This is a genomic window from Flavobacterium procerum (assembly GCF_042431625.1).
Taxonomy (GTDB): domain Bacteria; phylum Bacteroidota; class Bacteroidia; order Flavobacteriales; family Flavobacteriaceae; genus Flavobacterium; species Flavobacterium procerum.
On record NZ_JBHLYW010000019.1, the window covers coordinates 1 to 110873 of the forward strand.

A 110873-nucleotide genomic window follows, 5' to 3' on the forward strand; every position below is an offset into this window, starting at 1 on the left:
GGTCCAAGTATTGGTATAGGTTCCAGAGTTGGTGCATCCCTCTGAAGCCATGAACTGTCCGCTTGTTTTTGTGATGTTGGAAACATCTGCATCGCATAAGTCGGAAGCAGTCGGAATCATAGCTTGCGCTGAAGCCAAACCGGAAGTGTCGCTGCATTCTAAAGTAACGTTTAGAGAATCAGACTGAGTTGTCCAAGTAGGTGCAGCGGTATCCTGAATTGTGATTACCTGTGTGAAAACCGTTGAGGTATTGTTACATACATCTTTAGCAGTCCAAGTGTTGGTATAAGTTCCTGAATTTGCGCAGGCTCCCACCACAAAAGCTCCGCTTGTTTTTGTGTAAGTCACTGTTCCCCCGCAGTTGTCCGTTGCAACTGGAGCCTGATTTTGAGATGCAGTTAATCCAGCCGTATCACTGCACTGAAGAGTGGCATTTAGCGCATTGGCAGAAGTCGTCCAAGTCGGTGCAGTAGTGTCTTGAATTGTAATTACCTGAGTGAAAATGTTCGAAGTGTTGTTGCAGACATCTTTAGCAGTCCAAGTGTTGGTATAAGTTCCAGAATTTGCACAGGCTCCCACCACAAAAGCTCCGCTTGTTTTTGTATAAGTCACTGTTCCCCCGCAGTTGTCCGTTGCAACTGGAGCCTGATTTTGAGCTGCAGTTAATCCAGCCGTATCACTGCACTGAAGAGTGGCATTTAGCGCATTAGCAGAAGTCGTCCAAGTCGGTGCAGCAGTATCCTGAATCGTAATCACCTGTGTGAAAACCGTTGAGGCATTATTGCATACATCTTTAGCAGTCCAAGTGTTGGTATAAGTTCCAGAATTTGCACAGGCTCCCACCGCAAAAGCTCCGCTTGTTTTTGTGTAAGTGATTGTTCCTCCGCAGTTGTCCGTTGCAACGGGAGCCTGATTTTGAGCTGCGGTTAATCCAGCCGTATCACTGCACTGAAGAGTGGCATTTAGCGCATTGGCAGAAGTCGTCCATGCAGGTGCAGTTGTGTCCTGAATCGTAATCACCTGTGTGAAAAACGTTGAGGTATTATTACATAAATCTTTAGCAGTCCAAGTGTTGGTATAAGTTCCTGAATTTGCGCAGGCTCCCACCGCAAAGGCACCGCTTGTTTTTGTATAAGTGATTGTTCCTCCGCAGTTGTCCGTTGCAGCCGGAGCCTGATTTTGAGCTGCAGTTAATCCAGCCGTATCACTGCACTGAAGAGTGGCATTTAGCGCATTGGCAGGAGTCGTCCAAGTCGGTGCAGTAGTGTCTTGAATTGTAATTACCTGAGTGAAAATGTTCGAAGTGTTGTTGCAGACATCTTTAGCAGTCCAAGTGTTGGTATAAGTTCCAGAATTTGCACAGGCTCCCACCGCAAAAGCTCCGCTTGTTTTTGTATAAGTCACTGTTCCGCCGCAGTTGTCCATTCCAACCGGAGCCTGATTTTGAGCTGCGGTTAATCCAGCCGTATCACTGCACTGAAGAGTGGCATTTAGCGCATTGGCAGAAGTCGTCCATGCAGGTGCAGTTGTGTCCTGAATCGTGATTACTTGAGTGAAAACCGTTGCGGTATTATTACATAAATCTTTAGCAGTCCAAGTGTTGGTATAAGTTCCTGAATTTGCGCAGGCTCCCACCGTAAAAGCTCCGCTTGTTTTTGTGTAAGTGATTGTTCCTCCGCAGTTGTCCGTTGCAGCCGGAGCCTGATTTTGAGCTGCAGTTAATCCAGCCGTATCACTGCACTGAAGAGTGGCATTTAGCGCATTGGCAGAAGTCGTCCATGCAGGAGCAGTAGTGTCCTGAATCGTAATCACCTGTGTGAAAACCGTTGAGGTATTATTACATACATCTTTAGCAGTCCAAGTGTTGGTATAAGTTCCTGAATTTGCGCAGGCTCCCACCGCAAAAGCTCCGCTTGTTTTTGTGTAAGTGATTGTTCCTCCGCAGTTGTCCGTTGCAGCCGGAGCCTGATTTTGAGCTGCAGTTAATCCAGCCGTATCACTGCACTGAAGAGTGGCATTTAGCGCATTGGCAGAAGTCGTCCAAGCAGGAGCAGTAGTGTCCTGAATCGTAATCACCTGTGTGAAAACCGTTGAGGTATTATTACATACATCTTTAGCAGTCCAAGTGTTGGTATAAGTTCCTGAATTGGCGCAGGCTCCCACCACAAAAGCGCCGCTTGTTTTTGTGTAAGTGATTGTTCCGCCACAGTTGTCCGTTGCAGCCGGAGCCTGATTTTGAGCTGCGGTTAATCCAGCCGTATCACTGCACTGAAGAGTGGCATTTAGCGCATTGGCAGAAGTTGTCCAAGTAGGAGCACTTGTGTCTTGGATTGTAATAGTTTGAATAGCGGTAACACTTCCACAACCTGTCGTAACTTTAAAAGTACGAGTAACTACGGTTGGACAAGTTCCTGTTGGCGCATCAGAATAAGATATTGTGTAACTTCCAATCGAACCACTGTTTGATAACGAACCTCCTGCAGCATTTAATTGTGCAAGAGTTATATTGCTACCGGCGGTACTATATGGAAGTCCAGTGATTGCCGCTGTACTACATCCTGAAATACTGGCATTTGTCGGTGAGGTAAGCGCTGCGGCTGGGCTGATTGAAACAGTAGAGTCTGCTGAAGTTAATTCGCAGTTTGTAACGCCATTTTTTACTTTTACTTTATAAACGCCACTAGCTGTTGCCACAAGTGTAGAAGAAGTTTGTCCGGATAATACGTTATTGTCTTTATACCAAACATAAGTTGGTGAAGTTGCATTTGTAGAAGCTGTCAAAGTAGTAGAACCACATGCTGTGAGAGTTCCTGTTATAACAGGGGCGCATGGAACGAAATAACTCGGGCTGCTGATGGCTTTTGAATCATTGGTACAAGAAGAATTTTGATAATTCAAAGTCGATGAGCTCACAGTCTGATTTCCGCAGGCAGTTCCTGTAGGAGTGAGCTGATAACTTAAAGTAATTGTTTCAGAATTTAAAAAATCTGTATTCCATGTAATTACTTGTCCAGATAGAGAAGCAGTTCCTTTATTTGTTGTAATTGCCCCTACAGTGAAGCCAGAAATAACGGTCTCTTTTGTAATAAGGTTTTGGGCGACCCATGAAATCTGGGTAGCAATCTGATTGTAAATTGATGTCAGATTAGCACCGCTTTGTGTAATGTAAGCAGCGCTTCCCTGAATATTGTCTAAAGTATATTTGGCAATATTCTGATTACTGTTGTTAGTGTTTATATTGCCGCTGATACCTCCAAAAAGGCCAACAGAAAAAACCTGATTATTATATACAATACTAGATTTTGTAGTGGTTTTGGCATTTGTTGCTGCATTTATAGCATCAGTAACGCATTGTGATGTTTTGCTAACATTACAACTTGTATTTCCATTAGTGCCCGTAACGTTGGCGACTCCATCAGTCAGTAAAATTATAGCTCTTGCAGTGCTGCAGTCAAATCTACCGTTAGTTTCCAATTCTGTTTCGGATCTTACAATCCCCGCATAAATATTTGTAGAATTAGTAGCCTGCAAAGCATTAATCTGATTGGTTATTTGTGTTACACCAGCAGCATCCAAATAAGTTAAGCCTATTTTTAGACTGGCAGTAGTACTATAGGCAACAATTGCAATTCTGTTTTGCGGATTGGCCTTTGCCTGATTAAGAAATGCTAATGCCGCATCTTTGGCATAATCCATAGAGGTTTTAAAATCGCCTGATATGGTGTTTCCCATACTTCCAGATATATCAATAGCTAGAACTACGTCAGAATTTCGTGTAATTGGGTTAGCACCTGTAATGTCAACTTTTACATCTACAACACCACAATTGCTCGCATTTGCTGTAACAGTTTTGTTTGTAGTTATCGTTTGTGCTAAACTTATGGACGAGATTAGAAGAAATAATATAACAAATCGTATCTTTTTAATATCTCTTAAAATACTGTTTAAAAAAAGTAATTGTTTTTCCATTTTAAATCATTTTAGTGAATGATTGATTTGATGTAGCCCTTTAATCATTAACAGGATTAATGACGTAAGTATGTAAAACAGTATCAACAGCATAGCTGCTACAGTTTTTTGAAGTGGCAGTAATCTTGTTGCAAGACCATTTTTGTGTAGAAGTACCAGCGGGAACTGTGATGTGGATATAAAAATTTACAGATTCACCAGCGCTTAAGTTTATTTCGCTTAGAGAATTTCTTTCGGAGTTAACAAAATCAGTATTAATGGTGACATTTGTAGCGCTAGAACTACCGTCTGTATTTACACAGGAAGAGTTAATGTTTTTTGAACTTAACACAAAAGTGTCCGCAGAAGAGCTCTTGTTTGTTAAGATAAGAGAATAATATGTTCCATCCAGAGGCGTACTCCTTATATTTCCATTGTTTTCAACATTCAAAGAAGCACTGCACGAACCCGATTGTGCTACTGAAATTGCAGTAATTAAAAGAAAGAGGAAAGTCAATAATTTTTTCTTAAAAAGATTCTTTGAAGAAAAAATGAACTTACAATTATTAACAAATTTCACTGCTTTTTTAAGATTAGTTGTAGTTCTCATAATTTAGGATTTTTGTTAGTGGTATTTCTTAAATTTTAACATAATCAAAGTTATATTAGAGTTTTTTTAATATTTTTCTTTTATCTGTAACTAACCAAAAAACTCGTTGAAATGTTATTTTTTTATAAAAAATTGACTCAAAAAAGCTTTTTTATAACTCAAAAAAATATACTTTTTCAACCAAATTTTCTTCTTATTAATAAAATTTAATTTGCTTAATTTTTATTTAATATATTGAAAATCAGTATATTGTGATTTGTTTTTATAAAAGTTAGATTATCGATTAAATGCTAATTTTTATAGACGTAATACGTAAAAATGGATTTTTATTTTGTAGAATTCTTCAAATGTTAATATTTTGAGAATTCTTTATTCTTGTTAAAATTTGCAGTAATTGTTAACAGAAATAAAAAAAGAGTAGGTATTAAAATAACTTTTGTAAATTAGAAACTTAATAAAATGTGAGCCTCATTTTTGAGGTTTTAAACCTTCTGCTTATGAAAAATTTAATTTTGATACGTCACGCGAAATCGAGCTGGGAAGCGCCTTTAAAAGATTTTGATAGACCATTAATGAAAAGAGGGATTCTGGACGCACACGAAGTGTCTTTGCATATTTCGAAATTTCTCCCTAAAACTTACATAATCTGGAGCAGCACTGCGGCAAGAGCATCTGAAACTGCTTTGATATTTGCTCAAAACATTTCTTATCCTATAGAAAGTATTGTTTACAGGGACGATCTTTATACTTTTGATGAAAGACAACTCGAAAAGGTTATTAAATCATGTGATAATAGTTTAGAAAGCGTTATTCTTTTCGGACATAACGAGGCTATTACAAATTTTGTTAATAAATTTGGAGATGTTTTTATCGATAGTGTACCAACTTCTGGCTTTGTATCGTTGCAATTTGATTCAGACAGTTGGGAATCAATCAATAAAGGCAAAACCAATAAAACTATATTCCCCAAAGACTTAAAATAAATACAGTGTACGAACAGAAATATATCGATAGAGAAAAAAGCTGGTTAGCGTTTAATGCAAGAGTACTTCAGGAAGCGGCAGATAATACCGTTCCTCTTTTAGACCGATTGCGTTTTGTTGGAATTTTTTCAAACAATTTAGATGAGTTTTTTAGAGTTCGATATGCGGCTATTCGCAGATTAAGCCTTTCTGGAATTTCTGGAGAAAAGTATTTAGGAGGTATTTCAGCTCATCAATTAATTAAAGATATTACCGAAATCGTGATTCAACAACAGTCTGAAAGTTTGCGTATTTTGGGAAATATAGAATCTGAACTAGAATCTGAAAATATCTTCATTATAAATGAAACTCAGATTACGCCAAAACAAGAATGTTTCCTAAAGGATTTTTACATGCAAAAGTTAAGTCCTGAATTGGTAACTATTATCTTGAACGATTTGGCTGTTTTCCCTATTTTAAAGGATACTTTGGGGTATTTAGCCGTTCGTTTGGAGCTTGCTAATGATGAAGTACGTTATGCCTTAATCGAAATTCCAAAAAACATCAACCGATTCGTAGTTCTTCCGTCTGATGATGAGAAACAATATGTTATTCTTATTGATGATGTGATACGCTATAAGCTGAAAAGCATCTTCAACATATTTGATTTTAAAACGGTTTCGGCGCACATGATTAAAATTACCCGTGACGCACAATTGGATATAGACAGCGATTTGAGTAAAAGTATGCTCGAAAAAATTGCTTCGTCTGTAAAAGATCGTCGAATCGGAGAGCCTGTTCGGTTTATTTATGATAGCCAAATTGAAGAAGACACACTGCATTTTTTCTTGGATAAAATGAAAATTGTTGAAACCGATAGTATCATTCCGGGCGGAAGATATCATAACCGACGCGATTACATGAGTTTCCCAAATCTCGGACGTTACGATTTATTGTACAAGCCAAATGAACCGCTGCCGGTTCCGGGATTAAGTCTAGATGGAAGTATTTTGGAGAAAATCTCTAAAAAAGATTATCTCGTACACGCTCCGTACCAGTCATTTTCATATTTGACAAAATTTTTGCGTGAAGCAGCTTTGGATCCAAAAGTAACGAGCATCAAAATTACGTTGTATCGTCTGGCAAAGAATTCACAGGTCATCAGTTCGTTAATCAATGCAGCTAAAAATGGCAAAAGAGTAGTGGTGCAGATTGAGCTTCAGGCGCGTTTTGATGAAGCTTCGAATATTTCATACGCTGAACAAATGCAGACAGAGGGCATCGAATTGATTTTTGGAATAAAAGGCCTTAAAGTGCACAGTAAAATATGTATTATTGAAAGGCTTGAAGACGGAAAAAATCGTCGTTACGGATTTATCTCAACCGGAAATTTCAACGAATCGACCGCCAAGATTTATACAGATGTAACGCTTCTTACTTGCCATCAAGGAATTTTAAAAGATACATCCAAAATATTTGAGTTTTTTGATATCAATTATAGAGTTCACAGATACAAACATTTAATCGTATCGCCTCATTATACAAGAACAAAATTTATCAAATTAATTGATCGTGAAATTCTGCATGCGTTAGCTGGAAGAAAAACACATATCAAATTAAAAATGAACAGTTTGTCAGATTTTAAAATGATTGATAAACTATATGAAGCAAGTAATGCGGGAGTAAAAATCCAGCTTCAGGTTAGAGGAATCTGTTCGTTGATTCCCGGAATTCCAGGTATGAGTGAAAATATCGAAGCAATAAGCATTGTAGATAATTATCTGGAACATTCCCGTGTTTATATTTTTGGAAATGCAGGATTAACAGAAGTTTATATTTCTTCTGCTGATTTTATGACCAGAAATCTAGACGGAAGAGTAGAAGTAACATGTCCGATTTATGATTTGGAGATAAAAAAAGAACTGATTGATAATTTTAACATTGCTTGGAAAGGAAATGTTAAAGTAAGATATCATTCTTATAAATTAGATAATAAATACAAGCCTAGAAATCACCACGCACCTTTTAGAGCACAGCTTGAAACTTACAAATATTACGAAAGAAAAATTCAGCTGCTCGAAGAAGTTGCAGAGCGTGCAAATTTAAAAACAGTAAAATAAATCATAAGTGAGCATGATTACGATTAAAAAATATGCAGCAATAGATATTGGTTCAAATGCCATGAGGCTTCTGATATCGAATGTTGTAGAACAGCCGGGCAAGGAACCACAGTTTAATAAAAGTTCCCTTGTTCGTGTTCCGATTCGTTTGGGACAGGATGCTTTTACGGTAGGAGAAATTTCAGCAGAAAATATAGAAAGAATGGTTGATGCCATGAAAGCATTCAACCTTTTAATGAAAGTTCATAAAGTAGAACGCTATATGGCATTTGCTACTTCGGCGATGCGTGAGGCATATAATGCCAAAGAAGTTGTGGCTTTAATTAAGAAAAAAGCCGATATAAAAATCGAAATAATCGATGGCAAAAAAGAAGCAGCTATTATTGCTTCCACAGATTTGCATCACTTGCTGAAAACTGACGAAACCTATCTTTTTGTAGATGTTGGAGGGGGAAGTACAGAATTTACACTATTCTCTGACGGAAAAATGATTACCTCAAGATCGTTTAAAGCAGGAACTGTTCGTTTGCTTAACAATATGGTGCATGATGTGGTTTGGGATGAAATTGAAAAATGGATAAAAACCAATACCAAAGATTTTGACGAAGTTACGTTGATTGGTTCTGGAGGAAATATTAACAAATTGTTTAAAATGTCGGGTAAACAGCAAGAAAAACCGCTTTCGTACATTTACATCAATTCCCAATATGCATTCTTGAACTCATTGACTTACGAGCAAAGAATAGCCGAATTGGGACTGAATTCTGACCGTGCCGACGTTATCATTCACGCGACACGCATTTATTTGAACGCAATGAAATGGAGTGGTGCACGTCAAATCTATGTTCCAAAAATCGGACTCTCTGATGGTATCGTAAAAGCTATGTATTACGGTAAGATTTGATTTTACAGTCACGAATTACACGAATATGAACGAAATATTTGTTTTAATTACGAGAAAAAATTAGTGCAAATTCATGTAATTCGTGGCGAAAAAAAATACAATAATAATGAAATCTGTTTTCCAGTCCATTCAGAATTTTTCTGCAAATGAATTAAGTCTTTTAGATGATTTGATTACGTTTCGCACTTTGAAAAAAGGAGAATTGCTGCTGACTGAAAATCAGGTTTGCAACGAAATTGTTTTTATTGAAAAAGGAATTCTGCGTTCCTTTTTCGTTAATCATAAAGGTGATGAAATTACTAATTGTTTTGCCTTTGAAAATGAATTTATGGCATCTTTCGCCAGTTTTATTACAGAAGAAAAAGCCGAAGAGAATATTCAGGCTCTAGCCGAAACTCAATTGCAAATTCTCGACAGAAAAGGACTGGAAAAACTCTATCAATCTGGTTTTAATTGGCAGGAAACAGGAAGAAAATTAACCGAATTAGAATTTGTTAACCTGCATAAAAGAATGGTTTCGTTTCAGAAATTATCTGGTGCGCAGCGTTATGAAGAACTGTACAAAAATCATCAAAAATACCTTCAGCTAATTCCGTTGCAGTATTTAGCCTCTTACTTAGGAATCACACCAAGACATTTAAGCCGAATCAGAAAAGCAGTTTTGTAATTTTTGTTTCTCGCAGATTCAGCAGATTGAGCTGATTTATAAAAATTAAAGAATTTCGAGAGATGGGTTAAAAAATAATCTGCCGAATCTGCAAGATCTGCGGGAGAATAAATCAATGTTTTTTTTGACATTTGTCCAGTAAAATAAAAGCTGTAAAAAGTATTTTTGAAAAAACATGAATATGAAAAAAATACTGATTATAAACGGACATTCCAACGCAGAAAGCTTCAATTTCGGACTTGCAGAATCTTATAAAAACGGTGCCATAGCTTCTGGCGCGCAAGTTGAAACAATCACAATTGCAGATTTAAACTTTAATCCCAACTTAAAATTCGGCTATCAAAAACGAACAGAATTAGAACCAGACTTATTAGAATCTTGGGAAAAAATAAAAAGAGCCAATCATTTAGTTTGGATTCATCCTGTGTGGTGGGGAGGATTGCCGGCAATTACAAAAGGATTTATCGATAGATTGTTTTTGCCAGGAATGGCTTTTCAATACCGAGAAAATTCAGTTTGGTGGGATAAACTGCTGAAAGGGAAATCAGCTCATATTATCACTACTTTAGATCAGCCAGGTTGGTATTACAGATTGTTTTTTGGAAGACCAAGCGTCAATCAGCTGAAAAAATCTACTTTAGAATTCTGTGGAGTAAAACCTGTAAAAGTAACTTATATCGGAATTGTTAAAAATTCGACGGAAAATCAAAGAAAAAAATGGCTCGAAAAAGTCTATAATTTCGGAATGCAGAATAAATAATCTCGTTTTTTGTTATCGCTCAATTCGAGGTCAATTCAAAAAAATTAATCCTTTAATTCTAATCCAAATGTTGAGCGCAAAAGTTCGATGTTTGGATTTATTTCTAAGAAACGGTTGTAACGATCCTGATTATTGTAACTTCTTTTGGTTTCTGCTTTTTCGTTTACAATTACTTCAATCGTAATGTCGTGGTTATGCAAATGTCCTTTTAAATGCCCTAACAAACCATTCATCTGACTTTCGAACTCAAGTTTAGAGCCTTCATTTGGCAATTCATAAGTTATTGTTGTTCCGTCCAGAACAGGGTCGTTTATGAGTAAGATAGATTCCATAATCTTAAACCCTTTTTGGCCAAGACGTTCGGCATATTTATTCCAATGAAGACGCATATCGGTTTCGTTAAACTCCTCTGTAGGTAAAACAGAAGAAGGCTTAACATACGTTTTACTGCTTTCAAGCATTTCTTTTTTCTTGCGTATGCTTGCAAGAGAAAAAGCTGAAACTCTTGGCGTATTGTCTGAGTTTTGAACCGCAGGCTCTACGTTCTGAGTTGTATTTGGTTTGATTTCGGTTTTCGCGTTCTCAGTATTGCTTTGTTCTGCAGTAACCTTGTTTTCTGCAGCTGGAATTTGCGTTTCTGAATTAGGATTTTGGGTTTCCGAACTCTGATTTTGAGGTTTTAAATTTGGAACTTCGGTAATAGAAAAACTTCCATTTTTATAATAAGTCGGCGGAATTATGAATTGCTCAGCTTTTTTTTTTCTCCATCAAAGCTGATAGAGGCCAATTGCATCAAGCATAATTCAACCAAAAGGCGTTGATTCTGACTCAGTTTGTACTTTAAGTCGCAGTCGTTTGCAATATCAATTCCTTTTAATAAAAATTCCTGAGAGCATTTTTGCGATTGAACAGCGTACATTTGCTGTGCCTGTTCTCCAACTTCCAACAATGCAATTGTAGAAGGAGTTTTGCTCACTAATAAATCTCTAAAATGAGAAGCAAGACCAGCAATAAAATGGTGTCCGTCAAAACCTTTTGCAAGAATATCATTGTAAGCAATTAAAAGTTCCGGAATTTTATTTTCTAGAATTAAATCTGTTACAGAAATATAAGTTTCGTAATCTAATACGTTAAGGTTTTCAGTTACAGCCTGACGAGTCAGATTAGTTCCGCAATATGAAACTACACGGTCAAAAATAGACAAAGCATCACGCATGGCGCCGTCTGCTTTCTGAGCAATAATGTGCAACGCATCATCTTCAAAATTGATTCCTTGACTTTCTGCAACATCAGCCAAATGTTCTTTGGCATCTTTTACAGTAATTCTTTTGAAATCAAAAATCTGACAGCGTGATAAAATCGTTGGAAGAATTTTGTGTTTTTCTGTTGTCGCTAAAATAAAAATAGCGTGTTTTGGCGGTTCTTCTAATGTTTTCAGGAAAGCATTAAAAGCGGCCGAAGACAACATATGGACCTCGTCAATGATATATACTTTGTATTGTCCCGTTTGTGGCGGAATTCGAACCTGATCAATAAGGCTACGAATATCATCAACCGAGTTGTTGGAAGCAGCATCTAGCTCAAAAACGTTAAATGCGAAATCTTCGGTAGGATCATCATATCCGGGCTGATTTATTTTTCGAGCCAAAATACGCGCGCAAGTAGTTTTACCAACTCCACGTGGTCCTGTGAATAAAAGAGCAGAAGCCAAGTGATTGGTTTCAATGGCATTCAATAAAGTATTGGTAATGGCTTTCTGTCCCACAACATCTTTAAATGTCTGTGGACGATACTTACGAGCCGATACTACAAATTGTTCCATATTCTTTTTATTCGATAGCAAATATATGACTTTTGTTTCGTTGTTTAAAACCGATTTTAGTTATTTGGAGAAATTCTTTTTCTTTAAAACAATAAAGATTAAACTTAGAAATAATACGATGTTGACAATCAAAGAAATGATGATATATCTGCTGTATGTTACAAGTTTTGTCTCGGTTTTTTCTTTATCAGAAATTTCTTTTTGAGATTTTTTATATATTCTTAATTTCTCTATTTGATAAATCCAATCTTGTAAATTTCGATTTTCAAATTTGAGATCCCAAGCATAAAAAGACAATGTTCTTATTTGATCATCTATCTTTTGAGATATTTTGATTTCTGGCGGAGAAGGCATGGAATCTGTTCCATAAGGCTTAAATCCAGTACTTGGAGAACAGCCACTCACTTCGATAGTTTTATCGTTATTAAAATCGGCATAAACAATCCAAAGTTGTTTTATAGATGGAGTTACAGAACAGTTACCCGAATATTTTTGCGTAATGAAGCGAGAATTGTAATTTCCTTTAAAGAGTTCTATGATTCTAAAAGTATAGATTCTCTTTATTGAATCTACTTTTATAACTTCTCCGTAAAATGCAATTTCATACTTTAATCCTATTTCTACCATGTTTTCTCGGTCAATTGGCTTGCATTCACAAGAAAAACAATTGTTGCAAATGAAAATAAATGAGATAATAAAGATATATTTCAAATTCATAAAGTTGGTTTTAAGGACAATAGTAATCTAAATATATTTATTTTTTTTCATTTGTGAATTTAATTTTTTGTAGTATAAAATGTATTATTTTTAGTCCGAAAAAAAAATGATTTAGTAAGCTAAAATAGTAATTTGATAATTTTATGAACGCAAAACAAATAGTAAGATTTAGTAATATTATAGGAATTATATCTATTCTTTTATTAGTTTATTGGGTTTTCACTTTTATTTTAATTCAGGTTTTCGGATTAAAAGTATTTAGAGAAAACATTACAGAATCGTTTTATTTGAGTGTTTTCGGGATTCTGGCTTTAATGGCTGGTTCATTGATTGTAAACATCATGTTTAATTTAACCCGTATCGCAGAAAAGCATAATCTCGACGCAGATAATCTTAAAACGAGCAAATGGAAATTTTTAACTTTAGGTTTGATTTTTCCGTTGATTGCTATTATCCTATTTGGTGGAGATTATTTAACAACAAGCAGAAAGGAAAAATTATTAATAAAATCAGCCGAATCTATCATAGCTGCAAACAAAGCTAATAGTGATAAATTGGCGAATTATAGTTTCTCTGAAAAGTATATTGTTCAAACGGCAGATATTTTAGAAATCTTATCAGGTACAGATAAAAATTTTCCAAATGTAACAGTTATCGTAAAAGATTCAATTAAAAATGCTCCTGTTTATTTGGGGTTTAATGATTATTACGAAGGAAGTTTAACAGATACCATACAACCTCAAAAAAGAAGATTTCTTTATAAAACCACTAAAGAAGAAAGAGATTATTTAGAAAATGTTTTTGAGAAAGGAAATGATGAATTAAGATACACTTCTTATAATGGTGATTACGAATTGTTTTATCCGTATAAGAATAATGGCAAAAAAATTATCTTTTATTTTTCCGAACAGGAACGTTATGGGAAACTTGGAAGGTAATATTTTTTAAATTGAATATCAATTACTTATATGGAATTTTATGCAACAATACGACTACCAAAACAACATCTTGATTCTAAAAGTTAGAAAATCTCCAATTTTAGTTAGAACAATAATGTTTTTATTCACTTTCTTGCTTTTTGCATTACCTATTGGCGGTGCAATTACTGGAATTTTAAGCGGGCGCGGTTTTCATATTAGTTACTTTATTGCAATTAGTGTTTTTTCGCTTTTAGGATTTTTTTTTCTCCGAATTTCTTTATGGAATACTTATGGACAAGAAACCATTCAGATTTTTGAGAATAAAGTTATTTATGAAGCCAATTATGGCTGGTTTAAAGATGGAAGAAAAGAAACTCCAATTACAGATGCGAAATACTATTACAACCGAGCTGGTTACGAAGAAGATAATGAAGGTGTTCTGGTTATAGCTTCTGGAGATGCTCAAATCGAATCTGTGGTAAAAATGCCAATTTCTCAATTAGAAGAATTATTAAAGTTTTTGTAATAAGTTAAATCCATTTTGTATGAAAAATTATTTACTGCCGTTTTTCTTAATTTTCTCTTTTAATTTTTATGCTCAGACGGCTCAAGATACATTAGACATTAAAAAAGCGGCACTGGCATATATAGAAGCACAGCACAATCCAAATCCAAAATTAATGGAAAGCGCATTGCATCCTAGAATGGTAAAAAGATCCGTTTTTAGAAATAAGATTGCTCAGAAAGATTTTGTCTCAGAATTTTTTGCTGAAAATATGATCATTCTGGCTGAAACCTATAACATTAAAGGGGATAAATTTCCTAAAAATCCCAGAAAAGAACTCAAACTATTGGATGTTTCTGAAAAAACGGCTTCAGTAAAACTAATTGCAGATGCATGGATCGATTATATGCATATTGTTAAAATAAACGGCGAATGGAAAATTATAAATGTTCTGTGGCAGTATAATGATGTGTTGCAGCATGAATAAATCATTAAAATAAAAAAAAAGTAAGAATAATATGTAATATTTTGTTTTTTTGTGCGTTTTAGTACTATTAAAAAAAACAATTTATGAAATTCAAATCTATTTTATTGGGAATGGCACTTGCAGTTGCGCTGACTGCTTGTAAGCCTAAAGATGCTGACATCGAAAAAGAGATTATTACAAAAATTTCTAGTATGCCGGATGTTGGAGTATCTGTAAAAGATGGTGTGGCAACTATTTCGGGTATTTGTAAAGATGAAGCCTTAAGACAAAATGCAGAAAACACCGTAAAAGGTGTTAAAGGAGTGAAATCGGTGATAAATAACTGCGTAATTCCCGTTCAGGAACCAGTAGCAACTCCGATTGAAATTAACCCAGATACTGCTTTAAACACTTCTATAAATGAAGTTGTTAAATCTTACAAGGGAGTAAATGCTTCTGTTAAAGATGGTGTTGTTACACTTACGGGAGAAATTAAAAGAAACCAGTTGGGATCTTTAATTAAAAGCGTTCAGGAGTTAAAACCTAAAAAAGTCGAAAATAAGTTAACGATTAAATAAGTGTTATGAGTTTAAAAGATAAATACAAAGAGTTAACCGATTTAGCCACAAATTTAGGAATATCCAATTTGGAAGTAAGAGAACAGGATAATGTCTTGTATATCGACGGACTTGCTAAATCTGCAAATGATAAAGAACAACTTTGGGATTCGTACGGAAAAATTGATACCGATTTTAAAGCTGCTGATGTCGTAATGAATATTGAAGTGGTTGAAAAAGAAACAACAGAATATACGGTTGTTAGCGGTGATTCACTTTCAAAAATTGGTAAAGTTTATAATGTTTCTTGGCAAGCAATTTTTGAGGCCAATAAAGACATCATAAAAAATCCTGATTTAATTCAACCAGGTTGGAAATTAAAAATTCCAAAAGGGTAAAATAATAGGTTTTTGAAAAAGTCTGTCATAAAAATGGCAGGCTTTTTTGTTTCTTAGCAGCTAGACAGATAACAACTTTTCTCAATTCATTTTACAAACTATGAATTTAATTCGACCTAACTTTTTAAAAATCACCAATCAGTTTTCAGCTCAAGATTTTGAGAAACTGAAAATTTTTATTTTGAAAAAAGGCAATCGAAAAACGTTCCGAAACTTCGACAATAACAATCCGTATTATGATTTTGGAACATTTGAAGCATATTTGGGCGCAGATGTTGGGCAACAGAATATTTATAATGATGAAAAGCTCTCAGACTTTAATGAAATGACTTTGAGAGATGAAAATCTGTATTATAAAATTGTAATCGTGAGAAAAGGTGATATTCAGTCTTCAAAAAAAGGAATTTTAGATGGAATGACCGAAAACGAGGTTTTCTACACCGGCGTTTATCAAGAGGATTTAAGTCATATTCCAGCCTTGTTGTTAGAATATTTGGAGCGACTTAAAACCGAAATCCAATAGAAATGATACTTTTTATTTCATAATTCCGAGAAATGTACTTCCAAATTTCTACTGGAAACCTTATAAAACCATATTGGCATCATGTAATCTTTTGATGGTTAATTGATTTAATTTTAGATTGTTAATTATTAAAAAATAGTATTATGAAAATGAGATCAATTTTATTGAGCATGAGTCTTGCGATTTCGCTTGTTGCCTGCAGTCCCAAAGACGCAGATATTCAGAAAGAAATTAACGAAAAATTAGCCGATATACCAGAAGTTCAGGTTACTGTACACGAAGGCGTTGCCACTATAACCGGAACTTGCGAAGACGAAGCTTTTAAAAAGAATATAGAGCGTAGCGTTAGAAGAACAAAAGGTGTAAAATCGGTTGTAAATACCTGTGAACTTGCCAAAGCCAATCAAGAACCTGCAGCAGCGGCTGTTGTTATCAATCCTGATACTGAATTAGACAAATCGGTACATAAAGTTGTAGATGCTTATGATGGAGTCAGCGCAACGGTTGTGGGTGGCGTGGTAACACTTTCGGGTGAAATTAAAAGAGACAAGCTACAATCGTTAATGCAGAGTCTGCAAGAATTGCATCCTCAAAAAGTTGATAACAAATTAATTGTAAAATAGGATGTTATGAGTTTACAGGATAAATATAAAAAGGTGACAGATCTGGCTTCTCAATTAGGGGCAACAAATTTAGAAGTTCGGGAACAAGATAATGTATTGTATATCGATGGAATAGTAAAATCGGCAGAAGACAAAGAAAAACTTTGGAATGCTTATGGAGCCATTGATCCCGATTACAGATCTGCAGATGTTGTAATGAATATTAAAGTTGCAGAAAGTCATTCAAAAGAATATATAGTAAAAAGTGGTGATTCGCTTTCGAAAATAGGAAAAGAATTCGGTGTTTCCTGGCAGACCATTTTTGAAGCCAACAAAGATGTTATTTCAAACCCCGACTTAATTCAGCCAGGCTGGAAATTGAAGATACCAACAACAGTATTGTAGTTTTACTGTTTTAAAAGCCCTCTTTATGATGGGCTTTTTTTGTAGAATAAAAATTATAAATAGTTTAAGAGTATAAGTTACCAATTTTTGGTAATATTGTAATGCTAAAAATAAATGTAATGGGAAGAAATACTTCAATATCACTTGGATCTCATTTTGAAAATTTCATTGAAAATAGTCTTTCAGATGGCAGGTATAAAAACGCTAGTGAAGTTGTGAGAGCGGGATTACGTCTTTTGGAAGAAGAAGAAAGTAAATTGCAAATTTTGAGACAAGAAATTCAGTCAGGATTGCAAAGCGGACGTGCAGAAAATTTTGATTCTAAAAAACATCTTGAAAGTATAAAAGCAAAGAGAAAAAATGGCTAAATATCATTTGACAAAAAAAGCAGTCGAAGATTTAACCGATATTTGGAATTATACTTTTGATGAATGGTCAGAAAAACAAGCAGATAAATATTACTTTTTGCTTTTAGATTCCTGTCAGGAAATAGCCAAAAATCCTAATATTGGAAAGAAATATGAAAATGTTTCCGAAAAACTATTGGGTTATAAATCTAATGAGCATATTCTTTTTTATCAAATTATTTCAGAAGATGAAATTGAAATAATTAGAATTCTTCACGGAAGAATGGATTTAAAAAGCAAGTTTTGATTTTATCATTTCGACGAAAATGCAATTGATATTTTCGTCGAAATGATAGAAATAGTATGAACTATCTTCCCTTAATGCTTAATTGAAATAAAAATTGTGCTGTTTCCTGATCTGAATCGGCAGAAAAACCAGCGACATAAACCCCTTTTTTGCCATTGACTGACTTAATTCCGTAAACAACTGCCTCATCCGCTGGGTCAGATTCCCCTTCGTATCGATACACATGAACAATTTCAAATTTCTCAGGATTTTTTTTAATCAGGTCAGCATTTCGATTAAAATCACATGTAAATCCTTTTTCATTCAATTGATCTAAAGCCTTTGAAACAGTTGCGTAGTGATACATTCTTTTCATGATAACTGAATTTAAAAATTATAGAATTTTAAAGATAACCAATTTAAAATTAAAAAGTTAGAATATAAGAGGCAAAAACTGAAATTTAAAACCAATATAGTTAAGTTATAAAATTGTATTTTTGCCGCGCAGACCGCCTTATCGTCGTTCCGATTTATCGGAAGGGAGGAAAGTCCGGACACCACAGAGAAGCATAGCGGGTAACGCCCGTCGGCTCCGATTTTATCGGAGTTAGGACAAGTGCAGCAGAAAGTATGTACAGGTAATGCTGTAGTGAAACCAGGTAAACTCTATGCGGTGAAATACCAAGTATATCGGCATTCAAGGGCTTCTCGTCCGTTGCCGAAGGGTAGGTAGATTGAGTCCCGAAGCAATTCGGGATCTAGATAAATGATAAGGCTCCGATTTATCGGGGACAGAATCCGGCTTATAGGTCTGCATTTTTTATATATTTGTGAAAGTATCTAACTCATTTTCATGAATTCAACCACCCCAAATGCTTCTTCCCATTCTAAGAAAAGCATTTTTCACCACATCGTTACCAATCTTACTTTTTGGGTTTTGATTGCAATTGTGGCAGGAGTTTTACTCGGTCATTTTTCTCCTGAAAAAGGAATGAAAATGAAGATTGTAGGCGAAACTTTTGTTGATATTATCAAACTTTTTATTGGTCCGATTATTTTCTTGACTATTGTTTTGGGTATTTCCGGAATGGGAAATCTTAAAAAAGTAGGCAGAATAGGTGTAAAAGCATTGACCTATTTTGAAATCGTTTCGACTGTAGCGCTAGCAATTGGTGTTGCGATTGCGTATGTTTTTCAACCCGGAAAAATAGATAAATCAAGATTGACCTTGCAGGATGCGAGTCAGTACACAAGCCGTTCAACAGAAAACTTTTCGTGGCTGGAGTTTTTCTTATCCAATTTTACGCTTCAGGTGTTATTGGCAGCGATTGTCTGCGGTATTGGTTTGAATTTTTATCAGAAAAGAGAACAAACCATTTTGGTTTTAGAGCGTTTTTCTAATGTAGTTTTTGCAGGGCTAAAATATGTAATGTATCTCGCACCCATTGGCGCTTTTGGCGGAATGGCATATACAATTGGCAAATTTGGACTGGCGACTTTGATTCCGCTCGGAAAATTGATGCTTTGTGTGTATGCAACAATGGCGCTATTTGTGTTTTTGATTTTGGGAAGTATTCTAAAATATTACAAAATAAGCATTCTTTCTATTTTAAAATATATCAAAGAAGAACTTTTGCTCGTTCTCGGAACTTCATCTTCTGAAGCCGCTTTGCCAAGTATTATGGTAAAGTTGGAAAGAATGGGGTGCAGTAAATCGGTTGTGGGTTTGGTGATTCCGACCGGATATTCTTTTAATCTTGACGGAACTTCAATTTATCTTTCGATGTCTGTTATATTTTTAGCCCAATTGTATGATGTACATTTGAGTTTCTTCGAAATTCTTACCGTTATCGGCATTCTAATGATTACTTCAAAAGGTGCTGCAGGCGTTACTGGAAGCGGATTTATCGTCTTAGCTTCTACTTTGACAGCGCTTCATAAAATACCTGTAGAAGGTCTGGCTTTTTTATTGGGCGTAGATAAATTTATGAGTGAAGCCAGAGCAATTACCAATCTAATAGGAAATACAGTCGCAACCATCATAATCTCAAAAACAGAAAGAGATTTTACAACGTTAGATTTGAGTAATTCTGAGTCAGAATGATTTTGCCACAAAGTCACTAAGGCACAAAGTTTTTTAAGTGTTTTTTTTGACACAAATAAGTTTAAAAACTTTGTGCCTTAGCGCCTTCGCAGCAATAAAAACTAAGATTCATCTTTTGTAGTTCGAACCAAACTGATTCCTGACATAAAAAAGACAATTCCTAATATTCCGTAAATAATAAGTGATTTGATGTCTCTGGTTTCTCCAGATGTGCCGGCAAAAATAACGGCAGTATAGATAAGGCCGACGATTCCGAGAATCGTCAATAAGCCTCCAAAAAAGCGTTTTAGATTCATGACCTTTGGTTTTAAATTTATTCAAATATATAATCGATTTGTTTTTAATGTATTATAGAATTGATTTATAAAATTATATCATTTGCATTTGAGATTTTTTGAAAGAATTTTTACAGAAATACGGTAAATATTGTTAAAATGCTATTTTTGCTGCGAACAAATCAATCTTAGGAATGCGAAAAATTGTTGTACTTTTTGTTGTTTTATTTACTTCGTTTAATGCTAACGCTCAAGAATTGCGTCCGTTTGTCGGATTGGGAGGTTTTGTACATTTATATTCTTTTGAAAAAGATTTGCAATCGTCTCCGGCAGCAAGTCTTTCCGCTGGTGCAGAATACAAACTTTTTGGTTTTCTGCTTCCAGAAGTTGAAGCCAATTATATGTTTGGGAAATTTAAAAACAGACTCGAGTCTAATACACCGGTAAATTCAGATAAAACTTTTTCTACTGTAAGCTTTAGTTTTGCGCCCAAATTTGCAATTAATGGTTATGGCGAAAGCGCTTATATACAGATCTTTCCGAAATACATTTATTCGATAATTAATGCTAATGAATCCATTTCTACTACGGGGCAATTTGGGTCGAAGATAACAGAAAGAAGCGCATCAGTTTCACAACATAATTTAGGGCTAGGTGTAGGAGTTGTAATTAATTTTGATACCTGGTATTCAAATGCATTGGCAATCAATTTGTCATACAATTCGATAAGAGTTTCTAATGCTTTTGATCAATTAAATCCAGGGTCTGAACCCACTAATAATGCTGGCGTTTACGGAATAGAGCTTAAATATTACTTTGGAGTTAAAAGACTTAAATAAAAATTATTTTTTTTCGATTCTAAATTCTAAACCAATATTTCGGGTGGTTTCGATACTGATTTTTGGATCTGAATTAAAATATTTTCTAAGCCTGCTGATAAAAACATCCATGCTTCTTCCTGAGAAATAATCGTCTTTTTTCCATACAGACATGAGAATCTGATCTTTTTTTAATAATTGATTATGATTGAGATACAAATACTCAATAAGAGCAGCTTCTTTCTCTGTAAGTTGTTGCGTATGGTTTCTATGATGGAGAGTCAAACGTTCATTATCAAAAATATACGAACCTATTTCGATGATATTGTTTCCGTTTAAGCTTCTTTTTTGCTCAATTCTCTTCAAGATATTCTGAAGCCTTAAAATCAATTCGTCGGCTTCAAAGGGTTTTATGATATAATCGTCGGCGCCTAATTTCAGTCCAATGATTTTGTCTTCTTTTAGTTTTCTAGCCGTAAGAAAAACAAACGGAATTTCAGGATTGATTTTGATGACTTTTTCGGCCAGTGAAAATCCGTCCAGTTTTGGCATCATTACATCAAAAACACAAATATCAAAAGTTTGGTCTTTAAAAAAATCTAGTGCTTTTTCTCCGTTTTCTGCCCAGATTACTTCATACTGATGCAGTTCTAAATATTGTTTTAGAATGGCAGCAAAATCAGAATCGTCTTCGGCTAGTAGTAATCTTTTCAAAATTTTCTAATTAAACTTTTAATACGATGGTAAATGCGGCACCTTTTCCTAAATCGCTGATTACAGCAATAGAACCTTGATGTGCTTTAATGATTTGATTGACATAATACAATCCTAAACCAAGTCCTTTGGTGTTGTGAAGGTTGCCTTGTTCTACTCGATAAAATTTTCCAAAAAGCAAAGCCTGTTTGTTTTTTGCAATCCCGATTCCATTATCTTCAATGCTTACAGAAAACTGATTCTGCAGTAATCTGGTTTTAATTGTAATGGTGTCAGAACCATATTTTACAGCGTTTTCCAATACATTTAAAAACGCTGTAGTGAGATGAAACTGATCTAATACCAAAGAGGTATCTTGAGAATCAAAATCGGTCTTAATCGAAATATTGGGATAAGCCACTTTAAAATCTTCAACAATCTGCGATAAAAAAGTTGCAGCATTGACTTTTTCCTTATTCAGTTCAATCTGGTTTTCGGCAAGAGAATTTGCCATAACCTGATCGATTAAGTTCTGTAAGCGACTGTTTTGACGCGAAATAGTCTTGACAACCGAGTTGAAACTTTCTTCGTTTTCACGAATGTCTTTTCGCTCTAAAATTTTCGTAGAAATACCTAAAGTTGTCAAAGGCGTTTTAAGTTCGTGCGTAATATTGTTGATGAAATCAGTCTTGACTTCGTTTACTTTTTTTTGTTTGATTAACGCTTTAATAGCAATTACAAAAAGACTTATTAATGTTAGAATAGAGAATAAAGAAAGAATGAGGATAAAAGTCATTCGCCTTAAAATAATCATTTCCCAATCGACAACAGAAACATACATCGAATCTTCTGTCAATAATTGATATTCTTCATTTTCAAAGGTTCCATTAGTGGTTCCAACATAATTCCGAACCAGAAAAGCGTGATTTAAAGAAGCTAGATTTCCGTATAATTTATTTTGAATAAAAGGTTCCTCAGAGAAAATGGTATCGGCTTTTTTTTCGTTTTTATACAATATAAATTTGTTTAAAACGATAGCAAAATCGATTTTGAAATTGGGTAAATCTCTTTCGAATTTTCGTTGAATTTGCTTCGTTAAAGCGCTCTGATAGTCATTTCTTAAAACACCGATTTTAATATCCAGTTTAGAGTTTTTTCCTTTGATGTAATTCTCAGAAAGGCTCTTGTAAAGCGCTTCTTTTTTCGCTACTAATGTTGAATCAATATCGCTGTAATTATTTGTGATTTTGCCAATTTCATTCTTAATCTGCGTATGAAACTGTGCTACTTTATATTCATAAGCAGTTTTTACCAAATAACATTGTACTGTCATCAACACAATTAGTGCGATTACAGAAAATGAGATTAATAAATTGATTCTTTGTTTCATTTTTGTTTCAAATTGCAACTGATAGTTAACTCTGATTGAGTTTATAAAAAATATATCCAAATTTTTCTCCCCCAGATTTAGCAGATATTTTATCTCCTAAATCAGCTAAATCTGCGAGAGATTAAAAAAAAGCTTTGTCAAAAATAATGTTTTTAGAGCATAAATAGCCCGTTAACTCCGCATTAACCTCCCATTAACCTTCGCACTTGGTTTTTCAAAGCATTTTTGCAACGTCATAAACCAAAATGCTATAAAATGAAGATTCATCTGCTGTTAAAAATTTTAATTATTATTTACGCGTTTTTATTTTCCTTGATCGGAAATGCACAGAACGAAACACCGAAAGACAGTATTTCAAATAAGCTGCAGGAAGTTGTCGTTACTCAGAATAAAAAAACGTTTACCAATAGCAACGGAAATATAAAAATCGATGTTGCCAATTCTGTTTACAGCGCAATTCCGAATCCGTTAGATTTGCTGGCAAAACTTCCTTTGGTGCAGATAAGTGCGGATCGTGAAAAGATCTCATTAGTCGGAAAAGGAACTCCGTTGCTTTATATCGACAATCAAAAAGCAGAAATGAACGATTTGAACGCTTTATCTGTTGCCGACATCAAAACGATAGAAATCATTCAGAATCCGTCTTCAAAATATGAAGCATCTGGACGAGCTGTTATTTTGATTACGAGAAAGTTGAGCAAAAAAGACAGTTTTAAAACCGAAATATCCGAAACAGCTTCTTTCAAAAAAAATTACAATAATTTTTTGGGTTTTAATTCGAATTTTAAAAAAGGTAAAATAGAATGGAAAGCCAATTTCAATTATAATCAAAGAAATCCTTGGGAAAATCACGGTATTTCTTATCAGATTCCACAAGCTGAAATTGTTTCTGATTACGATGTAACGGCAGTTTCTAATGTCAAAGATTACATTTTTGGCGGAGGATTATTTTATAAAATCAATGAAGAAGATTATTTCTCTGTCAATGTAAATGGTAAGATGCGTAACGATACTTTCGATATCAATACTTTTACTTTTAATAAAAATCAAAACGAAGAGAATAATGTTTATACATTCAGTGACAATTCAAATTCAAAGAATTTTATTAATTCATTTGTCAATTATTCAAAGAAAATAAAAGCTATCGATACAAAGTTGTTTGCGGGTTTTCAGTATTCCAATTTCAATCAGCATTTGTGGAGTTTGGTTCAAAATGATTTCAATGAAACAGAATTAAAACTATCGCAAAATCGTGACCAAAAGTTTAATGTTGATGTTTTTTCAGGCAGGATAGATTTGGAGAAAAAGCTTAATAGCGAAATAAACTGGGAATACGGAGGATTGTTTTCGCAGGCGATTTCTAAATCGGATGCGACTATTTTTAATTATGATGAAAATGAAAATGAATTGATGCAGTATCATTTTAAAGAAAAAAATACGGCTGCTTATACACAGCTTTCAGGAAAGATAAAAAAGTTTGGTTTCTCTGCCGGATTACGAGTAGAAAACACAGATGTAATGGGCATATTTAAGTCTGATGCGGTGCCGGTTCTCAATCGAAATTATACAAATTTTTTTCCGAAAGCTCAGTTTACATTTCCAATTGACAGCATCAAAAATGTGAGTTTGAATTATGCCAAATATATTTCACGGCCAAATTATTCTTCGCTGAGCAAAATTTCAACTTATATAAATCCCTATTTTTTGTACGGAAACAGCATAAATTTAGGACCAGCTTTTGTAAACGAAGTCTCTGGTACTTTTCAGTATCATGATAAAACAGTAAAACTGAGTTATTATCAAGTTAAAAATCCGATGTATTCTAGTTTTATCTTTAACGAAGAGACAAATGTTTTAACCATTTCTGAAGTTAATTTTAATCGCGAAACCGGAATTAGTCTTGATTTTGAATTGCCTTTCAAATATAAATTCTGGACAACAACAAACTCGTTGGTGTTTTTTATGGAAAAAGTAGAAGACAAGGCAGCTGTTTTTGTGACTTCAAAACCGTATGTATATTACTATTCCAACAACGAATTTGATTTGAAAAAAGGATATCGATTTGTACTGGGCTGGTGGGGAGCCACCAAGCAATACAAAGGAATTTACGAGCACGGAGCAAACTTTATCATGGATATGTCTTTGGCCAAGACATTCAAAAACTGGAATTGTACTTTGAGTTTTAATGATGTTTTTAGAAGTACAATTTATAAAGAACAATTGATGATAAACGACGTCGGTTCTAAATCAAAGTATTTGGTCGACGCGCGAGAAATTTCAATTGCTGTCCGTTATTCTTTTGGAAAAATAAAGGATAGCGAATTTAAAGAAAAGAGCGTCAATGAAAATGAAAACAGAATCAGATAAGATTTAAATTCCAAAATAAAAATCCCAAATTCCAATTTTGGAATTTGAGATTTTAAAAATTTGAAAGTTTAAAAATTGATGTAGACTAACCTTCGTCTTCGTCAATATCTTTTTTCGAAATATCGTGTGGTAATTCTTCGTCGTCATCGGTTGAATTTAGTTCGAAGAAACTAAAAAAAGAACCTCCGTAACTTTTCTGAAAAGAAAAATTACTCATATGTTCGAGTTTCGTGTATTTTGAATGTTCGATAATCATCATGCCGTCGTCTTCCAATAATTCTCTTTCAAAAACAGTCAGAACGATTTTCTCAAAAGTGGCTTGATCCAGTCCGTACGGAGGATCGGCAAAAATAATATCGTAAGTAGTTTTGCAGTTTTCTAGAAATTTAAAAACATCGCTTTTGGTTGCAGCAATATCAAAATCAAATTCAGACGATACCTGTTTGATAAATTTTACACATCCAAAATCACCGTCAACGCAGGTAATTGGAGCGCTTCCGCGAGATGCAAATTCATAGCTTATATTTCCGGTTCCCGAAAACAAATCCAAGACCTTTAGGCTGTCAAAACTAAAATGGTTGTTCAAAACATTAAACAATGCTTCTTTGCTCATATCAGTCGTTGGTCTAACAGGCAGGTTTTTTGGCGGAAAAATGCGTCGCCCTTTGTATTTTCCTGAAATAATTCTCATGATTGAAATAAGATATAATGTTTTTGATTTTGCGCAGTTGTAAAACTGTTTCTTTCCTGCAATGCACTGACATCCATAAAAGAAATATGACGGACATATTTGTAAGCGATTGCATAAAATGGGTCTTTTTCGGTAATGGTTCCCAATAATTCAAGCTGAAAACTCTCTGGATTCAGGCTCAATTGTTCTGCTGTAAACAAAATATAATAAATGAAATCTTCGGGATTATTGTATTCAAAAGAATTAAATAACAACAACTTTTGATTCTGGACTACTATAATTTCAAAATTTCCAGGATTGAAATTGATAACCATTTTTTTGTCGTCGTTATTTCGGGAATTGTCTAGTATTTTTTCGACCAAAATACTATTGGCATGTTTATAATCAAAAGAACCTACGTTGTCAATCAGAAAATTATTTATGTTGACATACGGAATATAAACCGAATTCATCTGGTAATTTGGAATGTAATCAAAAGTAAAAAAGTCTGTTTCGAATACTTTGGTAGTATATTGCAGATAACTTCCAAGATAATTTTCGTCAAATAAGGCAGTAGGCACAAAAGACGAAAGGTTATTGCTGTGTACAACCATTACTTCGTCGTAAGTTTCTTTTAATTCGGGATGACTTTTAAATGCTTGAGCATACAAATCTTCTATTTTCACTGCTTTATTTGAAGTGTCAAACTGAATTTCTCTAAAAGTCGTAATGATATTATTTAAAGTATCAAAACAGCAGAATGAAAATCCTGTCAGTGAAACCTGAATAGAAAGCTTTTTGTAATTTTTTGAAGTAATGTTAGTATTGTGTAATGACATAGTTGATTTACAATTCGTTACCTGTTTTAAGTCAAGAAAGAATTTTAGGCGTCACAAACTTACAAATTAAAAAGGAACAATTATAATTGCAATTTCAAAAAACAATTTTACTATAAAGTTAGGAAGGCGTTACATTAGCATTATTTTTTTTGAAACCTATAAGTTGTTTAAGCACATAAGTAAAAATAATAATCTTGAATTTGCTTGCATCACTTATATGGTTTAAAATTGTCATTGCCATTTAAAAAAGCGAACTTTGCGTTTCAAATTTCCTTTATGAATTCAGCACACTTTTACGGTATTTTACAGAAAAGATTTCCTTTTGCCCCAACGCTTAAACAGGATATCTTTTTTCAAAAAATCGCCATTTTTTTGACCGAACCACAAAACGACACCATTTTCGTTTTAAAAGGATATGCCGGAACAGGAAAGACTACGGTTATTTCGACGATTGTAAATAATTTGGGCGAAATCAATAAAAAATATGTATTACTGGCGCCAACGGGACGCGCAGCTAAAGTAATTTCTAATTATTCTAATAATCCAGCTTTTACGATTCATAAAAAAATATATTTCCCTAAAAAATCATCGGGTGGAGGAGTCGCTTTTACAAAACAGGTCAACAAACATAAAAACACCATTTTTATCGTCGATGAAGCTTCGATGATTTCAGACAGTACATTAGACAGCGGTTCGCTTTTAGACGATTTGATTAATTATGTCTATTCGGGGCAGAATTGCAAAATGATTCTTTTGGGAGATACAGCTCAGCTTCCGCCAGTTAATTTAGATGTTAGTCCAGCTTTGGATATTGACACTTTGGGTTTTCATTACAGTAAAGAAATTGAGCATATCGAACTCGACGAAGTAATGCGTCAGGAAGAAAGTTCCGGAATTTTATACAATGCAACAGAACTGCGTGAATTGCTGAAAGAAAGCTTTTTGACGGAATTTAGATTTAACGTCAAAAAATTTAAGGATATAGTTCGCTTAACAGACGGTTATGATATTCAGGATGCAATCAATATGGCGTATAGCAATTATAGTATTGAAGATACGGCTTTTATTGTGCGTTCCAACAAAAGAGCCAATCAGTATAACGAACAGATTCGAAGCCGAATTTTATTTAAAGAAAGCGAACTCTCCGTTGGTGATTTTTTGATGGTGGTAAAGAATAATTATTTCTGGCTCAAAGAAACCGATGAAGCTGGATTTATTGCCAACGGTGATATTATTGAAGTTCTAGAGCTTTTCGGAATCAGAGAATTATATGGCTACACATTTGCGAAAGTAAAAATCAGAATGGTCGATTATCCAGAGCAGAAGCCTTTTGAAACGGTTCTGATTTTGGACACACTAAAGAGCGAATCACCTTCTTTAACGTATGAAGAATCAAATCGTTTGTATGAAGAAGTTATGAAGGATTATGAAGACGAACCAACTAAATACAAGAGATTCCAAAAAGTAAAAGAGAACGAATATTTTAACGGATTACAGGTTAAATTTTCATATGCCATTACGTGTCATAAGTCACAGGGAGGACAATGGAATACGGTTTTTATAGAACAACCGTATTTGCCAGACGGAATTGACCGTGACTACATTAGATGGCTTTATACGGCAATGACACGAGCCAAAAATAAGCTATATTTGATAGGCTTTAAAGACGAGAGTTTTGAGGAATGATTTTTTAGCCACAGATTAAAATGATTTCCACAGACTTTAAATTTTAAAAAAAAGCTTTTTTAGAAAATCTTTTTAATCCTTTTAATCTGTGGCAGGAAAAACACTTTTGCAATGACAACATTAAACGACTTACATTCGATTTCATCAACGTTTTCGAATACCGATAAAATGCCAGTTCTGTTTTTAGGACATGGCAGCCCAATGAATGCCATAGAAGAAAATCAGTTTGTGAATGGTTTTCGAAACTTGGCAAAAACACTGCCGCAACCGAACGCTATTTTATGTGTTTCGGCGCATTGGTTTACAAACGGAACAAAAGTAACGGCAATGGAAATGCCCAGAACAATTCATGATTTTGGTGGTTTTCCGCAAGCACTTTTTGATGTGCAGTATCCGGCAAAAGGCAGTCCGGAATTAGCCGTTGAAACGCAAAAAATACTAGAGCCGGCTATGGTCGAATTAGACGAACATTGGGGACTGGACCACGGAGCTTGGAGCGTGATAAAACATTTGTATCCAAACGCTGATGTTCCGGTAATTCAGTTGAGTATTGATTATACAAAATCAGGTCAGTATCATTTTGAATTGGCTCAAAAACTGCAAGCACTTCGTTACAAAGGAGTTTTGATTATCGGAAGCGGAAACATTGTACACAATCTGCGAATGGTCGATTTTAGAAATTTTGATAAAGACAATTACGGTTATGATTGGGCAATAGAAGCAAGAGAAACTGTAAATAATCATTTACTGAATGATGATTTTCATCCTTTGATTAATTTTGAAAAATTGAACAAAGCGGTTCAATTGGCAGTTCCTACACCCGAACATTATCTACCATTGTTATATACTTTGGGTTTAAAAGATAAGACGGATGAAATTGAACTTTTTAATGATAAATTATTAGCAGGTTCTTTGAGTATGACTTCAGTAAAAATAATGTAATTAAAAATAAGATATTTTAAATGAAAATAATAGCGGTAATTCCGGCGAGATACGCTTCAACACGATTTCCTGCAAAATTGATGCAGGATTTGGGGGGCAAAACAATAATTTTAAGAACTTATGAAGCGGCAGTTTCGACAAAACTCTTCGATGATGTTTTTGTAGTAACCGATTCTGATTTGATTTTTGATGAAATAGTTTCTAATGGCGGAAAAGCAATTATGAGCATCAAAGAACACGAATCCGGCAGTGATCGAATTGCCGAAGCTGTTGCCGACCTTGATGTTGATATTGTGGTAAATGTACAAGGAGACGAACCTTTTACAGAAGCTGGACCATTAGAGCAGGTTTTGTCAGTTTTTAAGAATGATCCCGAAAAGAAAATTGATTTGGCTTCACTTATGCGAGAGATTACAAGCGAGGAAGAAATCAATAATCCGAATAATGTAAAAGTTGTGGTGAATCAATCGCAGTTTGCATTGTATTTTTCACGTTCTGTAATTCCGTATCCAAGAGAGAAAAATGTTGGAGTAAGGTATTTTCAGCACATCGGAATTTATGCTTTTAGAAAACAAGCTTTGTTGGATTTTTACAGTCTTCCGATGAAATCTCTAGAAGCTTCTGAAAAGTTAGAGCAATTACGTTATTTAGAGTTCGGAAAAAGCATCAAAATGGTCGAAACAAAGCATGTCGGAATCGGAATTGATACGGCACAAGATTTGGAAAAGGCTAGGGCTATGTTGAAGGATCTTTGATTCGTAATATAGGACTCGGCTGAAGTGGATTCGCTTTCGCGAAAGCGCGGATTAAAACGGATTTTTTATTTTAGTATTACGATTAAACTCATTATTTGTCATTTCGACCGAAGGGAGAAATCGCACTAGTAACTCCATACAGGATGTCGACAATCTTTGTAGAATTTCGAGTGTGATTTCTCGTTCCTCGAAATGACAAACTTTATGTGTAAAAATAAAAAAAGCTCCAATTTGGAGCTTTTTTTATATCTAAAAACATTCTAAATCTTAATATAAACTTGGATATTTAGAAGGATTAACCTCATTCATCATATTGTGAACTTTTTCAAAAATATCTTCTGCAGAAGGTTTTGAGAAATAATCGCCATCAGTTCCGTATGCTGGTCTGTGTGCTTTTGCAGCAAGCGTCTGCGGTTTGCTGTCAAGATATTTGTAAGCATCTTGCTCTTCCAGAATTTGCTGTAAAATAAATGCAGAAGCACCACCTGGAACATCTTCGTCAATTACCAACAGGCGATTTGTTTTAGCGATACTTTTGACGATATCTTTATTTACATCAAATGGAAGTAAAGATTGAATATCGATAATTTCGCAGTCAATTCCTAATTCAGAGAGTTCATTTGCAGCTTGTTGCACCAGTCTCAATGTTGATCCGTAAGAAACCAATGTAATATCAGTACCTTCTCTCATAGTTTCAACAACTCCAATTGGAGTTTTAAATTCACCAAAATTCAAAGGCGTTTTTTCTTTTAAACGATAGCCATTTAAACATTCGATAACCAAAGCAGGTTCGTCGCATTCTAAAAGTGTATTATAGAATCCTGCTGCCTGAGTCATGTCTCTCGGAACCAAAACATGGATTCCTCGAATCGCATTGATAATCATTCCCATTGGAGAACCCGAATGCCAGATTCCTTCCAAACGGTGACCACGCGTTCTGATGATTAACGGTGCTTTCTGTTTCCCGACAGTTCTATATTGTAATGTAGCCAAATCATCGCTCATGATTTGAATCGCATACAATAAATAATCTAAGTATTGAATTTCTGCAATAGGACGTAAACCTCTCAATGCCATTCCGATTCCTTGGCCGATAATGGTCGCTTCGCGTATTCCGACATCGGCAACACGAAGTTCTCCGTATTTTTCCTGCATTCCTTCCAGACCTTGATTAACGTCTCCAATGTTTCCAACATCTTCACCGAAAATTAAAGTTTCTGGATATTTTGCAAATAAAGCATCAAAGTTATCGCGAAGAATCATTCTTCCGTCTAAATCCGGTTTTGCATTTTCTGCATATTTCGGAAGTACTTTTTGTACTGAAAACACATTTTGAGCCGACTCAGAATGCTGGTTACTGCTGAATTTCTCCTGAGTTTCATTCAAAAATCGGGTAATCCAGTTTGATAAAAGCGTTCTGCTGTTCGGAACTTCTATAAAACGAAGTATTTTTCGAGCGTAAACTAAAAGTTCCTTTTTTAAAGGTGCTTTAATAGCATTTAGTTCCGCAATTAATTTTTTAATTCTTTCTTTATGGTTGATGCTCGCTTCGGCAATCTGCTCCAATAGCGTCAGAAGATTTTTTTGATCTTCGATAATTGGATTAATAAAATCGTTCCAAGCCTCTTTTTTAGCTTCAAGAACTTCTTTTTTCAATTGGAAATCAAGTTCCGACAATTCTTCCGGAGAAGCAATATTAATGGCAATCATCCACAATCTCATTTGTCTGATACAGTCAAATTCTCGTTCCCAAGCAAGTCTTTCGCTGCTTTTGTAACGTTCGTGAGATCCAGATGTAGAGTGTCCTTGAGGTTGCGTCAATTCGTTTACGTGAATTAAAACCGGAACGTGTTCTTCGCGCGCAATAGCTCCAGCTCTTTCATAAGTAGAAACTAGTTCGGCATAATCCCAGCCTTTTACTCGTAAGATATCGTAACCTTTAGAATCTTCATCGCGCTGATATCCTTTTAGGATTTCAGAAATATTTTCTTTAGTGGTCTGATGTTTAGCATGAACAGAAATTCCGTACTCATCATCCCAAACACTCATAACCATCGGAACTTGTAAAACTCCGGCAGCATTTATGGTTTCAAAAAACAAACCTTCCGATGTACTTGCATTTCCTATAGTTCCCCAAGCTACTTCGTCTCCATTAACAGAAAATTTATCTTTAATGGTGATTCCGTCAACATTTCTATAAATTTTGGAAGCCTGCGCCAATCCCAATAATCTTGGCATCTGACCAGCAGTAGGTGATATATCTGAACTTGAGTTTTTCTGTTTTGTTAGATCTTTCCAAGAACCGTCTTCGTTTAAGCTGTGCGTTACAAAATGTCCGCCCATCTGTCTTCCTGCAGACATTGGATCAAATTCTAAATCAGTATGACCATAAAGACCTGCAAAAAATTGTTTGGCATTCAGTTCTCCAATCGCCATCATAAATGTTTGGTCACGATAGTATCCAGAACGGAAATCCCCATTTTTAAAAGCTTTGGCCATTGCCAGCTGCGGTACTTCTTTTCCGTCGCCAAAAATTCCGAATTTAGCCTTTCCTGTCAATACTTCTTTACGACCTAAAAGACTACATTCACGGCTTATTACAGCTATTCGATAGTCATTCAGAACCTCAGTTCTGAAATCTTCAAAGGTTAATGTAGTATTGCTTTTTTCTGTTATCATAATAATGTAGGGGTCATGTTGAGACTGCGAAATTACTTAAAAACAATCAATAATCATAATTCTTTAAACTAAATATAATTTAATTATTTCTATTTAAAATGAAAAAACTACCTGTTTTATTTATGTTATATCTAACTTTTTTCTTGTTTTTATGATAATTGTTTAATGTTTTGATTAAAATTTATTCAATTAAAACCATTTTCGGGTAAAAAGAGTAAGTAATGTTTTTGGGGCAAAAGTTATCACAAATCTTACTTTTTCGGTGTATTTATTTTGTGAGATTTCCCATCCATTATTAGAATAAACCGGAAAATAGAGTTCAAAATAATCAGGAACCAGGTTTAGGCGAATTCCGCTATCATAAGCAAAATCAGCTTTTAAGTGCTTGTTTTTCAGGAAACCGACGTCTCCGTAAACTTCTACCCAATTCCACAAAGCATAACTTGCATTCAAGGTTGTCATCCATTGATTGGCATATCTCGGAGCAATTTCAGATTTAAAACCTCCTTCGGCAATTACATACTGCTGACTGAATAAGCCACTGCTTTCTGATCTTCCGAGCAGATTATAATCAAATAAATAATCTGTAGGGCGATCTAAGCCAAAACTAAAATAATCTGAATTGGTTTTGTTGGATAAAAAAGTCCCAACATAAAAGCGAAGGTTTAATTTTCTATTATTTTCAAACAATCTTCGATATTCTATTTCTCCAGATACTTTGCTAAATTGACTCGAAAACTGTACATCTGTCATCAGATTAAAATGATCGACCAATTCTGTTTTGGTATTCATATAACGGACATTAAAAACGGAATAATTTGGTTTTGAATTGTCTGTTATGTAAGCACTTTCTTCGCGATTTACAATTACTTGGCGAATCAAAAAGAGCTGTTTTCTATTGTCTCTGAAATTTTCCTCGCGAATACGAAACTGAACCATCGGATTCAGTCGCAGATAAGTTGCATCGGGTGCATAATGATAGTAATTCTGGCTGAACGAATAGCGTACATTATACAAGGTGCTGTTTCTGTAATATTGGCTCCACGAAAAAGCAGATGAACCTGATAAAGTTGCCGCTTTTAGCGAATAAGCCGGATTAATATCAAAATTAAAAGGCTTGTCTAATATCGTTTTATTGTGCAGTCTTATTCCTGGCGTAAATCCATCGTAATAATTGTAAGTAAGCGTCGGGATGTATAAAATCTGATTGTAAAAAGGGTCTTCTAAATCTTTAGCAAAATTAAATTTTATCGGACGATTTGTAACGACGAGACTTTTCAATGATTTCCAGTTATTTCTTTGGTTGAACTCTGGAACTTCGTTGTCGTAATTCAGTACGATTTTGTCAGCATTTTTTCGGTCAAAATGATAAACGGTATCTGCTTTTTCAGGTTCAATCCATTCCTTAAAAACGACTTTGTTCTTTTTAAGTCCGTAAACAGGAATAGGAGCATAGATTCCGGTTTTGTTTTTAATCGAAAATGAAACACTGTCTTTAGTTCTCGAAACATCTGAAAATTTGTAATCAATAATATCGCGTGAGTCAATAATAGTCTTAAAAAACCAATCAATATTTTTTGTGCTGTTTTTGGTTAGAATTGTTTCAAAATCGGATCGGTTTGTCTGCTCATACTTGTTAAGAAGAAAAAACTGCTGCACACTTTTAGGTACAATATCGTGATTTAGATAATCATCCAGATAACTAAGACTTAGACCAGCTCGGTATTTGCTCGCGATTTGTTCGTTAAATTTTATTAGCGTGTTTTTTGGATCTCCCAACGGCTGATCTAGATTTTTTCGAGCCATCAGCATGTAATAATAACTGTATTGTTCGTTAAATGTCAGACTGGTAATGTGATAGCTTTTAAAAAGTTTCATGTTCGAAAGCCTTCCGAGCATTTTTTGATTTGGATGATGTTCCTGAATATATTCCATCATTGCATAAATCTGGATTCCGTCATAAATCCAATTGTCTTTTCGCGGATCCAGTTTTAGGCTGTTTTTAAGATAGGTGCTTAGATACGTTTTTAAGAATGTGATTTCGAAAACAAAATCATCTGAGAACGGACTTATAAACGAAGGCAACTGATTTAGGCCATAAAATGGATTTCGATCATAATCTGTTTGCGAAACCATAATTTTTTCATGTGGATATTTCCCAATAAGATTTTCAGCAAAAGAAACCACACGACTAATGATTATTGCCTTTTGGAATTCATCAGTTTTTTTGTTTTTTAAGTCTGTCAGGATTTCGATAGATCCAGTGTCGTAACTTCTAAAATTATTCTGTTTTTCAATAAAAAGACTAAAATCCGTTCTGCTTTTTCCTGAAAAAGAATAAATGCTATAATCTGGATTGGTCAGATTTTTTGAAATCGAATTCAGATCGGTTGTGATAGAATATTGATTCGGAATTTTAATCTCAATATCGTAGTCGCTACTAGCATTTGCAATATCATCGAGATTAAAATTGTTGTTTTTTACAAAAGCGTGGTTTTCATAACGTGCCGGACTCAGAAACCAGTTTTTTAATTTCATTCCATTTGGGTCAAAGCCGAAATGCGTAAACTTATCATTTGGAATTTTTGCAATATAAGTCAGATGTAAATTAACTTTTTCGTTAGGAAGCAGTTTCTGATTTAAACGCACAATGATAAAATCAGGATTTTTCTCGGTTCTTTCCCATTCAAAAGCCATCAGGTTTGAATCGGTTAGGTTTAAAATAGTGGTGTTCCCCCTGTCTGATGCTTTTGCCAAATGAAAACCTCTGTAAAATTCATCAGAAAAACGTTTCGCAAGCGGCGTATTTTTATCAGAAAAAGCATTGTTCCAATCGTTTAGAACGATATTGTCTAAGGTATCATTTGAGTTGTTGTAAAAAGTTATATCTTGTCTTATGTTGAGTGTTTTAAGTTCAAGATTAACCGACACTTCCATCTTTGACTGATGTTGTGCGCAAAGTTTTATTGAAAAAAATAAAACTAAAATAATGAGTTCGACTTTAGAATATGCTTTCAAGAATAGCTTCAACTTTCAGATTTTTGTAAAAATAGCATAAAAAAAGCTGTTTAGAAAAACAGCTTTCAATTTTTACGATATTTAATGAAATTTGTAGCCATATAAGTGATGTAAGTGAATTTAAGTTCTGCTTTTAAGCTGTGCAATAAAATGAACTTATATGACCTATTTGGTTCAAAAAAAATTAGAAATTCGGACTTAAATCGTATTTCTTATAGAATTTATCTAAAACATCTACAACTTCATCTTCGGTATCCACAATCTTAAATAAGTTCAAATCTTCTGGGCTTACGGTATGCATTTTTTCTACCAAGACCGTTTTTACCCATTCAATTAACCCTGACCAGAATTCAACCCCAACTAGAATAATCGGGAATTTTCCAATTTTCTTGGTCTGAATCAAAGTTATGGCTTCAAACATTTCGTCCAACGTTCCAAAACCACCTGGCATAACCACAAAACCTTGAGAATATTTTACGAACATTACTTTTCTCACAAAGAAATAGTCGAAATTCAAGTTTTTATCGTGATCAATATAGGGGTTAAAGTGCTGCTCAAAAGGAAGTTCGATATTCAAACCAACCGAAGTTCCGCCTCCTAAATGTGCACCTTTGTTTCCAGCTTCCATAATTCCAGGACCACCTCCCGTAATTACGCCATAACCTGCCTTACTGATTTTATAAGCAATTTTTTCGGCTAATAAATAATATTTATCGTCTGGTTTTGTTCTCGCAGATCCAAAAATAGAAACACAAGGACCAATTCTTCCCATTGCTTCGTAACCGTTTACAAACTCAGACATAATCTTAAAAATCGCCCAGCTGTCATTGGTTCTAATTTCATTCCACGTTTTTTGTTTCAAACGGTCCTGAATTACTTTATCTTCATCATTATCAAAATCTTCTAATCTCATTTTAGGTATTTTAATTTATTATTTTATTCTGTTTTTAGCATAATTGAAATAAGGAGCTTATTCCTGCTGTTCCTTCCAATCTTTTGTGCCGAACCCCGGCACAAAAGGATTTTCCCTCCCATCAGGGCTAGGGCAGTTGGTTTCAAATGAACAATTGGTTTAATCGAAACAATTTTTCCTTAAAAGCCTGAATTTTTCCAAAAAAGCGGACACTAAATTAACACTTTTTTCTAGAATTGTTATAGAAAACAGGAATTATAATCTGAAAGTAATGTTGCGATAATGATAGATTTGGAGTTTTTTCTTCATTATCAATGAATTAAATCGGATTGTAAGTTAATTATAATTTGAAATGTAACGTTCCTACGGAACTCAATCGAGGTGTCATCATAATTTTCAACGGATTAAAATCCGTTGCTACACGATTTTTCGTTTCCACGAAACTTTATATTTTAGATATTGTTATTAAAATCATGGATTTATAAAAGAGCCATGTGCTTGATCATTTTTGCAGGGACAGATTTCAATCCATCTATTTCAATTTTTCTATCGTAATAGTTCGGAAAGTCTCGCAATACGTATTTTTAGGAATATTGTTTCTTTTTCCGGGTTTGATCGTTTCATTAAAAGACAATATAATCCTATCGATTTCGTCTTTGATGATTTTGTTGGGAGCGATAGAATTTGCATTAGTAATTTTTCCTTCGCTGTTAACTGTAAAACGCGGTTTGAATATAATTTCGCCTCTTAAGTCTTGATTATTAAGTGTTTTTAATGAAATGTTTTTTAAGATGTATTCGTATAATTTGTCGTAGATACATTTGTCAATTTGCCAGTAGAATTGAGAATCTTGACAATCTTTTAGTACAGGAGGTTCATCGACTACAGCAAATTTGCTTGCTTTTATGATGACTTCTTTACCTTCTTTGGCAAATAATTGCACACTGATTTTACCTGATTTATCACTTTCTTTCAGCCCTAGTTTTTCTAAAGGGTATTTTTTGAAAATTTCAATAATTTTTCGGTTTAATTCCTTATTTCCTGTGTTGATACGACAGTTCGTTGCTTTACCCGTTTTGCCTAATTCAAAAGTTAATCGAATGGTATAATTGTATTTGCTGTTTGAAAAATTGTTATACAAATAAGAATCTTTAATTGCAGTAAAGTCTATTTTTTTGAGCATTTTTTTCTCTAGATAAATCTTGAAAAAGTTTGCTAAATCACTGTTTTCATCTGGCTGGGCCAAAGGTTGAAATAGGTTATTTTCGTTTAAATATTCATCTTCCTTTTCTTTTTTTGTATAATAAGGATTGTCTGATTCATCTTCTTTTATATCTTTAATTCGTTCTTGTAGAACATTTTTGAGGCCTTCTTTTTGAGATTGAGAATGGATAGTAAGTGAGAATATCGATATTATAATAAATAATACGGTGGTTTTCATATTTTGCTTTTTTAAGGCTAAAATATAAAATAATTACTGTTAAATTAAGGGAATGTCTAAAACTTTGTCAAGGCTTGGAAACCTTGACAAAGATGTTGTTTTATTCTAATTCCTTCTTCAAAAACTTAGCCGTATAGCTTTTTTTATTCTCTGCGACTTGTTCAGGAGTTCCTTTTGCAACGAGTTGCCCACCGCCTTTTCCACCTTCAGGACCGATATCGATAATGTAATCGGCAAGTTTGATTACGTCCATATTGTGCTCGATTACTAAAATCGTATTTCCTTTATCAACTAATTTATTGATGACTTCCATCAAAACACGAATGTCTTCAAAGTGTAAGCCAGTTGTCGGTTCATCTAGAATGTAAAAGGTATTTCCGGTATCTTTTTTAGACAATTCTCCGGCTAGTTTTATACGCTGCGCTTCACCACCAGAAAGCGTTGTGCTTTGTTGTCCAAGCGTAATGTAACCTAAACCAACATCCTGAATTGTTTTGATTTTTCTGTGAATTTTCGGAATGTTTTCAAAAAACGGAACTGCTTCATCAACCGTCATATCCAAAACATCCGAAATAGATTTTCCTTTGTATCGAATTTCCAAAGTCTCTCTGTTAAAACGTTTCCCTTGACAGGTTTCACATTCAACATAAACGTCTGGTAGAAAGTTCATTTCGATAGTTCTAACGCCAGAACCTTCGCAGGTTTCGCAACGTCCGCCTTTCACATTAAAACTAAAACGTCCTGCTTTATAACCGCGAATCATACTCTCAGAAGTCATCGTAAAAAGATTTCTTATTTCTGTAAAAACTTCGGTATAAGTGGCCGGATTCGAACGTGGTGTACGCCCAATCGGACTTTGGTCAATATCAATTACTTTGTCAATATGTTCTAAACCTTCAATCTTTTTATAAGGCTGTGGTTTTTTTACGCCATTAAAATAATAAGCATTTAATATGGGATAAAGTGTTTCATTAATCAAAGTCGATTTTCCGCTTCCTGAAACTCCTGTAACGCAGGTTAATTGTCCTAATGGGATTTCTATAGAAACATTTTTTAGGTTATTTCCAGTTGCTCCTGTTAGTTTTAAGAATTTGCCATTTCCTTTTCGACGCTTTTTCGGAATGTCAAATTTCATTTTACCGTTCAAATATTGAGCAGTAATTGTGTTTGAAGCCAAAGTTTCTTTCGGAGTTCCAATACTAATGATTTCTCCACCGTATTTTCCAGCTTTCGGACCGATATCAATTACATAATCAGCCGTTTCGATCATGTCTTTGTCGTGTTCTACTACGATTACTGAGTTTCCGATATCACGTAATTGTTCAAGAGACTGAATCAGTTTTTCATTATCTCTTTGGTGTAAACCAATACTTGGTTCATCCAAAATATAAAGAACACCAACCAATTGAGAACCAATTTGTGTCGCTAAACGAATACGTTGCGCTTCGCCACCAGAAAGTGATTTTGAGCTTCGGCTTAAAGCCAGATAATTCAAACCTACATTCATTAAGAAGTTCAAACGGTCTTTGATTTCTTTTACTACTTCAGAAGCGATTAAAAGCTGTTTCTCAGTCAAATGATTGTTTAAATCAAGAAACCAAGCTGTTAAGTCTGAAATGTCCATATCACATAATTCTGTGATATTTTTTTCATTCACTCTAAAAAACAAAGCCTCTTTTTTAAGGCGAGAACCTTCACAAACCGGACAATTTATTTCGTCCATAAAATCTTTTGCCCAACGTTTTATGCTGGTCGTAGCGCTTTCATCATATTGATTTTTGATGAAATTTGAAATTCCCTCAAAATCAATTTTATATTCTCGGGTTACGCCAAGATCTTTGGAATTGATGGCAAATTTATCTTTTCCGCCATACAAAATCATTGTCATGGCTTCTTCTGGAATTTTCTCGATTGGATCGGTGATTTTGAAACCGAATTTTTCTCCAATGGTTTCTAATTGTTTGAAAATCCAAGAAGATTTATATTCGCCAAGCGGCGCAAATCCACCGCTTTTAATTGACAATTTTGGATTCGGAATAATCTTTTTGACATTAATTTCGTGTACAGTTCCCAATCCGTTGCAATGCGGACAAGCGCCTTTTGGTGAATTGAAAGAAAATAAATTTGGCTCTGGATTTTGATACGATATTCCTGTTGTAGGACACATCAAATTTCTACTGAAATAACGTACTTCATTAGAATCTTGATCTAAAATCATCAAAACATCTTCGCCATGATGCATCGCTGTATTGATACTTTCGGATAGTCTTTTCTGAGTGTCGGGATTATCTTCGATTACCATTCTGTCGACAACAATCTCTATATCGTGAGTTTTATAACGGTCGAGTTTCATACCCGAAACCAAATCCTGAACGTCACCATTTACGCGGACTTTTAGAAATCCTTGTTTGGTAATCTGTTGGAATAGTTCGGCATAGTGTCCTTTTCTGGCTTTAATAACCGGAGCAAGAATGTTGATTCGTTTTCCGTTATAATCCTGAATAATCAAATCTTTGATTTGCTCATCAGAATAGGAAACCATTTTTTCGCCCGTATTGTAACTATAGGCATCAGCACCACGAGCGTATAGAAGTCGAAGGAAATCGTAAATTTCTGTAATGGTTCCAACTGTTGAGCGTGGACTTTTGCTGGTTGTTTTTTGTTCAATAGCAATTACAGGAGAAAGTCCATCAATTTTATCGACATCAGGACGTTCCAATCCGCCAAGAAATTGTCTGGCATAGGCAGAAAAAGTTTCTACATAACGACGCTGACCTTCGGCATAAATAGTATCAAATGCCAAAGATGATTTTCCAGAACCTGATAAACCGGTAATCACGACCAGCTTTTCACGCGGAATAGAAATATCAATATTTTTAAGATTATGAACCCTTGCACCAAGAACTTCAATAGTATTGTCTTTTTCTAACATAATTTCGAGCAAAACGCAAAGTTACCACTTTGATTTGTTCTTTTAGTGCTCGATAGCAAAAGTTTATGTTACAAATAGTAACAAAAAACGCTGACTTATTTAAGTCAGCGTTTCCTATTATATCAATCGCATTATCAAGAATTGGATTGTATTTAGAAAAAATAGCAATGACAATAAACCTCTTTTTCAATCTTTGTGTTGGTGCTTAAATTCTTAATTATGAAAGTCGATATTATCTCACCTTGATCTTCACTTGGAGTATCATCTATTCTTTCAGAAGAATTAATAGTTAATGAGTATGATTTGTTTTTATAAACTTCTTTTTCTGTAGTTTCATCTTTAAATAATATTTCTTCCTTATTGTTAACTTTGATTATTAAAGTGTTATAATTTAGGCTAGATTGATAAGCGATATACTTTTTGCTTTCGAACATCTGTTTATTTTCAGAATAACCATTGTCAAAATCGCCTTCTTTTCCGGTAAACGAAAACGGTTCTAGGTTAAATGTTGCGCTTGCAGATGATTTGTTTAATTGAAGACCTTTTTGTTTGTATTCAGATAATTTCTTATTTATTAAATTGATTCTATTTTTTGCCGTTGTATTTTGTTTGTCAGAGACTTGTTCAATTAAGTTCTTTACATATGAATTAACTTGGATCATTAATCTGTCACGGTCTTCGATATTTTTTTCATTTAGTAATCCATCATAAGAATTATCTAATATAGTTTCTGCAAATGATAATTTGAAATCATCATTTACTTTGAAATATGCTTTTTTTACTTGAGAAATATCGATGTTAGAATTTTCCGCCTCATCTAAATCATTGTTAAGCTTGGGTAATTCAGACCATAAATCATTTAGGCTAAAAAATGAATCTAAGTTTTTTTTGTCTGCAGAATCAAGTTTTTGTTTAAATTCTTCTATTAGTTGCAGTTTGGAAGATAAATTATAAAGGGTTTCTAGTTTGTTTCTTTCTTCAGAATCAAGTTTTATTTTGCCGTCAGCAAGATCTGAATTTACTTCCATATATTTTACTTTGACCTCTTGCCAGTTTTGATTCTCAAAAGCAATTACTAATTTGTCATAAGAGTTTTTGTAAAAAATGAAAAACGATATAGAGCTGATAAGTATTAGCGTGAAGCCAATAATGATTTTCTTTCTATTTTGAATCAGCCAATTAGAGATTGTTTTTTGCAGATTTTTAATAAATGTTAAAAGTATTTTTGGATTCATGTCATATTCCTTATATGCTTGAATTCCTAAATAAGTACTTCCTGCTAATGTTATTACGAATCCATAACCTAAGAATTTAAAGAATGTCGTTATATGCTTTATCTGAACAATATAAAAAATGAGAAAACAGAATAGTAATATCGGAATACTTAATTTACAGATAGATTTAAATTTTGTTGTCTGGCTGTATTCACAATACAATAAATACAAAGAAAAGACGGGAAGAAGGTAAAGCAAATAATATAGCTTGTATAAGCTAAAATCACTATCATTGCGAGAAAAGGTGTCGGCAATATTTTTGCCAATCTCTGCCATTTTTGGAATGTCATATCCCGAGATGCTCATTATGCCCATGGAATACCACGGAAGAACAAATCCAATTAGTACTAATAATGCCCCAATAGAGGTACTTGTTTTATAAAATTCTTTATTCATAGTGAAAAATTATTGGTATGGAAAATAGGAGAATGTTTTATAAGGTCTTTGTAATGATTCGTATTCTTCTTTTATGTTAAAATAGATTTTATATACTTCGTCATATTCTTGATTGAGGTTCCACATGCCGTCCTTAACGTCTCTTCTAGTTGAAGATTCCAGATTATGAAATTTTTCATCGGCATTGGCTTTGGCTTGTGACAAAATCATATCCAGTTTACGATTGTAATCTGACGCTCTGGGATCAAGATTTCCTCCCCATTGATCCTTAATTAATCTTTGACGCTCTTTTTCTACATGTGCAGCATAATTGGTTTTGAATTCTGTTAGAATCTCTTCTCTGTTTTTTGTAAGATGTTTGTAAATAGAATCAGATCTATGTTCTATTGATTTAAGATTTTTATTTGCCTCATTCAGTTTGGACAATGTTTGGATGCTGTCTGTGTAGAACTTTCTGGTAAGGTCAGAATCAGATAAGTATGTTTGATCTTCGTGAACAAACTTGATAATATTCGACTCCTCGGTTTTTGCTTTTGCTGTAATAGTCAATTCATAAGTACGAGATGGTGGGGCTTCAAGGTCATCTAGGAACTTGAAATTTTTAATCTTGGAGGCTATTCGCTCGCTACAGATGTTGTAATTTTTCGTTTTTTGATTATTGCTTGTCAGGTCTTTAGATTTGATGTTCGTTACTTTACCTGACCTATCCACAGTTATACTATAAAAATGAGAACCTTTAACAAAGTATTGCGATACAAAATCATAACCAATTAGGAATGTCTCGACAAAAGAGTCTCCTTCTTTCTGACAAGTGACAGAGATAGTTGAGGCCTTTAATTCAATAGGGTTTTTATTTCTTGAACTTACTCTAAATTGATTGACATTTTCTTCATTAATACTATGAAAATGAATATCTAAATACGAGCTATATGGATTATGTAAATTGGTTATTCTTTTATTGCCTTTATCTTCGTAAGCATCACCAGTCCAATAAGCATCATCTTCATCATGTAATCGATCAACTAAATAGTATGTATTCCTATCGTGAATAATTTCAGCGACATTAACTATTTTAGAATTATTTTTCATGTAGTGTTTTAACGTTTTGTCCTCTGCTTGTTCGTGATCCAAACCTATTTCTACAAATAAAGCATTTGCTATCTGAATATCAGAAAGTGACTCTAAAGGCTTTAAAGTTGGTTGGTTAATTTTAACTGTTGTTGGGGAAGCTTTTTTGGCAGGAATTGCTTTGTTTCCAGATATCGTTTTTTGTGCATTAGTACTTAATCCAATACCTATCAAAATAGATAATAGCAGTTTTCTCATGTTTAATGATGTAAGTTGTTTAAAGTCTTTTCTTAGAACCTTTCAAAAATAGATTCTTCGTTTTTCTTCAAATACTTTATCTTATGAAGGTGTCTTAGATTGGGACGAAAACACCTTTTTAGTTTATAAACAAAAAAAGCACTTGCCAAATAACAAGTACTTTTAAATAAGAGAAGAACAATTTAAACCGCCAACAAAATCGTTACGGATGTTCCATTATTTTCGCTAAAATCAATTTTTATTGAATCGTTTTTTAAATCCTGTAAAAGAGAAAGACGTTCTTTAGTAAGCTGAATTCCTTTTGATTGATGCAGTTTGCTTTTTTTGGCAGCATTTAAACTCATTCCATTGTCTATGATTTTGCATTCTAGAATGTTGGTTGAGAGTGTTTTAAACGAAATCGTCAATTTAGGATTCAGACTCGATTCATTAAAGGCGTGCACAAAAACATTCTCAACAAAAGGCTGTAAAAGCATGGTCGGAATTTCTGTAAAACAAGTATCTATTTCTTCTGAAACTTCAATTTCAAAATCAATTCGATTGTCAAAACGCATATTTTCGATTGTGATGTAGGCTTCGAGATATTCGATTTCTTCCTCAATTGTGATTTTTTGTTTGGATGAATTTTCCAAGGTTTTACGAATCAGTTTTGAAAATTCACTGATGTAAAGCAGCGAGTTCTCAATATCACTGCTTATGATAAAATCCTGAATGGCATTCATCGCATTAAAAGTAAAATGCGGATTCATTTGACTCAATAAAGCTTCTAATTTTGTTTCTGCAATACGACGTTGAATGATGGTTTTTTCGTTTGATTTTCTCTTAATTCGCAGAAAAACAAGCAAAATAATAACCAATAAACAGAGAACAAAAAGAGAAATAAACCACCAACTTAACCAAAACGGAGGCTGGATGTAAAGTTGTAAAATGCTAAAGACTTTTGATTTTCCGGCATTCATATCAAAAACTTCAATCATTACATTGTAGTTTCCTGCTGGCAAATAGGGGAGAAACAAATTGGTTTTTTCACTGTACGGACTCCATCGATTGTTATTGTCCAGACGATATCTGAATTTGAGTTTATTCGGAAACGAATGGCCTTTTGGAATAAAATCTATCGAAAAAGAATTGTGCTTATAATCAGAAACCAGTTGTTTGGAATCGTATCTAAACCATTTGTATTCTGATGATTTTAGCGGAACATTATTGATAGCGATTTGACTGATTCCAATTTCAGAAACGGTCAATTGTGTTGCCGTTAAACGATTTAAATCGATTGTATAATAACCTTTTTGAGTTCCGAGCCATAAACTGTTTCCAAAAATTTGAGAAGTTGTTATTTTAGAATCTTTGAGACCTTGTTCTTTGTCGATTAATCGAATAATTCCGTCTTTATAGATATTAATGCCTTTTTCTGTTCCTATCAAAATATAATCTTTATACGCTTCGAGAAATAAAATGGTATTTCCGATAATTTGCTTTTTAGAAATTTTCTTAAGAATCTTAAAAGATTTTGAATCATCAATTACAAAGACATCTCCAAATTCGGCGGCCAAAATAAGCTGCCCTTTATTGTTTTTTGTAATGTGTTTGAATTTTCTTTCTTTCCAGATTCCTTCAGCCAAATAAGATTTGAACTGACCATTTTCATGTACAAATAAACCATTAAAAACAGAAATTAGATATGTTTTTTGGTTGTTGTTCAGGATTTTAACAATGTCTAAGGGAGTATGTTTGTCAAATTCTGAAAAATGTTGGGCTTTTAAATGAGTTAAGTCATCGTATATGCGCACTCCGCCATAAGGAATTGTTTCTATAAATTTATTATCATTTGTAAAACCAATTTTATAAGTATGAATTGGATTGTATCCAATTATTTTACCATCGAAATTAAGCTCAAAAATTCCAATATTACTAGTTACCCAAAGAGAATTTTGATGTTTTAAAATTTCATAAAAATCAATTTTATTTTCGGGAGTATTATAATTCAATTCATAATATCCGTCAGCATGTGTAGGCAGTTTTACTTTTGATTTTTTAATGTAATCAATCTCGTATTTTTTAAAATCGGTTAACGATATATTCTTTGAAATGCTATTTTTATTGTTTAAGAATGAAATTCCATTTTGATGCAATATTACTTTTTGTGTCTTTATTGTTTCAAAATCAATAATGGCTTTATCACTGAAATTGTAGTAATCTATTATTTGGTCTAATTGAACTTCATAAATTCCATTATCTTTAGAACCGACATAAAGAATATTATTTTTAGCATTATAAACTACATTGAGTAAATTCTTCGAAGTTATTCCGTATGGTTCTGAAATATCAATAATTTTATCTTCAGAAATTTTGTAAAGTCCTCCGCTTAAGTCAAAAACGCCCCATGCAGCTCCATATAAGTTATTTTGACTGTCTTTTACAAAATCCCAAAAAATCGAATTCCCAATTGGTTTCAATTTCTTTTTAGCTGAAATAAAATCATCGATTTCAAAACGATCTATAAAACCTTTATTTCCTGAATAAATGATGTTTTCATAAAATTCTAAACCGTAAAGGAATTTATGTCTAAAAACGGGTTCAATTAGAGGAGTATCATTTTTATAAACAATTGTAAATAAACCTTCGTTTATAGTCGAGAAATAAACCTGATTCTTGAAAACAAAGAAATCAGAAACCAAGAAAACACCAAAATGAGGTAAAATACCTTTTGGAACAACGACTTTATTAGTTCTAATGTCTATTATGGCAACGCCTAGTTCCGTGCCGGCATATATTTTATTTTTGAAAGGCAATAACTTACGAACCCTGTCATTTGGTAATTTTTGGTTTTTATTAAAGACGGTAAACTTTTCACCATCAAATTTAGTTATACCTCCACTATAACTTGCAAACCAAATATTTCCATCCGAGTCTTCATTAATGTCCCAGCAACTATTATGGCCTAATCCGTGGCTTTCGTCTATATTGGTAAACATTCCGTTTTCCATTCGCGAAACACCATTTTCTGTACCGATCCATAAGATGTTTTTAGAATCTATAAATAAGGCACGAACAGCATTATTGGGCAAACCATCTGTAGTTGTATAATTTTTGGACGGAAAATATTGTCCAAAAGAAAAAAATGGAAACAAAAGCAGACACACAAAAAAAGAAATCCTATTTTGTGATGGCATCTATAAGTTTGTTTTTTGTGAATTTTTTGTCTGAAACCGGAATTTCATCGCCAGAAGTCATTTGCAGGATAAAATCCTCAGATTTAAAATTTTTGACATGTTCAGCATTAATCAGATAACTTCGATGAACTTTTAAGAATTTTGCTTCGAACTCTAATAGTTCGCAAATTTCCTTAAATGATTTTGAAGTATAATATTCCTGCTCTTTGGTATGAATTGAGGTATAAGAACCATCAGATTTGCAAAACAAGATTTCATTGATTTGAATGACTTCAAAACCGATTTTTGTCGGAAAAGCAATTCGCTGTTTTCCTGAAAGCTGATTTTCTCTGTTCTCTTTTAATAATTGATATTTATTTAAGCTGTGTTTTTTTTCGAGAACGAAATCTAGTTTGCCTATTGCTGTTTTGAAATCTTGTACGGCAATGGGTTTGATTAAATAGTCTAAAGCACTATTTTTAATCGCTTGAAGTGCATACTCTTTGTGCGCCGTTGTGAAAATAATTTCGAAAGGAATGTTTTCAAAATAAGAAAGCAAATCAAAACCCGTTTCGCCAGGCATTTGAATGTCTAAAAAAACAAGATCTGGAGAATGTTTTTTAATTGAAATTAAAGCCGAAGAAACAGTACTGCATTCATCAACGATTTCTATTTTATCATCATAAATTCTGTTGCATAACTTGCTTAGAAAACTGCGAGCATGCGATTCGTCGTCAACGATAATGGCCTTAATCTTCATTTTATAAGTGGCATTTAAAAGTAAATCTAATCTTAGGCTTTTAATGGGGAATTTAAATATTCCGAAAAATATTTATTTGCACTAAAATATTAAACGAAAAACCAAATATAGGATATTCTGTTTGAATAAGGCTTATTCAATCGTCATAGAACGAAGTTTGGTTCTATACGCTTCGAGTGCGATAGATTTGGAGATGAATCCGTAGTATTTTTCATTTCGTAATACAGGAAGAAAGGCTGATTTTGTTTTTTCGAATTTGCTCATTACGATTTCCATGCTGTCAAAAGAAGAAATTGTGGCAGCAGGAGTTTTCATGACATCTTTAATCTGCGTATATTTTACTCTATAAGCGTTAAAAATGATTTCGCGGATATCATTAAAATGCACCACGCCAAGCAAATCTTTTTCATTATCTACAACAGCAAAAACAACTTGATTCGAATGAGAGATTAAATCGACCAGTTTGCTTAAATTTTCATCTGGATGAACAGTTAAATAATCGCATTGAATTATACTGTCGATGTCTAAAGTAGATAATATATTAGAGTCTTTATTGCTAGTAAAAGCATGTCCTTTTTTGGCTAATCCTTTTACATCAAGCGAATATTTTTCAAAACGTTTAGAAATCGCAAAACTGATGGATGAAACCATCATCAGCGGAATCATCAATCCATAACCTCCTGTAATTTCTGCAATAAGGAATATTGCAGTTAGCGGAGCATGAAACAAACCGCTTAGAATTCCTGCCATTCCGACCATCGTAAAATTACTGATCGGCAGTTTTGATAAACCAATCAGAGTTACCAGTTTTGAAAAAAAGTATCCTAAGTAAGAACCTAAAAATAGAGAAGGAGCAAAGTTTCCTCCATTTCCTCCACTTCCAATAGTCAATCCAGAAGCAAAAACTTTGACCATCATCGTAGCTCCAACAAAAAGAAGCAATACCCAGTGGTTATTTCTGAAATCGGCAAACAAAGTATTGTCTAATAATTGACCTGGGTCTGTTTCTGATAAGCTTTTTATGCTTTCATAACCCTCGCCAAATAATGTTGGAAATATAAAAATGAGCAATGCCAGCAGCGAAGAACCAATCAAAGCTTTTTTGTAAGGACCAATTTGCTGTTTTGCAAAATAATGTTCGACTCTTTGAAAATTACGGGAATAATAAATTGCTACAAGTCCGGTTAGAACGCCTAAAATTACATAAAAGGGAATATTATGGTAATCAAAATTTTCTTGTTTTTTGAAGCTTAAAAGAATGCTTTCGTCCAGAACAATAGCAGAAACCAAGGCACCGGTTGCAGCAGAAATCATAATCGGAGTAAAGGCCGAAATGCTTACGTCTACTAATAAAACTTCTATGGCAAACAAAACTCCTGCAATGGGCGCATTAAAGGCGGCGGCAATTCCGGCAGCGACTCCGCAACCAATCATTAAGGTTCTGTCTTTGTAAGACATTTTGTAGTTTTGGGCAAAATTAGAACCAAAAGCAGCACCAGTTATTACAATCGGACTTTCTAAACCCGCTGAACCACCTAATCCAACTGTAAGAGAGCTTGTTACGATTTGTGCGTACATTTGCTTTCTAGGTATGATACTGGCTTTTTTGGCAACTGCATATAATATTTGAGAAGTCCCTTTCTGAATCGTTCCGTTTAGTACTTTTTTTACAACAAAGACCGTCAGCAGTATTCCGACAATCGGCAGAATACTGTTGATAAAACTCAATTTTAAAATTCCGTTGATATAAGTAGCAAATGAGAAAACACTGTGGGCGAATGTTTTTAAAACAATTACAGCAAGTGAGCAAGATATCCCGATTAAAACACTTGATAAAAAAATGAATTGCTTTGGAGTCATTAAAGATTGAGCCAAAGCGATTATGCTTTCTAGTCGTCGAAAATATTTTTTCAGCATTCTGTTTTAAAATTATGGGTTCTACAAAATTAGTTTATAATCTTAGTATAAAAAAATAAAATAGAGAACTATTAAAACCCAACTGCTTTGTCATCGCCCCTAAAATCGGCTCCTCCTTCTAATTTATTGTCTGGCAAAATTAAAATGGCATCAACTTTTCCGATAATCGGAGTTGTTTTTTCGTTTATCAGGTATTTTTTTGCTTTAAGGTTGTTGATGGTTTTGGTTTCAAAGGTATTGGGTTCGAAAGTAATTAAATCCGGCATCCATTGATGGTGAAAACGAGGAGCATTTACCGCTTGCTGCATGCTTAACTTGTATTCGTAAACATTTAAAATTGTCTGCAAAACAGAAGTAATAATGGTAGAACCGCCAGGAGTCCCAACGACCATAAACAGTTTTCCGTCTTTCTCTACAATTGTTGGAGTCATAGAGCTCAACATGCGTTTTTGAGGTGCAATGCTGTTGGCTTCATTTCCAATCAATCCGAACATATTTGGTGAACCGGGCTTAGCGCTGAAATCGTCCATTTCGTTATTCAAAAAGAAACCTAATTCGTCGCAGTAATATTTTGATCCGTAACCATCATTTAGGGTTGTAGTGGCCGCAATTGCATTTCCAAACTGATCGACGATAGAATAATGCGTAGTTTCTGTACTTTCATTATAAGTCACTTTTCCTTCTTTTATTTCTGAGGACAAACTCGCTTGTTCAGGATTAAAGGAAGCTATTCTTTCTCTTAAATAATTAGTGTCTAGCAATTCTTTTAGCGGAATCTTAACAAAATCGGGATCACCCAAAAAATAGTTTCTGTCGGCATAGGCTCTTCTTTCTGCTTCTACAATAAGTTGAATTGCTTCTTCAGAATTATGTCCCATTTTAGCCAAATCATAAGGCTCAAGCATTTTTAAGATTTGAGCCAGACAAATCCCACCGCTGCTTGGTGGTGACATCGAAGTGATTTTTAAATCTTTATAAGTAAATTGGAGCGGTTTTCTCCATTTGGCTTCATACTTAGCCAAATCTTCCATGGTGATAATGCCGCCTTTTTGTTTGAGGTAGTTTACGAGTATTTTGGCTGTTTCGCCTTTATAGAATTCATTTCTTCCTTTTTTCTGAATTCTTTTTAGTGTTTTGGCTAATGAAAGATATTTTATCGTATCATTTTCTTTGAAATTTCCTGACAGCAGTGAATTTTCGCCATTTATTTTTACAATGCTTTCGTGATAATCCTTCAGGCTTTTTTCTTGCTTTTTGGTCACAATAACACCTCGTTCGGCCAATGCAATTATGGGTTTTAGTATTTCTTCCATTTTCATGCTGCCGTATTTTTTATGAACGGCAAAAACACCAGCGATGGTTCCTGGAACACCAATTGCCAAAGCTGTTTCGGTACTTTTTCCTTTAATGACATTTCCATCTTTGTCCAAAAACATATCTTTTGTAGCGGCTAAAGGTGCTTTTTCGCGATAATCGAGAGAACCAGTTTCACCATTAGCTTTTCGATACACCATAAAACCGCCACCTCCAATGTTTCCAGCAAACGGAAAAGCTACAGCCAGCGCCAATTCGGTTCCGACCATGGCGTCAAAGGCATTTCCACCTCTTTTCATGATATCTCCACCGATTTTTGAAGCTTCTTCTCGCGCCGAAACAACCATTGCTTTTGTGGTAACTAGGCCAGTAGGAGTAGTAGTGTTTTGCTGTGCATTAACGCTTGCATAAAACAGGAATGCTAAAAAAATAATTTTTTTCATAGCCGTACAATTTTAAGATAATTAGGATTTTAAAACTAAAGCGAAATCAGTTTGTTATGTGCCTGCGTCCTGATTTCTTCAAAAAATAACGTAAACTCCTGTTCAAATTCAGGATAAAATTCGTTTAATTCTTCAACTGCAAACTGCATTCTTGAAGTATTTTTGGACCTTCGATCCATTTGGGTCAGAATTTGATGAATGCCTTCGACTGTCCTATAGCTTAAAAGCCAGTTTCGTTCAATCATATACGGCATTAAACCCTGCGTTTTTTCCGTTAAAATGTCATAATTCTGATGCAGCGAATTGTAAAATCTATTGATGAAATCCTCTAATTTTTCATCAGAATAAAGGCTCCAGTTTTTGGCTAGATAATGATCGTAAACAATATCGACGATTACGCCCGAATAATGATGGTATTTTTCGTGTAAGCGTCTTGTGCTTTGTCTAAATATGTCGTGCGAATCGGTATAAGTGTCGATAAACCGGTGCAGTAAAATTCCTTTCTGCACGTCTTCGGGAAAATGTTCAAATTGTTTTCCGCGAATTCCGTCGGCCATAAAGTTTCCGATTTTAATCAAATCGTTGTCGCCAGAAAGGTATATATGGGCTAAGAAATTCATTTTTTTTAAGTTTCGGAGATACTTAGGAGCTAAGTTTCTTCGTTGTTTTAGTAAATGTATAAAAACTTTTTTAAATCATTTTGTTATAAAAAAGGCTTATTTTGTGTAGTTTCTTACAGATCAGTATTGAAATCTTAGAAACTTAGCGCCTTACTAACTCAGTAACTTTTTTATATTTGTAAAAAAATAACCCTAACTCACAAAGATGACATTAATAAAATCGATTTCAGGTATCCGCGGAACTATCGGAGGAAAAGTAGGAGATAACCTGACTCCGGTTGATGCTGTAAAATTTGCATCGGCTTACGGAACATTCTTAAAAAACAATATTTCTAAAGATAAACTAACAGTTGTTATTGGCCGTGACGCCAGAATTTCTGGACCAATGATTCATAATTTAGTTGTAAATACTTTAATTGGTCTAGGAATCAATGTGATTGATCTTGGTCTTTCTACCACGCCAACTGTAGAAGTGGCTGTGCCTTTGGAAAAAGCTGATGGTGGAATCATTTTAACAGCTTCTCATAATCCAAAACAATGGAATGCCTTAAAATTGCTAAATGCTAAAGGTGAATTTTTAAGCGGTGCAGATGGTGCAAAAATCCTAGAAATTGCTGAAGCTGAGGCTTTCGATTTTTCTGATGTGGATAGTTTAGGCGAAATTATTTCGAATGACGCTTATATGGATATTCATATCGATGAAGTTTTAGATTTGTCTTTGGTTGATATTGAAGCGGTAAAAGCTGCCAAATTTAAAGTGGTTGTTGACGGTGTAAATTCATCAGGAGGTATTATCATTCCAAGACTTCTTAAATTGATGGGAGTTGAAGTAGTAGAATTGTATTGCGAACCAAACGGACATTTTCCTCATAATCCTGAACCTTTAAAAGAGCATTTAACGGATATTTCTGAATTGGTTGTAAAAGAAAAAGCTGATTTAGGTATTGTGGTGGATCCAGATGTTGACCGTCTTGCTTTTATTTCTGATGATGGAGAAATGTTTGGCGAAGAATATACTTTGGTTGCTGTTGCAGATTATGTTTTGAGCAAAACTCCTGGAAATACAGTTTCAAATATGTCTTCTTCTCGTGCTTTAAGAGATGTGACTAATTCACATGGTGGAAATTATGAAGCAAGTGCGGTAGGAGAGGTAAATGTAGTGGAGCTGATGAAGAAAAACAATGCTGTAATCGGTGGTGAAGGAAACGGCGGAATTATCTATCCAGAATTGCATTACGGACGCGACAGCTTGGTTGGAGTTGCTTTGTTCTTAACGCATTTGGCAAACAAAAAAATGACGGTTTCTGCATTGCGAGCTTCATATCCTGAATATTATATGAGTAAAAATAAAATTGAATTAACACCACAAATTGATGTTGATGCCATTTTGACTCAAATGACAGAAAAATATAAAAACGAAGATATTTCAACAATTGATGGTGTTAAAATAGATTTCGCTACAGAGTGGGTGCATTTAAGAAAATCAAACACTGAACCCATTATTCGTATTTATACAGAAGCACCTTCTCAAGATGCTGCAGATAAATTAGCGCTTCGTATTATAGACGAAATTAAAGTAATTGCTGGAATTTAAGATTTTCAGTTTTCAAAAATATAAAAGCCTCTTTTTGAAATTTTTCAAAAGAGGCTTTTTGTATGATTTCGATTTAATTGTGATCTACTCGATGTTTCCATCTTTTATGGGTCCACAAATAAAATTCAGGAGCTTCGTAAATCTGTTTTTCAACATCTTTTAAATACTTTTCCGTAATTTCGAAATCTGGATAATCTTTCGGATTATCGGCAATTGTGACAAAAGTAGCTTCATAATAGCCTCTTTTGACTTTGCGGACTTCTACAGAAATTACGCTTAAATCGTATTTTTTTGCCAGCATTTCAGCACCTGTATGAACAGGAACTTCAATTCCCATAAATTTCATTGTATGAAAAATCCGGTCTAATTTCGGTGATTGGTCGCTTGCCAAACCGTAAAGACTTAATTTTCCGTCACGTTGGTTTTGAGCCATGGTCGGAATTGCTTTTCTGGTTTCGACCATTTCGGTCTTGTATTTCGTGCGGATTTTTCTAACTAGGTCGTCAAAATAGCGGTTGGCAAGTCTTTTATAAACAGCAACTCCCTGAAAGCCTAATTTCGGATTTGTAGTCAACAGCCATTCGTAACTAGCATAATGTGAAGCCACCAAAATAATGCTTTTGCCTTTTTTTGCATAATCCTGTACCAATTCGATGTTGGTTACATGAAATCTCTTTTCCATTTCTTCTGGAGAAATGCTCATTGTTTTAATCATTTCCAAAAACATATCGCACATATGTTTGTAGAATTTTTTTTCTATCTCTTTTCTCTCGGCATCACTTAAATGAGGCAAGGTAAGCGCTAAGTTTTCGCGTACAACTTTTTTGCGGTAGCCAATAATTCTGTAAATCAATAAATAAACAAAATCTGAAAACCAGTAAAATATTCGAAAAGGAAGAATAGAAATAAGCCACAAAAAAGGATAGGCTATTATATAAACAAGAAACTGCATTTACATTTTTTTTACAAAGATAACAGAAAATAAATGCAAGCTTTAAATTTTAGGAATTCTCTAACCATTCTGTAAGAATCATTATCTTTACCATTCACATTAAATATAATTTATGAATGTCTTTTTAATTGGAATTATAGTTGCCAATGTTCTTATTAGTTATAAAGGTTTTAATGATCTTTCTTTTTTCAGGAGATATGAATTTCATGTAGGAAGCATACGTTCTGGTGAACAGATCAGAATGCTTTCTTCTGGATTTCTGCATGTAGATATGATGCATTTATTGTTTAATATGCTGACATTGTATTTTTTTGCGCCTGTAGTTATGGGATATTTAGGAAATTTTTCATTTATCCTTATTTATTTTGGAAGCTTGATTTTTGGAAATCTGCTGACCATGATGTTTCATAAAAACGATTACAGTTATCGTGCAGTTGGAGCATCGGGCGCAGTAACCGGAGTTTTGTATGCTGCTATTTTACTGCAGCCAGAACAAAATATTTATTTGTATTTCTTTATCGGAATACCGGGGTATATTTTTGCGATTTTGTATTTATTGTATTCGATTTACGGAATGAAGGCAAAAAATGACAATATTGGCCACACAGCGCACTTTGGCGGTGCTATTGGCGGTTATTTGATTACATTAATCAAACAGCCTTCGCTGATTGCGGATCATACTTTTATTGTCATATTGCTTTTGGTGCCTATTTTGATACTTTTTGGAATGGCGAAAACTGGAAAATTATAATGCTGGCATAACTTTTGAAAAGCCTTTAGTAAGTAATTAAAATTTAACAAAAATGAAAAAACTAGTATTATTTTTAACAATCACGTTTATGACTATGTCTTATGGCCAGGAAATCAAACAAATTCCTCTGATTAATGTTAACGGAGAAGGAAAAGTGAAAGTGACACCGGATCAGGTTAGCATTTCAGCTACGGTTGAAACAAAAGGAAATAATGCTAAAGACGTCAAAAAACAAAACGACGAAAAAATGGATGCTGTTTTAAAATTCATCAAAAAAATGAATATTCCAACAGCAGATTTTAGAACAAAACAAGTAGCTCTTAATCCGCAGTACGATTATGAGAAAAAGAAAACGAGTTATAATGCAGTGCAGACTGTAGAAATTCTAGTGAAAGATTTGTCGAAATACGACGAACTGATGGAAGGTTTGGTACAACAAGGAATTAACAGAATCGATAATGTTTCTTTTGAATCTTCTAAATTAGCACAACATCAATCAGAAGCTCGTAAATTGGCTATGAAAGATGCAAAAGTAAAAGCAGAAGAATATGTGTCTGTTCTAGGACAGAAAGTAGGGAAAGCTTTTACGATATCAGACAACTCTCAAGTGTATAATCCGAGACCGATGTACGCTGCAATGAAAACTGAAATGATGGATGCCGGAGCTTCTAACCAGACAATGGCTATCGGAGAAATCGAAATTGTTGCAAATGTAAGCGTAAGTTTCGTTTTAGATTAAAAACTCAAAATTTCAAATACTGAAATCCAAATTCCGAATAAGGAATTTGGATTTTTTTTTGGCTTTAAATCAACGTTTATTTAAATATTCTATAGACTTAATTTGTTTTAAAAAAGGACTTTTTTTGAATTTATTATCATATTGGTTACTAAAAATCTTACACGGTTTAAAAAACCTAAATTTTATTAAAATGCTTGTATTTAGGTGTTTATGAGTGATTTCAAATTCCTGTTAACATTTTTTTATCAAAAAAAACAATTAAAATTTCCGCATTAAAATTTTTAATATACTTTTGTTCTATCAAATTAGTAGAATTTAAAATAATGCAACAGAAATTTCACCTCTTCCCATATACTTCCAATTTGTATAAACAAACAGCATTAGGCAATTTATGTCTGATGTGCAGCTGTTGCTAAAATTCTCCATCTCAGATTTATCCCGGTTTTAATAAAATCTTGTTTCAAGGATAATACGCCTTGTGACGACAATTCAAATAGTAATAATCAAAAAAAAAAAGATATAAAATGAAAAAACGAATGTGTTGCAGGTAAAAACTATGCACCATTGCTGTAGTCGCAGAAATGGTTAAGATTAAATAAATTATACCTATTTAAAAGGAAAGCAAAAGGAGTAAAATCCGTTGAATGTTTGCCTTATTTATTAAATTAAAATAAACTAATGAAAAGAATATTAAACAAATATATTGGGTTATGTATTTTATTGATTTCCATCGGTGCAACAGCTCAGGAAACCAAACCATTGATCCAGTCAAAAATAGGAGGAACAGTTATAGATGCCGTTACAAAAGAACCTATTATTGGAGCATCGATAGTGATTAAAGGCACTACGCATGGTGTTCAAACCGATTTTGATGGTAAATTCTATTTCCAAACCGGCCAAAAACTTCCTTACACCGTAATAGTAAGTTATTTGGGGTACAAAAAGAGGGAATTTGTAATTAATGAAAATTCAGTGGTTATTGATCTTACAGAAGAACAAAATCAATTATCAGAAGTAGTCGTTACGGCACTGGGGATTTCAAAAGAAAAGAAATCTTTAGGATATGCAACTCAGGCACTTAAAAACAAAGACATTGCAGAGACAAAAGAAACCAACTTCTTAAACAGTCTTAGCGGAAAATTAGCAGGAGTTCGTATTACAAACTCTCAGGGAGATATGGGATCTTCTCGTATTATCATTCGTGGCGAAACTTCTATCGCAGGAAACAACCAACCTTTGTTTGTAGTAGATGGAGTTCCTGTAGATAACTCACAATTAGGAGGTGTTGGAGGAACAACTCGTGATTTTAAAAATGCTATAGCCGATTTAAATCCAAACGATATTGAAACATTAACCGTATTGAAAGGTCCTAACGCGGCAGCACTTTACGGATCACGTGCGGCACATGGTGTAGTTTTGATTACGACAAAATCAGGAAAAAGCCAGAAAGGTTTGGGAATTACTGTAAATTCAGGAATCACGATTTCTCAGGTTGCGACTTTACCGAGTTTCCAAAATTCATACGGACAAGGTTCAAACGGAAGATTTAGCTTTGTTGACGGAAAAGGAGGCGGTGTAAATGATGGTGTTGATGAAAGCTGGGGGCCAAGATTGGACGGACGTCTTATTCCGCAATTCTTCTCAAATGGTGAGGCAGTTCCTTTTGTAGCACATCCAAATAACGTGAAAGACTTTTTCAATACTGGCGTTACGTATGACAATAGTGTCTCTATAGCAAGATCAGATGATAAATCAGATTTCCGTTTAGGAGTAAACAATCAAAAACAATTGGGAACAGTGCCCAATAGTGAAGTAAACAAAACCAACTTTACCATTAACACGAATTACCAAATTTCAAAAAGCATAAAAGTTGGAGTTACAGGTAATTATATTACAACTAATGCTCCAGCGTTGCCAGGTGGACCACAAGGGAATCGTGCTGCAGGTGTAATGCTTCAGTTTTTATGGTTCGGTCGTCAGGTTGATATTAATGAACTTCAAAATAACAGAGACGTGAACTGGAACAACAGTTATTACAGCAATCCTTACTGGAATGCCTATTACAATACCACAAGCCAGCAGCGCAACCGTTTTATTGGAGATGTGCATTTGGATGCTACATTGGCTGATGGACTTAATTTCAGATTCCGTACAGGAGTTGATTATTACAATGACAGAAGAAAATATACAATCAAATATGGTACAAACGGAACGCCTTTCGGATCATACGCTGAAGATGCTTACACTGTAAACGAACAAAACACAGAAGGTATTTTTACTTATACTAAAAAACTGAATGACGATTTTACTGTAGATGCTCTTGCAGGATTTAATATTCGTAACCACAGCGATGCGAACAATTATCAAAAAGCGCCACGTTTGGCAGTACCGGATTTGTATACTTTGACCAATTCAAGAGATCCGTTGACATCATCAAATACATTATCAAGATTGAGAGTGTATAGTGCTTATGCTTCTGCACAATTAGGATATAAAAATTATGCTTATTTGAATTTAACAGCTCGTAACGATTGGTCTTCAACATTACCAAGCAGCAACCGTTCTTATTTTTATCCTTCTATTAATGGAAGTTTAGTTTTATCTGAAGCCTTAAACTTGAAAAGCAATACATTGGATTTCTTAAAAGTACGCGGTGGATGGTCTGAAGTTGGAAATGATGCAGATCCATATCAATTATCAACAATTTATAATTTCCAGACAGCATTTGACGGAAATCCAATTCAGACTTCTTCACAAAAGAAACTAAATGAGAATTTAAAACCGGAAACGACACGTTCAACAGAGATTGGTTTAGAGGCTACTTTCTGGAAAAATAGATTGCATTTTGATGTTGCTTATTACAATACAAACAGTTTCGACCAGATTTTGGAAATCAAAACTACAGCGTCAAGCGGATACAATTCACAGTTAATCAACGCCGGAAAAGTAAACAACAGAGGTTTAGAGATTCAATTAGACGGAAGTCCGATCCAGACTGAAAACTTCAAATGGAACATAGGAGCAAATTATTCAAGAAACATAAGTAAAGTAGAGATTTTGGATTATGCAAAACAGATTCAAAACTATACAATTGGTACTTCAGGAGGAGTTGAAGTTTTAGCATCTGTAGGACAAGCTTACGGAGCACTTTACGGAACAGCTTATTTACGTGATGCTAATGGTAATATTGTAGTAGGAGCAAACGGATTGCCAAAAGCAGACCCAACGAAGCGAGTTTTAGGACATTATACTCCGGATTATTTGGCTGGTGTTACGAATACTTTGACATACAAAAATCTTGAATTATCGTTCCTTGTTGACGCAAGTGTTGGAGGAGAAATTTTCTCAGGAACAAACAGAACAGGAACTTATACAGGAGTATTGGCTTCAACGCTTCCGGGACGTGGTGCTGAAAATGGTGGTTTAAGCTATTATTTAAATGGTACTACAAAAACTTTGGTAAACGGAACAGCTCCAGGTGGCGCAACAGTTTATGATGACGGTATGATTTTTAACGGAGTATACGAAAATGGAACTCCAAACACGACAGTATTGAGTGCACAGGAATATTACAAAGCATCATACAACATTAGCGAAGCTTACATTTACAGCTCAACTTTTGTAAAAATGAGAGAAATTAAACTGGCTTACAATTTCAATAAGGCATTTGCTAGAAAACTGGGATTAGAAGGAGCAAGTATTACTGCTGTTGGTCGTAACTTATTCTTTATCTATAAAGATGCACCGAATATTGATCCTGAAACGGCTTTCAATACTGGAAATGGGCAAGGTTTGGAAAGTTTGTCTTTACCAACAACTAGAAATTTCAGTCTTAATGTTAATCTTAAATTCTAAAAACAAGAAATCATGCTAAAAAAGCTATCATATATAATCTTATTTGGATTGACACTGACTTCGTGCAGTGATACTTTGGATGGTATCAATAAAAATCCAAACGCGACAGAAACCCCATTAGCGCCTTACTTATTGACCGGAACTCTAAAACAAGGAGCTGACTTATACTGGGGCTCATTCAATAACTTCGATTCGTCTTTACTATTTGTACAGCATTGGGCTAAAATACAATATACGGAACCAGATAGATACGATGTTTCGAATACGTCATTGGTTTCTTTATGGAATACAGGTTATGCAACCTTAATTACAGATTTGAATACGATTATTAATTTTCCAGATGCTCAGGCAAATTCAAATTACAAAGGAATTGCTTTAGCGCTTCGTTCCTGGACATTTTTATTGTTGACAGATGCTTATGGAAGTATTCCGTATAAAGAAGCAGGTCAGAAAGTGACTCCAGCCTATAATACACAGAAAGAAGTATACACAGGTTTATTAGAAGATTTAGCAAAAGCTCAGTCTTTATTAGGTAACACGAATGGAACTGTGACAGGCGATTTAGTTTACAAAGGAGAAATTGCAAAATGGAAAAGATTTGTGAATTCGCTTCGTTTGAGAATTGCATTACGAATTTCGGATAGAGAACCTGCTTTGGCTAAACAAGCGGCTATCGATGCAACTAGTGATGCAGTAGGAGTTTTAAGCAGTAATAACGATACTTTTAAGTTCACTTATATTGCTTCGCCTCAGCAAAATCCAGCTTCGGCTTGGTTTGAGACTCGTGATGATTACCGTATTTCTAAAACGATGGTAGATAAATTAAAACAATTATCAGATCCACGTTTACCGGTTTATGCACAGTTGCCATCAGATGCAAGTGTTGGAACTTACGTAGGAGGAGCCAACGGCTTATCAAACAGTGATGCAAACAACCAGGGTTTTGCCAAAACATCTAAACCAGGAACTTATTTCTTAACGTCAACATCGCCAGCTGTAATTTATTCTTATTCTGAAGTTTTATTTAATCTTGCAGAAGCTGTCGCTCGTGGATATATTTCTGGAGATGCTGAAACGCTTTATAAAAATGCGATTACGGCATCATTCAACCAATTTGGAATTACAGATGCTACCGTAATCTCTAATTATTTAAATCAGGCAACTGTACAATATGATGCATCAAATTATGCAAAATCTATTGGCACACAAAAATGGATTGCATTCTTTGGACAAGGTCTTGATGCTTTTACAGAATGGAGAAGACTAGATTTTCCAGTTTTGACAGCTGGACCCAATACTGTTTTAGACGGACAGATTCCTTCTCGTTTCTTCTATCCAGGTACAGAACAGTCTTTAAACGGAAATAGTTATCAGGCAGCAGTGGCCTCTCAAGGAAAAGATTTGTTGACTACAAAATTGTGGTTTGATGTGAAATAACCAATATTTTGTAAAACAGTAATATAAGTTATTTTTTTTTTGTTTAAATGACGCCTGCAGTCTTTGCCGGCGTCATTTTTTATTTGATATATGCAAAAAAGCAAAAATAAAAATGACAGTTTTAAGCTGCATATTAATTGATTTCTTAGCTTTGTAGTAAGCACCATAAAACTTTTTATTATGCCAATAATTGAACAATCAGAATATAATTTTCCTTCTATTATTCATCGCAACCGGCACATTTCTACGATCTATGCTGCTTTGATTAAAAAATTTGATGTTCCAGGATATACGAGAGAGAAGCATGAATTAAGCGACGGAGATTTTATCAACATCGATTTTATTATAAAAGACTCCAAAAAAGCGGTCATTTTATGTCATGGTTTGGAAGGAGATTCTCGAAGAACTTACAATAACAGTTGTGCGTCTTATTTTGAACAGAAAGGATTTTCGGTTTTTGCATGGAACAACCGTACGTGCGGAGGCGAGATGAACCGTCTTCCGCGACTTTATCATCATGGAGCAGTTGATGATTTGGATGAGGTAGTTCAGTTTGTCCTTCGAAAAGGATTCGAAGATGTTTACCTTATCGGATATTCAATGGGTGGCGTTCAGTTGCTGAATTATTTAGGATGGACAAAAGTCGATGAACGCATTAAAGCTGCCGTTTCGATTTCTGTGCCAACTCATATCGCGACTAGTGCAGAAGTGCTGAAAAAAGGCTTTAACAGAGTATATCTAAAGAATTTCACAATTGACATTAAAAGAAAACTGAAATACAAAGCGGCTCAGTTTCCTGATTTTGTAAACCGCGATCAGATTGACAAAATTTCTTCTTTTGATGAAGTCGATCAGTATTTTACGGCGCCACTTCATGGATATGCAAGCCGGGATGATTACTATCAACAAGTTTCTCCCGAATTTTCATTAAAAGATATCACAGTTCCTGTTTTGATCATTAATTCGCTGGATGATCCTTTTTTAGGTGAAAGATGTTATCCTAGAGCTATCGCGAAAGACAGCGCATACGTTTATCTCGAAACACCAAAATACGGAGGACATTGCGCTTTTCCACTTCGGAATTCAACCTATTCTTATGCCGAGAAAAGAGCTTACACATTTTTTGAATCTTGTAAATCAGAAACATTTACAGCAATGTTGTAATAGTTTATCTTCGAAAATAAAGATAAAAAAAAGCCATTTTTGTAATTAAAAATGGCTTTTTTATGTTCAGATTTTGAGTGTTTAATTGGTTTTGAATTTCCAGACTTGGCCGACTGTTTCACCGCCATTATTATCTTTTACTACAACTTTCCAATAATACTCTTTTGCAGCTTGTATAGTTACAGATGTACTGCGTGAATATGTATTTTCTCTCACTTTTGTCACTGGCGGATTTACAGTTCCAAAATAGACATCATAACTAAGCTGGTCATAAGTATCGGCATCCTCGGCATTCCATCTTAAAGAAACTGATGTAGTACTTTGGAAGGAGTTTGAAGCCGGCGCTACTAATTCTGGTAAAAAAGGAAGATGATTGATAACGGCTTCTCCCGTTGTATAGAATTTATAAACTTTCGAGTATTCGCTAGAAAGCCCTCCAGTGTCTGTTGCTTTAATTCTCCAGTAATAAGCCGTGTTTTTATCTAATTCTATGGTTTGTGAATTTAACGCGCTTTCAATAGTCTGAACTGTTTTTGTAAATTGATTGTCGCTTGCGATTTCAATCAAATAAACAATTTCGTCGTTGTTTTTATCGGTAGATTTTTTCCATTCAAAAACGACATTATTGTCAGTACAGAGTTTGTTATCGGCCGGTGTTGTTAATTCTGGAATTGATGGCGCTTCGGCTTTAACTTCCGAGTCAGAGTCATCTCCACAAGAAATAAACAGAACGGCGATGGATAGATATATAAATTTCTTCATTTTTATTTTTTTATGATTTTGATATTCTTAACAGAGCCTAAATGAATTTTGGCAATATAAATTCCGCTTGGCTGATTTTCGAGCGTTAACTGAACCGTTCCGTTTTCTAAACTGTATTTTTTGTTTGAAACTGTTCGTCCGTCTAAAGCGATGATTTCGATAACAACTTCTTTTTTGGAAGCAGGCAAGTCTATTTCAAAAATTCCAGAAGTAGGATTCGGATACGCTGCCACAACTAAATCTAGACCATAAATATCTTCTGTGTAACTTCCTTCACAAGCTTTTGCTGTTTTTACCTCCAACAAACTGCCATTTTTTGCTGTTAGAGAAAAGCTTGAATCATTGGTTTGAAATTGTTCGACTCCATCCACAAAAACAGTGTAAGGAGCTGTCCCGTCTGTAATTTCAACATTTACCTTTTTAGATGAAATATTAGATTTTCCAGTTACAGCAGTTCCTTTTGGAATTACGAGATTAAAGCTTTGTTCAAAAATTTCGCCTGTTACAGTAATCGTTACGGTATAATTTCCTGGAGCCAGTCCTGTGATGTTTAAAGTGTTATTGATAAACGTTTTAGATTGTCCGTTTATGCTTGCAATGTAGGCTAATGTTTCTAACGCTTTTATGTTTATTTCACCGTTATTTTGCCCAAGACAAGATTCTCCCTTAGTCTGAACAGTAAAATTGTTTGCAGGAAGACTTAATCCACAACTGATATTGTATGACGTCGATACGTCTTTTGCGGTAATCCAGTTGGTATCTGAATAGGCTTTATCATCAACTCTGATACAGCTCAAATTTGGATTGGAAGTAAAATTAATTGCAGCGATAATAAAGTTCTTATTGTTTCCGTTTTTTAAATTCAGACTTTCTAATACATTAAACGAACAATTTAAATCAATCAGGCTTTTGTTTTCACTAACATTTAAAGAAGTCAACTGGTTCGAATTACACATTACCTGAATCAAGGCTTTGTTCTTGGTTAAATCTATCGTTTTTACTTTATTGGTGCTAAAATCCAAATTGGTTAAATCCGTATTCTTGCTTACATCCAAACCGGTCAGTAGATTAGAAGATGCCTTAAGTTTAGTTAAAGACACATTGGCGCTAACATCTAGCTGCGTTAATTGGTTCTCGCTGCAGTTTAAAGAAGTCAGCATTGTATTCTTGCTCACATCCAATGTCTTTAATTTATTTTTACCGCATTCTAAAGTAGTTAGGGCGGTAAAGCCTTGTATTCCTGATAAATTTGTAATTGAAGTGTTCGAAACATCCAAAGTCGTAATTTTTTGAATGCTCGAATTTAGAACAATCCCGTTTTTACCATCGGTATCGATTCCAAGCGCAATTAGTTTATCCTCAAACAAAGAATCGTATATTCCTGTGACATCTGAACATCCTAAATTTGTAAAATAAGCATTAGCATCCTTAGAACTTCTCCATCTATTATAAGAATAAACAGGGTCATCGACAATAATACAAGAAAGATCTGGATTTCCAATAAAATTATGAAACGAGAGCAGATTGTTTTTGCCGTTTTTCAAATTCAAACTCGTAAGTTTATTATTGCTGCAGTAAAAGCTGTTTAGTTGTGTGGTTTTACTTAGATCCAGACTTGTTAATTGATTGTTCTGGCATCTTAATTCTTTTATTTCTGGATTTACCTCCAATTTAGTGAGGGCGTTATTGCTGATATATAACGTTTCTAATAATGGGTTTTTACTGATATCCAAAGAAGTAATTTGATTGTTTTGCAAAGTAACATAATCCAGCTTTTTATTTTTGCTGAGGTCTATTTTAGTGATTTCGTTGTCAGTACATGTTAGGCTTGTTAATTCAGTAAAATCTTCAATACCAGTTAAATCCTTGATTGAGCTAGAAGAAATTGCTAAATATTTTACTGAGCTAATATTCGAAGTCAGTACTCTTCCGTCTTTTACATCATCCAATTCTAGAGAAATTAGTTTTGCTTCAAAGTTTTCATCAGGAATAAGCGTATAATTTCTGCAGTCTAAACTAAAATCGGCTTTAACGTCTTTGGTTGTTGTCCACTTTTTAGCGGCAGCAATATCGGCAACCATAATACAGGTTAGCGTTGCGTTGTTTGAACAATTTAAAGTAGTTAAGGCATTATTTTTTGAAAGATCAATAGTAGTCAATGCATTGTTCGAAACGTTTAAGGTTTTTAATGCCATAAATCCTTCTAATCCACGAACGTCGGTAAGCGTACTATTTGAGATATCTAATGTTGTAATGGTGTTAATACTCGAATTTAAAACGAATCCGTTTTTTCCATCAGTATCGATGCCAAGTGCAATAAGCTTGTCCTCAAACGCATTGTTCGGAATTTGGGTTGTCATCGAGCATTCAGTAGCAGTGAAATAATTATGAGCTTGCTTTTTTTCTGACCAGTTTGCATTGGCATAGGTTACATCATCAACACTCACACATCCCAAGAAAGGGTTTTCAGAAAAATCTAAAGTGTTTAATTTGTTGTTATTGCCGTTTTTTAGGTTTAGAGTAGTCAATTTGTTTCTCATAAAGTAGAAACTAGAAAGTTTCACAACTTTGCTTAAATCTAAATTTTCCAATTTATTGTTTTGGCAATCTAGACTGTATAATTTGATGTTTTTGCCTAAATCTAAATTTTTTAACTGATTATAGCTACAATAAAGATTAGTCAACTCGATGTTTTTGGTTAAATCGAGAACTTTAAGCAGATTTGATTTGCAATCTAAATTTCTCAATTCTGTATTATTGCTTAATTCTAAAGTTGTGATCTGGTTATTGTTACATCTTAGATTGGTCAGTGCTGTGTTTTTGCTTACATCTAAGTGAGTTAATTCATTACTATCACATTCCAAACTTGTTAATGCTGTAAAATCCTGAATTCCTGTTAAGTCTTTGATACCGATACGCGACAAGTATATTGATTTCAATTTGTTTATTTTTGAAGTCAGTACTTTTCCATCTACGACATCGTCTAATTTTTGTTTTACTAATTCGCCTTCAAATTTGGCATCAGGAATTAAGGTGTAAACATTACAATCTAAACTAAAATTTGCTGTAGCGTCTTTTTTTACTGTCCAATTAGTCGATGCCTGTGCAATATTAACAACCTGAATACAAGAAAGAGCGGTATTGCCTGTACAGTCTAAAGTTGTAAAAGAATTAGCCTTAGAAAGATTGATGCTTTTTATTAGGTTGTTCGAACAATTTAAAGAGACTAAAGCTGTAAATCCTTCAAGTCCTGTCAGATCCGTGATGGAACTGTTAGCAACATTTAATGTTGTTACAGAAGCAATGCTTGAATTTAATACAACTCCGTTTTTACCATCGGTATCGATTCCAAGGGCAATTAGTTTATCTTCAAACGTAGCATCAGGAATGGCTGTGATAAGCGAACAATCATATGGCGTAAACAATGGGTATGTTTCGTTCTGATTATTCCATTTAGATTTTATATAAGCTACATCGTCAACAATGACGCAAGAAAGGTCTCTATTGTAAGCGAAATTCAAGTTGGTCAAAATGGTATTTTTACCATTTTTAAGGTTTAGTTTAGTGAGCGAATTATAATCACATCTAAGATACGTTAAAGCAACATTTTTACTGACGTCGAGACTAGTTAGTTTATTATTCCAGCATTCCAAATATGTCAAAGCCGTATTATTACTCACATCTAAATTGGCAAGTTGATTATTATAAACTGTAACACTAGTTAAGGCCGTATTTTTGCTTAAATCGAGTGAAGTGATTTTATTAACGCATAAACTCAGGTTTTTTAAAGCTGTGTTTTTTGTCACATCCAAAGCCGTCAATTGGTTGTTGTCGCAATTGAGACTGGTCAGAGCTGTATTTTTACTGAAATCTACAGCGGTTAGAAAGTTAGAATCACAACGCAGATCAGTCAAAGCAATAAAATCTTGAATTCCAGTTAAATTTTTAATAGAACTGCTTCTAAGATTTAATAATTTAAGCGTATTGATTTTTGACGTCAATACTCTTCCGTCGGCAACATCATCAATTCCTAAACTGATCAGTTTGGCTTCAAAATAGGTGTCGGGAATACTCGTATATTGCGCAAAAGCATTCAATCCTGTAAACAGGAGTATGAGTAAAAGCAATTTATTTTTCATAAATGATTGATTTGTTTAAAGCTCCGCAATTTTACAATTTATCGGATTTTTAGAAATCATCATTTATAGTGATTTTTACGCTGGAAAGTAACTTGAGATTTTTATATAAAAATCTTTATTTGAATGTTTTAAAATCATTTAAAAACTTTGCTGATAATTTTTCCAATTTCAACAAAATCATCATGATTGCTTACTGAACGTTTTTCTATTTCGGTTTCATTTACCGCGGTGTAAGGATAAATCAACAGATAATTATTGGAGCTGAAATTAGCATTAAGCAATTCCGGAACTTCTCTCATTTGATTAAAATAAGATTTCATTCCTCTGTCTGCCATTAAGATAACGAGTCCCTCGTTACTGCTGATAGACATTGCGGCTTGTTCTGCTTCTCGCCATGAATTAATAACATTGAAATGCGCTTCAATAGGGTCTTTTTTGACAATGCGTTCCAAAATCTTTATGGTATTTGCAGTTGCATAGAAAAACATTTCTGCGCCTGAATTTTTACTGATATTCCATACTCTGAGCAATGAATGGAAAAAACCAGGTTCTTTTTCGGCATCAGAAGGAATAAGGACTGTATAGCTTTTTACAGTAGCGATTGGTTGTGCCGCATGATAAATGATTACATTGCTCTTTTTATTTTGCAGATAACCCTTATGAAGGTTGTAGATAAAAGAAGGAGAAAAGCCTTTTTCATTTTCCAATCCAATAACAAGATCTGAGATGTTTTGTTCTTTAATAACATTGCTAATTCCTTTTACCACATCATTATCATGTCTTATAATCGGTATGATTTTGCTGTCTGCGGCGGCTCCCATTTTTACGGCAGAATCCAAGAGCATTTCTGCATTTTTAGAAGAAGATTCATTTATTTCTTCATTAATGACGTTAACCGCTGCAATATCAGATCCGCTGGTTTTAGTTTTGATAAGAAGTCCGAGATTGACCATTTTCTCGACCGTATTTTCATTGCTCAGTGTCAATAGGATGCGATTGTTTTCTTCGCTTTCTCCAGATACGGTATTTTCTTTTTCTTTTTCTGCTATTTTTTGAGCAGAAGCCATCGATATAAACGAAGAGATGGTACACGAAATCAGAATCAGTAATATACTGCCGTTAAGCACGTGTTCATTCAATAATCGGACAGGTTCTCCAGCTTCATTTTCGCTAAGGATTATATTGTATCCCACCATGACAGAAGCAAGCGTTGCGGCTGCAGACGCCGCGCTCATTCCAAATATTATTCGACCTTCTTCTTTCGTAAATTTAAAAGTTTTTTGAGTAGCAATTGCTGCCAGATATTTACCGCCAATAGAAGCAATCAGCATGATAGAAGCAACGCCGAGTGTTTCATAGCTTTTAAAGAATGCCTTAAAATCAATCAGCATTCCAACGCTAATCAGAAAGAAAGGTATAAAAATGGCATTACCAACAAATTCAACCCTGTTCATCAGAGAAGAGGTATGCGGAATCAGTTTATTGAGTGCCAAACCAGCAAAAAAAGCGCCAATAATAGCTTCGACTCCGGCAAGTTCTGCAAGTAAAGAAGCCATATAAATCATTACCAGTACAAAAATGTATTGCGAAATTTTGTCTTGCACATTTTTAAAAAACCATCGTCCTATAATTGGAAAAACAATCAAAACAATCAAAACGAAAAGAATCATTGACACAGAAAGTTTTACCCAAAAAGCTGTTCCTACTTCTCCCTGCGACATACCCACAACTACTGCCAAAACGAGCAGAGAAAGCACATCGGTAATCATGGTTCCTCCAACCGTTATATTTACAGCCAGATTACGCGATATACCGAGCGAACTTATCATCGGGTAGACGATAAGGGTATGCGATGAAAAAAGACTCGCAAAAAGCACCGAGCTCAGAATGCTGAATCCTAGAATATAATAACCGCCCACAAGACCTAAAATAAACGGAACTGCAAAAGTGTATATCGAAAAAGTAATGCTTTTCCATTTATTCTTTTTAAAGTCACTCATATTAATTTCTAGCCCTGCCAGGAACATAATATAAAGCAATCCTGTAGTTCCCGTTACTACAATACTGCTGTCTCGTGATAAAATATTAAAGCCATTTGGCCCAACTACCGCGCCTGCAATTAAGAGTCCCAAAAGATGCGGCACTTTTATTTTATTGAGTAAAAGCGGTATGCAGAGAATGATGATAAGTTCAAGAAGAAACTTTAACAAAGGGTCTTCAAGAGGAAACGTAATATGTTGTATGCTTAGAAACATGGTTTATTTTTTTGGAGCAGAAGAAAGTTCGATTGAAAATTTTACAAGACAGCCGTCTCGACCTGTGATGGTTTGTGTGCCTTTAATTACTTTCTTATTGAAATTATCCAAAACAGCATTGATTTTAACGTTTCCAGAATTCAGGCTGTCTGCTATAAAGCTCAACTCTGCCTTGTCAGAAATATAGTCGGCTCGCAAAATTCGTTTCAACTGGTTGTTGTCCAGAATTTTTACTAGAGCACCAAGACTGTCATTTTCAAAAATCCATTTTTCGGTGCGCTGGTCGCCAATTACATAGGTGCTGCAAGAAGATTCTCTGCAAATCAATCTTCCGTTCCAGCTTCCTTTCAGACTGTCTGGCCAGACTCTTGAATAAGAAGTGTCAGATTTTATTGAATCTTCCAACAGTACGCTGTCGCGAAATTTAAGCAGGTTTTTATAGTCTTCTTCTTTTGCCGAAAATTCTTTTTCCCTAAAAAGAAGCTGTTTTTCTCGGGCTTCTAAGTCCTTTTCTTTTCGACCGCAGGACATCAGCAGTAATATAGTTAAAAGTAGTATAGTTCTCAAAACAGACATAATAATTGATTTATACCTCAAGTTATTAAAATAAGATGACCCCTGAAAGAATTAGTAAGTTTTTTTAAGGTTTTAAATATTTTTGAGAAGCTTTTTTAATTTTTAAGTTCAGCTCTAGAGGCAATTAAACGGAAAAGAGGTTCGTATTTTTTTAATTGAAATTCGAGATCCTCATCTGGTTCGGCTGGACCGATACTTCCTTGGAGACAATACAATTTTTGATCTTGAACGAGCATAAATTGCAGCATTCTAATTTTCATATTTTCATTTTGATAAGTTAATGACTCCTCAACTTCTATCATAAAGGCAGGCATGTCATCAATTGTCATGGCTTCAGTACGAATTACATTCGTTTCTGGAGGAAACAAAGATGAAATTGATTTTTCTGTCAGCTTAATGTTGTGCAGTTCTTTAGGCAAATCATACACTACAATGAGTATTTTTTCATTTCCATTACCAAAATAGCTTGTAAATTGCTGAATTGTTTCGGGCATTTCAGCTTCTTCGGCAAGCCAGCTTTTTGGGATTGGGATTTTTAAAGAAATCTCCTCTGCTTTAGGATGGTTTTTAGTAGAAAAAAAATCTACATGACCGTCAGTAATTTCCTGATGCGGGGCGTCATGATATTTGAACGATAAAATTCCTTTTGATACCGATTCATTATTGATGTAATTGGATCTTTCCTTTACTTTTAAAAGAAAATCGTGTGCATATTTTTCTTTCTCGATCGGATGTAAAAATTGCAGCTGTAAAAGAGAGTCGATACGATTGTGCAGCGAATCTAACTCATTGCTGCTAAGTTCTTGTTTTAAGAACTGCGTAATATTATTTTCGGCTTGCCCAAAAACAGTTTTGAGATTTTTTTCTATAGCTGTAACATGGGGCTGTAATTGCGGAAACTGCACAGCAACTTTCTGAAGAGCCGTATTTTGCCCTTTAAGAAATGCATAAGTCTCAATAGCAAACGTAACTTTTGGGTCGTTAATTTCTTCCTGTGAAAAGCACAGAATCGGAAATAGGAGATATAAAAACGGTGCAATTCTTTTCATTTTGTCGTGATGTAAAAAATTTCTTCAAAATTGTTAATTAAGAATAGTTGTATTTTACAAGATTCGCCCTCAAGGTTACACAATTTCCATTCGCCGAAAAAAGTACAAGAGAAGTTTATCTGATTTTCGAATCTATAAATTCGTTCAAAATAGTGTGAGTAGAACGTTCAATATCGCCTGCAATTAAATCTGGAGTGTTTAGCAGATAATTGTCTACAAATTCAAAAACAGCTTTTTCGGTTTCGTTAAATCTTTTTGCAGTGTCCTGTTCACCAGAAGCGTTATAGCTAAATTCAATAAAAGCCTTTAGTTCGGATTCGAATTGAAGTATTAAATCATTCATTTTAAATTAATAATTTAAGTTACAGTTTAATTGATGTTTATATTCTGAAGTTGTACTTCGAATTTTCCCCAATATGGATTTTCCGCCATTTGCGAATGTCCGATAACTAAAATATAAAAGCCTTTTTGCTTGATGTCTATTTTAAGATCCGATTCAAATGGATCATCTGAAGTTTTATCGGGAAAAATAATCTGATTAAAACGAATATTGGCTTTCTCTTCAGGTGTGATAATTTTTCCAATCAATTGGCTAGGATATTCATTAGAAAACTTGACGTATATTCTTGAATGAATGGAATCAATAGAACCTTCGGCTGTAAATTGATTGTTTTTATTTTTATATTTTAAAAATAGAGTATCGTTTATCTGAAGGTTTTCTTTCTTTATTTCCTTTACAGGATTCGAATCTGTGTGTACATCAGAAGTCTCCATTTTCTTTTGCTGGCAGGAAAAAGAAAAGATCAATATCAGAAGTATAAAAAAAGATTTCATGGTTGTATTTTAAGTAACGATAAGCCAAACTTACGTTAAAACTGCGCTAGAATCGTTACATAATATAATTTGAATTTTACAGCTTTTTGCTGACTGACAGCTTCTTCTGGTAAAGCATTCGTAGACTAAGAATTATTTATCTATGATTTCGAATAACAAATCATATCTTTCTCCTAATTTTTTCTTTAACCTTTGTTTGCTTTTTTTGATAGCATCGGTTGTAACACCCAATAAGCTAGATATTTCGTAATTATTAAGATTTAACTTTTGAAGCATTATTATTTTAAGATTCGACTCTTTTAATTCTGGAAAATTTTCCATTATGGTATTGTAAAAATCACCATGTTGTTTTATGAATTCTCTTTTAAAGGCATTCCAATTTTCATCGGTCATCAAGTGAGAGCTCAATACTTCCTGAAGTTTTACTTTTTCTTCTTCAGATTGTATCGAAGTAGAGCTCTTGATTTCTTCAAGCTCATTTTCTAAAATAGAAATCTGCTTGTTTTTGTTTTTCAGATATTCGGCATAAGTACTTATATCGGTGCTGGCATCGTTAAGCTTTTGTTCAAAAAGCAGCCTGTCATTTTGTAGTTTTAATCTTTTTTCCTTTAATTTTTTATTTAAAGAATAGTAGAGAACAAAACTTAAGGAAAGAGTTAAGATTACTATTATAATATAGATTTTCTTAGTTCTTTCTCCTTCTTCCAATTGTAACCGAATTTTTTCGGTATCATTTTCATATTTCTCTTTCTGGATAAGCCAATGAGACCTTTGCAATACAGTATTACCATTTGTATTGAGCAGATATTCCTCAATTTGCTTAAGCTGACGTCTCAATAATAATTCTTTTGAAAGATTTTTGCCGTTTAAAATGCTAAGTTTTAATTCGATTACCTCTTTTAATGAACTTCTGTAATACGATTTAGAACTTGCAATTTCTCCAGCTCTTTCTAGTATCTTTTCAGTTGTAGAAGTGTCTTTTAATTTTAAAAGAATTCGAGCCAATAAAATAGAGGCATACATTTCATTCTTCTCAATTTTAAATTTTTGTGAATACTGAATATCTTGTTTTAAAAAGCGGATAGCATCGTTTAGATTTCCTTTTTCTTCATAAACGAGCGCTTTATCGCCTAATATTTTGGCATATCTCACGCTGTCGCCTACTTGTAATGCAATGTCTTCAGATTGATCAAAATAATGAAGCGCATTTGACAAATCCTTATTTCTGAAATAACAGTTGCCGATTGCATTTAAAACACCCGCAGATTCCGAAGAGCTTTTTTGCATATACTGCATGGATTTTTTGTAATAGCTAATAGCAGAATCGTCTTCTACCGTAGACATGATCCATCCGAAGAATTTAAAAGTTTCGTGAGGGAAAATCATTTCCGAAGGATCAACCAGGTTGCTTTCATCCATTGTTTTGAGAACAATGGGTATCAGTCTATCAATCTGGCAATAGAAATATAAATATTTGGAATAATTTAGTTGAGTCCAGATAATAAAGGCAGAATCGTTTAGCTTTTTGGCCTCTTCAATAGATTTTAGATAATATTGCTCGCTTCGGCTATTTATCTTGTCGAAGAATGCAGAGTAGCCGTTTGCCAGCAACGCATTGTATAAAATTTGTGATTTTTTGGAAGAAGATTTTTTTAAAAAAGACAAACGTTTTTTGAGTTCAATCGTATCTTTTTTGCTATTATTTTCTTTACTGATAATAGTTTCGATATCCTTAAGTGAATCAACAGAAGAGATTGATGATTTTTGAGCGCGCAATTCTACAAAAAAAACAACGGCAGATAAAACAAAAAAGAATCTAATTTTTTTTGCGCAGGAAATCATTTGAATTTGGGGCTTTTAGAGGCTGCTAAACTATAAAAAATATATGTTTTGTTAAAAAAAGTTTTAACATATAACTAAATTATTTTTAGACTGGAGATTTGGAGGTTTAAATATAAAATTTTTCTTATATGATGAGGGATTTAAAAGGAATTCGAAAAAAACAGGATTTATTTTTCTTGTACGATATTTCTAATAAATAAAATTAAATGGATTGTTGTCGAATTTCGGGCTCTTGGAACTTTTAAATTTCAGTTTTGCAATGTTTAATAAATACCGATAAAAAAATGTGCTGCTTAAGTTTTTGAAAATTAAGTTTTTGGTTTTTTAGAATCTCTAATTTGTCCTCGTTTTGTCCCTCCTTATTATTTAGTTAATCATTTTTTTTGAAATAATTTCGGCGTTTGCTACAAGATGCGAAAGATCTTGATTACTCTGAATTATTAATTATTTAAATGATATCTATGAAAACAAAATTACTCTTAATGTTATGTCTTTTTTGTGCATCAATTTCAAATTATGCCCAAAGCTCAGCTTCTCAATCGGGAATAGCCGTGCAGGGTATCGCCAGAGATGGTAACAACACGGCTATAGTTAATCAGGATATTACTTTAACCTACACGCTTTATTACTTAAATAGTTCAAGCAACCCGGTGACTGTTTATACGACAGCTAAAGTTTTAAAAACAGATGCATTTGGTGTTTTTTCTGACGTAATAGACCCAACATCAGTAAGCAACAGTTTATTTGCGAATAATGCTGTTTACCTAAAAATAGAAAAAGGCTCTGATGTTATTTCTAATGAAAAACTACATCACGTACCATACGCTATTGCTGCTAACAATGGTGTTCCGACAGGTTCAATTATGCCATTTATTGGAACTGTTGCTCCAGATGGATGGGTACTTTGCAACGGAGCGGCTCTTCCTTCAACTGCTACAGCTTTGATTGCATTGCTTGGTAGTAATAACGCACCAAACCTACAGGGTATGTTTTTAAGAGGTACTGGCACAAATTCTCTGAATAATCAGGCTGGGCCAGCTTTAAAAACAACACAAAATGAAGAGCTGAAGAGCCACTTGCATGGAAAAGGTACATTAACTACCCAAACAGCTGGTGATCATAACCATGGTGATGGAAATTATGATAAACTTTTAAGTATTACTAGAGATAATACACTTAGTGCAAAAGATTATGATAATGAAGGAATTCAGCCAGATCTTGGTACTGTAAAACCATTGTTAAATGCAGGTAGTCACACTCATATAATTTCAGGAGAAACAGCTTCTACAGGAGGAAACGAGACTCGTCCTGTTAACTATGGTGTAAACTATATCATCAAATTATAAAGCTGTAATTATGAAGAAAATAATTGCAGTTCTCGGAATGTTTGTTCTGGGAATGGGACTCTATGCTCAAAATAACACTGGAGCTAAAGTAGTACCCGTTTCGCAGGCTATTCAAAAAAATGGCTTCAACATACAGGTTGGACTTCCTTTTTTGGGACAAAAAGCTGAAGCACGAAAAGCTACAGATTCTGTTTATATACGTTTTCCATGGAGTATTTTGTATCTATACCAAACATTTGCAGAAGAATCTTTTAATGTTTCAAAAGGTTTTTATGGAGATAAGGTTTTGATTTCTTGGAATTTAAGAGCCAATCAAAATTTGGTAAAAAACATCAAAATCTATAGAAGGGTTTATACTGAGGCGGGAAATCTTCCTTATAATTTAGTAGTAGGTCTTCCTTCTACCGAAACGGTATATGAAGATAAATATGTAGAAGGAGGTGTTTTGTACGAATATAAAGTAGAAGCGCAAGGAATTAGTGACATTCCTCAACTTTACAGCACCTATATTACGGGCATTGGATACAGAAATCCTACAGCAGTTGTAACTGGTAATATTAGCTACAAAGGCGGAAACCCTGTTAAAGATGTGGTAGTTACGGCAACTCCAAATGGCAGCGGTGCTGTTAAAGGAAGCAGCTTGAATATTCCTGAATCTGGTTTTGTAGACCTAAGAGGATTAAGCACAACTATTTCAACTGCTGCTACTTTTGAGGCTTGGCTAAAACCAAATGGTGCTTATACAAGTGATTCAGATAAAGCGATTCGATTGTTTAACCTTTCGAGTTCGAAAAGTACAGCTAATCTTGATGTTACTGTAAAATTAAATCCAGTTGCTAAATCACTCGATGTTACTATTGGCAATAATACCTATAGATTAAACAATTATTTTCCTTCGGGTAATTTAAACTCAAGAGGAAATGATTTACTGATACCTGTTTCAGAATTCAATAAATCATTCGTTCACTTTTCTGTTGTAATTAATGATAATCAAGTTCCATTATTATACATTAATGGAAGGCAGATTACACAAGCATATGCAACTGAAGCCGACAGTAAATTAAAAGGTGTTGATGCCTCTTATACTGCTCCTTATTTTAGTGCTGTAATTCCAACCGGTACTGTAAGTCTTTCTGGTGTGACTTGGGACAATGCTAAAGTGGGTGGAGGAAAATCAAGTTACATCGACGAAATCAGAATTTGGAAAGCGGCATTAGAATCGTCTGTCATTAGAACAGATTATTCGAGATTTATAAGCGGAAACGATTCTAGACTTGTCACTTACCTAAGAGCCAATGAAAAAGCAGGAAGTTTTGCTTACGATTTGTCTCGAAGTGGTTTTACTTATAATGAAAATCACGGTAAACTTTGGGATGCCAATACAGCAGTAGACAAAAAAGTTTTATGGGCTACAGAAGCCGATAATTACCCGACAACCTCTCAATTAGGAGTTTTAGGAGTAACTGATGCTAAAGGAAATTATCAAATCAGCGCGATTCAGTATTCGGGTTCAGGAGAATCTTATAACATTACTCCAATGTACGGTCAACATAAATTTGAGCCGAACCAGCAATTGGTTTATTTAGGACTGGGTTCTGAGGTAGTTAATAAAATTGATTTTGTCGATCAATCTTCGTTTAGTTTCAAAGGTGTTGTAGCTTATGATACTCACCTCGTTTTTAAATCTTATGCGGAAGTGGATGGTCGGAAAGCAGAAAATACGATTGCGGGAGGTGCTAATATTCTTGACGAAGGCTATAACTATTACGAAATTAAGGGAGAAAAGTTTCCTAAAGCTAAATATAGGAAAAATGACAATCGAACTCCTACAGATAAATCAGACGATTATTTAGATCGTTATGCTTCAATTTATACCGTCGGAGCGAATGTCTACATCGACGGAAATATTGTTCTAGATGCCAATAACATCCCTGTAGTTACAGACGATAATGGTTATTTTGATGTTAGTGTTCCTATTGGAAAACACTATATAACCATCAAAAAAGACGGACACCAATTTGTTTATAATGGACGTTTTCCAGCAGCTACAAGTGAATTTAAAGAGTTTTTTGAAGATTCTAATGAGCCTGTTTATTTTGTAGACAATACCAAAGTTACTGTTGTAGGTAAAGTTGTAGGAGGTTCTGTAGAAGCTGAAAAAACAATTGGTTTTGGAGGCGATGGTGTTGTAACCAAAACTATTGTTGATTCTGGAATTACAAAAAATCTTGAAGTAAGTTCTAAAAACAACATTGGTCAAGCTAATTTTACATTAGGTTATGCACCAGTTGGCGCTAGTGTTACACCTTATACAAGATTTACTTATACTACCAATAAAGAATCGGGAGAATACAGAGTTGCGGTAATGCCTTTAAAATATAATCTAGAAGCAAATGATTTGGTTATTGAAACCAATTCAGGGATTCCTTTATTAAAAGCAGGAACTACTGAAACATTTGATTTTTCTGAAATTCCGGTCACTAAAACTCCTGAATTTAAGTATAAAGAAAACAATGTAGAAAAAACCTTGTCTGGAACGCCGTATCATTACGAAAAAAGTTTTACGTATCGATCAACTCCGGTATTGCAGGTTATCGAGCAGACTTCTGATAAAACTATCGATGTTGCCGGAACAAAAGTATCTACAGAAAACTTTGCAAAACCAATTTATACGCAATTTATGGCGTACAAAATTGTGATGAATCGTTTTGAACGTTATAGCAATAATGATTCGGGAACTGCTGTAGAAGTAAAAGTTCCTGTAACAGATGGTGAATTGGTAAAAACAAACAACATCGCTTTGCCAGATTCAGAAACAATCACAGCAGACGGAAGTACTTTGACATATTCATTTAAAGGTGGTATTCCATCTATAACACCTCCATTTGAAATAAAAAGTACTTTAAAATACCGTTTAAACGAAGTAGATTACCCAGTTGAGAATTTTAATGATACTGGAATCATTTTAGGTGGAAAAGCAGACGGAAGCCAGACTTTTGTAACTGCAGCGCCAGATGTTCCTGCTATTATTTTAAGAGACCCGCCGGGTTCTAATAGTTTTGCTTCGATTGAATCAGGTGAAAGTATTTCGTTTACATCTGAATCTTCTTTTGCACATCAAGAAGGAGTAGAAGAAGAACTTACGATTGCAGGAGGAATGTATTTTGAGCTTCAAGGAGGTTTAGTACCTACACCAAAAGTAACAATAGAACAACAAAACTCAGCAGTTACGGGAATGTCGCTGTCTAATACTTCTCAAGATGGTAAGACAGTAACAAGTACGTACACTTTTAGTAAAGCGATTTCAACCAGCGATGCTTCTGACTATGTAGGTTCAGATGGAGATTTATATATCGGAAACTCAAAAAACATATTTTACGGTTCGTACGATAATATTGAAACCTCTAAAACAATACCTCAAAAGTTTGTAAATGGTCGCTCTATGCCTTTGGATGCAAGCGAATATATCAATTTGGGTACGTCAAATGCTCCAGTTTATATCAGCAAGCAAAAGGCGCTTAGTTTTGTAGATAAACCGACTGAAACATTCTTTATCTATTCGCAAAAACACATTTTGACGACTTTGATTCCAGAGTATGAATTGTTTATTACCAACAATTTGAATGGACCAGATCCTAACTCTGCAGCGAATAAGCAAAAGCGAGAAGAATACGAAGAGAAGATTAGATTATGGCGAAAAGTAATTTTAGATAACGAAAAAGTAAAATATGCAGCAAAAAATGATCGTGCTGCTTATAAAACGGGCTTAACAGCTGTAGTCACAAACTTTAACAATCAAGTAAAGGGAGTTTATGACGGTACTAGCGATCCTGCCGCAAAATCAAGATTGACCAATCAGCTTACGCAGTCAAATGAGATTAAAAATATGCTTGGATCAGAATTTGAGAAAAACGTTTCTTTTGATGCTGGTTTAGGATCTTATTCTCGCAGTGTAGAGACAAGTGTGGTAGCTGCAACTACTACTTCATACAATTTGGTTATTGATCAGTCGGTCGCTGCAATAATAGGTTTTGAAGTAAATAAAGTAGGAATGGAAGCTAATACAAAAGCATTCTTTCAACAAGATATCAATTCATCATTATCTAAAGAAAAAGCAACAACGACTAACATCAGTTATACTTTCAAGGATAATGACAAAGCCAACTTTTTAAGTGTAGATGTTGTCAACTCTTTTGACGGTAACGGTCCAATTTTTATTACCCAGGGAGGAAGAACTTCTTGTCCGTATGAAGATGCAGAACAAACTCATTTCTATAACAAAAGCCAGTATAGCAATACGGCAACTGTAATTAATGAATTGCCTGAAGATAAACGTGAAAAATTAAGTTTTGCTACTCAAAAAGTAGAAGTTCCTGTGCTTGCAGTAACAGATAATGATGTTGCGAATGTTGTAGAAACTAAAAACGCTGAGTTTGAATTAAAACTTCAAAACAATAGTGTATCAGGTTCTGATGCCGATTTCTTATTAGTCGTAGACAATACAACTAATCCAAATAATGCAATTATTAATATTGAGCCAAATGGAACCATTGTTCACGTGCCTTATGGAAGAGAAGTCATTTATAAATTGACATTAGGTAAATCTATTTCAGATATTTATGATTACAAGGATATAAAAGTACGATTACAGTCATTATGCGACGGTTCAGATGTGAGCTCAGAAGTATTAGTTTCGGCTAGTTTCGTTCCGTCATGTTCAAGCGTAACGGTAAACGCACCTTTGAACAACTGGGTGTATAACAGAGAAAAAGCTTTTAATACTGATGGAACAACTAAACCGTTGGCAATAAACTTGAATGGATACAACACCAAGTTTAAAAGTTTCAAGAAAATAGATTTGGAGTATAAGTTAGCTACAAGTCCAAACTGGATTCGTTTGCATACCTATTACGGTACGACTGAATTTTATGATGAGGCTGTGAGAAATAATGAAACTCAGATTTCATCTATTGGCGCTGCAGCAAGTTTGGCTTACAATTTTGATATTGCTGGTCTAAAGTTAGCAAACGGAACTTATCAAATTAGAGCTAGAAGCACTTGTACGAATGATACAGAATTCATCTCTGAAGTTATTACAGGATTGGTTGATCTAAGTGCGCCTCAGTTATTTGGCACGCCTCTTCCGACAAACGGGATTTTAAGTGCGGGCGAAGATTTGAAGATAAGCTTTAACGAAAATATTTTCTACAATTCTGCAGTTAGTACAATCGAAATTAAAGGGCAGACCAATCAGTTAAAGATCGATCATAATGTGAGTCTGCGTTTTGAAGGCAGCAATAATACAGCAGTAATCAATAACCCTAGAATCAGTTCTGGAAACTTAAGTCTTGAATTCTGGTTGAATAACGAAACTAAGGCGTCAAGCGCTTCTATTGTTTCGCAAGATAGCGGTTTAAACATTGGTTTAAATAACGGAAATATTTCGTTCACATTAGGTGATGTTACCGTACAAGGAGGTTTGAAAAATGATAATTTATTTCATCATTATGCCTTTACTTACGACAGCAGCAATGGTGATTATAGAATTTTTGAAGATGATGTTGAAATTGGTTCGAAAGGCGGTAAAGCCAATACACAATTTGCCAACAACAACGCTTTGGTAGTTGGAGGAAATACGTTTGTGGGAAATATGCACGATCTTCGTTTATGGAATAAAACAGTAAGCAGAGAAGATGCTTACTCAAAAATGTATTCTAAAATGATGGGCAACGAAGCAAATCTGGCTGGCTATTGGCCAATGAACGAAGGAAGAGATGCTTTAGCAAAAGATTTGGCAAGATTTAAACATGCAACCGTAAATACTTCCTGGGATATCAAACCAAAAGGAACTTCATACGATTTTAACAACGGACAATATCTGGTTATGGACAATGTAAATTTTGTTCAGCTAACTAAAGAAATGGACGCTACTATGGAGTTTTGGATCAAAACAGGAACTTCGCAAGAAGCTACTATTTTCTCAAACGGAAAAGGTGACGGTTCAGATGTGATTCAAAGCAACGGATTATCTAATAAATGGTCTGTAGATATGAATACTTCTGGTAATCTTTTATTGAAAAGTGAAGGACAGTCTTATGTTTTAACAACAAAAGGACTTTCAGACAATGCATGGCACCAGGTAACTTTATTGTTCAATAGAGTGGGATCTTTGAGAACTTATGTAGATGCTAAATTAGTGTCTTCAAACCAGATGACAGCTATTGGAGGTTTCTCTGGAAATAAAATTTGGCTTGGAGCAAGAGGTGCAAGAGATCTTGCTGGAAAAGAAACAGTCGATCGAGTTTTTACAGGGAAGATTGATGAATTTCGTTTGTGGAATACACTTCGTAATGTGGAGCAAATAACAAGAGACAGTTATAATGAAGTTGATGTAGAAAGTATTGGTCTATTATTATACTCTAGAATGAATGTTCCAGATCCGGTTACAGCAAACGGACCTAGATATTATCATGCGGACACCAATCAGACTGTAGTGGTAAATAATGCCGTTTTAAGCAGCGGAACTGTGAGGTATTCAACTGATGCTCCTGCTATAAAACCAGAACGTCAGCTGGTTAAATTTGTAACCACAAATGTTATTAAAGATGGCGAAATGATTATTGCACCAGTCATTACAGATTGGGCGTCATTAGAAGGACAGATTTTAGATATTACGGTTCACAGAATGTTTGACAGTGCCAATAATATGCAGGAATCTCCAGTTACTTGGACAGCTTATGTGAATCGTAATGAAGTTAGCTGGTTTGCCGAAGGATACAACGAAATTGTAGATCTTACAAAGAATAGCGGCGAAACCAAAACTTTTGAAATTACATTAGCTAACAAAGGCGGGAAACAACAACCGTATAGCATTAACAATGCACCAAGCTGGTTAACTTTAAGTAAAACAAGCGGCACTTTAGATCCTAACAGTAAGACCACAATCAAGGCAACAGTTGACGAAAATGTGGCTGTAGGTGAGTATCTAGAGAATTTATACTTGCAGACAGATTTTGGCTACGACCAAAAACTACAAGTAAAATTAAGAGTATTAGCTCCAGAACCAAATTGGAATGTTGATCCTACACGTTTTGATTACAGTATGAATATCATCGGAAAAATAAAAGTAGACGGCGTACTGTCTGCTGATTCTTATGACAAAATTGCTGCTTTTTATAATGAAGAAGTAAGAGGATCTGTAAAATTGGTTTACAATGAAGCTTATAAGGAATATTTTGCCTTTTTAACGGTTTACAGCAATGCAAATTCTGGCGAAAATCTGAAATTTAAAATCTGGGATGCATCTCAGGGCAAAATTCTAGAAGCTTCTATAGAGTCTAATCAGTCTATTGTTTTTATGAATAATGAAGTATTAGGAACCTTAAGCAAGCCTTATATTTTTGTCAATTCAGGTTTAGTAGAGCAAGAAATTAAACTGAACAAAGGATGGACTTGGGTTTCTTTAAATACCAACGATGCCAATTTCTCAGATTTGAATGCATTGACGAAAGGTCTAAATTTAGAAACTTCTAACCGTATTTTAAGTCATTCTCCTGCATTGCTGGATACTTATTTTAAAGACAAATCAAATCCTGCAAACAGCGGATGGTCTGGTACAATAAGTGCAAACGGTGGACTTTCTTCTACTAAAATGTACAAAGTAAATGTAACAGAAGAGCAGACCTTAAAAATTAAAGGAAAAAATGTGGATGTTGCGACATGGAGTTTCCCAATAAAAGAAGAGTGGAACTGGCTTGCTTATCCTTTGGCATCTAACCAAACGACAAATGAGGCTTTGGCGTATTTTGATGCTGCAGATGGAGATGTTGTCAAATCTCAAAATCTGTTTGCAATTTATGATCCAATCATCGGATGGAACGGAACTTTAAAATACTTAGAAGCTGGTAAAGGTTACATGATCAAGTCAAGTAAACAGCAGACTTTTAAATATCCTGATAATTTGGAGAAAAGCAAAACCGGAAAATCGGCTTCAAATAATACACAGGAAGAAATCGCATCAGAGTTTACAACGTATTCACAAAATATGAATGCTGTTGTTTTGCTGCCACAAGGATTTGATGAATTGTTTGTCTACGATTCAAAAGGTGTCTTGAAAGGTAAAGCAAGAAATCAGATCATAAATGGAAAAGAATTGAGTTTCATAACCATTTTTGGAGATGATGCAGAAAATCTTTCATTTGCTCTGGGAGACGGCTTTTCAACAAAAACGACTTCAAAATCATTCACTTTTAAAGGAAATGAAGTGTTAGGAACCATTGCTGATCCGGTTATTTTAGAAGAAGTTTCTTCAGTTGGTGGAAACAGCATTTATCCAAACCCTTTTGGTGCAATTTTGAACATAGAATTGAATGCCGCTAAAAAGCAGGAAGTAAACATTCAGCTTTATTCCGTAAATGGTCAGTTGGTATTCAGTCAAAAGACTATCGTTGAAAGCGGTAGAAATGTGATTTCAATTTCTCCAAACATAGCACAAGGTGTTTATATTGTTGAGGCTGGAGTTGACGGGAAGCTGGTGAGAACTAAAGCGATCAAAAATTAAAAATCAATAATTGAGCTCCTAAAACAGCTGTCAAAGTTTGTTTTAGGAGTTTCTAATCAATTAAAAATGAGAAATTATATCCATATAACACTATTGCTTTTTATACTTAGCAATACTGTATTTGGCCAATCGCCAGACTGGTCAGTAAATGAAAATAAATTTCAATATACAATGTCATTCGAAGGTTTCCTCAATGTTGATGGAAAAGATTTAACGGATACTAAAGACAAGCTCGCTGCTTTTGTAAACGGAGAATGCCGCGGAATTGCCAGCCCAATTTATGTACAAACAGAAAAAAAGTACATGGTTTATTTGACTGTTTTTTCTAATACAGATAATGAAGTTGTCAGTTTCAGAATCTATGATTCGGCAAATAATGTTGTTAAAAATGTAGAAAAGACAAAGGTATTTGAAAACAACAAGCACTATGGAGATTTGTTTCAGTCGTATAGTTTTGCTAGTCCTGCCTTAAAAAGTGAAGCCGAAATTACAGATTTTAGCCTTAAGGATTTGAAGACAGCAAAAGTTGTTCAAGGCTCGCAGATAACGCTTTATGCAGGTAAAGGAATCAATGTTTCGACTTTAAACGCTTTGTTCGATTTAAGTCCTGGAGCCAAATTGTTTATCGGAACATCAAATAAAATTTCAGGATCAAATAGTATCGATTTTACGAATCCGGTGCAGTTTCAGGTTCTTTCTCAAGATCAATCCGTCCTAAAACAATGGACGGTTACGGTTAAATTAGGTACTGCATTATTTTACAAAAAAGATGCAGTATGTTATGCTGGTGGTGTAATCAAAGTTTTATACGATGAGAATGAAGTAGCCACTGAGTTGACAAAAGATGGTGTCAAAATTCTTACTCAAAACATACAGAATGGCCAGACAGTTTTTAACAATTTGGAAGCTGGAAAATATAATGTTAGTGTAGGCGGTACTACTAAAGAGATAGTTATAAATCAAAAACAACAATAATGAAAAATAAGCAATACTACATTTTGATTTTAGTCATGTTCGTTTTCTTAGGTTGTTCAGAACATGAAGAAACAGAAATTTATGTCCAAAACATTTCTTTTGTTCACGCTGATGGTTCAAAAATAGCAGAAAATGAATGCATCAATCCTAATGTAAAATACGGAATAAAGGTCGAAACAAATTTTGTCGATGTTAATAGGCCTTTTAGAGTAGATTATTCTGTAAATGGAGTGGTATATACAATGACTTTTACGATCAATACCTCACAGGTCAATCCGATTACCTTGACTAATGGTGAAAATGCCGCTCAAATTATAGGAACCAATTATAAGGCTACTTTAAAATATGTTGAGCAGGGAGATTTTGAACTTGTAGAATAAACACATAACGTTTGCATTTAAGATTGAGTCGTCAAATTATTGACGGCTCTTTCTTTTTTTTTTTTTGAGTTTAAATGGTTTTACAATTCAAAAAAGCAATTTTAGATACAGCTTATAGACTTTTCAAAGATTTAACACATATGTCTTGCGACAAATGCTTAATGTTAATATTTTTGTGCTGTGCGAAAAATTTGCCTGTACATATTAATCCTTTTGATCAACTTTAATAATTGCTTTTTTGGGCAATTGTCAAAAGTGCCTGTTCTTGTACAGCATTATATGGAACATCAGGAAAGATCAGGCGGACTCGATTTTACAGATTTTATCGCTATGCATTATTTAGGACAAGACATTAATGACAATGACGACGACCGGGATATGCAACTTCCTTTCAAAAAAGTAGATCCACATTCGCAACATATCGTTTTTATACCTAATAGAGTATATACTTCAACACTATCTTTCATACCATTAGATTCTGAATTTGTAAATAATTACAAAACAAATCTTCATACAAATCCTTATTTAGGAAGTCTTTTTAGACCTCCAATTTCATAATTCTTTTTATCGGAAGTAACGATGCCATGCAGTTTTATACCGTGTGAGCATTGCATTTTATTATTCCTCAAAAAGAAAATATGTTAAATAAAATAATCCAATTTTCAGTTAAAAACAAACTGGCGATTGGCATCTTTACATTACTGTGGATTATCTACGGTGTGTTTGAAGTGAGCCGTTTGCCAATTGATGCCGTACCTGACATCACTAATAATCAGGTGCAGATAATTACAACAGCTCCGTCATTAGGAGCAGAAGATGTCGAACGTCTTATTACTTTTCCAATAGAACAAGCGGTAAGCAATATTCCGCAGCTCAAAGAAAGTCGCAGTATTTCAAGATTTGGTTTGTCTGTTGTTTCTATTGTTTTTGATGACGATACAGATGTGTACTGGGCGCGTCAGCAGATTACAGAAAGGCTACAGAAAGTCGAAATCGACGAAAATGCCAATATGCCTGAAATGGCGCCTGTTACAACAGGTTTAGGAGAAATTTACCAATATGTCTTAAAACCACAACCTGGCTACGAAGATAAATATTCTCTAGCCGATTTGCGTACCATTCAAGACTGGACCGTTCGCAGACAGTTGCTAGGAACCAAAGGAATTGCTGATGTTTCTACCTTTGGAGGAAAACTAAAACAATATGAAGTTGCTGTAAATCCTGCGAGATTGAAAGCACAGAATCTAACAATCAGTGATATATTCACAGCATTGAGCAGAAGCAATCAAAACACAGGAGGCGCTTATATAGAAAAAGGCCCGACCGTATCTTATATACGAAGTGTTGGTCTTGCTAAGAAAATTGAAGATGTAGAGAATATTGTCATTAAGACGACTCAAGCAGGAACGCCAGTTTTGGTTAAAAATGTTGCAGACGTAAAATTGTCTTCGGCTATACGTTATGGTGCTTTAACAACAGACGATATTGGTGAATCTGTGGGAGGAATCGTTATGATGCTTAAAGGAGAAAATGCCAGCAATGTTATTGAAAATGTAAAGACAAAAGTCGCCGAGATTGAAAAAATTCTTCCTGAAGGACTTAAAATAGAACCTTTTTTAGATCGTACCAAAATGGTTGATAACGCAATTGGCACAGTCGAACACAATTTGTTGGAAGGCGCATTGATTGTCGTTTTGGTTTTGGTTCTTTTTCTAGGAAATTTAAGGGCTGGTCTTATTGTAGCATCCGTTATTCCGCTTGCCATGCTTTTTGCCATTATTATGATGAATACTTTTGGGGTAAGCGGCAATTTGATGAGTCTTGGAGCACTTGATTTCGGACTTATTGTAGACGGAGCAGTTATCATTGTTGAAGCTATTCTGCATCACCTGCATTCCTCTAAAAAATATCAAGTGATTCATAACATTTCTCAGGAGGAAATGGATAAGGAAGTTCAAGGTTCTGCTTCAAGAATGATGAACGCAGCTGTTTTTGGGCAGATTATTATTTTGATCGTTTACCTGCCGATTTTATCACTTCAGGGGATAGAAGGAAAAATGTTTAAACCAATGGCACAAACTGTCGCTTTTGCTATTTTGGGAGCATTTATTCTGTCGCTCACATACGTCCCGATGGTCAGTTCTTTATTCATCAGTAAAAAAATCAGCCATAGGCTTACTATTTCAGATCGAGTAATGCTCAAATTAGAAGGTTGGTACGAGAAAGCGCTTGCCAAAGCATTAGCAATTAAAAAAAGTATTGTAATTACGGCAATTGCTCTGTTTGGTTTTGCGGTTTTTTTATTTGGTTTAATGGGAGGAGAATTTATTCCGCAACTTGAAGAAGGCGATTTTGCAGTAGAAACCCGTTTGCTTCTGGGAACCAATCTTTCGACTACGACAGAAACGATTGTCAAAATTTCGAAAGCATTAAAGAAACAGTATCCTGAGGTTAAAAAAGTAGTTTCCCGAATAGGCAGTGCTGAAATTCCGACAGATCCAATGCCTATAGAAGGCGGGGATATGATTATAGTTTTAAAGGACAAATCAGAATGGACAAGCGCAGAATCTTTCTCAGAACTGGCCGAAAAAATGGCTAAAACGGTTCAAGAGGTTGCTCCCGGTGTTACGACTGGTTTTCAATTCCCGGTTCAAATGCGTTTTAACGAATTGATGACGGGAGCAAAACAAGATGTTGTCTGTAAAATATTTGGAGAAGATTTACAAAAGTTGGACGAATATTCAGAAAAATTAGGAGCCATAAGTCAGACTGTGCAAGGAACAGCCGATTTATATGTAGAGAAAGTTACCGGAATGCCTCAAATCGTAATCGATTATAATTGGGCAGAAATGGCGAAATACGGATTATATGTACAAGATGTTAATCGAACTGTAAATGCCGCTTTTGCTGGAGCTGTTGCAGGAAATATTTACGAAGGAGAAAAACGTTTTGATCTTGTTGTAAGGGTCGATAACAGTGGAAGACAAGGAATTGAGAATGTAAAAAACTTGTTGATTGCAACGCCATCGGGAGTACAAATTCCGCTATACCAGGTTGCATCTGTTCAGGAAATTGAAGGGCCAAATCAGATTCAGCGAGAAGATGCTAAACGTCGAATCATTGTAGGATTTAATGTTAGAGGTCGAGATGTTCAAAGTATAGTGAATGAATTAGAGCAAAAAGTGAAAGCTCAGATAAAACTAGATCCGGGTTATTATATCACTTATGGCGGTTCTTTCGAAAATTTGCAACAAGCAAAAAGCAGGCTTGGTATTGCAGTTCCAGCCGCCTTATTGATGATTTTCGGACTATTGTATTTTGCTTTCAAATCTTTTAAAGAAGGAATTATCATTTTTACCGCAATTCCATTATCGGCAATTGGAGGTGTTTTTGCGTTATGGATGCGTGATATGCCTTTCAGTATTTCGGCAGGAGTTGGTTTTATTGCGCTTTTTGGGGTTGCGGTATTAAACGGAATTGTATTGATATCTGAGTTTAACCGAATTCAAAAGGATGGAGAAATTACCGATCCTTTTCATATTATCATTACAGGAACAAAAAATAGGCTTCGTCCGGTTTTGATGACGGCTGCCGTAGCTTCTTTGGGATTTTTGCCAATGGCTTTAAGTAACGGAGCAGGAGCTGAGGTTCAACGTCCGTTGGCCACCGTAGTTATCGGCGGATTGGTGACTGCGACGCTTCTTACGCTTTTTGTGCTCCCGGCTATTTACCTGATGACTTACAGTATTAAACCTTTTAAAATGAAAAAGAAGAAAAAGAACATCACAACTGCTGTTATTGCTATATTTCTATTGATTGGTTTTAATGGGCTTTACGCACAGCAATCAGAAAAGATTTCGTTGCAGCAATCGATAGATATTGCACTTAAGAATAATAATCGTATCAAAGCGGCAAAACATAATGAAGACTCAAAAAACTTTTTAAGCAAATCGGGTTATGATATTCCCAAAACCCAGATTGATGGCGATTACGGACAATTTAACAGCCGACTAAAAGACACACGCTTTGGAATTAGTCAGGCCATAAACTTTCCAACCGTATATTCCAGACAAAAAAAAGCTTTTATTGCAGGTAGTGAAGCGGCAAAAATGCAAAACCAATTAACGCAGCAAGAGGTGAAAGCTGCGGTGCGCAAATTGTTTTACGAATTGATTTGGTTGGATAATAAACGAGAACTTCTTCATTATGCAGATAGCATTTACCGATTGATGGAAGAAAAGTCACAATTGCGATTTAAAACTGGAGAAACGAATGTTCTTGAGAAAAGCGCTTCGCAATCGGCTCGGCAATTTTATACCAATCAGTTAAATATGTTGGAATTGGATGTTGATATAGCATTGCGTTCTTTTAATGCTTTGTTGCAGGATGATAAAGTTTATATTCCAATAAAAAATAATGTAAAAATCAATATGGAGCAGTTTTCAGAAAAGGGCAATACAGACAATCTTCCTTTAGCTAAATTATGGCAACAAGAAGCCGAAGCTGCAAAATGGCGATGGAAAACAGAACAAGCCCGTTTGATGCCAGATTTTAGTTTAGGCTATAATAATTTGAGCATTAGTGGTTTTCAAACCAATGCAACTGGGCAGGAAGTGTATTATGGATCTGGAAATAGATTTAGTTATATTACAGCAGGAATTAGTGTTCCTTTATTTTTTGGAAGCCAGTCTGCAAGAAATAAATCAGCCAAAGCTGAATATCAAAACTTTGAGGCACAAGCAGAAGCTATAAAAATCGAAGTTTCGACGCAGACAAAAAACGCAGCCCAAGAAGTTCAAAAATACAACGAAAGTCTTCGTTATTACGAAAGTGAAGGATTGGCAAATGCGCAAACAATTATTGACGCCGCCAACAGTCAGCTGCGAAATGGAGATATCGATTATCTGCAATGGGTCTTGGTAGTAAATCAGGCTATTACGATCAAAAATGAATATCTAGATACGGTCAATAATTTCAATAAAGCTGTAATCGCTCTGCAAACATTAACAAATTTGTAAATTCAATGAAAAAAAACATATATATCGGAATAACAGCAGTTTTACTGTTTTTTATTTCTTGTGGTAAAAAAGAAGAAGCGTCTCAAAATGAAGCTTTAGAAAACAAAGAAACAAACACTATATCATTGTCGCCAGAACAAGCAAAAAATGCAGGGATAATTTTAGGAAATCCTCAGGAGAAAGAACTCAGCACAGTCATACAGCTTCAAGGTGAAGTGTCTGTACCGCCGCAAAGTTTGGTAAATGTGACATTTCCGTTAGGAGGATATGTGAAAAAGACTAATATAATTGCCGGAATGCATGTCAAAAAAGGTCAAGTTCTGGCAGTAATAGAAGAAATGCAGTTTATACAATTACAGCAAGATTATCTTACTGCAAAAGAACAGTTTAAAACAGCAAATCTAGAATACAACCGTCAAAAAGAGCTTAATGACAAAAAAGCAAGTAGTGATAAAGTTTTGGAGCAGATTACGGCTGAAAGAGAAACGCATAGAATAGCAATGTCGTCTTTAGGACAAAAACTAGAGCTGATTGGTTTGAATGTGAATCGTTTAACTGCGGCAAATATTACAAAATCTATTAATGTAATTTCGCCCGTAAACGGTTTGGTTTCAAAAGTGAATATCAATAATGGAAAATATATTGCGCCAACAGAAATGCTTTTCGAATTAACCAATATTCAGGATATAATACTCACCTTTAATGCTTTCGAAAAAGATGTGCAGTCTTTAAAAGTAGGACAACAGTTAGAAGTTTACAGCAACAATAATCCTGAAAAAAAGTTTGGCGCTTCAATACAATTTATAAATCATAGTTTAAACAACGACCGGGCAGCCGAAGTCGTTGCTCGTTTAAATCAATATAACAGTTTGTTTTTGCCTGGTTTATTTGTCAATGCCAATGTAGAAGTTACAACCAAAAAACAACTTACGCTACCCGAAAATGCTATTGTAGATTGGAAAGGGAAAAGTTATATTTTTTTATCAAGTGATAAGGATGTTTACCAAATTATTCCAGTCAAAGCTGGAGTTTCACAAAATGGCTTGAAGCAGTTTTCTGCAGACAACATTTCTTCTTCGTCAAGAGTTGTAGTTAAAAATAGTTATACTCTTTTAATGAAAGCAATGAATAGGCTCGAATAAGGTTTTGTAAAAAGACCAGATATATTGAAAAAAAGTAAGGAGGCAGATGTATCCTTACTTTTTTCATTAAAACGTAAATAATTAAGAAACTATTATTCTTTAAAAAGTATTAAATCGTTTTTAAAACTCCTCCATCAGCTCTTAAGGAAGCTCCATTTGTTGCTATAGAAAGCGGACTTGCAAGATAGGCAGCAAGCGAAGCTATTTCGGTAGGGTCTATGAAACGCTGTAATAAAGAATGTGGATTGGTCTGCTGTACAATGCAGCTTTTCATTTGTTCAACGTCAATGTTCTGCATTGCCGCGATTTGTTCGATTACAGCCGCCACGCCATCAGAATAAGTTGGTCCGCCCAAAATGGTGTTTACGGTGACTTCTGTTCCAATTGTCAGTTTTGATAAGCCATTAGCGACAGCAGTCATTGCAGCTTTTGTCATTCCGTAATGAATCATATTTCCAGGAATGTTTACGCCAGATTCGCTGCTTATAAAAATAATGCGTCCTGATTTTTTCTCTAACATCTGCGGTAAAAGTTTCTTCGAAAGTCGAACAGAACTCATTACATTAATATCGAAAATTTTGTACCAATCTTCATCTTCAATGTCTTCGAAGTTTTTTAAATCGAATATTCCCACGTTATTAACCAAAATATCAATATCATTCAATTGAGCTACTAATTTGTTGACTTCTTCTTTGTTTCCAAAATCAGTAGCAATTCCAAAAACGAGCGCATTTGGAAATTCATTTTTTAATTTTTCAACCGCCAGTTTTGTCTTTTCTTCATTTCTTCCATTAATAATCACTTCACATTTTTCACTTAATAATTGTTGTGCAATTGCAAAACCAATTCCTTGCGTAGATCCGCTTACGAAAGCTTTTTTACCTTCTAATTTTAAATTCATTTTTTTATTATTTTATTTTGTAATGATTGATACATAAATAATCAAAAAAATTAGCTGATGACAGCTAATTGCATTTCGATTTGATCTTTTAAGACTTTTTGTTCCTGATACATTCTTCGGAGTGTATTAAGTCCGCACCAAAATGTGATGAGGTATTTTCCCAGAATTTCAGGAGAAGTTTTAGATTTTAGATTTCCCTTTATTTGTTCGGCTCTTATAACTTCAGTAAACATTTGTTCGACTTCTTTTAGAATCTGTACAGCATTTGCTTCAAGATCTTCATCTATATAGGTCATTTCAACAACTGTGTTGGCAATAATACAGCCTTTCTTATGTTCGTTTGTATCGGCTTCGGCTATACTTCTAAAAAAATCTTTAATTAATTCTAAAGGAGCATCATAATTGTTGAGCTCTTTCTTGAAAGCATCAAATGCTAATCTTCTTTCGTCAATGGCTTTTCTGAAGACTTCTTTTTTACCACCTTTAAAAGTATTGTAAAAACTTCCAGCTCCGGCGCCGGTTGCCTTTTGTAAATCAGATAGTGAAGTTGCGCTATAACCTTTCTGCCAAAAAACTTCTTGAGCATTTTTTATCATATTAACATCTTCGTATAGGGTCGGCCTTCCTCGCATTTGATTTTTTTTTTTTTTTTGTAATGATTGATACAAAATTATGCAAAAATAAGTTTTGAGTCAATTTTTAATTCAAATTTTTATAAAATAATGGGTAAAGAGGCTGACTTTGATTTCTGGCTTTTTAAATTTTTATAGAAAAATAAAAAACTTACTTCTAAATCTTTTTATCTTTAGTTATGCTATTGCGAAAAAATAGTTTGTTTTATTGTTATTAATTTAATAGAAAAAAATCGTTTTTTTACTACTTAAAAACAAACGGAAATGCCGAATTTTCATTCCTTAAACTTAACCCCATGACTAAAATATTTTTTGCTGCCGCTAGTTTGATAGTGTTTTTTAGTTGTCAGAATACAAGTGCTCCGGCTGCGAAAGATTCTCAAAACAATAGAAAAGTTGTGCCTCAAAAAACGGTAGTGACAGTTAAAAAAGAAAAAAAATCATTGGTAAATGATAATGAAATTTATAATAGCGACGATGTTGATGTTCGACCGGATTATGTTGGAGGCATAAATAAGTTTGAGGCATTTTTAAATAAGAATTACATTAAGCCAATAGATCCGCAAGATGGTGAACCGATTTCAGGCGGTGTTTTTGGCACAGTTATAATTGAAAAAGATGGCAGTGTTTCTAATATAACTATTCTTCGCGATATTGGGTACGGGAGTGGAAAAGAATTAGAACGTGTTTTGAAATTATCTCCCAACTGGATTCCGGCAACTAAAGATGGAAATCCAGTACGATGTTTACAAAGTATTCGACATTATGTTCTATATTAATTATTTCGAATCATTTCTCTGAATTCCAAAGGTGCCATTTGAGTTCTTTTTTTAAAGAGTGTACTAAAAGATTGCGGATGCTCAAAACCAAGATCGTAAGCAATTTCACTTACAGATAATTCGGTTGCAGACAGTTTTTCTTTGGCCTTATTAATCAGCTTTTCGTAAATATGCTCTTTTGTATTTCTTCCTGTATGTATTTTAAGGAAATCACTAAGATAATTTGGAGAGAGATTCATCGCTTCGGCAATTAAGCCAACGCTCAAAAGACTTTTCTCCGAAGTATTTTCGCTATTGTAATAATCATTGATGAATTTTTCGAATTTGGTCAACAAGACATGATTGTTGTTTTTTCGCGTTATGAATTGTCTTTCGTAGAATCTGCTAGAATAATTAAGAAGCAAGTCTATCTGCGAAAGAATAATGTCTTGCGTATGACGATCAATATGCTGGCATTCTTTGTCAATTCGGTCTAAAATTTCGATAAGATATTTTTCTTCTTGTTCAGATAAATGCAACGCTTCGTTTACGGCGTATGAGAAAAAGCCAAAGTCAAATATTTTGTTTGCCAATGAATGTTTTAAAAGAAAATCTTCATGAAAAATCAACAGATAACCAGCACCGCATTCCATATTATGAAAATCTAAATACTGCACCTGATTGGGTGCAGTAAAACTTAAAACGCCTTTATCGTAATCATAATGCCCCTGACCGTATCTTATTTTTCCTTTAGCATCTCTTTTTAAGGCGACGCAGTAGAATTTGTTGACAAATCCTTTCCAGATTTCGTCATCCAAAAAAATACTCTCGGATAAATTTATTACGCTCACCATTGGATGTTTGGGTTCTGGAAGAGAAAGCAAGCGGTGAAAAGCAGATACAGATGCAATGGTATTCATGTCAATGTCTTTTTAAGTTAGTCTAGAAGCCCCATACTGAATTCATCATATGGCGCCCCTGTATCTGTACCCAAAGGTACGATACTTTCAAGTTTTAGAAGGTCGTTTTGGCTCAACTCTATAGTTGTCGAGGCAATATTCTGTTCAACATATTTTGTTCTTTTGGTTCCTGGAATAGGAACAATGCCTTTACTCATTATCCAAGAGAGGGCAAGCTGAGATGAATTTGCGTTTTTTTCTTCAGCCATTTTTTCTACTGCTTTTACCAGTTCGATGTTTTTATGAAAATAGTTTTCCTGAAAACGAGGAATAGCTCTGCGGAAATCATTTTCGGGAAGATCATCAATAGAACGAATATGTCCTGATAAAAAACCGCGTCCTAAAGGGGAGTAGGAAACAAAACCAATTTCGAGTTCTTGAAGCGTTTTTAAGATGCCTCTTTCTTCTACAGTTCTTTCAAATAAAGAATATTCGCTTTGGACTGCCGTTATTGGATGAATGTTGTGTGCTTTTTTGATTGTTTCAGACGATACTTCCGAAAGTCCGATATATTTGACTTTGCCTTCTTTTACAAGATCACTCATAGCATCGACAGTTTCTTCTATTGGAGTGTTTTTGTCCAGACGATGCATGTAATAAAGATCAATATAATCTGTATTCAAGTTTTTGAGCGAACGTTCTACCGCTTTTTTTATGTATTTTCTGCTTCCATTTATAGCCCAAGTCACTTTTCCGTGATCATCAATTTCCCAGCCGAATTTTGTGGCTAAGATGTATTGATCGCGTTCTTTTCCAATAGCTTTAGCTATAAGTTGTTCGTTCTTCAAAGGTCCGTACAAATCTGCTGTATCGAGAAAATTGCCTCCCAATTCAAGCGAACGATGAATTGTTCTAATAGCTTCTTTTTCGTCTGCCACACCATACATATTTCCTTCTTCAAATCCCGTCATTCCCATACATCCCAATCCGATTGGAGGAATAACTAATCCTTGATTTCCTAATTTAATCTGTTTCATCTTTTATAATTTTATTTGAATGCAAATTTCAGAAGATAGGCAGTTATGTCAGGTTTGCAGATTACGGAAGATTGTATGCAGATTACAGATGTTTATTCAATATGGGGTTTTCTTGTTAGAATTTAGATCAAAAAGGCAATGCAGTGGATTAGTTTTATGTTTTTTTTTGGCTTTAAAATTAGCATGTTAGTTTGTGTCAACCATTTGTGATATAGATGTTTAATTTTCATTTTTTTAATAAAGAAATTGAAATAATAAGACTTTGTTTCAGATTATAATCTGAAACCTAAGTTATGCTCAAATAATTGCGAGAGAAAGCAAATCGGTTTTAATTTGACCTATTTCTGTAAAGGTATAAAACTAAAAAAAACGAAATTATGAGCATAATAAGAAAAAGGCTTGTAATAATGTTTTGTACTGCATCAATAATTGTAAATGCACAGAAAGCTCTTTATTCTATAGGTTTTATGGCATCTATTGAAGAAGCCGATATCGTCTTTCCAATTTATGGTAAGTGGCATTTGAGCGGATTTCAGAGACAAGGAGGTGGGCTTCCTGTTGCAGAATGGACTTTGGCTTCGGTATTAAAAAAGCAAATATGGCGATGCCGTGGTAGAAATGAACTATAACATGGGACGCATTATGGATAAAATCCGTTGGCTTGGAATTGCAGATAATACAATCGTAATTTATACCATTGCTAGCGGAGTTTGGCAGGATGTTCATCCTGATGCTGGATATACGCCTTTTAGAGGTTCACAATAATTTTAAAGACTATTTTTTCAAGGAGTGGTTTTACGTTTTTACTATTTGAATTTTAGGAATACATAGCAGTTTTATGAAAAGAGGTTGCAAATTATAATTTGCAACCTCTTTAAAAAAAATCAAAAATGGATTATCTATAATTTAGTATAAAAATTACTTCCCAATAGTAGAATAGAAAAATGGTTTAATGCTCAGAAAGTGTAATAAAAGTGCGGTACTGTTCTTTATTTATTTTAAGACCAAAACAATTATAAGAACCCTAATAATTTAAATTCATTACCATGAAAAGCAAAATTTTAATATTGTTTATTGCATTTACATTTTTATTTTCATGTAAGAAACATGAAGTAGCTGTAAATCCTAGTTCGAAAGATTCAACTGCTATAGATTCAGGTACAGCAGAAAAACTTCCTCAGGCTCCTATTCCTAATACCATTATGACAGAAGCTGTGGTCAAAAATCTCACGACTTTTATTTACGGCTGGGCTTTGCCAATGATTAATATTCATAACAGAGTGGAATCTTTTAGACATCTTCCAGAACCTATTTATGGAGAAGGAATTCTGCCGCTTGCCCCACCCAATCATCTGTGCATGCTTACAGATTATGTGGCACCGCAGGAACGAGCAGTTGCCTGCCCGAATCAGGATGTGGTGTATGGTTTAGCACCTTTAGATCTTGCAAAAGAACCAGTTGTAGTGCAGGTTCCAGATTTTGGAGATAGATTCTGGGTGTATCAGGTATGCGATCAGCGTACAGACGGTTTTGCATCTCTTGGAAAAATGTATGGCACAAAACCAGGTTTTTATCTATTAACGACAAAAGACTGGAACGGAACTGTTCCAGACGGTATTATCAGCGTTTTTAAATGTCCGACAAGTCGCGGAATTGTGATTCCACGTGTATTTCAGAGTGATGATCCAAACGACAAAAAAGCCATACAGCCATTGGTACAGCAAATAGGTTTATATCCTTTGAGTAAGTATGACGGAAAAGTAAAAACAACCGAGTGGACCAAATTAAAATCAACGCCTCCTCCCGCAAAAGGGGAAAAAAGCGAAAATAAATGGGTAAAACCTGAAATCTTTTTTGATCAGTTAGGAGATATTATGAAAGAAGTACCTCCAATGAAAGGAGAAGAGGCGCTTTATGCACAAATAAATGCGTTGTTAGATGCTGTTAAAAAAGATCCTAAACTAAAAGCCATTGGAATAGCCGCTGCAATTGATGCCGAAAATAATTATGTAACGCCATTGTTCCAGTTTCAAAATGTTGGGTATCCAGTAAAAAACAATTGGACCACACAGCGAAATGGAGCGCAATTTGGCTACGATTATCTAACGAGACTTTCCTGTGCTAAAGCCAATATTTTCGTAAACAAACCAAACGAGACCCGATATTTTTATCAGGATTTTGACGAAAACAGAACAAGATTAAACGGAGCCAATAAATACACATTAACTTTTGCAAGTGGCGAAATTCCGCCTGTAAAAGGATTTTGGTCTCTTACATTATACAACGAAGACCACTTTTTTGCACCCAACAGCCTCAACCGATATTCCTTAGGAACTAAAAACAAAAACCTAAAGAAAAATGCTGATGGTTCTCTAACGCTTTATATACAAAGCACACCACCGCCAGAAGATAAAATGAGCAATTGGCTTCCAGCACCAAAAGCAATTTTTTCTTTATACATAAGATGTTACTGGGCTGAAGAATCGGTTTTAAATGACAGCTGGAATCCGCCTGCTGTGGTGAAAATTTAATTTATAGTATTTCATTTTTAAATATGACCAATGAATCGAAGAGCGTATGTTTTAGGTCTGTTATTAAGTATTTTGGGTGTTCCGGCTTTTAGTCAGTCTGATACAGGACATACCACTTCAGTGGAAGAAATGAGCAAAAAAAGACAAGATCCTGTAAGCGGTTTGCGTAGTGTTTTCCTGCAAGAAGTATTACTTCCTGTAGGAGAGGGTACGGCAAGTTCGTTTTCGATACAGCCTGTTTATCCATTTAAATTGGGAACTAATCTTAAATTGATTACTTATACCATCATTCCGTTTCAGTCCTTGCCGCCAATTACAGAAGGATATACATGCGAAACGGGAATGGGAAATGTGCTGTTTAATGGTTATTTCTCCAGTATCACAAAAAAAGGAAAGATTAGCTGGGGATTAGGTCCTGCCATCCAGATTCCGACACGAACCAACTCTGCTTTAGGAAGCAGTGCTTTGAGTCTGGGACCAACCGCTTTATTGTATTATGCTGGAGATAAGTTTTCGGCAGGAATAGTTCTTCAGAATTATTGGTCGCTTGGCGCAGAAGGAAACAATAGAGTCAATTCTGGAAATCTTCAATACGTTGCCTATTACAATTTTCCTAAAGGCTGGTTTGCAGAGAGCAATGCTACAATTGTGGCCAATTGGCTTGCTTCGAGTGCTGATCGCTGGCTTATTCCCATTGGCGGAGGCCCAGGGAAAACTTTTAAAATAGGAGAGAAGGGCAAACTATTTTATTCTGCTGCCGCTCAAGCTTTTTACAATATAGAAAAACCAGATTATGTTGGAAATTGGCAGGCGATTTTTCAGTTTCAGGTGATTTTTTAATTCAAATAAAAAACCAGTCGTATATTCGAGCTTACGACTGTTTTTTTTTATTTCAGGTCTAAAGTTGCTTTCTCAAGTTTTCCGTTAAATTCAAAAAGGTATTTTGTAATTCCGAAAACAGTTGATAATATCGATTTTGATACAGAATCCTATTTTGTAGACAAAGGCGATTTTACAGCAACTGGATATGTGGTTTTAGTACGAAAAATGCTTTGCAGAATAGTTCTATTTCTTTTGAAGGTTGCCAATTTGATACCTTTGAGAGGGTTGCGATGTTTAATTTATTGAATAAAGAAAAACAATCGGCTTATTTTGGGGGAGAATATATGATGACTAAGGGTTATTTTGATATGTATCAGAACTTTAACCGAATTAATTTATTTGAAAAATATTCGGCTAAAATGAATAACAGAGATAAATTGGCATTTTCCTAAAATCCTCAGAGTTTTAATTAGAAGAGAACTTTGGTCTTATCTAAATATTGGTGTTGTTTGATTTTGAGCCAAATGAAATTGCCTTAGGAAAATACTTTTAAGAGTGTAATCTGTTTAAAAAGTGTATTATAATTAATTGCAAAAACTGACACTAGGCTTTTTTCTGTCTGTCTATTACTTATTCAAAAGTTTTTTGGTTACAAATTCATTAAAAAAGAAATCTCTGTAAATGTTTCCAATCGGGATTTCATTTTTACCGATATATACGGTATTGTTGTCAACAGAATCTATTTTATTAACGTTGATGATATAAGATTTGCTGACCCGCACAAAAAAGCTTTTTGGAAGCAAATCATGAATGGTTTTAATATTCATCAGCGTAATTACTTTTTGATTTTCGACATAAATCACCACATAGTCTTTTAATCCTTCAATAAAAAGAATGTCGCTAAAATGCACTTTAAACATTCTGCGGTCTGCTCTAACAAAAATATAATCGTCTGTTATGTTTTCTATATTGCTGTTGGAATAATCGGTGTTGAATAATTTACAATACGTCTGTGCTTTTTCAACAGCTTTTTGAAAACGTTCTAATTTTACTGGCTTGATCAGATAATCAATAGCATCAACTTCATAACTCTCTGAAGCAAATTCATGAAAAGCGGTTGTGAAAACCACTAAAGTTTCTTTCGGAATTGTTCTGGCAAATTCAATTCCGTTTACTCCTGGCATCTGAATGTCAAGAAATATTAAATCGACGGTGTTTTCTGCCAGAAACTCTCCTGCAGCACCTGTTCCATTAAATGAAGCAATAGATTCTAGATTTTCTGTCTGGTCAATCAGTTTCTGGATTGCCTTTCTTGCCAATGGTTCATCATCAACTATTATACAGTTCACTTTTATAATTTTAAGGTTAAGGTAACAGAATATGTTTCCGAATTGTCTTCTATTTTTAAATTATGCGAGGAAGGAAACAAAAGTTCTAACCTTCTTTTTATGTTCGCTAAACCCAATCCACCCGATTTGCTAACGGCTTTTATGGTAGGTTTCGAATTAATGCATTTGAAAAAAAGTTCATTATGGCGAACGTCAAAAAACAAATTTACGTAAGATGATTTTGCTGAATCGTTATTGTGTTTTACGGCATTTTCGACAAATGAAATAAATAATAAAGGAGGAACCTGAACACCGCTCAATTCACCTTCTTTCGATATCAGAAAATTGAAATTATCCCGCCTTACTTTTTCCAAATTTAAAAAATCTTCCAGAAAATGAATCTCTGAAGTCAATAAAACTTTGTCTCTTGAACTGTCGTAAAGCTGATAGCGAAGAAGGTCGCTCAGTTTCATTAAAACCTGTGAAGCTTTTTTAGGATCATCTTCTATTAAAACATTAGCATTATTAAGCATATTGAAAAGAAAATGCGGATTGATTTGGTTTTTAAGCTGTTCGAGTTCTGCATTGGTTTTGGCTAGTTCCAAATCATGAATCAACTGAGCATCAGATATCCATTGCTGGAATAATTTTACCGCCGCCGATGCAATAATCAGCACCATGATCATAAAAGAAAAAGTAAAAAAGCTGATACTGTCGTCTTCATAAGGCAATAAATGAGACTTGAAATAACAAGACGAAACTTCATGTATAAAAAAAGAGATTGTCATGCCTGCCAGCACAAAAACACCGTAACTCAGGTATTTTTTCTTAAATAAAAATTTAGGCACAAAAAAATACATATTGCCGTAAGCGAGCAATAAGATCTGAAAAAAAGTAACCATTCGGCTATACGTTTCTGCTGGTTCTGCATACTCCGGAGGACTGTAATACAGTACAAGAATGCTGAATACAATAAGTATGAGATGACGAAAAATTCTGTATTTTTTTTCGATTATAAGTTGAAGCATCCAATTGGCACCCATCGTTTGTTTGTGTAAAGTTTTGTTCATAAGCCTATTTTAAATTTCAAACAAATTTAGCGATACATTCAAAATGTAAATTTATACTATACAAAAGCGCTTATATAATAGACAAAAATAGGATTTAAAGATAGCAAACCTATTCATGCATTAGCAAGAATATAATTTTGATTTGATTCGGCTTGAAATCCGCATTTTCGCAAGGATGATTTTACAGCAAATTAAGATATGAGAAATATTTTTCTAGATGAAAAAGGTGCTTTACTATATTAAACAGTGCATTTGGTATATATAAAAAATGGGGGTTCTGCAAAAAATTACTTTAGCCGAAAATTGTAACATTTAATTCAAATCCTTAAATAAATGAAAAGCAGAATCCAACTCTTTCTATTATTCTTTTTTGCCTTTGTATTGCATACATATTCGCAGGAAAAAGTGACCTTGAGCGGTACCATTGCCAATAAGGCCAATACCGAAACACTAATTGGCGTAAATATTTATATTCCTGAGGCAAAAGTAGGCATTACCACCAATTCTTACGGGTTTTACACCACCACACTGCCGAAAGGAACTTACACCATCATTATAAGCTATATGGGGTTTGAAAACATAGAGGAAACCATCACTCTAAGTGAAAATACCAAAAAGAATTTTGTGATGGCAGAAAATAACAATGCCTTGGACGAGGTTGTTATTAAGACCAATACCACAAAAGCAAACATCCGAAAACCGGAAATGAGCACCAATAAGCTCTCTATTGCGACAATCAAAAAAATGCCTGCCGTTATGGGCGAGGTCGATGTGCTGAAATCAATCTTACAGCTTCCAGGAGTTACCAATGCGCAGGAAGGTGCGTCGGGATTCAATGTCAGGGGAGGTTCTGTTGATGGAAATTTAGTGCTTCTTGACGAAGCTGTTGTCTACAATACCTCGCATTTATTCGGATTCTTTTCTGTTTTTAATTCTGATGTAATCAAAGATTTAAAATTATACAAAGGAGGAATTCCAGCCAATTTTGGTGGAAGAATATCATCGGTGCTTGATATTTACCAGAAAGAAGGAAATAATAAAGAGTACCACGTAAGCGGAGGCCTCGGATTGGTTTCGAGTCGTCTTTTGATCGAAGGCCCGATTGTAAAAGATAAAAGTTCTTTTGTAGTAGCGGGAAGAGGATCTTATGCGCATCTTTTTATGAAACTGGCAGATGAGCCCAATTCTGCTTATTTCTACGACTTGAACGCCAAGTTTAACTACAAATTCAATGATAAGAACAATGTTTTTGTTTCGGGTTATTTTGGAAAAGACAACATGGATTTTAATAACAGTTTTATCAATATCTATGGCAATACGCTTTTTAATTTAAGATGGAACCACATTTTTTCTGATAAGATATTCTCTAATGCTTCAGCTATTTTGAGTGATTATGATTATGAAATCAAAATAGGATCAATCGGACTTAATTGGATAGCGGAGGTTAAAAATTATAATTTCAAATATGATTTCAAACATCATATCTCCAATAACCTGACTTTAAATTACGGGTTAAATTCGATCTACTACAATTTTAATCCTGGTACAATCAAACCATTTGGAGACAATTCACCTATAAATCGAGATCAACTAGCCAAAAAGTATGCTTTTGAAAATGCCTTTTACATTAGCGCAGAACAAAATCTTTCGGAAAAACTATCTGTTAACTATGGACTTCGATACAGCAATTTTCAGAGGTTAGGCGATCAAGAAGTATATACTTATGCTAATAATCAGCCGGTAGTTTTCAATCAGGAGTTCCAGATTTATGAAGAAGCGGTTCCAACGGGATCAATATTCTACAAAAAGAATAAAAAAATAATTGGTTTCGACAATCTAGAACCAAGATTGGCTGTTGCGTATTCTTTAAACAATGACCAGTCAATCAAGGCGAGCTATAATAGAATGAGCCAGTATGTTCATTTGATTTCAAATACAGCTTCTGCAACTCCGTTGGATATCTGGGCGCCAAGTGACCAATATCTAAAGCCAGAAATTTTAGATCAGGTGGCATTGGGATATTTTCACAATTTCAAGGATGATAAATATTCACTTGAAGCAGAAACGTTCTACAAAACCATAAAAAACAAAGCGGATTACATTGACGGAGCTGATCTAATAGGGATTGATGCCGTTGAAAGAGTATTGTTGAACGGAAAAGGAAGAGCTTATGGTTTAGAATTAATGTTCAAAAAGAATACAGGAAAACTGACAGGATGGGTTTCTTATACTATTTCTAAAGCAGAACAAAAGACTCCGGGAAGAACCCCAGACGAGCCAGGAATAAACAATGGAGAATGGTACAGAGCAAATTATGATAAGCTTCATAATTTATCGGTTACAGGAAATTATGCTTTCAGCCCAAAATGGTCGTTTGGAGGGATTTTTACTTTCCAGAGCGGAAAAGCGGCTACGTTTCCTAACGGGAAATACCAATATCAGGGAATTACGGTAGCGAGCTATGGGGCAAGAAATGAGGATTCTCTATCAGCTTATCATCATTTGGATTTGTCTGCAACTTATACTCCTAAGCCAGATAAGAAAAAGGGCTGGCAGGGCGAATGGAATTTCAGCATTTATAACGTCTACAGCAGAAGCAATGCAGCAGCTTACAATTTTGGGCAAAATGAAGATACGGGTGCAAGCGAAGCTAGAAGGATGTCTATTTTCGGTTTAATTCCGAGTGTGACTTATAATTTCAAATTTTAAATAAATAACCACTTATAAAAGATAAAGAAATGAAACTATTACAAATAATTCTAATCGTGTTTATTGGGCTGCTATTAACCTCTTGTGAAGACGTTATTACTGTAGATTTAGATACGGCATCGCCAAGATTGGTTATTGATGCTTCTATTGACTGGCAGAAAAATACAGCGGGCAATGAGCAGAAGATTGTGCTTTCGACTACCACAGGATATTACAGCCCCGATTTTCCAACTGTTGCAGGAGCCTTGATTACAGTTACGAACACATCGGATACTGTTTTTGAATTTGTAGAAAATCCAGGAACTGGTGAATATATCTGCAACAATTTTATTCCTGTAATCGGCGAAACGTATAATTTGAAAATTGTCTTAAACGGCGAAACTTATACGGCATCAGAAACATTTACCGCAGTTCCGAAAATCGAAGATACTGTCGACCAGAACAACAAGGGAGGAATGGCCGGCGATGAAATCGAAATCACATTTTACTATCAGGATAATGCAGATCAGACCAATTATTATCTAAACAGAGTTACACAGCCTCATAGAGCATTTGCCGATCTTGAGGTTGAAGACGATGAGCATAGTAATGGCAATATGATGCAGGAATCCTATTCTCACGAAGATTTTAAGCCGGGAGATCAAGTGGATATAAAATTGTACGGAATTTCTAGAAGCTACTACAATTATATGTACAAATTAATACTGGCATCCGGAAATGGAGGAAGCCCTTTTCCAACAACTCCAAGTGCAGTTCGAGGTAATATTGTCAATCAGACAGACAGCAAAAATTTTGCTTTCGGCTATTTCAGATTAGCAGAAGTAGATTCTAAAAGTTATGTAATAAAGTAATTAGTTTTTTTGAATGCAGTAGAATTCAGTGTTTTCATAAAAACATTTAATTATAACAATACAGTAAAAATGGATAAAATATTAGTAACGGGAGCCAACGGACATTATGGAAAAGAAGTTTTGAAAGCCTTACTTAATAATGGATCAGATAAAAAAAACATCTATGCAATGGTAAGAAACAAAAGTAAGGCATCAGAATTAAAATCTTTAGGCATTCAGATTGTTTTTGGAGATTATGAAGATTATGATTCTTTGATAAATGCCTTCTCAGGAATAGATAAATTGCTTTTTGTTTCGGGCAGTGAAGTAAAGAACAGAATCACACAACATAAGCAGGTTGTCAAAGCGGCTAAAAACGCTGGAGTAAAACATATTCTTTATACCAGTCAGCAGCACAAAAGCGACGATAGAGATTCGCCTATTTACTTTATCATAAAATCACATTTGGCAACAGAAACGGCAATAATGAACAGCGGAATGGATTTTACAATCCTGAGAAATGCTTTGTATATGGATATGCTTCCCGAGTTTTTAGGTAAGAAAGTCGTAGAAGAAGGTATTTTTCTACCAGCAGGTCAAGGCAAAATAGCATTCACACTCCGAAGCGAGATGGCAGAAACCGCTGCAGTTATTTTGGCATCTCATGGACATAAGAACAAAATTTATGAAATCTCGGGCAGCAGTATTTCATTCACAGAGATTGCACAGAAAATTTCTGAAATAAAAGGACAGAATATTACCTATTTGAGTCCAGATTCAAAAGTATTTATAAATGCAGCTGTAAAGAAAGGTGCTCCAAAAATGGCAATAAAAATGCTAGCGGGTTTTGCCCAAGCAGCGCAAACCGGAGAATTGGACAGCCGAAGCTCACAAATGGAAAAACTTCTGGGAAGAAAACCCTCGCAGGTTAATGAGTTTTTGCAACAACTCTACAGCTGATAAAACTCTGGTTTTTAGTTTTAATACTAAAGGTTTCATTGTTGATTTGTTTTAGTTAATTGGAAAAATGCTGAATGAAATTTAAAAGTTCAGCATTTTTTTTTAAAGTTTAAAAATAGTACCCACAAGATTAAGCAATATGAAAATTCCTCATATGGCGTTGCTGATTTGCTGTATAACAATTTTAAGCAGTAATGCCCAGCAGAGAATCACTTTTTCGGCATTAGACGAGATTTATGCTTATGCTGAGCTAAATAGTAATTCTTTTCGGAATGCCAGTCAAAAATTAATCCTTGCGAAATACCGCACATTGGAATCAAAATTAGAAATGTTCAAGTTGAAGAGTACAAGCAGTCTGTCTCTTATTGACAATACAAAATTGAGCACTAATTTTATGCCTGCTGAAATTTTCGGAGGCGTCGAAGGCACATTTAAGCCTGTTGTTTTTGGTCAGAAATATGTCAGTTCTTTTACCGTTGAGTCACAGATTGATATCATAAACCCTTATGTTGCAGCTCGAATAAAAGTTTCAAAAGCAAACGAAGAGTTGGCGGCAGTTGATAATCTATTAGACAAAAAGATGATTTACGAGAGTATTTCGGCTGCTTATTACAATATTCGTTCTTGTAAACAGCAGATTGGAGTTACTCGTAAAAGTCTATCAAATGCCGATACTCTGGTCTTTTTTATGCTAAACAAACAGAAGGAAGGTCTTGTCAGAAGTCAGGATGTTAATCTTGCAACGACCAATCAACTTACTGTAAAAGACAAATTACAGCAGCTTCAGATACAGGAACAACAACAGTATAATGTTTTGAAAATACTTTGCGATATTGATTTGGAGACAGATGTTATGATAAAAGAAGAAGAAAAGATCAGCAGTTTTATTGAATTTAATGAAAGAGCATCTGGAGATTTATTGCAACGTCAGGGAGAATGGAATACGAAATACCAAAAAGCACTTCTAAGAGCAGATAAAAGATGGATGTATCCAACTCTCAGCCTTTTCAGTTCTTTTAGCTGGCAGGAAAGCAATAACAGTAATTTTTTTGGAACTAAAAGCTGGTTGGGAGCAAATTATATAGGTCTAAAAATCAGCATTCCCATACTGCCTGAGAGTTCAAAAATTATGGCCGTAAAATTTGATAGGATTAATCTTGAAATGGCTCAAAATAACTGGAAACACAGTAGATTACAAAATCAGATTAATAATGAACAGCTGGAACTCGATTGCAAAAAAGCTTATGAAAGTTACCAGCTGAATGTAAAAATTGAAACCTTACAAAAGGATTCCTATTTGAAAAACTTTAATATTTATAAGGAAGGTATTATTTCGGCATCAGATTTAATTAACTCTTTTGAAGACTGGCTGAAAAGCAGTCTAAATTCGGTCGCGCTTCTAGCAGCTGCTGAGTATGCAAAAAGCAGAATAATAATCAGTAATAGAATCAAATGAAAAGGAAGTTTACAGCAGTGCTTGTGTTAGGAATTTCATTCTTGATTTCGTGCACAAATAAACAGGAAGAAATAAAACTGCAGCATCAGGATATTACTGAAATGGTATTCGCTTCAGGTGCGCTGGAGGCTGACGACCAATATAATCTTACTGCCCAAACCGATGGTTATCTTATTGAAATGAATTTAGAAGAAGGAACAATTGTTAGAAAAGAACAGGTTCTAGCAGTAATTGATAATGACCAGAATATAATTAATTCGAAAAGCGCGGTAGAACTTCATCGTTTTGCAAGCGAAAACGCAAAATCATCAGCTCCTGCGTTACAGGAAGTTGAAGCTGCAATAGAAGCCGCTGAGGTAAAAGTAAAACTGGATCAGCAACAGTTAGAAAGATACAAGCGTCTTTACGAGAGCAATAGTATTTCAAGAATTGAATATGACAATGCAAATCTTATGTTGACGAATTCAGAATCGGTGTTAAATGCACTGAAACAAAAATATAGAAATCAACAGATTATAGCTAGAGAGCAGGAAGTGATAAGGCAGTACACAAGCAAAACAGGAAAAGTGCTTGAAAAGCAAAACAGAATTACAAGTATTCGTCCTGGTAAAGTTTATATGAAGAAAAAACAGTTGGGCGATTATGTACGCAAGGGCGATGTAATTGCAGTAATTGGAAATCCTGATAGTATTTTCGCCAGATTAAATGTTGATGAGACTGGCATGGCAAAGCTCAAGATTGGACAGACCGTTTTCATAAAACTCAATACACACGTTGATGAAGTTTATAAGGCTTTTGTTAAGCAGATATTGCCAGCTTTTGATGAAGCTTCAAGAACATTTATTGTTAAAGCTTATTTTGAAAAAACGCCTGAATTTAATATTACTGGAACACAGCTTGAAGCGAATATTGTTATCAGAACAAAAAAGAATGTTTTGGTTATTCCGCGGGTTTATATGAACTATGATCATAAAGTAATGCTTAAAACAGACCGTAAAATTGTAAAGGTAGTTCCGGGAATTGTTTCTGGTGAATGGGTGGAAATTAAAAAGGGTCTAAATGCGGGTCAGACCATAATAAAAGAAGCTCCTTAAATAATGAGTAAGCAATACCGACATAACATAAATACAGATATTTCTATAACCTATGTTATCGCAAACAAGAAATCAACAGCAGTCGCGGCGCTTGGTGTAACGATTGGGACAGCCATTTTTATTTTTATGAATTCTATGGGAAGCGGCTTTGTAAAAAAATCTAATGAAGCAATTTTTAATTCATCTCCACATATTCGAATATATAAAGAAGATGAAATCAGTAAACCGCTTGTAAATACAGATGATAATTCATTAGCGATAATTAGCAATCCAATGGTGCTTCCTAAAAGCGACCGAATTGTAAACGTTCAAAAAATAACAGAAATGCTTAAGGCACATCCAGAAGTTACAATTGTAACACCAGAGATTATACTGAAAGTTTTTTACAAGAGCGGAATATCTCAGATTCCTGGAGATGCTTCTGGAGTTAATATTATTGAGGCGGGCAGTATGTTCAATATAAAAAACAGCATGGTTCAGGGCACGATGGAAGATTTAGAAAATCAACCAAATGGAATTCTACTTGGAACGGGTTTAGCTTCAAAAATGAATGTTAAAACAGGCGATAATATTACAGTAACATCTTCAAAAAATAGGACAAAAATAATGAAAGTGTCTGGGCTTTTTAAAACTAGGAATTCTATTGTAGACAAAACCAAATCATACATCTCATTGCAGGCTGCACAACAGCTTTCCGGAGAAAGTTCAGACTATGCAGCAAGTATTGACGTGAATATAAATGATTTTAATAAAGCCTCTGATTATTCTGAAGAATTCTCAGCTTTAACGGGTTATAAGGCAGAAGATTGGAAAGCAGCAAATTCTGATCAGCTCAGCGGATTTAAAATGCGTAGTATCATAATATTTGCCATGTCGCTTTCGATATTAATTGTGGCAGGTTTTGGGACTTATACTATACTGAATATGACCATCAGCCAAAGAATAAATGATATAGCAATTTTAAAAGCTTTAGGTTTTCGGGGTCCAGATGTCATTAGGATTTTTGTTTTACAAGGAACTCTTATCGGATTAATGGGACTTGCGGCTGGTTTGATTCTGGCATCTTTTCTAGTCTATTTGGCTTCCAATATTTATATGGGACCAGACGAAGGATATTTTCCAATTATATTTGATTTTTCTGTTTTTTTGAACGGAATATTGTTTGGTTTGATCATCTCATTTCTTGCCAGTTACCTTCCCGCCAGAAAAGCGGCAAATGTTGATCCGGTATCCATTTTTAGAAAATAATCATATGAATCAGAAAATAATACTACAAACCGATCAGCTAGGAAAGTATTTTTACGAACCAGAAAAATTTATGGCTCTAAAGGATATTTCTCTTACTGTAAAACAAGGAGAATTCACCGCTTTAACAGGAAAATCAGGAAGTGGTAAATCAACGCTTCTTTACGTTCTTTCGACTATGGATACCGATTATCAGGGAAAGCTGATTATCGACGGAACACTTGTAACTGGAAAAAAACAAAATGAGCTCGCACTATTGCGAAATGAAAAGATAGGATTTGTGTTTCAGTTTCATTACTTGCTCAATGAGTTTAACTGCCTTCAGAATGTAATGATTCCGGCGGTGCGTCTTGGCTGTTATTCCAGAAAAGAAATTGAACACAGGGCTTACGAGAAACTTAGTCTTATGGGATTAAAAGATTTGGCTTTAAGACCGGCTTCTAAACTTTCAGGAGGTCAGCAGCAACGCGTGTCTATTGCGAGAGCGCTTATAAATGATCCATTAATTATTATGGGAGATGAGCCTACGGGTAATTTGGATTCAAAAAATACTGATATTGTTTTTGAAGTGTTTCAACAGCTTTCTCAGGAGTTTAATCAGACAATAATTACGGTTACTCATGATAATGATTTTGCAGCAAAAGCGGATAGGATTATTGAGATGAAAGATGGAAAAATTTATTAATCAAGATAAAACCAAGTTCGATATTGTTTTTCTTTGATATTGATTGTTAAAGTAATAGTATGAAAAACAAAACTGAAATGGCTGATAAAAAATTGAGTTTGATTTCTTTAGATTTAAGCAAACCTAAAGAAAAGAGTGTTTTATGATATAAATCAAATTAGAGTAAAAAGAACAAACAAAAAAGGCTGTCTGGTGAAGACAACCTTTAAAGACTAATAAAATAAAAATGGATGTTGAAGTTTTTATTTTCCTGATTGGCTTTCAGGGTTTATAACAACTTCCACGCTGCTCGAACTATCC

85 protein-coding genes and 1 other RNA gene are annotated in these 110873 nt (G+C 34.5%); 48 read left to right on the plus strand and 38 right to left on the minus strand.

Annotation, left to right across the window (positions count from 1 at the left end; all coding sequences use genetic code 11):
• Both ACFFLS_RS19045 and ACFFLS_RS19050 read right to left on the minus strand, forming a co-directional pair.
• Positions 1-3969: VWA domain-containing protein (locus ACFFLS_RS19045; RefSeq protein WP_379689594.1), on the minus strand; the 3969-nt coding region annotated here is incomplete at its 3' end.
• Between the two features lie 40 nt (positions 3970-4009).
• Positions 4010-4558 carry a hypothetical protein gene (locus ACFFLS_RS19050; RefSeq protein ID WP_379682530.1) on the minus strand — a complete coding sequence of 183 codons (549 nt, stop codon included), beginning with the start codon at positions 4556-4558 and terminating at the stop codon, positions 4010-4012.
• Between the two features lie 497 nt (positions 4559-5055).
• Between ACFFLS_RS19050 and ACFFLS_RS19055 the strand changes: the two genes are divergently transcribed.
• The 5 genes from ACFFLS_RS19055 (at position 5056) to ACFFLS_RS19075 (ending at position 9971) form a co-directional block, all read left to right on the plus strand.
• A complete protein-coding gene (locus ACFFLS_RS19055; protein WP_379682529.1) occupies positions 5056-5541 on the plus strand; it encodes a SixA phosphatase family protein in 486 nt (161 codons plus the stop codon).
• 5 nt (positions 5542-5546) lie between these two features.
• Entirely contained in the window at positions 5547-7640 is a 2094-nt protein-coding gene (ppk1, locus tag ACFFLS_RS19060; protein ID WP_379682528.1) for a polyphosphate kinase 1, read from the plus strand.
• Between the two features lie 13 nt (positions 7641-7653).
• Complete coding sequence (locus ACFFLS_RS19065; protein ID WP_379682527.1) at positions 7654-8544, plus strand: Ppx/GppA phosphatase family protein; 891 nt, start codon at positions 7654-7656, stop codon at positions 8542-8544.
• Positions 8545-8650: 106 nt separating this feature from the next.
• The gene (locus tag ACFFLS_RS19070; protein WP_379682526.1) at positions 8651-9211 is read left to right on the plus strand and encodes a Crp/Fnr family transcriptional regulator; all 561 of its coding nucleotides are present in this window, start codon (positions 8651-8653) and stop codon (positions 9209-9211) included.
• Between the two features lie 181 nt (positions 9212-9392).
• Positions 9393-9971, plus strand: coding sequence for an NAD(P)H-dependent oxidoreductase (locus ACFFLS_RS19075; RefSeq protein ID WP_379682525.1), 579 nt, complete (start codon positions 9393-9395; stop codon positions 9969-9971).
• Between the two features lie 44 nt (positions 9972-10015).
• Here ACFFLS_RS19075 and ACFFLS_RS19080 read toward each other — a convergent pair whose 3' ends face one another.
• From ACFFLS_RS19080 to ACFFLS_RS19090, 3 genes are all read right to left on the minus strand, one after another.
• Positions 10016-10432 carry a DUF8439 domain-containing protein gene (locus ACFFLS_RS19080; RefSeq protein ID WP_379682524.1) on the minus strand — a complete coding sequence of 139 codons (417 nt, stop codon included), beginning with the start codon at positions 10430-10432 and terminating at the stop codon, positions 10016-10018.
• Between the two features lie 275 nt (positions 10433-10707).
• Positions 10708-11793, minus strand: a complete 1086-nt coding sequence (gene dnaX, locus ACFFLS_RS19085) for a DNA polymerase III subunit gamma/tau (protein ID WP_379682523.1) — start codon at positions 11791-11793, stop codon at positions 10708-10710.
• 60 nt (positions 11794-11853) lie between these two features.
• Positions 11854-12510 carry a hypothetical protein gene (locus ACFFLS_RS19090; protein WP_379682522.1) on the minus strand — a complete coding sequence of 219 codons (657 nt, stop codon included), beginning with the start codon at positions 12508-12510 and terminating at the stop codon, positions 11854-11856.
• A 143-nt stretch (positions 12511-12653) separates the two neighbouring features.
• Here ACFFLS_RS19090 and ACFFLS_RS19095 point away from each other — a divergent pair, with 143 nt between their 5' ends.
• From ACFFLS_RS19095 to ACFFLS_RS19140, 10 genes are all read left to right on the plus strand, one after another.
• Entirely contained in the window at positions 12654-13448 is a 795-nt protein-coding gene (locus tag ACFFLS_RS19095; protein ID WP_379682521.1) for a hypothetical protein, read from the plus strand.
• Positions 13449-13488: 40 nt separating this feature from the next.
• Positions 13489-13956, plus strand: coding sequence for a hypothetical protein (locus ACFFLS_RS19100; RefSeq protein ID WP_379682520.1), 468 nt, complete (start codon positions 13489-13491; stop codon positions 13954-13956).
• A 19-nt stretch (positions 13957-13975) separates the two neighbouring features.
• Entirely contained in the window at positions 13976-14422 is a 447-nt protein-coding gene (locus ACFFLS_RS19105; RefSeq protein WP_379682519.1) for a nuclear transport factor 2 family protein, read from the plus strand.
• Between the two features lie 83 nt (positions 14423-14505).
• Positions 14506-14979 (plus strand): BON domain-containing protein, encoded by a 474-nt coding sequence (locus ACFFLS_RS19110; RefSeq protein ID WP_379682518.1) that lies wholly within the window; start codon positions 14506-14508, stop codon positions 14977-14979.
• A gap of 5 nt (positions 14980-14984) precedes the next feature.
• On the plus strand, positions 14985-15356 hold the full coding sequence (locus ACFFLS_RS19115) for a LysM peptidoglycan-binding domain-containing protein (protein ID WP_379682517.1): 372 nt from the start codon (positions 14985-14987) through the stop codon (positions 15354-15356).
• Positions 15357-15456: 100 nt separating this feature from the next.
• Complete coding sequence (locus ACFFLS_RS19120; protein ID WP_379682516.1) at positions 15457-15879, plus strand: hypothetical protein; 423 nt, start codon at positions 15457-15459, stop codon at positions 15877-15879.
• A 143-nt stretch (positions 15880-16022) separates the two neighbouring features.
• Positions 16023-16502 carry a BON domain-containing protein gene (locus ACFFLS_RS19125; protein WP_379682515.1) on the plus strand — a complete coding sequence of 160 codons (480 nt, stop codon included), beginning with the start codon at positions 16023-16025 and terminating at the stop codon, positions 16500-16502.
• A 6-nt stretch (positions 16503-16508) separates the two neighbouring features.
• Positions 16509-16886 (plus strand): LysM peptidoglycan-binding domain-containing protein, encoded by a 378-nt coding sequence (locus ACFFLS_RS19130; RefSeq protein WP_379682514.1) that lies wholly within the window; start codon positions 16509-16511, stop codon positions 16884-16886.
• 119 nt (positions 16887-17005) lie between these two features.
• Complete coding sequence (locus ACFFLS_RS19135) at positions 17006-17254, plus strand: type II toxin-antitoxin system ParD family antitoxin (RefSeq protein WP_379682513.1); 249 nt, start codon at positions 17006-17008, stop codon at positions 17252-17254.
• Positions 17247-17540 (plus strand): type II toxin-antitoxin system RelE/ParE family toxin, encoded by a 294-nt coding sequence (locus tag ACFFLS_RS19140; protein WP_379682512.1) that lies wholly within the window; start codon positions 17247-17249, stop codon positions 17538-17540. The genes ACFFLS_RS19135 and ACFFLS_RS19140 overlap by 8 nt, the downstream gene beginning before the upstream one ends.
• Positions 17541-17601: 61 nt before the next feature.
• On the opposite strand, the gene ACFFLS_RS19145 is transcribed toward ACFFLS_RS19140, so the two are convergent.
• Complete coding sequence (locus ACFFLS_RS19145; protein WP_379682511.1) at positions 17602-17895, minus strand: SH3 domain-containing protein; 294 nt, start codon at positions 17893-17895, stop codon at positions 17602-17604.
• 125 nt (positions 17896-18020) lie between these two features.
• On the opposite strand from ACFFLS_RS19145, the gene rnpB reads away from it, so the two are divergent.
• Together rnpB and ACFFLS_RS19155 are read left to right on the plus strand one after the other, a co-directional pair.
• Positions 18021-18341: RNase P RNA component class A (gene rnpB, locus ACFFLS_RS19150), an RNA gene on the plus strand.
• A 31-nt stretch (positions 18342-18372) separates the two neighbouring features.
• Positions 18373-19623, plus strand: a complete 1251-nt coding sequence (locus tag ACFFLS_RS19155) for a cation:dicarboxylate symporter family transporter (RefSeq protein ID WP_379682510.1) — start codon at positions 18373-18375, stop codon at positions 19621-19623.
• Positions 19624-19724: 101 nt separating this feature from the next.
• Here ACFFLS_RS19155 and ACFFLS_RS19160 read toward each other — a convergent pair whose 3' ends face one another.
• Positions 19725-19919 (minus strand): hypothetical protein, encoded by a 195-nt coding sequence (locus tag ACFFLS_RS19160; RefSeq protein ID WP_008467912.1) that lies wholly within the window; start codon positions 19917-19919, stop codon positions 19725-19727.
• A 173-nt stretch (positions 19920-20092) separates the two neighbouring features.
• Between ACFFLS_RS19160 and ACFFLS_RS19165 the strand changes: the two genes are divergently transcribed.
• Positions 20093-20737 carry a hypothetical protein gene (locus ACFFLS_RS19165; RefSeq protein ID WP_379682509.1) on the plus strand — a complete coding sequence of 215 codons (645 nt, stop codon included), beginning with the start codon at positions 20093-20095 and terminating at the stop codon, positions 20735-20737.
• A 3-nt stretch (positions 20738-20740) separates the two neighbouring features.
• Here the strand turns inward: ACFFLS_RS19165 and ACFFLS_RS19170 are convergent, their stop codons facing one another.
• Together ACFFLS_RS19170 and ACFFLS_RS19175 are read right to left on the minus strand one after the other, a co-directional pair.
• Positions 20741-21430, minus strand: a complete 690-nt coding sequence (locus ACFFLS_RS19170) for a response regulator transcription factor (RefSeq protein WP_379682508.1) — start codon at positions 21428-21430, stop codon at positions 20741-20743.
• Positions 21431-21440: 10 nt separating this feature from the next.
• Complete coding sequence (locus ACFFLS_RS19175; RefSeq protein WP_379682507.1) at positions 21441-22799, minus strand: sensor histidine kinase; 1359 nt, start codon at positions 22797-22799, stop codon at positions 21441-21443.
• A 255-nt stretch (positions 22800-23054) separates the two neighbouring features.
• On the opposite strand from ACFFLS_RS19175, the gene ACFFLS_RS19180 reads away from it, so the two are divergent.
• Complete coding sequence (locus ACFFLS_RS19180; RefSeq protein WP_379682506.1) at positions 23055-25166, plus strand: TonB-dependent receptor domain-containing protein; 2112 nt, start codon at positions 23055-23057, stop codon at positions 25164-25166.
• Positions 25167-25251: 85 nt separating this feature from the next.
• Here the strand turns inward: ACFFLS_RS19180 and ACFFLS_RS19185 are convergent, their stop codons facing one another.
• Both ACFFLS_RS19185 and ACFFLS_RS19190 read right to left on the minus strand, forming a co-directional pair.
• Positions 25252-25857 (minus strand): RsmD family RNA methyltransferase, encoded by a 606-nt coding sequence (locus ACFFLS_RS19185; RefSeq protein ID WP_379682505.1) that lies wholly within the window; start codon positions 25855-25857, stop codon positions 25252-25254.
• Entirely contained in the window at positions 25854-26675 is an 822-nt protein-coding gene (locus ACFFLS_RS19190; RefSeq protein WP_379682504.1) for a DUF3822 family protein, read from the minus strand. The genes ACFFLS_RS19185 and ACFFLS_RS19190 overlap by 4 nt, the downstream gene beginning before the upstream one ends.
• Before the next feature lie 276 nt (positions 26676-26951).
• Here ACFFLS_RS19190 and ACFFLS_RS19195 point away from each other — a divergent pair, with 276 nt between their 5' ends.
• From ACFFLS_RS19195 to kdsB, 3 genes are all read left to right on the plus strand, one after another.
• On the plus strand, positions 26952-28361 hold the full coding sequence (locus ACFFLS_RS19195; protein WP_379682503.1) for an ATP-dependent DNA helicase: 1410 nt from the start codon (positions 26952-26954) through the stop codon (positions 28359-28361).
• 111 nt (positions 28362-28472) lie between these two features.
• On the plus strand, positions 28473-29303 hold the full coding sequence (gene ygiD, locus ACFFLS_RS19200) for a 4,5-DOPA-extradiol-dioxygenase (RefSeq protein WP_379682502.1): 831 nt from the start codon (positions 28473-28475) through the stop codon (positions 29301-29303).
• A gap of 20 nt (positions 29304-29323) precedes the next feature.
• Positions 29324-30058 (plus strand): 3-deoxy-manno-octulosonate cytidylyltransferase, encoded by a 735-nt coding sequence (gene kdsB / locus ACFFLS_RS19205; RefSeq protein ID WP_379682501.1) that lies wholly within the window; start codon positions 29324-29326, stop codon positions 30056-30058.
• Positions 30059-30325: 267 nt separating this feature from the next.
• Here kdsB and ACFFLS_RS19210 read toward each other — a convergent pair whose 3' ends face one another.
• The 12 genes from ACFFLS_RS19210 to ACFFLS_RS19265 all read right to left on the minus strand — a co-directional run bounded on the left by ACFFLS_RS19210 (position 30326) and on the right by ACFFLS_RS19265 (position 52246).
• Complete coding sequence (locus ACFFLS_RS19210) at positions 30326-32737, minus strand: alpha-ketoacid dehydrogenase subunit alpha/beta (RefSeq protein ID WP_379682500.1); 2412 nt, start codon at positions 32735-32737, stop codon at positions 30326-30328.
• A 189-nt stretch (positions 32738-32926) separates the two neighbouring features.
• Positions 32927-35674, minus strand: coding sequence for a gluzincin family metallopeptidase (locus ACFFLS_RS19215; RefSeq protein WP_379683387.1), 2748 nt, complete (start codon positions 35672-35674; stop codon positions 32927-32929).
• Positions 35675-35939: 265 nt separating this feature from the next.
• The gene (locus tag ACFFLS_RS19220) at positions 35940-36668 is read right to left on the minus strand and encodes an LOG family protein (RefSeq protein ID WP_057116425.1); all 729 of its coding nucleotides are present in this window, start codon (positions 36666-36668) and stop codon (positions 35940-35942) included.
• Positions 36669-37200: 532 nt separating this feature from the next.
• A complete protein-coding gene (locus tag ACFFLS_RS19225) occupies positions 37201-38109 on the minus strand; it encodes a hypothetical protein (RefSeq protein WP_379682499.1) in 909 nt (302 codons plus the stop codon).
• A 100-nt stretch (positions 38110-38209) separates the two neighbouring features.
• The gene (gene uvrA / locus ACFFLS_RS19230) at positions 38210-41041 is read right to left on the minus strand and encodes an excinuclease ABC subunit UvrA (RefSeq protein ID WP_379682498.1); all 2832 of its coding nucleotides are present in this window, start codon (positions 41039-41041) and stop codon (positions 38210-38212) included.
• A 152-nt stretch (positions 41042-41193) separates the two neighbouring features.
• Complete coding sequence (locus ACFFLS_RS19235) at positions 41194-42711, minus strand: hypothetical protein (RefSeq protein ID WP_379682497.1); 1518 nt, start codon at positions 42709-42711, stop codon at positions 41194-41196.
• Positions 42712-42720: 9 nt separating this feature from the next.
• Positions 42721-44037, minus strand: coding sequence for a hypothetical protein (locus ACFFLS_RS19240; protein ID WP_379682496.1), 1317 nt, complete (start codon positions 44035-44037; stop codon positions 42721-42723).
• A gap of 182 nt (positions 44038-44219) precedes the next feature.
• The gene (locus ACFFLS_RS19245; RefSeq protein ID WP_379682495.1) at positions 44220-47213 is read right to left on the minus strand and encodes a sensor histidine kinase; all 2994 of its coding nucleotides are present in this window, start codon (positions 47211-47213) and stop codon (positions 44220-44222) included.
• Positions 47197-47952, minus strand: coding sequence for a LytR/AlgR family response regulator transcription factor (locus ACFFLS_RS19250; RefSeq protein ID WP_379682494.1), 756 nt, complete (start codon positions 47950-47952; stop codon positions 47197-47199). Before ACFFLS_RS19250 ends, ACFFLS_RS19245 begins: the two co-directional genes overlap by 17 nt.
• A 132-nt stretch (positions 47953-48084) precedes the next feature.
• A complete protein-coding gene (locus ACFFLS_RS19255; RefSeq protein ID WP_379682493.1) occupies positions 48085-49869 on the minus strand; it encodes a chloride channel protein in 1785 nt (594 codons plus the stop codon).
• Between the two features lie 71 nt (positions 49870-49940).
• Positions 49941-51626 (minus strand): gamma-glutamyltransferase, encoded by a 1686-nt coding sequence (gene ggt, locus ACFFLS_RS19260; protein WP_379682492.1) that lies wholly within the window; start codon positions 51624-51626, stop codon positions 49941-49943.
• 35 nt (positions 51627-51661) lie between these two features.
• Positions 51662-52246 carry an acyl carrier protein phosphodiesterase gene (locus tag ACFFLS_RS19265; protein WP_379682491.1) on the minus strand — a complete coding sequence of 195 codons (585 nt, stop codon included), beginning with the start codon at positions 52244-52246 and terminating at the stop codon, positions 51662-51664.
• Positions 52247-52451: 205 nt separating this feature from the next.
• Between ACFFLS_RS19265 and glmM the strand changes: the two genes are divergently transcribed.
• On the plus strand, positions 52452-53840 hold the full coding sequence (gene glmM, locus ACFFLS_RS19270; RefSeq protein ID WP_379682490.1) for a phosphoglucosamine mutase: 1389 nt from the start codon (positions 52452-52454) through the stop codon (positions 53838-53840).
• Between the two features lie 73 nt (positions 53841-53913).
• On the opposite strand, the gene ACFFLS_RS19275 is transcribed toward glmM, so the two are convergent.
• Positions 53914-54792, minus strand: coding sequence for a lysophospholipid acyltransferase family protein (locus ACFFLS_RS19275; RefSeq protein WP_379682489.1), 879 nt, complete (start codon positions 54790-54792; stop codon positions 53914-53916).
• Positions 54793-54904: 112 nt separating this feature from the next.
• Between ACFFLS_RS19275 and ACFFLS_RS19280 the strand changes: the two genes are divergently transcribed.
• The 5 genes from ACFFLS_RS19280 to ACFFLS_RS19300 all read left to right on the plus strand — a co-directional run bounded on the left by ACFFLS_RS19280 (position 54905) and on the right by ACFFLS_RS19300 (position 62738).
• Positions 54905-55543: a rhomboid family intramembrane serine protease gene (locus tag ACFFLS_RS19280; protein WP_379682488.1), complete on the plus strand. Its 639-nt coding sequence runs from the start codon at positions 54905-54907 to the stop codon at positions 55541-55543.
• A gap of 52 nt (positions 55544-55595) precedes the next feature.
• Positions 55596-56282, plus strand: coding sequence for an SIMPL domain-containing protein (locus ACFFLS_RS19285; RefSeq protein ID WP_379682487.1), 687 nt, complete (start codon positions 55596-55598; stop codon positions 56280-56282).
• A 678-nt stretch (positions 56283-56960) separates the two neighbouring features.
• The gene (locus ACFFLS_RS19290; protein WP_379682486.1) at positions 56961-60137 is read left to right on the plus strand and encodes a SusC/RagA family TonB-linked outer membrane protein; all 3177 of its coding nucleotides are present in this window, start codon (positions 56961-56963) and stop codon (positions 60135-60137) included.
• A gap of 12 nt (positions 60138-60149) precedes the next feature.
• Positions 60150-61574: a SusD/RagB family nutrient-binding outer membrane lipoprotein gene (locus tag ACFFLS_RS19295; RefSeq protein ID WP_379682485.1), complete on the plus strand. Its 1425-nt coding sequence runs from the start codon at positions 60150-60152 to the stop codon at positions 61572-61574.
• 180 nt (positions 61575-61754) lie between these two features.
• Positions 61755-62738, plus strand: coding sequence for a YheT family hydrolase (locus ACFFLS_RS19300; RefSeq protein ID WP_379682484.1), 984 nt, complete (start codon positions 61755-61757; stop codon positions 62736-62738).
• An 81-nt stretch (positions 62739-62819) separates the two neighbouring features.
• Here the strand turns inward: ACFFLS_RS19300 and ACFFLS_RS19305 are convergent, their stop codons facing one another.
• From ACFFLS_RS19305 to ACFFLS_RS19340, 8 genes are all read right to left on the minus strand, one after another.
• Positions 62820-63500: a glycoside hydrolase family 78 protein gene (locus ACFFLS_RS19305; protein ID WP_379682483.1), complete on the minus strand. Its 681-nt coding sequence runs from the start codon at positions 63498-63500 to the stop codon at positions 62820-62822.
• A gap of 2 nt (positions 63501-63502) precedes the next feature.
• A complete protein-coding gene (locus ACFFLS_RS19310) occupies positions 63503-67639 on the minus strand; it encodes a T9SS type A sorting domain-containing protein (protein ID WP_379682482.1) in 4137 nt (1378 codons plus the stop codon).
• Positions 67640-67773: 134 nt separating this feature from the next.
• Complete coding sequence (locus tag ACFFLS_RS19315) at positions 67774-69894, minus strand: cation:proton antiporter (protein WP_379682481.1); 2121 nt, start codon at positions 69892-69894, stop codon at positions 67774-67776.
• 3 nt (positions 69895-69897) lie between these two features.
• Positions 69898-70470 (minus strand): hypothetical protein, encoded by a 573-nt coding sequence (locus ACFFLS_RS19320; protein ID WP_379682480.1) that lies wholly within the window; start codon positions 70468-70470, stop codon positions 69898-69900.
• A 95-nt stretch (positions 70471-70565) separates the two neighbouring features.
• Entirely contained in the window at positions 70566-71519 is a 954-nt protein-coding gene (locus ACFFLS_RS19325) for a hypothetical protein (protein ID WP_379682479.1), read from the minus strand.
• Positions 71520-71634: 115 nt separating this feature from the next.
• Positions 71635-71862, minus strand: coding sequence for a hypothetical protein (locus ACFFLS_RS19330; RefSeq protein WP_379682478.1), 228 nt, complete (start codon positions 71860-71862; stop codon positions 71635-71637).
• A gap of 26 nt (positions 71863-71888) precedes the next feature.
• A complete protein-coding gene (locus tag ACFFLS_RS19335) occupies positions 71889-72353 on the minus strand; it encodes a hypothetical protein (RefSeq protein ID WP_379682477.1) in 465 nt (154 codons plus the stop codon).
• 132 nt (positions 72354-72485) lie between these two features.
• Positions 72486-74195 carry a tetratricopeptide repeat protein gene (locus ACFFLS_RS19340; protein ID WP_379682476.1) on the minus strand — a complete coding sequence of 570 codons (1710 nt, stop codon included), beginning with the start codon at positions 74193-74195 and terminating at the stop codon, positions 72486-72488.
• A gap of 482 nt (positions 74196-74677) precedes the next feature.
• On the opposite strand from ACFFLS_RS19340, the gene ACFFLS_RS19345 reads away from it, so the two are divergent.
• From ACFFLS_RS19345 to ACFFLS_RS19375, 7 genes are all read left to right on the plus strand, one after another.
• The gene (locus ACFFLS_RS19345) at positions 74678-75541 is read left to right on the plus strand and encodes a tail fiber protein (RefSeq protein WP_379682475.1); all 864 of its coding nucleotides are present in this window, start codon (positions 74678-74680) and stop codon (positions 75539-75541) included.
• 10 nt (positions 75542-75551) lie between these two features.
• Entirely contained in the window at positions 75552-84101 is an 8550-nt protein-coding gene (locus ACFFLS_RS19350; protein WP_379682474.1) for a T9SS type A sorting domain-containing protein, read from the plus strand.
• A gap of 66 nt (positions 84102-84167) precedes the next feature.
• Complete coding sequence (locus ACFFLS_RS19355) at positions 84168-85076, plus strand: SGBP N-terminal domain-containing protein (protein WP_379682473.1); 909 nt, start codon at positions 84168-84170, stop codon at positions 85074-85076.
• Positions 85076-85456, plus strand: coding sequence for a hypothetical protein (locus tag ACFFLS_RS19360; protein WP_379682472.1), 381 nt, complete (start codon positions 85076-85078; stop codon positions 85454-85456). The genes ACFFLS_RS19355 and ACFFLS_RS19360 overlap by 1 nt, the downstream gene beginning before the upstream one ends.
• 255 nt (positions 85457-85711) lie before the next feature.
• Positions 85712-86014: a hypothetical protein gene (locus ACFFLS_RS19365; protein ID WP_379682471.1), complete on the plus strand. Its 303-nt coding sequence runs from the start codon at positions 85712-85714 to the stop codon at positions 86012-86014.
• An 80-nt stretch (positions 86015-86094) separates the two neighbouring features.
• A complete protein-coding gene (locus ACFFLS_RS19370; RefSeq protein ID WP_379682470.1) occupies positions 86095-90474 on the plus strand; it encodes a CusA/CzcA family heavy metal efflux RND transporter in 4380 nt (1459 codons plus the stop codon).
• Positions 90475-90479: 5 nt separating this feature from the next.
• A complete protein-coding gene (locus ACFFLS_RS19375; protein WP_379682469.1) occupies positions 90480-91616 on the plus strand; it encodes an efflux RND transporter periplasmic adaptor subunit in 1137 nt (378 codons plus the stop codon).
• A 109-nt stretch (positions 91617-91725) separates the two neighbouring features.
• On the opposite strand, the gene ACFFLS_RS19380 is transcribed toward ACFFLS_RS19375, so the two are convergent.
• Positions 91726-92517, minus strand: a complete 792-nt coding sequence (locus ACFFLS_RS19380; protein WP_379682468.1) for an SDR family NAD(P)-dependent oxidoreductase — start codon at positions 92515-92517, stop codon at positions 91726-91728.
• 50 nt (positions 92518-92567) lie between these two features.
• Complete coding sequence (locus ACFFLS_RS19385; RefSeq protein ID WP_379682467.1) at positions 92568-93149, minus strand: TetR/AcrR family transcriptional regulator; 582 nt, start codon at positions 93147-93149, stop codon at positions 92568-92570.
• Positions 93150-93445: 296 nt separating this feature from the next.
• On the opposite strand from ACFFLS_RS19385, the gene ACFFLS_RS19390 reads away from it, so the two are divergent.
• Positions 93446-93928, plus strand: a complete 483-nt coding sequence (locus ACFFLS_RS19390; RefSeq protein ID WP_379682466.1) for an energy transducer TonB — start codon at positions 93446-93448, stop codon at positions 93926-93928.
• Here ACFFLS_RS19390 and ACFFLS_RS19395 read toward each other — a convergent pair.
• Positions 93925-94827, minus strand: coding sequence for a helix-turn-helix domain-containing protein (locus tag ACFFLS_RS19395; protein WP_379682465.1), 903 nt, complete (start codon positions 94825-94827; stop codon positions 93925-93927). The genes ACFFLS_RS19390 and ACFFLS_RS19395 overlap by 4 nt on opposite strands.
• Positions 94828-94844: 17 nt before the next feature.
• The gene (locus ACFFLS_RS19400; protein WP_379682464.1) at positions 94845-95843 is read right to left on the minus strand and encodes an aldo/keto reductase; all 999 of its coding nucleotides are present in this window, start codon (positions 95841-95843) and stop codon (positions 94845-94847) included.
• 377 nt (positions 95844-96220) lie between these two features.
• Here ACFFLS_RS19400 and ACFFLS_RS19405 point away from each other — a divergent pair, with 377 nt between their 5' ends.
• The 5 genes from ACFFLS_RS19405 to ACFFLS_RS19425 all read left to right on the plus strand — a co-directional run bounded on the left by ACFFLS_RS19405 (position 96221) and on the right by ACFFLS_RS19425 (position 99648).
• Positions 96221-96472 (plus strand): hypothetical protein, encoded by a 252-nt coding sequence (locus tag ACFFLS_RS19405; protein ID WP_379682463.1) that lies wholly within the window; start codon positions 96221-96223, stop codon positions 96470-96472.
• A complete protein-coding gene (locus ACFFLS_RS19410; protein WP_379682462.1) occupies positions 96462-96608 on the plus strand; it encodes a hypothetical protein in 147 nt (48 codons plus the stop codon). The genes ACFFLS_RS19405 and ACFFLS_RS19410 overlap by 11 nt, the downstream gene beginning before the upstream one ends.
• A gap of 281 nt (positions 96609-96889) precedes the next feature.
• Entirely contained in the window at positions 96890-98374 is a 1485-nt protein-coding gene (locus tag ACFFLS_RS19415; RefSeq protein WP_379682461.1) for a DUF1254 domain-containing protein, read from the plus strand.
• Positions 98375-98404: 30 nt separating this feature from the next.
• A complete protein-coding gene (locus tag ACFFLS_RS19420; RefSeq protein WP_379682460.1) occupies positions 98405-99214 on the plus strand; it encodes a hypothetical protein in 810 nt (269 codons plus the stop codon).
• Positions 99215-99426: 212 nt separating this feature from the next.
• A complete protein-coding gene (locus ACFFLS_RS19425; protein ID WP_379689597.1) occupies positions 99427-99648 on the plus strand; it encodes a hypothetical protein in 222 nt (73 codons plus the stop codon).
• 174 nt (positions 99649-99822) lie between these two features.
• Here the strand turns inward: ACFFLS_RS19425 and ACFFLS_RS19430 are convergent, their stop codons facing one another.
• Both ACFFLS_RS19430 and ACFFLS_RS19435 read right to left on the minus strand, forming a co-directional pair.
• Positions 99823-100545 carry a LytR/AlgR family response regulator transcription factor gene (locus ACFFLS_RS19430; RefSeq protein ID WP_379682459.1) on the minus strand — a complete coding sequence of 241 codons (723 nt, stop codon included), beginning with the start codon at positions 100543-100545 and terminating at the stop codon, positions 99823-99825.
• A 2-nt stretch (positions 100546-100547) separates the two neighbouring features.
• A complete protein-coding gene (locus ACFFLS_RS19435; protein WP_379682458.1) occupies positions 100548-101594 on the minus strand; it encodes a sensor histidine kinase in 1047 nt (348 codons plus the stop codon).
• A 333-nt stretch (positions 101595-101927) separates the two neighbouring features.
• Between ACFFLS_RS19435 and ACFFLS_RS19440 the strand changes: the two genes are divergently transcribed.
• The 7 genes from ACFFLS_RS19440 to ACFFLS_RS19470 all read left to right on the plus strand — a co-directional run bounded on the left by ACFFLS_RS19440 (position 101928) and on the right by ACFFLS_RS19470 (position 110573).
• Positions 101928-104303: a TonB-dependent receptor gene (locus ACFFLS_RS19440; RefSeq protein WP_379682457.1), complete on the plus strand. Its 2376-nt coding sequence runs from the start codon at positions 101928-101930 to the stop codon at positions 104301-104303.
• Positions 104304-104332: 29 nt separating this feature from the next.
• Positions 104333-105154, plus strand: coding sequence for a DUF4249 domain-containing protein (locus ACFFLS_RS19445; RefSeq protein WP_379682456.1), 822 nt, complete (start codon positions 104333-104335; stop codon positions 105152-105154).
• A 69-nt stretch (positions 105155-105223) separates the two neighbouring features.
• Positions 105224-106093: an SDR family oxidoreductase gene (locus tag ACFFLS_RS19450; protein ID WP_379682455.1), complete on the plus strand. Its 870-nt coding sequence runs from the start codon at positions 105224-105226 to the stop codon at positions 106091-106093.
• A 139-nt stretch (positions 106094-106232) separates the two neighbouring features.
• Complete coding sequence (locus ACFFLS_RS19455) at positions 106233-107549, plus strand: TolC family protein (RefSeq protein WP_379682454.1); 1317 nt, start codon at positions 106233-106235, stop codon at positions 107547-107549.
• Complete coding sequence (locus ACFFLS_RS19460; protein WP_379682453.1) at positions 107546-108643, plus strand: efflux RND transporter periplasmic adaptor subunit; 1098 nt, start codon at positions 107546-107548, stop codon at positions 108641-108643. The genes ACFFLS_RS19455 and ACFFLS_RS19460 overlap by 4 nt, the downstream gene beginning before the upstream one ends.
• Positions 108644-108646: 3 nt before the next feature.
• Positions 108647-109891: an ABC transporter permease gene (locus ACFFLS_RS19465; protein WP_379682452.1), complete on the plus strand. Its 1245-nt coding sequence runs from the start codon at positions 108647-108649 to the stop codon at positions 109889-109891.
• 4 nt (positions 109892-109895) lie between these two features.
• Positions 109896-110573, plus strand: a complete 678-nt coding sequence (locus ACFFLS_RS19470; RefSeq protein WP_379682451.1) for an ABC transporter ATP-binding protein — start codon at positions 109896-109898, stop codon at positions 110571-110573.
• Positions 110574-110873: the final 300 nt, after the last annotated feature.

Bases quoted from the DNA above. Each gene is read 5' to 3' on its own strand.
- ACFFLS_RS19050 (WP_379682530.1), bottom strand. From the start codon at position 4,558: ATGAGAACTACAACTAATCTTAAAAAAGCAGTGAAATTTGTTAATAAT.
- ACFFLS_RS19055 (WP_379682529.1), top strand. From the start codon at position 5,056: ATGAAAAATTTAATTTTGATACGTCACGCGAAATCGAGCTGGGAAGCG.
- ACFFLS_RS19065 (WP_379682527.1), top strand. From the start codon at position 7,654: ATGATTACGATTAAAAAATATGCAGCAATAGATATTGGTTCAAATGCC.
- ACFFLS_RS19070 (WP_379682526.1), top strand. From the start codon at position 8,651: ATGAAATCTGTTTTCCAGTCCATTCAGAATTTTTCTGCAAATGAATTA.
- ACFFLS_RS19075 (WP_379682525.1), top strand. From the start codon at position 9,393: ATGAAAAAAATACTGATTATAAACGGACATTCCAACGCAGAAAGCTTC.
- ACFFLS_RS19080 (WP_379682524.1), bottom strand. From the start codon at position 10,432: ATGCTTGAAAGCAGTAAAACGTATGTTAAGCCTTCTTCTGTTTTACCT.
- dnaX (WP_379682523.1), bottom strand. From the start codon at position 11,793: ATGGAACAATTTGTAGTATCGGCTCGTAAGTATCGTCCACAGACATTT.
- ACFFLS_RS19090 (WP_379682522.1), bottom strand. From the start codon at position 12,510: ATGAATTTGAAATATATCTTTATTATCTCATTTATTTTCATTTGCAAC.
- ACFFLS_RS19095 (WP_379682521.1), top strand. From the start codon at position 12,654: ATGAACGCAAAACAAATAGTAAGATTTAGTAATATTATAGGAATTATA.
- ACFFLS_RS19100 (WP_379682520.1), top strand. From the start codon at position 13,489: ATGCAACAATACGACTACCAAAACAACATCTTGATTCTAAAAGTTAGA.
- ACFFLS_RS19105 (WP_379682519.1), top strand. From the start codon at position 13,976: ATGAAAAATTATTTACTGCCGTTTTTCTTAATTTTCTCTTTTAATTTT.
- ACFFLS_RS19110 (WP_379682518.1), top strand. From the start codon at position 14,506: ATGAAATTCAAATCTATTTTATTGGGAATGGCACTTGCAGTTGCGCTG.
- ACFFLS_RS19115 (WP_379682517.1), top strand. From the start codon at position 14,985: ATGAGTTTAAAAGATAAATACAAAGAGTTAACCGATTTAGCCACAAAT.
- ACFFLS_RS19120 (WP_379682516.1), top strand. From the start codon at position 15,457: ATGAATTTAATTCGACCTAACTTTTTAAAAATCACCAATCAGTTTTCA.
- ACFFLS_RS19125 (WP_379682515.1), top strand. From the start codon at position 16,023: ATGAAAATGAGATCAATTTTATTGAGCATGAGTCTTGCGATTTCGCTT.
- ACFFLS_RS19130 (WP_379682514.1), top strand. From the start codon at position 16,509: ATGAGTTTACAGGATAAATATAAAAAGGTGACAGATCTGGCTTCTCAA.
- ACFFLS_RS19135 (WP_379682513.1), top strand. From the start codon at position 17,006: ATGGGAAGAAATACTTCAATATCACTTGGATCTCATTTTGAAAATTTC.
- ACFFLS_RS19140 (WP_379682512.1), top strand. From the start codon at position 17,247: ATGGCTAAATATCATTTGACAAAAAAAGCAGTCGAAGATTTAACCGAT.
- ACFFLS_RS19145 (WP_379682511.1), bottom strand. From the start codon at position 17,895: ATGAAAAGAATGTATCACTACGCAACTGTTTCAAAGGCTTTAGATCAA.
- ACFFLS_RS19155 (WP_379682510.1), top strand. From the start codon at position 18,373: ATGAATTCAACCACCCCAAATGCTTCTTCCCATTCTAAGAAAAGCATT.
- ACFFLS_RS19160 (WP_008467912.1), bottom strand. From the start codon at position 19,919: ATGAATCTAAAACGCTTTTTTGGAGGCTTATTGACGATTCTCGGAATC.
- ACFFLS_RS19165 (WP_379682509.1), top strand. From the start codon at position 20,093: ATGCGAAAAATTGTTGTACTTTTTGTTGTTTTATTTACTTCGTTTAAT.
- ACFFLS_RS19175 (WP_379682507.1), bottom strand. From the start codon at position 22,799: ATGAAACAAAGAATCAATTTATTAATCTCATTTTCTGTAATCGCACTA.
- ACFFLS_RS19180 (WP_379682506.1), top strand. From the start codon at position 23,055: ATGAAGATTCATCTGCTGTTAAAAATTTTAATTATTATTTACGCGTTT.
- ACFFLS_RS19185 (WP_379682505.1), bottom strand. From the start codon at position 25,857: ATGAGAATTATTTCAGGAAAATACAAAGGGCGACGCATTTTTCCGCCA.
- ACFFLS_RS19190 (WP_379682504.1), bottom strand. From the start codon at position 26,675: ATGTCATTACACAATACTAACATTACTTCAAAAAATTACAAAAAGCTT.
- ACFFLS_RS19195 (WP_379682503.1), top strand. From the start codon at position 26,952: ATGAATTCAGCACACTTTTACGGTATTTTACAGAAAAGATTTCCTTTT.
- ygiD (WP_379682502.1), top strand. From the start codon at position 28,473: ATGACAACATTAAACGACTTACATTCGATTTCATCAACGTTTTCGAAT.
- kdsB (WP_379682501.1), top strand. From the start codon at position 29,324: ATGAAAATAATAGCGGTAATTCCGGCGAGATACGCTTCAACACGATTT.
- ACFFLS_RS19210 (WP_379682500.1), bottom strand. From the start codon at position 32,737: ATGATAACAGAAAAAAGCAATACTACATTAACCTTTGAAGATTTCAGA.
- ACFFLS_RS19215 (WP_379683387.1), bottom strand. From the start codon at position 35,674: ATGGAAGTGTCGGTTAATCTTGAACTTAAAACACTCAACATAAGACAA.
- ACFFLS_RS19220 (WP_057116425.1), bottom strand. From the start codon at position 36,668: ATGAGATTAGAAGATTTTGATAATGATGAAGATAAAGTAATTCAGGAC.
- ACFFLS_RS19225 (WP_379682499.1), bottom strand. From the start codon at position 38,109: ATGAAAACCACCGTATTATTTATTATAATATCGATATTCTCACTTACT.
- uvrA (WP_379682498.1), bottom strand. From the start codon at position 41,041: ATGTTAGAAAAAGACAATACTATTGAAGTTCTTGGTGCAAGGGTTCAT.
- ACFFLS_RS19235 (WP_379682497.1), bottom strand. From the start codon at position 42,711: ATGAATAAAGAATTTTATAAAACAAGTACCTCTATTGGGGCATTATTA.
- ACFFLS_RS19240 (WP_379682496.1), bottom strand. From the start codon at position 44,037: ATGAGAAAACTGCTATTATCTATTTTGATAGGTATTGGATTAAGTACT.
- ACFFLS_RS19245 (WP_379682495.1), bottom strand. From the start codon at position 47,213: ATGCCATCACAAAATAGGATTTCTTTTTTTGTGTGTCTGCTTTTGTTT.
- ACFFLS_RS19250 (WP_379682494.1), bottom strand. From the start codon at position 47,952: ATGAAGATTAAGGCCATTATCGTTGACGACGAATCGCATGCTCGCAGT.
- ACFFLS_RS19255 (WP_379682493.1), bottom strand. From the start codon at position 49,869: ATGCTGAAAAAATATTTTCGACGACTAGAAAGCATAATCGCTTTGGCT.
- ggt (WP_379682492.1), bottom strand. From the start codon at position 51,626: ATGAAAAAAATTATTTTTTTAGCATTCCTGTTTTATGCAAGCGTTAAT.
- ACFFLS_RS19265 (WP_379682491.1), bottom strand. From the start codon at position 52,246: ATGAATTTCTTAGCCCATATATACCTTTCTGGCGACAACGATTTGATT.
- glmM (WP_379682490.1), top strand. From the start codon at position 52,452: ATGACATTAATAAAATCGATTTCAGGTATCCGCGGAACTATCGGAGGA.
- ACFFLS_RS19275 (WP_379682489.1), bottom strand. From the start codon at position 54,792: ATGCAGTTTCTTGTTTATATAATAGCCTATCCTTTTTTGTGGCTTATT.
- ACFFLS_RS19280 (WP_379682488.1), top strand. From the start codon at position 54,905: ATGAATGTCTTTTTAATTGGAATTATAGTTGCCAATGTTCTTATTAGT.
- ACFFLS_RS19285 (WP_379682487.1), top strand. From the start codon at position 55,596: ATGAAAAAACTAGTATTATTTTTAACAATCACGTTTATGACTATGTCT.
- ACFFLS_RS19290 (WP_379682486.1), top strand. From the start codon at position 56,961: ATGAAAAGAATATTAAACAAATATATTGGGTTATGTATTTTATTGATT.
- ACFFLS_RS19295 (WP_379682485.1), top strand. From the start codon at position 60,150: ATGCTAAAAAAGCTATCATATATAATCTTATTTGGATTGACACTGACT.
- ACFFLS_RS19300 (WP_379682484.1), top strand. From the start codon at position 61,755: ATGCCAATAATTGAACAATCAGAATATAATTTTCCTTCTATTATTCAT.
- ACFFLS_RS19305 (WP_379682483.1), bottom strand. From the start codon at position 63,500: ATGAAGAAATTTATATATCTATCCATCGCCGTTCTGTTTATTTCTTGT.
- ACFFLS_RS19310 (WP_379682482.1), bottom strand. From the start codon at position 67,639: ATGAAAAATAAATTGCTTTTACTCATACTCCTGTTTACAGGATTGAAT.
- ACFFLS_RS19315 (WP_379682481.1), bottom strand. From the start codon at position 69,894: ATGTTTCTAAGCATACAACATATTACGTTTCCTCTTGAAGACCCTTTG.
- ACFFLS_RS19320 (WP_379682480.1), bottom strand. From the start codon at position 70,470: ATGTCTGTTTTGAGAACTATACTACTTTTAACTATATTACTGCTGATG.
- ACFFLS_RS19325 (WP_379682479.1), bottom strand. From the start codon at position 71,519: ATGAAAAGAATTGCACCGTTTTTATATCTCCTATTTCCGATTCTGTGC.
- ACFFLS_RS19330 (WP_379682478.1), bottom strand. From the start codon at position 71,862: ATGAATGATTTAATACTTCAATTCGAATCCGAACTAAAGGCTTTTATT.
- ACFFLS_RS19335 (WP_379682477.1), bottom strand. From the start codon at position 72,353: ATGAAATCTTTTTTTATACTTCTGATATTGATCTTTTCTTTTTCCTGC.
- ACFFLS_RS19340 (WP_379682476.1), bottom strand. From the start codon at position 74,195: ATGATTTCCTGCGCAAAAAAAATTAGATTCTTTTTTGTTTTATCTGCC.
- ACFFLS_RS19345 (WP_379682475.1), top strand. From the start codon at position 74,678: ATGTTATGTCTTTTTTGTGCATCAATTTCAAATTATGCCCAAAGCTCA.
- ACFFLS_RS19350 (WP_379682474.1), top strand. From the start codon at position 75,552: ATGAAGAAAATAATTGCAGTTCTCGGAATGTTTGTTCTGGGAATGGGA.
- ACFFLS_RS19355 (WP_379682473.1), top strand. From the start codon at position 84,168: ATGAGAAATTATATCCATATAACACTATTGCTTTTTATACTTAGCAAT.
- ACFFLS_RS19360 (WP_379682472.1), top strand. From the start codon at position 85,076: ATGAAAAATAAGCAATACTACATTTTGATTTTAGTCATGTTCGTTTTC.
- ACFFLS_RS19370 (WP_379682470.1), top strand. From the start codon at position 86,095: ATGTTAAATAAAATAATCCAATTTTCAGTTAAAAACAAACTGGCGATT.
- ACFFLS_RS19375 (WP_379682469.1), top strand. From the start codon at position 90,480: ATGAAAAAAAACATATATATCGGAATAACAGCAGTTTTACTGTTTTTT.
- ACFFLS_RS19380 (WP_379682468.1), bottom strand. From the start codon at position 92,517: ATGAATTTAAAATTAGAAGGTAAAAAAGCTTTCGTAAGCGGATCTACG.
- ACFFLS_RS19385 (WP_379682467.1), bottom strand. From the start codon at position 93,149: ATGCGAGGAAGGCCGACCCTATACGAAGATGTTAATATGATAAAAAAT.
- ACFFLS_RS19390 (WP_379682466.1), top strand. From the start codon at position 93,446: ATGACTAAAATATTTTTTGCTGCCGCTAGTTTGATAGTGTTTTTTAGT.
- ACFFLS_RS19395 (WP_379682465.1), bottom strand. From the start codon at position 94,827: ATGAATACCATTGCATCTGTATCTGCTTTTCACCGCTTGCTTTCTCTT.
- ACFFLS_RS19400 (WP_379682464.1), bottom strand. From the start codon at position 95,843: ATGAAACAGATTAAATTAGGAAATCAAGGATTAGTTATTCCTCCAATC.
- ACFFLS_RS19405 (WP_379682463.1), top strand. From the start codon at position 96,221: ATGAGCATAATAAGAAAAAGGCTTGTAATAATGTTTTGTACTGCATCA.
- ACFFLS_RS19410 (WP_379682462.1), top strand. From the start codon at position 96,462: ATGAACTATAACATGGGACGCATTATGGATAAAATCCGTTGGCTTGGA.
- ACFFLS_RS19415 (WP_379682461.1), top strand. From the start codon at position 96,890: ATGAAAAGCAAAATTTTAATATTGTTTATTGCATTTACATTTTTATTT.
- ACFFLS_RS19420 (WP_379682460.1), top strand. From the start codon at position 98,405: ATGAATCGAAGAGCGTATGTTTTAGGTCTGTTATTAAGTATTTTGGGT.
- ACFFLS_RS19435 (WP_379682458.1), bottom strand. From the start codon at position 101,594: ATGAACAAAACTTTACACAAACAAACGATGGGTGCCAATTGGATGCTT.
- ACFFLS_RS19440 (WP_379682457.1), top strand. From the start codon at position 101,928: ATGAAAAGCAGAATCCAACTCTTTCTATTATTCTTTTTTGCCTTTGTA.
- ACFFLS_RS19445 (WP_379682456.1), top strand. From the start codon at position 104,333: ATGAAACTATTACAAATAATTCTAATCGTGTTTATTGGGCTGCTATTA.
- ACFFLS_RS19450 (WP_379682455.1), top strand. From the start codon at position 105,224: ATGGATAAAATATTAGTAACGGGAGCCAACGGACATTATGGAAAAGAA.
- ACFFLS_RS19455 (WP_379682454.1), top strand. From the start codon at position 106,233: ATGAAAATTCCTCATATGGCGTTGCTGATTTGCTGTATAACAATTTTA.
- ACFFLS_RS19460 (WP_379682453.1), top strand. From the start codon at position 107,546: ATGAAAAGGAAGTTTACAGCAGTGCTTGTGTTAGGAATTTCATTCTTG.
- ACFFLS_RS19465 (WP_379682452.1), top strand. From the start codon at position 108,647: ATGAGTAAGCAATACCGACATAACATAAATACAGATATTTCTATAACC.
- ACFFLS_RS19470 (WP_379682451.1), top strand. From the start codon at position 109,896: ATGAATCAGAAAATAATACTACAAACCGATCAGCTAGGAAAGTATTTT.